Below are 115343 nucleotides of genomic sequence, written 5' to 3'. Positions count from 1 at the left end.
CGGGAAAGTGCATATGCGGTGCGGACTGTATTCCGCTGAGTATATCCCTGAAAGGGGTGTTCTCCCTGAATGATGTGACCCCGGTGAAGAGAACGTCCCGCACGCGGATCGATTCCAGAATTTTTTCCTCCACACCCTTCTTTATGCGCACTCCCTGTTTGGTGAGCACCCATGTGAAGATCGATTCCTTCTCAAGCTTTTCCGCTGCGAGGTTGGCTATAATAGCCGTCATCATCAGGGGGAGGATTACCGTGTATGACTGGGTTATTTCAAAGATGATGAGTATGGCGGTCATAGGTGCGCGAAGGGTGGCTGAAAGCATGGCACTCATTGCCACAAGGGCATATGCGCCGCTGCCCGCTGTACTTGCGGGGAAAACCATGTGAGCCGCCCAGCCGAAGAATCCGCCTGTGACAGCGCCTATGAAAAGGGAAGGAACAAACAGTCCGCCGCTTCCGCCGGAGCCGAGGGTGAAGGAGGTGGCTATGATCTTAAGCACGACAATAACTATGAGAAACGCACCGAGCTGGCTTCCGTGGAGAACGTTCATTATGGTGTCATACCCCACACCCATAACCTCCGGAGAGGCAAGAGCCACACAGCCCATCATGAGGCCGCCTATTGCAGGTTTTGTCCATGGAGGGACAGCGAGGTTCTCGAACTTGCCCTCTATGAAGTAGAAGGAGCGTATGAAAACAACGCCGACCACTGCGCACACAAGACCGAGGACACCGTAGAGGGGAAGCTCGAATATGCTGACGAGTTCGTATATGGGCGCTTCAAATGTGACTTCGTGGCCGAGATACGCCCTTGATATTGCAGTGGCTATTACGGATGAGATTATGATCGGGCTGAATGTTTTGAGCCCGAACTCGCCGAGAAGCACTTCCGCCGCAAACATAGCGCCGCCGATGGGCGCATTAAACGTAGCAGCCAGACCGCCCGCAGCGCCGCATGCCGCCACAGTGCGCATCCTGTTTGATGAGAAATTGAACAGCTTACCCACGCCGGAACCTATGGCCGCGCCTATCTGCACGATGGGACCCTCACGCCCGGCAGAGCCGCCGGAGCCGAGGGTAATGGCTGAGGAAACGGTCTTTATCAGCGCCACAAGGGGGGAGATGTTGCGGTTGAGCGCCATGGCTCGCATAACATCCGGCACGCCGTGCCCTTTGGCAAATTTGAATGAAATTGAGATTATACCGACCATCAGTCCGCCCGCAGCGGGTATGAGGATTATTTTCCACACGGGTGCGTTTCTGAATGTTTCAAGGGCAAATTCTGAGGTGTCTCCATAGAAAATTCCCTGAAAGAAGCTGATCATATGGCGGAAAATGATATTGCCGCCGCCAGCGAGCAGACCTATAACCACTGCGGTCAGAAGCATGTAGAGATCTTCGTGCCCGTCAAGGTATTTTCTCAGGCTGAATTTAGAGAGAGTGCCTCTCAGTTTCGCAGTATCCATTTTACCTGTCTATCGAAAGGATGACGTTTTAGATCATTTCGGTTCAAATTGAAACAATAAAATAAAAAAAGTTCTAGTCTGAGTCGTTTTCGGGCTCTGAATCTTCCTCCGAAACAAACTTAACCACCTCTATATCAACAACTTTTGCGTTAAATTCTTTTTCGAGTTTTTTTACAAGCTCGTTCTCTTCAGCTTCCTTTCTTGTCTTGCGGTCGTGGTAGGTTTCCGCCTCTTTCTTTGTCTCAGTCAGAGTTTTTTTTTTCGGCTCGTTTTCCAGAGCCAGTTTTACCTTAGTCACGCCGGGGAAGAACCTGCCCGCAATCTCGGACAGGTATTTCAGGTGCTCCGGCCGGTTAAGCATCTGGAAGTAGAACTTTTTCTCCTCCGTTGTGCCTATGCGGAGTTCATCCCCCGCAACGCCGGAGAGAAACACATTCTCAAGATAGCCGGCAACCTTGCCGTTTTCCTTGGCTGCGTGACGCACCATGCTTTTCCATGGGTCATCCCCGGATGCGGGGGCTTCGTTCTGGGGCGGAAGATGCGGATCTTTCGGTACTGCCTGTGTTTTGGGCGGTTCGGTTCTCTGCCTCTGCGGGGCTGATGCCTGAGGCTGGGCTGCGGCCGTTCCCGAAACCGGGATTACGGATGAAAGGGATGCGGCCTTGTAAGCGGCAAATTCGAACACATACTGCTCGAAGCTGAAAAATTTAAGGTCATTCAGGAGCTTCTGGAAAACCTGAAACAGTGCGAAGAGCCTGTGTTCGGTGACTTTGGCGGAGAGGCTGCGGTAAAGCTCCTCTTCGTGGCTGGTGAGCTCCCTTGTGTTTTTGCCGCCTGTGGCTATGTAAAAAAGGAGGTTGCGCGTGTGTTCAATGAGGGATTCGGCGGCGAAACGAAGGCTTATCCCCTTGGCGCATATCTCTTCAACTATGGCGGGAATCTCTGCCGTATTCTCTTCCAGAATTGTTTTGAGCAGGTCTTCTATGAGGTTGGTGTCTGAAAAGCCGAGGAGAAAGGCGGTGTTCGCCTCATCAACCTTGCCCCCTGTGAAGGCTATTATCTGGTCAAGCATGGAGAGCGAGTCACGCATGCAGCCGTCAGAATTGCGGATGATCAGGCTCAGGGCATCGTTTTCGTATTCTATCTGCTCTTTGTTCAGCACTTCCGTGAGGGATTCGTGCATCTGATCAAAGGGTATTTTGCGGAAGTCATACTTCTGACAGCGGGATATGATGGTTGCGGGAATCCTCTGCGAGTCTGTGGTGGCGAGGATGAATGCCACATGTGAGGGCGGCTCTTCAAGGGTCTTGAGCAGGGCGTTGAACGCCTGCTCGGTGAGCATGTGCACTTCATCTATTATGTAGACTTTTCTTCTGCATTTGACCGGAAAAAAGCGCACAGCCTCGCGCAGGTCGCGTATTTCGTCTATGCCTCTGTTGGAGGCGCCGTCTATCTCTATTACGTCCATGGATGTGCCGTCGGTTATTTCACGGCAGTTTTCGCATTTATTGCAGGGGTTTACACCCTGAGGGTCAAGGCAGTTGAGCGCCTTTGCGAAGATCCTCGCCGTGCTGGTTTTGCCGACACCTCTGGGGCCGGTGAAGAGGTAGGCATGTACAAGCCTGTCCAGTTCAATGGCATTTTTCAGAGTAGTGACTACAAATTCCTGCGCCACTATTTCATCAAAATTCTGGGGTCTGAGTTTTCTGGCTAATGCAAGATATGACATACTTAATTTTTAGATTAGCGGGCATATATAGTCAATGCAAAGTTTTGGGGAATAATTGCTATTGCTCCGTGAACGGAACATCGCCGTGCTGATTGGTGTTGTCCGGGGATTGTCACAGTTCTATTGTCACCCGTGTGCCGTCCCCGATATTTGCAATGTCAATTTTGCCGCCCATGTTGCTTTCGATGATGGTTTTGGACATATAGAGGCCTATGCCTGTTCCTCTGCCCTGTTCCTTTGTGGTGAAGTATGGATCGAACACGCTGTCAATTACATTAGCGGGGATTCCGCCGCCGTTATCTATAATCACAATGCGCCCTCTGCCTTCTCCCGGAGATTCTATGCCGATACTGATCCGCCTGTCCGTCTGTCTGTTGTCTATGAGGGCGTCTTTTGAGTTGCTGAGTATGTTGAGGATAACCTGTGAAAACTCATTCGGGTAGCCGCGCACAATGACATCCTGCCTGAAATCCGTCTCAATATCTATGCTGGAGTTTTTCAGGCTGGCGCTGATTATTTTCATGGCCTCATCTATGGAGCGTTTCAGGCTGAACTCCACTATGTCCTTATTGGTTTTGTAGAAGTTGCGGAAGTCATCAATAGTGACAGACATATGCAGTATCAGCTCCATGGATTTTTCCACAGTCTCCCTGATGTAATCGTCATTAATCTCATTATGGCGGTATGAGTCTTCTATATCCTGTATGGTCAGCGCCAGAGCGTTAAGAGGCTGCCGCCACTGGTGGGCAATGTTTGAGATCATCTCCCCCATTGCGGCAAGGCGGCTCTGGCGGATCATCATCTGGTCTTTCTTGGTATTTTTTGTATATTCCTCTTTCAGCTTGCGCTGGAGTTCGTTAATTTCATTTTTCAGGTGTTCGGTGCGTCTCTCCACAACCTCTGCAACATTTCTGCCTGATTCCTCAGCGGCTTTTCTCAGCGAATTAATGGTATTCTCGCATGCGTCCAGAAAGCATGAGGTATATTCCGCTCCGGTTTTATCTCTGAGCGCTTCCGCCTGTGCCGGTTCCAGAGCTTTTTCCGCTTTCAGCATCCGCTCGCCGCATTTTTCATATGGGGATCTGTACCTGCGCACTATGAAGATTACAAAGGGGACAGCAAGCAGAAAAACGGCAAAAGATGCCGCTGCGTAGCTTCTGAAATAAGCGGAAATTGTTGCGGCTGCGGTTTTGGCGGGCATATAGACTGCCGCGGTGAGGTCATTGCCGTTAAGGCTGAATGACTTGTACGCTAATATGTACTGTTCCGAAGGTACGGCAGCCCCGGCTTGGTCAGTCTGCTTTGCGGCCGCTGTGAGCATTGTTTTTTCCGAAGGGCTTATGTCTCCGGCTATCATGCCGCCGTCTTTCCCTATGAGTACGGCAGCTTTCATCCCGGCAGGGGTCGCCGCAGCCGCAGTTTCCTTCAGCATTCCCAGTGAGGCTTTGATCCTTACTGCACCGCTTACTGTGCCGTTTTCAGGGCTCAGCAGGGGTGCTGAAATCTCTATGTAGGGTTCGCCGGCGGATGCATCGGTCTTTATCGTGCCTATGTAGGTGCTTCCTGAGTTTAAGGGGGATGAGACAGATTCTTCCGCTGAATAGTCAGCCCCGATAGGCGGAGTCCCCGTACGCCCTGCCGTAAACCATGTGTAGCCTCTGGAATCGGTTGCGATGACCTCTGTTATTTCCGGTTTTGCCTGAATTAATGAGGAAAGGACGGATGAGCGTGACTGTTCGCTGTAGCCGGAGAGGTTTGTTATGAGAAAAAGGGATTCGGCGCGGATGTTTCCGAGAACATAGGAAACCCTCTCCGCTGCTGCTGCCGCGGCAGACGCAGCTTCACTCTCAAGCCTTTTTGAGGCGTAGCCGCTGAGTACCGCATGAACACAGAACAGGTTTGCGGCATAAAGAGTAAGAAGCGCAGCGCAGATGCCCGCCACGGTTTTTGCAGAACAGTTCATCACAACCTTTTATAGATCGGAATTCCGGAGAATTGCAGCAGTTTTATATTTCTTAATAAAATTTACCACGTAGTCAGCTATTAAGTCAGATAAATAATTAGAAGAATTATATACTCAAATTTTCCAGTATTCCATACCAAAATTGTTCATAAAGTGTATATGCAGTTTTAGCAGCAGTAAAACAGCGGCTATGAAAGAAGATTTTTATTCACATGTATTCCGGTTCTGCAATTTTCAAAACAGCGTATTCAGTCATTGCCATGAGGCGGTGTTTGTAGTATATGTTAATGGATGGCAAGGCTTTAAAAAGGTAAAACCTTTGATGGATGTTGCTTAAAGCCTGCTCTGTTTTAAGTGAGGATTAATGCTTTTTTCGGCTTGAATTTTTGCATATGTTCTTTTCCTGTCTGATTTTCGGCGGTGCGTCATATCGCCGTTTTATTATTATCTGGTGCGGAGTCGGGTGAATGAGATTTCATAAGATAAAACCAAAAAGAGTGAGCGACGAAATTTACAGACAGCTTAAAGATCTGGTGCTCAGCGGCGAACTTAAGCCCGGAGAAAAGCTGCCTTCCGAGCGTGAGCTTGCTGTACAGATGGGGGTCAGCCGACCCACACTCAGGGAGGCTCTCCAGAAGCTTGAGGCTCACGGTTTTCTCAAGCAGATTCAGGGTGACGGCACTTATGTTCAGTCCGCCGCCTCCCCCGTGCTTTCACAGGCTTTTACCGAAATGCTCAACAAGGAGGATGCCATGGGTGATCTCATGGAACTCCGCAAAATCCTTGAAACATGGGCGGCAAGAGCCGCAGCGGAACGCGCCACTGATGAGGAGATAGAACAGCTTGAGGAATTTCTGCTGGAAATGGAGGATTCCGAAAAGGATTATGAAAGCGATGCCAGCTTTCACGCCCTCATCTCCTATGCATCTCACAATGTTCTCATTGTCCATGTGATGAACACTATTTATGAGTGGATAACCAAAGTCACCTTCGAGGTCCGCAGGCATATAAGAGCCACAGGCGGCACAAAAGAGGTGGACAGTCTCCACCGGAAGATAGTTGACTCCATAAAAAGCCGGAACCCCGAAAAGGCATACGAGTATATGCTGGAACACATGGAATATGTGGAGAAGCAGCTTGAGAGCATGAATATAAAAGTTCCGCACATCTGATTTTACTGAAATGTTTCCATAATACCGCTATTGTGATAGTCTTCTTCTTAGGGACAAAATGGTGGTGAATATTGAAGAGTGCATTAAAATACCTGCTGCTCTGTCTGCTTATTTTTTTCAGCTTTTTCTTCGGTGCGGCTTCAAATCCTCTTTTTGACACATCAGAAGGCACGTTCGCCCAAGGCTCCATGACTATGGCGCAGGGGGGCGATTTCCTTACGCCGTACATGGACGGCAGACCTGATTTTGATAATCCGCCCCTTATATACTGGCTCCAGACTGCTTCCGTCAATCTTTTCGGAGCAGGAGAGCTTGCCTTTCGCCTCCCTTCCGTTCTGGCTGCCTGCGGGTGGGTTCTGCTCATTCTGTTTTTTGTCAAGGATACCAGAAACGAGGAGATGGCGTTCAATTCCGCATTTATAGCCTGTTCATCCGTTATCGTTTCCGTATTCGCAAAGCTTGCCGTGGCGGATATTCTGCTGAATATGTTTCTTGCGGGCTCTATGTTTGCCGTCTACAGGCATTTTGAAACGGGGCGGAAAAAGTACGTTTATCTGGCATTTGCCGCTGCCGGTCTCGGTGCTGTGACCAAGGGGCCTGTTGCCGCTTTGGTTCCTTTTGCAGTGAGTGCGCTGTTTTTTCTTTCCGCAGGGAGGATGAAGGAGTGGGTAAGGGCTGTCTTTTCCCCTGTGGGGATTGGGATAATGCTCCTTGTGGCTCTGCCCTGGTATGTTGTTGAGTACATGGAATACGGCGATGCGTTCATAAACGGCTTCCTTGCGAAAAATAACCCCGGAAGGTTCAGCGGGGCGGCAGAAGGGCAGGGGGGCGGCTTCGCATATTACATTCCGCTTCTGCTTGCCGGTCTTCTGCCCGGAACATCGCTTCTGTTCAGTGTTCTGAAAAGGCTGCGCCCGCTTTGGAACGATTTTTTCTCCAGATACATGATGATCTGGTTCTTTTTCGTATTCATATTTTTTGCCCTCAGCGGAACCAAGCTCCCCCACCTTATCCTCAGCGGGATGACCCCGCTTTTCATCCTCTGCGCCTATGTTTTTAACAACCACAGGAAGAAGGTGCTTTTTGCCGTTCCTGTTTTTATATATTTTGCCGTTCTGCTTTGTCTGCCTCTTATCATCCCTTCCTTTGCCGCGAAGGTGAACAGCACAGCCTCCGCGGAAATGCTGCTGGAGGCGGCACGCAGGCTTGATATGTCATACACTGTTCCGGTTGCGGCCATGCTTGCCGTGTCGCTGGTGATGAGCTTCATCAGAACCCTCAGCTACAGAACCTTTGTGGCTGTTCTGGCATTTTTTACGGTTATTTCGCTTAATGTAATGTACATCCCCCTTGTTGCGGATATTAAGCAGGCTCCGGTCAAGGAGGCCGCTCTGTACACGGCAGAGAGAAATATTAAGGTCAACCTCTGGACAGCCAGTGTGCCGTCTTTTAATGTGTATTACGGAAAGAACGCTGATAAAAATCTCCCGGATGAAGGCGGCTTTGTATTTATCGACTCTGATAAAACAGGAAAAATCGGGCGGCCCTATGTTACAATAAAAGAGTGGGCGGGTTATCGTCTGATACAGGTTGCGGAGGCAGAATGAAACTTTCAGTCGTGGTTCCTCTTTACAACGAAGAGGCGAGCATAAAGCCGTTTCTGGAAAAGACCAGAAGCGCTCTTTCAGGCATAGATTACGAGATCATCCTTGTGGATGACGGCTCACGGGATAAAACAGTGGAGATGGTGGAACAGTATGCGGATGAACGCACGCTTCTGATCCGCTTTAAGCGCAACTTCGGGCAGACACCTGCTATGGCGGCCGGAATAGACTATGCAGACGGTGACTACATAGCCACAATAGACGGCGATTTGCAGAATGATCCCGAAGATATACCCGCAATGATAGAAAAGCTTGAACGCGAAGGGCTGGACGTTGTGGCGGGAAGAAGGCTGAAAAGACAGGACGGCTTCATACTGCGAAAGCTCCCCAGCAGCATAGCCAACAAGCTCATAGCCCGCCTTACCGGGGTTTACATACATGACTACGGCTGTACACTGAAGCTGTTTAAGCAGGACATAGCAAAAAACCTCGGCCTCTACGGGGAGATGCACAGGTTTATCCCTGTTCTTGCCGTGCTTCAGGGGGCGAAGATTGATGAAATGGATGTGCGCCACCATCCCCGGAGATATGGTCAGTCAAAATACGGAATAGCCAGAACCACAAAGGTTATAAGCGATCTGATGCTTGTCCTTTTCCTTAAGAAATATTCACAGCGCCCCATGCACCTTTTCGGCACTCTGGGTTTTTTCGGTTTGTTTTTCGGCATGCTTATCAACCTGTATATGATAGTCCTCAAGCTGTTCGGGCAGAATATCTGGGGCAGGCCGCTTCTTCTTCTCGGTGTTGTGCTGACACTGGGGGGTATACAGCTTGTCTCCTCCGGCTTTATCGCAGAGCAGGTGCTGAGAACATATTTTGAAAGTCAGGATAAGAAACCTTACATAATAAAAGAGGTCAAGGAGTTTTCGGAGCTCCGGCGGCAAGGTGTTCCCTGATCTGGGCGCTTCTTGTTACCGAATATTTCTTAAGCTCTGCTCCGGCAGCCGCGGCGGCTGTTATTTCGTACAGAAATACTGCCTCGGCATAATCCTCTTCCATATCAGCGGCCCTTGCCCTTGAGAAAGAAATGAAAGGGTCTGCCGGGTTAAGCCTGTAGGCTTCCTTGTACATCAGAACCGCTTTTCCCGTATTTCCGGATGCTTCATACGCCAGTCCGGCTGCGTTCATAAGTTTTCCGCTTCCCTTTATCTCCAGCGTTTCAAAGAGAACAACGGCAGCCCTGTGGGCTGAAGCCTTAACCGCCGCCTCGATCACATCCGCCAGAGTATCCGCATCCGCCGCCGGGGCGAGCGATGCCGCTTTTTCCGCCTCACCGCAGAGGAGGAGGGCAGTCATGTAATGGGAGAGGATGTTTCTGTCTTTTTTAAGGGAGTACGCCTTTTCCAGATAGACGGAGGCCTTGGCGCAGTCGCCGCTGTTCAGTGCCTTAATGCCGGATGCGGCCTCCCTGTGCGCCTTTGATGCGCTGTCCTCAATGAACGGAGGCTCCGGCGCGGTCAGGGGAGCAGTCTGCACTGCGGTCTGACCGGTTTTTTTCAGGGCGGGTTTTTCCGCCTCGTTCCTGAGTCTGATGTATAAATCATCCGGCAGAACCGCTGCGCTTTTTGGCGCAGTTTTTTCTTTCAGGCCGGAATCAGCGAAGGATAATTCCCTCTCTGCGCTTTCTGCGGGCGCTTCTGTATCCGGCGGCGCAGGCTGAAACTTACTGCCGGCAAAAAAACCTATGCACAGAGCCGTGAGTGAGGAGGCTATCAGCTTTTTCAAATGTTTATCACCGATGTTTTTATAAAAATCACAAGCTCCTTCTTAACCTTCCGCTTGTTAACCGATTTAAACAGGGTTCCCACAATGGGTAGGTCGCCTAGGAAGGGAACACGCTGTTCGGTGTTCTCCTCATAATTGTCTATCATTCCGCCCAGAACAACCGTTTCACCGTTGCGGACATTGAGTACAGTGCCCGCCTCCTTCAGGTTCAGAACGGGAAAGCTGGCAACAATCTCCCCCTCCTCGCCAAGCTGAACCTTGTCCTTTTCAGCCATGGTTGAGACGGGGATAATATTCAGGGTTATTGTTCCGTCATCGTGTATGTAAGGGGTAACGCCGAGCATTATACCGTCCAGAATGGTTATCCTGTTGTAGCTGACAACGCGGCGGAGGTCTTCACCGTCCTCAACGTTCTTTTCCCAGTAGGGGATAAGGCTGCCTGAGGAGATTATCGCGCTCTGACCGTTTACAACACGTATCCGCGGGTTTCCGAGGGTTTCTATCTTGCCCTGCTGGGAGATAAGATTAAGCAGACCGTTTGCACCGCCGGATGCGTATGAGATTGCCGCAACAGGAGTAAGACCTATGTTCTCAAGCGCCGCTGCGCTGGAGGTAGCGAAGTTCTGCCTGTAGCGGAGCTGGTCGTTGAAGAAAAAATTGTCCCAGTTTATGCCGTAGGAATTTATGTCGTTAAGTGTCACTTCCACCATTTTGGCTTCTATGAGCACCTGCTTTGATGTCTCTTTCAGCACAGCATCCATGTATCTGTCTATAAGCTGTATCTTGCCCCTGCCCGCCTGAACAGTGAGTATGCCGGTGAACATATTGAGGCTGAACCCCTCTCCGGACGGGGAGAACTCCGCAGTTTTAGTGTCACTGCCGGAGTCTGTGTTCCTGCCGGGGAAAATGATGCTGCGCACCCCTTCGGTTATCTGTCTGTACAGGTCGTTCCGTTCGCCGGGGTTGGTGAATTCGAGGTTGTATGAACCTGCCATAGTACCGGCGCTTTCAGCCGCGCCGCCGATTATATCCCCGCCCAGTCTGGATGAGTAGGCAGTGACGGTGTGGACGTACGGGATCTTATATGTTTTTGCAGTCAGCGGTCTTATGCGGAGTATGTTGCCGTCAGTCTCAAAATATATTCCGGCTGTTTCAGTGATGATGTTCAGTGCCTCCCTTGCGGGCAGGCGGTTGAGGTTAAGGGTGACGGGTCTGTTGATGTCTATTTCGGGGCTTATCACAAGGTTCATGCCGGATTCGGCCGCTGCCATGTAAAGGATTGAGGACAGCGGCGCTTCAACGGCGCTTACGGTTATGTAGCGTCCTTCAAGGGGATCGGGCTTTTTGAGCTCTCCGCCGAAAACAGGCGGCGGCGGAGGCGGCAGTCTTACTTCCTTCTGCTCAGATTTTGCAGGTTCCTCCGTCTGCGCCGCAGGGGGCTCCGGCTTTTTAGCGGAGCAGGCGAAGATAAAAATCATAGTGAACATAACTGTCAGAAGCTTACGGCAATCCATCTTTCACCCCATTTGCCTTTAAGAAGAATCCTGCGTGTATCAATACGCGCTATGTGTTCGTCTTCGGAGATTTTATCTCCTCTGTGATATATTTTACCGTTAATTACGGCGAATGTCCTGTCTTCCCCTTTGAGGATGGAGCTTATTCTGTATTTAGGCGGGCCTTCGGGCTCTTCTCTCACCGCTGCGGCCTCTGCGGGTCCGGCATTTTCTTCGGCTGCGAGCTTTTCGTATATGTCAGAATTATCAAACTGGGCTATCAGCCCGCCGTCATCCAGAGGGCGCAGTGTGAAGCGTTCCGTTTTTTCAGGCAGGGCGGCACTGCTGAGGCGGAAGGCCTGGTCGCTGTATGCCCGCAAAGCGCTGTCGGCAGAGGAGGGCAGGCGTTCTATTCGTTTTTCCGCAGGCATAATGAGGTACTCGCCGCCGAGGGAAACGCCGTACACAGCGCCGAAGGCTATCACAAAAGGAAGAGCAATCATCAGGATCTCCTTAATGCCCGCTCTCATTTGCCGCCTCCGTAAAATGGCTGGATTATCTCCGCCGTGACGTTTATGTATCTTTCCTTTTCAGTGCTGATGAAGGCTGTGCTCTCTATTATGAAGACGGGGGCAACCGAGTTTTCCATATATTCCAGCAGTATGGCCAGTTCGGTCGGTGTTTTCGGCGTAAAGCGGAATGAAACCCGGCTGCGGAATGCGCTGTCGGTTTTCTGCATGGGGGTGACAACTTTTGCATCGTATTTCTTGAGAAAGCTGTCCAGCGCATCCAGAAACCACTTGCGGGCATCGCTTTCGGAGAAAATGAATATATCTGCATTTTCCGCAGCTTCGTGCAGGGCATCAATTTTTTCCCCTGCTTTTTCTGCGTTGAGCACCGCAGCGCGCACATTAATATCCGCCAGAGCCGTATCCGCGGCGTTATTGAGCCTCAGCGCAGTTAAGCCTATGCCCGCCGTGGCGGCGCATGCGGCAAGGAGCAGAAGAAACAGCCTGTAGCTGCCCAATATCTTCATTCCGCCTCCCCCTGAGCTTTTATGCTGAGTTTCACATGGGCTGTGAGGTCGTCATAGCTGAATCTGCTTTCGTTTTTAACGCTGTATTTCAGGGACTGCAGGCGGTTTATCTCCGCCTTTATCTCCTCCTCAAACTCTGTGAGGGAGTTGAGAGTGCCGAACTCCTTTGAGGAGGCAACCACAAGGGGGTCTGTCCTGCTGATTATCACCCTGTCAAACCCTATGTGCATTATAAGCGGCTCCACAGCCTGCAAGTGCCTTATGGGGTTTTTGTTTCTGTCAGAGAGAAGTTCAAGGTAGGTAAGCAGATACCCGGAAGAAGGCGAGGAGGCGAGAAGCTCCGCTGTTTTTTCCCTGTCAGTCCGCAGGGCGGAAGCGGCTTTTGTGAGTTTCTCCATCTTTGTTTTGTAGGAGGAGAACATATGGAGATTCAGTGCTGTGAACGCAACAAGAAGCACCAGAAGGAGCGAGTTGAGAACCAGCATTGTTTTTGCGAATGCCTTCTTCTTTCTGTATTTTTCGGGTGTGAAGTCAAACTTTGCTCCGTTCAGCACAGCACCGAAGGGGAGTATTATTTTATGAAACGCATCAAACGTGCATTCGCTGAGCAGTCCATCGGGAGCGGCGCAGACGGCCTGCACTGTCTGTGCTTTGCGCACTTCGTCCGCCGTGTGCCCGTCTGTTGCGAACAGGCCGGAGAGCAGCAGCAGGTCAGGGCTTATGCCCCTGTTTCTTGTGATGTAGGCCATAGTCAGATCAAGCTCGTCTGCAAGTGCTGTTCCGTCCTGACATGGGGCAGTTCTGGCGTATAATATGTTCTCTCCGGCTGAGGCGGTGATTATTACTTTATTTTCATCCGCATATGCGTGAACAACGGTTCTGTCCGGGTACTGGGCAGCGCTTATCCCGCAGAGGGCAGCGGGGGAGAGCGTGAATATATCCGCGGCGGTGCGCTGTTCATAGTCCAGCCCGCTCTCCTGCTCGTATGTTCTGTCAGGCATTATATATACCGGGCATTCCTTTTCGCCTGAGTCTGCGGTGTTTGAGCATTTTCCGAAGACAGCGGTGCTTCTTTCGCCGGACTTCATGGACTTTGATTTAAGAAAAAGCCTGAGAGATGAGCCTTTCAGCGCGGCGGGAGCATAAACTGTCTCGGCGGAGAAATCAGGGCAGCCGCAGCAGATAACCAGTGATTCGCTCCCCTTTACGGAAAGCAGGTCATCCGCCTTTGCGGAGAATACCCCCGAAAGGACGAAGAGCCCTTTTCTCTTTTCAAAAAGGGCGGCGCGGGACGCTGTGTCCGTTCTGTTTCCTTCAAACTCTGCGGCTAAAAATTTCATAAATAAAAATACAACAACATATGAAGGAAGACAAACAGGAAAAGATGAAAGATCATTTTATTGTTTAGCCGCTTTAATGCTGATATGATGGGTTTGAGAAAAAAAAGCGGGTATTCATATGAACAGAAAAGGTTTTACTCTGGTGGAGATGGCGGTTGTTCTGGTTATTATCGGAATAATCCTCGGCATGGTGGTAAAGGGGAGAGAGCTTGTTCAGGGCGCAAAGACCAAGAGCTTCATCGTTGATGTGAAAAACCTTGAAAATATGCAGTACACATTTTACGACCGCTTCGGCAGATTTGCCGGGGACTGTGACCGTGACGGGCTTGTGGACGAAAAGGGGCTGGCTCTGAGTCTCAGCGACTTTGACGGAACCCCTTCGGGCTTATGTGCGGAAGGCACAGCGCAGGACGATCCGGACACAGCTTACAGCGAGCTTAAGGCGGTTGGAATGCTTTCAGATGAAAGCAATTCGGCTCTTGCATCTATGAAGGGCGGGTTCGGCTTTGCTTATTTCGCTCAGGATGCTGACGGCAAAAACGTGATAGTGCTCAGGGAAGTTCCCTGCTATGCGGCAGTGAGCCTTGATACGGCGATAGATAAAACAATGGACGGAACCAAAGGAAAGGTCAAAGCCGGTGTTCTGGGCAGTTCCGCATGGACAGCGGAAGGGATGTGCGGCAGCAACCTCACCGACGGTACAGTGGGCACTGTGCTTTATTATTACGACAGATAAAGTGCGCCGAAGCAGTCTTCGATATGCGTTAAAGACTGCTTCGCTTTTCAGGTCTGTTATCCTTTAACCGCTTCCATCACTCTTTTCAGCTTTTTCAGCACGTTTTCAAATTCGTTCAGCGGAATCATGTTCGGACCGTCCGATTTGGCTTCGGCGGGGTTTTCATGCACCTCGAAGAAGAAGCCCTTCACACCCACAGCCGCCGCCGCATAAGCCATGCTCGGCGCCAGTCTGCCGTCTCCGCCGCTTTTGCCTGCCAGACCGCCGGGTCTCTGCACAGAGTGGGTGGCATCCATAATCACAGGGTAGCCGAATGTGCTCATATCGATGAGGTTTCTGTAGTCCACAACAAGGTTGTTGTAGCCGAACATGCTCCCCCTTTCTGTGAGCATGATTTTATTGTTGCCCGATTCCTCAACCTTCTGCACGGGATGCTCCATGTCATAGCCGGAGAGGAACTGCGCTTTTTTGATATTTACGATTTTCCCGGTTTTAGCAGCCGCAGTCAGCAGGTCTGTCTGGCGGCAGAGAAAGGCGGGAATCTGCACTATGTCAACCACCTTGCCCACCGCTTCCGCCTGTGAGGCTTCGTGTATGTCCGTGGTAACGGGGACATTGAAGCGTGCCTTCGCCTCGGCGAGGATGGCCAGCCCTTCCTCAAGTCCGGGGCCTCTGAAAGAGGTTATGGAGGTGCGGTTGGCTTTATCAAAGGAGGCCTTGAATATGAACGTGTAACCCTGCCTTTCGGTGATCTCTTTGAGCTTTTCGCAGAGCTTCATTATCATTTCCCTGCTTTCGATAACGCAGGGGCCGGTTATTATGAACGGTTCTGTTCTGAGTTTTGCGTATAATTCTTTCATCTGTATCTTCTTTGCCTGTATTTACTGTTTTTCGGCTGTGCCTTCAAAAACTTCGCCGCTTATCACTATGCGGTATCTCAGCTTGTCCGCATCAACCTCTTTTATGGGGGCTATGTGGAGATCAAACTTCTCGGACGTACCTTCCAGAAGGAGCTTCACCCCGCCTCTGGCATCGTTCATCGGTATGCCGTTTTTAATAAATCCTATGACAGGGTAAATGTCAAGCGGGTCGGTGTTCCGCTTTCTGGTTACTGTACCCTCACCGTAAATTTCCATGGAGGTTATGGTTTTGCCGGGCAGACGGAACACCGCTTCAAAAACTGTGTCCGGTTCGCCGTCCCCTCTCACCACGTTTTTATCCCCCACCATGTCCTTTCCGCTGAGGCTTTTGATTCTTACTGTTACCGGGGCTATTTTATCGGCTTCGTCCGACGGAACATAGCGTATGGTTTTCAGCTTCGGTGCGTATGCCGCGGGTTTAACATTATGCCCTGCGAAGGTGTGGCTGCCGGATGCGCTCCCCTGAAGCATAGGGGCAATGAGTACGCCGCTTCTGGCGCTGGAAAACAGATAATCGGTTATATCGGCCTCTATCTCGTAAGGTTCCATTTTCATTACCGCGTCCCCTGAGTAAACCATTGTGGCTGTAACCGGGCTGACTTTTTCATCCGCAGTCTCGGTTATGTACCTGAAAAGGCGCATGGTTCCCGACTGCTGCTGGGGGACATGGGTGAGCACAAGGTTTGCGCTTTTTATGAATACTTCGTTGAACTCCGGCCTGTCCTTTTTGAGGGAGAAGAGAATGCCGGAGACTTTTTCGTCATTGGCGGTGACGGTCAGTGCGCCTTTTTCCGTGCGGGTCTTGCTCCCCTGTTTTACAAAGCGGGAGAACTCGGAGTTGTCCTCGGTGAGGTATATGTAGTCGGTTATCTCGGAGTATGAGTTAAGTGCCAGCTTCCACGCACCTCCGCCCCCCGTGCCTGTCCATGTGCCGTTTACAGAGTCAGGCGACAGAGTGCCTTCAAAATTTCTCACGCATTTGAAGGATGAACCGCCCGCGCGGCAGTCCAGCGTAAGGGACAGTCTGCCGTTTTCAAAGGAGCCCTTGAGCGGGTAAAGGCGCTGTCTGCCCTCTTCGCCCATAAGTGCCTTGCCGTGCACAGTGCTGCCGTAGAAGGCTAGCTTCCATACCGAACCGGCTTCCTGAGTTCCGTCCGTCTTGAATATATTCACGGAGAAAACCCCGTCCTCAATGGAGGGAGCGGCCGCTTTCTCCTGTTTTATCTCTTTAAGGTAAAAGTTTTTTGCAATGTTTACGTTCTTTTTGCCGCCCATTTTGACGGAGTATTTGTAGCTGCCGTCAGCGGCTGTTTTTACTGATTTTCCTGTTTCAAGGACAGCTACCTCGGCATTTGCCAGCGGCTTGGAATCCTCACTGAAAACCTTACCTGTTACTGTGACTTCCTTTGGCTCCTCCTCAGTGAAGCCGAGAATGTCTGAGGTGCGCTCAAACCCCTTGGCAGTTACGGAGATGCTTATGTTTCTCACGAGGAAAAACTCTATGTTCGAGAGTATGAAGCGCTGTATATTGGCGTTTATGTTTGCTGCCGCATCCATAAGGGCGAACCCGTCATCCGCCTGAATCTCCGCAACGAAGATTTTGTTGAGGAATACGATAGTGAAGTCCGCATCGTTTATGTAGGCGGATTTCGGGACATAGTAAAATACACCCTTGTCCCCGAAGCCTATCTCCTGAACCTTGCCTTTCGGGGCTTTTTTCGCCAGTTCCTCATATTTGTCAAAGGCGGTGACATAGTTGTTGTAGGCATGGACAGTGGCCTTGACATCGAATGTCTTTTTGCGCTTTATGTTCATTATCTGCTGAACATCAGGCGAGTAATAGGAGTAGGATGTGGAGTAGATAAAGCCGTTTGCCGTCTTGGCCTCCGTGATTCCCGTCCCCAGCCACCGCTCCTCCCCGCCGGTGAGTTTGGCAGGTTTGGGGAAGAACGATTTAACAGTTTCGTCAAGTTTCAGTTTCGCATCCGCCGCTCCCGTCAGTGCAAGGAATGCGGCGAGGAGTATCAGTAATTTTTTCATAAGCATTTAATTAAGATTAAACATCACGGTCTTAAGTTCAGTCATTTCTTCCACGGCAAACTTAGGGCCTTCCCTGCCTGTTCCGCTGAGCTTCACGCCGCCGTAGGGCATCTGATCCACTCTGAAAGTGGGCATGTCGTTCACCATGACACCGCCAACCTCCATATGCTCTATGGCGTAGAAGGCATTCTTTATGTCCTTGGTGAATATTCCCGCCTGCAGGCCGAACTGGGAGTTGTTCACACGCTCCACAGCCTCCTCCAGCGTTTTGTATTTCATTAGGCACACAAGGGGCGCAAACGCCTCCTCGCTGACCACGGTCATTGTCTCGTCCACATTTTCAAGCACAGTGGGTTCAAGCATTGTGCCTCTGCGTCCGCCGCCTGTGAGTATTTTTGCTCCCTTAACAGCAGCGTCCTTTATCCAGCCCTCGACTCTGGCAGCTTCTGATTCCTCAATCATGGGGCCGACAAGGATTTTCTCATCCGCCGGATCGCCGAATCCGCTTGCCTGTACGCTTTTCACGAACATATCACGGAATTCGTCATACCTGCTTTCGTGGATGTATATCCTCTGTATGCTTATACACACCTGACCGGAGTTGGCAAAGCCGCCCACCACGCATTTGGGGACTGCGTATGCGATGTCTGCGTCCTCATGGATGACAGCGGCTGAGTTTGAGCCCAGCTCAAGGGTGACTTTCTTTATGCCCGCCTTCGCTTTTATGCCGAGCCCCACTGAGGGTGAGCCTGTGAAGGTGAGCATATTAATCAGTTCTGATTCCACCATGGCGTTGCCGACAACTGAGCCTGAGCCCACCACAAGGTTTATTCCGCATTCGGGGAGCCCTGCCTCAAGGAGAACCTCAACAAGACGCACAGCGGTGAGCGGGGTTGATGAGGCAGGTTTAAGCACTATCGGGCAGCCTGCGGCTATTGCGGGGCCGACTTTGTGCGCAACTAGGTTTAAGGGGAAGTTGAAAGGGGTGATGGCTCCCACCACGCCGATGGGGAAGCGCTTATAATAGCCGAAGCGGTTTGCGCCGGAGGCTGAGGCATCGTAGGGAATAAGCTCCCCGCCGAGGCGTCTGGCTTCGTCTGCTGCGAACCTGAAATTTTCGGCGGTTCTGCCCGCTTCGCCTCTGGAAAACATTATGCCTTTGCCCGCTTCTGCGGTTATGATTTTTGCGAAGTCTTCTGAATATTCTGCGATGAGGGAGCCGGTTTTATCCAGTATGTCCCCTTTCTGTTTTGCGGTGAGCGAGGTCATGACCCTGCGCGCTTTGGATGCTGCCTGAATTGCTTTTTCCGTCAGCGCCCTGTCTGCGGTGCATACTGTGCCCGCCGCGGAGCCGTCGTAAGGGTTCTTTACCTCAAGGTATGACCCGGTGTCAGTCCATTTGCCGTCAATGAGCAGTTTCTTGAAACCCATTTTGCCCTCCTGATTTGAGAAGTACGGAAAACAAAGTGCTTAGGGCAGTGTTTCCGGATTAATCAGGTTACCAAAAAGGGCTCAGTTTTGCAACGGGAGCCGTATATCTTCTCAGCGGGCAGTTTCCGCCAGTGCTTCGCTTATGGAGGCAACGGCTATTTTTTCTTCCGATGCCTTGGCTTTCTTTTTCAGTTCCGCCAGAATGTTCGCTATCTCATCCGGCGTATGCTCCCTTCTGCCGGCAGGAAGCTCTATAATGGCGGCGCTTATGCTCAGAAGGGGAAATACCGAGTCATTTCCCTGCCTGTCCTTGCCTGTGTAGTAACCCTGCTTCACCTCAGAGGGGGAGTAGAAGGATATTACAGAATCAGTGAACTTCTTGATGGTTTTTCTGATTTTGTCAACAGCGAGGGAGCAGGCCATTCCGTTGCAGCTTATGCCGCCGAAGAAATCATCCCCGCCGACATGGCCTATGAACTCGTTTTTGCCGCTGAAATCCTTCTTGAGAATATCCGAGAAGAGAACAATAGCCCTGTCCCCCTGACGGAAGCCGAATCGGTCGTTGAACGGCTTGAAGTTGTCAAAGTCGAAATACACAAGGAAGTACTGGCTGTGCTCATCCCTGAAAGCATCGTTCAGGTAGCCGTTTATCAGGCTATTGCCTGAAAGCTTGGTCAGAGGGTTCATATCGCGGGCGAAGGCGAGGTTCTTTTCGTTCAGGGTGTTAAGGAGAGACTGGGCAGTGAGAAAGCCGAAGTATTTCAGCCCTTTGGTGATTATTACCCCGTCCGTTTCCTTGTTCGCCACGAAAAGCTCAAGTATCTTTTCGATGGGCACGTTTATTTCAACTATCGGGCATGAGGTGATGAACTTGCGTATGTTTACCGTGAGGGATCTGTTATGGAGAAGCTCCTTACCGAAGGGGTGGTAAAGGTATTCCTTGAGGTTGCGCTCGCTTATTATCCCCAGCGGCATATCGGTATCGTCCACTATCGGCACTATGGGCACGTTCATATGGTTGCGTATGTTCTCCAGAACACGTTCGGCGGATTCGCTGACGTTCACTGCGTTTAGCTTCACTATTTCGTTTGATATGAGGTAGGCATCCTCGCTGAGGTCGCGTTTGTCCGTCTGGTCTATGTACTGAACCGAGTTGTAGACGGGCATGATCTCTTTGACATCCGTTGAGGGCTTCTGTATGAAGTAACCCTGAATAAGGTCGAACCCCAGCTCCTTGCAGGTGAGGAACTCCTTCTTGGTCTCCACACCTTCTGCCACTATGGTTATGCCGAAGAAATGGGCAAGACTGGTGAGGTTGCTGCAGTATTTCTTTTTCTTGATGTCCTCGTCTATCCCCTGAATAAGGAATTTGTCTATCTTGAGGAAATTAGGCTCTGAATAGTAGAAAAGTTCGAAATTGGCGAAGCCTGCGCCGAAGTCGTCTATAGCTATGCGGCATCCGTACTGCTTCACGTTTTCGAAAATATTTTTGGTGTTCTTTATGAAGCTGTGCTTGTGGCGTTCGGATATTTCAAAGCAGAAGGCATCAGGCTCAATGTCGTTTGCGTTCAGCAGCGCCTTGGTGCGCCCCTTCTCAAAGTCGGGCATGTTTACAATGCGGATGTCGTAGTTATAGAAGAGCTTCATCTTGCGGGAGCCCTCTATGGTGCGGAACTTCATCATGGCCTTTCGCCTGAGTTCCAGGTCCACCTGAAACAGAAGGTTCTCCCTGAAGGCTGTGTCAAAAAATTCTGCTATGGAGTCAAAACCGCATTTCTCCCAGCCGCGCAGCAGCGCCTCCACGGCGAATGTCACGCCGGAAAATGGGTTTACTATGGGCTGAAATGCATGCTCTACTTTTGACAAATACTCTTTCCAATGTTGAGGAAGCATCCGCACACCTGCACATGAAGATTCACGGAAATAATATCCGTATAAATCATTATTATATTTAGGGGTGTGAAAAGGGTGACAAATGTTTGTTAATGATTTGTCAGATCGGGGGCGGGGGTTACTTTTCTATACCTTCCCTTGCCTCTACACCGCAGGAGAAGTAGTGCTTTATCTCCCTCATCTCGGTTATGAGATCCGCAAGCTCCATTATGGAGGCGGGGGCGCTTCTGCCGGTGAGAACCAGTTCGGCGGTTTTAGGGCGCATCTTAATCATATCTGCCACTTCCTCCTCCTTTATGAGGCCGAGTGAGATGGCAACGTTGATTTCGTCCAGAATCACTATGTCGTACATGCCGGAAAGGAGGGCGTTCTTTGCTTTTATCAGCCCCTGCTCGGCGAGGCGGATCTCCTCCGTGCAGGGTTCGCCGCAGATAAAGCGGTCATTGCCGTAAGCTTCCATGACTATGTTTTTTTCAAGGGAATGAACTGAGATGTTCTCGGAGTATTTTCCGCTTTTAAGGAACTGGCCTATGTACACCCTGAGCCCTGCGCCTGCGCCCCTGAGAGCCAGACCGAGTGCGGCGGTTGTTTTGCCCTTGCCCTTGCCGGTGTATATCTGCACAAATCCCCTGTTCAGCGTCATAAATAAAATCTCCGTGAGGCTTTTCTTATAAGATAGTTCCCTGAACCCCGCGTTCAAGGTTTAAGATGCTTTTTTATTCTTGCCGCGTAATCCGGGCAGATTCCGTTTATGGGACATTCCACGCATTTGGGCGCGCGGGCTGTGCATATATCCCGCCCGAAGAGTATCACCTGATGCGACCATTCCGCACTGCGCTCCGGCGGAATGATTTTTATGAGATCCTGCTCTATTTTTTCAGGGTCAGTGTTTTTTGTGAGGCCGAGGCGGAAGGCTATGCGCTTCACATGGGTGTCCACAACCACGGCGGGTCTGCCGAAGCAGTTGCCGAGGATGACATTAGCCGTTTTTCTGCCTACTCCGGGGATTTTGATCAGTTCCTCCATGGTTCCGGGCACTTCGCCGCCGTGTTCGCTGATCAGCTTTCTGCCCATCCCTATGAGGCTTTTCGCTTTATTGCGGAAGAAGCCTGTGGGTTTTATATCCGCGCACAGTTCCTCCATGTCCGCATCTGCAAGATGCTGAGGTGTAGGGTATTTCCTGAACAGTCCCTGCGTGACTATATTCACGCGCGCATCGGTGCACTGTGCGCTGAGTATTGTCGCAGTGAGGAGCTGAAAAGGGTTTTCGTGTCTTAGGGAGCATTCCGCATCTGCGTAGCGGCTGTCCAGAAATTCTATGAACTTTAAAGCGGTTTTCTTTTTATCCATTCCCCGAATCCGTATGCGTTTTCTTCAACCTTTTTTATTATGGCTTCATCTGTTGAAATGCGGAGTGTATCTTTTAGTCTACAGTCAAAAATTCTGTTTTGTTCACAATTAACTAGCCTGCTTCCTGCAAAAAGCCGGAGGCATTCGGCAGTGTCCTCCGTGTCCGTTTTTTCATCGAAAATGCAGATGTTTGCGTATTTGCGGAAAAGGAAATTATCCGCTGCCCTGTTTATATCCGCACCGTCTTTGAGGGCGATGAAGATCATCCGTCCGAACACGCCGAAGGGCGGAAACCCGAATGACACAAGCTCCGGCATAGTGCGTTTTACGGAGTTTGTGAGGAGCCTGAAAGCCGCATCCGCCAGAAGGCCGTTCTCGGCAGAGGGAGCCCCGGCTGCGGTATTGGGACAAAATGCATTTTCTGCGTGGTACGCCTTTTCAAGAGTAAAAACGGGGAAAGCCTCCTGTGCGGAATAGCCGCCAGTGTAGTTCCCGAAGGGGCCTTCCGTTGCCGTCTCCGTGAGGGAGATTTTGCCGTGAAGCACTATTTCGGAATCCGCAGGAACGCTCAGTTCTTTAATATCAGCAGTTTTCAGAGGTCTGCCTGTCAGTGCGGCTGATATTTCAAACTCGTCCGCCTTAACCGGCATTACCGAGGCGAGCATTACTGACGGCGGCGCACCGAGGCATATCGCGGCTTCAATGCTCTCTTCCCCCCGCTCCCCGGCGAGCCGCATATGCTCCGCCGCTCCGCTGCCGGGATAACAGTGGATAACAGCGCGCCTTTCATCAAGTATCTGTACGCGGTACATGCCGCAGTTCTGGGTTTTATCCTTTGTGATCACACAGGGGAGGGTGAGGGCGAAGCCGCCGTCATTTTTCCATGTGCGTATGGCGGGCAGTGAGGTGAGGTCTGAAAATTCTTTATATCTGAAACCGGGGCTGCTGACTGCCTGCGGTCTGAACTGTCCGGGAAGGGTTTCCTCAAGGAGACAGTCCGGTGCTTCATGAACGGAGTTTATGCCGATGGATTCCATGACTGCGGACTTTGAGCAAAAGGCGTTCATAACAAGGGAAAAGGCAGCGCCGGATGGGTTTTTAAACAGAAGGGCACACCTGCCGACGGCGCGTCTGGCGATTTCAGCCGCTTCAAGGTCGCATGAAACAGGTTCGGACGCTGTCTCCAGCCTGCCCGTTTCTGAGAGATGAGTGAGATAAGCCCTGAAAGAATCCCGCTCCATACTGTGAGCCTTGCTATTTGCGGCAGATTGTGGCGTCACAGATCCCGAAGGTGAAGGGGTTGAACTCCGCTTCTTTGAAGCCCGCTTCAAGGATCATTATGCGGTAGGCATCTCTCTTCGGAAATTTGTAGACAGACTCAGGCAGATATTCATATGCCTTCCTGTTGCCGGAGATAATGCCGCCTATGAAAGGGAGGATTTTGGTGAAATACAGCCTGTAAACCCATGCGAAGAAGGGGTTCTGCGGCTGGCTGAACTCAAGTATGCACGCGCATCCGCCGTCCTTAAGCACACGGTGCATTTCCCTTAACCCCTGCGCCTTGTCCGTTACGTTGCGGAAGCCGAAGGCTATCATTATACGGTCGAAGGATTTATCCTTAAACGGCAGACAGTGCGCATCACTGACGCTGAATATGCCTCCGGGCATCTTCTGCTTGCCTATCTTCATCATGTTATGGCTGAAATCACCGCCGATGAGGGTTACGTTCTTGCCTGTTTTTGTGAGCTCTATCATCATGTCCGCAGTGCCGCAGGCGAGATCGAGCACGGTCTGCCCGTCCTGAACGTTCATAAGCCTGATTGCTTTTTTGCGCCATGCGACATCCGTGCGGAAGCTCAGGGCACGGTTGAGAAAGTCGTATTTAGGGGCTATGTCATCGAACATCTGCTGAATGTCTTTTGATTTTTTTTCCAAGATCAAGTCCTTATTCATCGGTTTATCTGAAACGGACGAACATGCAGGTGAAGTCGTCCTTCTGGGAGTCCTTATCCGTTACAAGTTCGTTATATAGGTTATTAACTATGTCTTTGCAATCATCTTTTATCAGCTTTTCCACCTCCGGTACAAGCTTTTCGTGGGGGGTGTACTCAATTACCCCGTCGGTGTAAATGAAAAGCGAGGAACCGGAAGGAATGCTGACGGCTGTCTGCCTGTACTCATCCTCTATTATGCCGAGCGGGAGAAAGCCTGAGGAAAGTTCCTGCTTTTCCCCTTTGAAAAGGACGGCAGGTTCATGCCCGCAGGAGATATAGTCCAGTGTTTTCCGCTCCGGATCATACAGGGCAAAAAAGGCAGTGATGAAGCGGTCTCCGAAGCTTTTGCCTATGAGAAACCTGTTGAGGGACTCCACAAGCTTCTCAAGCACCTTCTCATGCCCTTCAAAAGCGGAGCAGAGGGAAACATAAACGCTTAAGACAACAGTGAACACCGCTGCCGAGTACCCCTTGCCGCAGACATCCGCAACACAGAAGAAGGTTCTGCCGCTGACATCGCAGATGTAGAAGAAGTCGCCCCCGGCGGTTCTGGCTGGGTAGCTTATCCCCTGAATCTCCACATCGCCGTAAACACGCACGTCACGCTGAACAAATTTATTCAGTATATCGCCCGTGGTGCGCATCTCCATCTCCTCCATCTTGAGGCGGGTCATGGTTTCGTGGTTCAGGGCGTTTTCCACGGCGATGGAAACTATTGATGATACTATGTCAGAAAATTCCTTGTCCGGCACTATATCGAACTGGATGTTGAACAGCAGGATAACAATATCCTGCGCTGGCTCAAACACCACAAACAGGTTTTTTATATTGAATTCACCTGCGTCTATGCCGTATTCGATGAATTCCGTCCGGCGGTTTTCCATCACATAGTCGTACAGGGGTATGCCATTTATTCTGATAAGCTCACGGACTGATATTTCCTCCAGCCCGATTGCATTAAAGTTATCCTTGTGGATTGCACATGCTGCCTCAGCGGAGAAGACCTCCATGAAGAAGTTGAGCGAAACCGCCAGCACCTCTTCAAGCTCTATCGCCTTGAAGATCATGCTCCCTTTTTTCACAAAGTCTATCTTCTTCTGGTAGTTGACATAGGTACTCAGGCTGCTGTCGCGGGCTCTGAGTTCGTCCAGCCTGCTGCCCAGATACTGGGAGTAGGGTTCAAGCATGGTGAGGGCATCCTTCCCTGCTTCCTCATGAAAGGTGATACATGCCATCACGTTACCTCTGCTTTCAAGGAAAAAGGAGGAGTCCAGATTGATTGTTTCATCGAAAAAATCCACGCTTTTGCTGTTTTCCGAAACCGCCGCGCCTTCATAGCCGAGGTCAAAAATATCAAACGTGGCAGACGAGCGTGAATGTCTGCCTGAGACAGCCTCACAGAGGTTTCCTTCGCACTTCCATATGGTGAATGCGCCGGATTCTTCAGATTCGAGAAAATTGTACAGCCTTGTGAAAAACTCGTTTGTACTCTGGGAAAAGAAAGTGTCAAAAAGCTGTTTATTGAGTATCAGCATTCATTTCATCCGTTTTTGTATCTAAAATTTCGGCTACGGCGGAGTGCACATCGTCATAGCTCCTGCCGAAGTCCTGAGCTATTTCGCCTATTATCTCCTGCCTTAAATCTCTGTGTCTTTCTATTTTGTTGGCGTAATAAACTATTTTGGAGTACGTGTCTTCCGCTTTATCATGGTGGTTCATAACGGCTGTAGCTATGCTGTCCGCCACTGCCCACTTTTTGAGGACTGTTCCGCCCACAGTGGAATGGTCTATGCCGAGCTGCGCGAGTTCGTCTTCCGTTGTGTCCACTTCCTGCACAAGGAAGTCCACAAGGATCGACTTGCCGATGTCATGCATCAGCCCGGCGAGGTAAAGCGCGTCCGCATCCTCGCCCAGCATTTCCGCCAGTGATTCGGAAAGCATGGCCACAGCCACTGAGTGTTCCCATATGCCCTGCCCGGTGGACTTGTAGAGGTTGAAATGCTTGTTGTAGTAACCCTCAGTGGAGACCGCGAGGGCAAGGTTCTTCACAGTGTTTATCCCCAGCAGAACCGTGGCGCGGTCTATGCTGCTTATTTCCTGCCTGAGTCCGTAAAAGGGCGAATTGACAAGCTTTATGATTTTAGAGGAGATCCCCTGATCTTTTTTGATTTTTACTATGAAGTCCTTGATCTGCGAGTTGTCGCTTCTGGAAAGACGGAGAAGTTCCTTAGCCAGTGCGGGCAGGGCGGGTATGCTTTCCGCCTTGGCGAGAACCTTGGCCTTGAGTGTGTCAAGCTCGCCGCTGCTGCGGCCTTTGTTGGTGGAGGCCATAGACACGGAGAGCTTTTTCAGCACATCCTCCTTTTTGAGCGGCGGGGTGAAAATACCTGAAATATAATACTGACGGATAGATTCCACCACCCGTCTGTCTTTTGTAGTTATGAAGAAAAAGGACGGAACGCTGAACTTTTTCGGCAGTTTGAATAGGGTTTCAAGGCTGTCTATCTCTATAATGAGCAAATCCTCATCCCCCTCCTGCACGAACTGGCATTCGTCTTTCAGCAGGAGCAGAAACTGCTTCAGGTTGTCCTTTGAGCCTCTGTAAGCTATTTTTTTCAAGGTCTGCGGCTCCTTCTCAGTTTTTGAAGTTGCTGTTTATCTTGTCTATCAGCTCTTTCGGGCTGAAAGGCTTAGTAAGGTAATACTCCGCCCCTGCGGCTCCGCCTTTCTCTATGTCTCCTGCTTCCGCCATGGCAGTGAGGAGAATAACAGGCACATCCTTAAGCTCCGGGTCGGCTTTGAGCGCTTCACAGGCTTCCAGTCCGTTCATTTCCGGCATCATAATATCCAGAACAATCACGTCAGGCTTCTGCTCCTTTGCCATTTCCAGAGCCTGCCTGCCGTTTCCCGCCTCCAGAACGGCAAAGCCCGCTTTTTTCAGATGAAGAGCAACCACCTTTCGCAGCCGCAGCTCATCGTCTGCAATCAAGATTTTCATAGTCAAACCTCATGGATATGGAATTTGAGTCATATTCTAATACTATACCGACTTTTTTAAACATTTCGGAGAAAATTTGTATAATTTCCGGAAAGCCGGTAAATCCGTTACTGCATTTTATGGAGAGAAGGGGGAGTTTTCCTTTTATCTCCAGTTTGCCTGATGAGGTTTTGACAGCTTCATAAAGTATTATAAGAAAAATGCTTTTCAGCAGGTAAGCGTTATTTCTGACCTTGAAATCACTGTCTATGTCAAGCTCCAGATCTGTTTCCGGTGTTTCGCTGAGAACGCATGTTTTTTCCAGAAGGTGTTCTGTGAGCTTGCCGATTTCAATTTCATCGTCACGTTTTTCTATTTCGTCCGCGATTATATATCTGAAAGTGGCGCTCATGCCGCGGTCAAAAAGGTCAAGCAGAAAGCCCGACTGCGCCACAAGCTCCATCATTTCGCCCGTATCATCGTCAAACCCGTCCTTCACCGCCTCCATCATCGCAACAATGGTTGAGGTTGAGGTGCGTATGTTATGTGAGAAATATTTATAAACCATAAGGAGGTCGGTGTTGCATTCTCTGGGTTTTCCGTTCATTCTCAGGCTCCTTTCCGTAAAGAGAGATACTTAGATTATAAATTATTCGTCCGTATTTTCAATGAATTTACAGGGTTGCAGGCATGCGGGGTTTGCTTTAATATGATTTCAGCAGTAAAGAGCAGTGCCGGAGGGCTTGATGGAAACAATTTTTACTAAGATTATAAACGGCGAAATCCCCAGTGCGAAGGTTTATGAGGATGATGATTTTCTGGCGATTCTGGACATCCGCCCGGTTAATTTCGGGCATACTCTGCTTATTCCCAAGAAATATTTTGTGAATGTATTCGATGCTCCTCTTGATGTGGCGGCAAAGATTTATCCCGTGCTCACAAAAATAGCAAACGGCATGAAAGAAGCGCTTAACTGTGACGGTGTGAATATTTATCAGAATAACGGAGCCGCCGCCGGACAGGAGGTCTTTCATGCGCACCTGCACATTGTCCCCAGATATGCGGGGGATGAGGTGCGCTTTTCCGCCAGACACGTAAGCTACGACACCCCGCAGGCTATGCAGGAGTTCGCCGCGAAGATCGCAAAGGAAATTAAATAACGTTTTTGCGTATTTTCGTTAGTTAATTTCAGTTTTTCTGTTGTAAGTAACACGCGTGTTAGTTATTATATTTTAAATAACTTAAAATGCGTTTTTCGTTAGTTAGGTGGATTGTGGATAATGGTAAAAGAATAGGGCGGTATATTAAAAGCTCCGTTGTCGGAGGCGAGTATTACAGTGCTTATTTGCCCAAACCTCTGCCGCCGGATCCCCCCATAAATATGGCTGAAATATACCCGCTGCTTGACAGGGCATCAGTTGCAGTGGGCAGGCTTGACGGTCTCAGTGTCGTTCTGCCTGATCCGCAGCTTTTTCTTTATATGTATGTAAGAAAAGAGGCTCTTCTTTCTTCTCAGATAGAGGGGACGCAATCATCATTTTCCGATCTGCTTATTTATGAAAACGATGAGGTTCCGGGTGTGCCTGTTGATGATGTGGCAGAGGTTTCAAGCTATGTTGCTGCCATGAATCACGGACTGGAGCGGCTCAGGGATTTTCCGCTTTCGCTTCGGCTTATAAAAGAGATACACACTATACTCATGACTAATGCGCGCGGCGGAACAAAACAGCCGGGTGAATTTCGTACAACGCAGAACTGGATAGGAGGAAGCAGACCGGGAAATGCGCGGTTTGTTCCTCCACCGCCTGAATATGTGATGGAATGTCTGGATAACTTTGAGAAATTCCTCCATGACGAAAGAGTTAAAATGCCGGCATTGATAAAGGCCGCTGTGGCGCATGTTCAGTTTGAAACAATCCACCCTTTTCTTGACGGCAACGGACGTTTGGGGAGGCTACTGATTACTTTTCTTTTATGCGTTGACGGTCTGCTGAAGGAACCGCTGCTTTATCTCAGCCTCTATTTTAAAAACCGGAGAGATGAGTATTACAGCCATTTGCAGAGTGTCAGGGAGAAGGGCGAGTGGGAGGAGTGGGTAAAGTTTTTTCTGGAGGGTGTTGAGGCTACAGCAGGACAGGCAACGGAAACAGCCAGAAAAATTATATCTCTCTTTGATGCGGATAGAAAAAAGATTGAAAGTTCAGAAAAATCAAACGCTTCTGTGCTTACAATACATAAATATATGCAGAGCCATCCTATTGTGAGTACAGCGAAACTTAAGGATGCCTGCGGAATGTCACTGCCTACGGTGCTGAGAAATCTGGCTGTTCTGGAATCCATGAACATTGTCAAAGAGATAACCGGAAAGGAACGCCGCCGGGTATATACTTATATGGACTATATAAATATACTTAATGAAGGTACAGAACCAATAAGATAGTAAATAAACTCAAAGGGAAACAGAATGTCAAAACTGCCGAATTGTCCGCAATGCGGATCAGAATACACTTACGAGGACGGAGCGCTTTTTATCTGCCCCGAATGCGCTCATGAATGGAACGCAGCCGAAGAGGCGGAAGCCGCACCAGCAGGAACTGCCGTGCGCGATGCCTATGGAAACGAGCTTAACGAAGGTGACAGTATCACTGTTATAAAAGACCTGAAAATCAAGGGCTCATCCCAGGTGGTGAAGGTCGGCACGAAGGTGAAGAACATCCGCCTTGTGGACGGCGACCACAACATTGACTGCAAAATAGACGGCATAGGCGCCATGAAGCTGAAATCGGAGTTTGTGAAGAAGGGCTAATACATCATTCCGAACAGCCAGAGCGGGATTCTGTTTCCGTGGCCTATTTCAATGCCGTCAGAAACAACGAACGCGTTATCAATGTCTTTAATCTGGCGGGAGTTTTTACTTTTCCCGCCGATTTCAAATACCCGCCCGCCCGCTGAATAGTCGCCATTTTTGGCATATTCCACTGAGACAGGCAGAAAATTATCCTGCATGCGGTAGAAGTTCCCCGTCTGATTGATGAAGAAAACCTCTCTGACTGTTCCTATGTCCGGTTTGGAGCTGATTGCATAGAGAATATTCGGGTTGGCTATCAGCAGTTTTTCTGTTTTCCGCACGGCTCCGTCACCTCTTCCTTCCGGTTTGATAAGGTTTACCAACCCTGCTTCACGGAGATAGATCAGATACTCGTTCATTGTGACCCTGTCTATGCCTGTTGCTTGTGCCAGTCCGGTTTTTTTCATTTCATACGGAGGTGTTACTGCCAGCATATACAGCAGTTTTTTAATCTGATGAATCTTGGCATATTTTATATCGCACACAAATCCCATATCTGTTTCCAGAACCTCTTTAATGGTATTTGCGAGACGCATATGGAATGTGGCTTTGTCCGAAAGAAAAAACGGATAACAGCCGTGCGACAGGTATTCAGTGAAATATTTCAGTATCTTCGGTGTTTTTTCGTATATTCCGCCCGCTATGCCTGCGTGATCTGTAATTATATCCTCAATATCATAGGGCGCATAGCCGCAGTTGTGGGCAAGGTTCAGGTACTCCCTGAAAGACAGCCCGTCCAGATGGTAAAACACTGCTCTGCGGCTTAGGTCTGCATCCTGCATATTCATCTGAAGAAGGCTGGAGCCTGAAAAAACAACCTTAAGATCCGGTCTTGTGTCATGTATTGCTTTAATGTGTTTTGACCAGTCAGGATATTTATGCACTTCGTCCAGACAAAGAAGCTCGCCTCCGCTTTTAGCAAATTCAGCAGCAAAATCATTCAGCGGCATATCCTGAAAACGCGGGTTGTCAACTGATACATAAAGCGCATTCCCGTTTCCTTTATCAGCGGATTTGAGGAACTGCATCATAAGTGTTGTCTTGCCCGTTCCCCGCGCACCGAGTATGCCGATGCAGGGGTTGTTCCAGTTAATTTTTCCGTAAAGATAACGGGCATTTTTCTCAGGTATTTTTTTAAGCAGAAGAGCCTGTTCCGCAAACCATATATCAAAATCGAACATTACATCACCTATGTAAAATATAACTTACATATTTTATTGTGTATTGTAAAGTATAATTTACATAGATGCGTTTTCATGCCCATCCCCCTTGACACCTTTATTACCGAGACCAATTATTATTAATATAGGCTGTCGGCAGAGGCATTGCCGGCAGTCATGATTCTGAGGAAAGCTTGAGGCGCGTTTCAACACAATTACGGAGGAACAGCATGAAAGCTCTTATTTACAAAGGTCCCGGACAAAAAGCTCTGGAAGACCGCCCCATGCCGGACATTCAGTCCGCAGGGGATGCGGTAGTCAAAATAACCAAAACAACCATATGCGGCACAGATCTGCACATTCTCAAAGGCGATGTTCCGTCATGCGCCCCCGGACGTATTCTGGGGCATGAAGGTGTGGGAATTGTGGAGAAAGTCGGCAGCGGAGTGGTCTCATTCAAAAAAGGCGACCGTGTGCTTATCTCCTGCATATCCGCTTGCGGAAGATGCGAATTTTGCCGTAAGGGAATGTTCTCCCACTGCACAACCGGCGGATGGATGCTGGGTAACACCATAGACGGCACTCAGGCGGAGTATGTGCGCATACCCCATGCGGAGACCAGCCTTTACCACATACCGAAGGGTGTGGATGAGGAGGCTCTGGTCATGCTCAGCGATATTCTGCCCACAGGGTTTGAGTGCGGCGTTCTCAACGGCCGTGTTGCTCCCGGAAGCTCTGTAGCCATAGTCGGCGCGGGTCCCATAGGGCTTGCGGCTCTGCTGACTGCGAAGTTCTACTCACCAGCGGAAATTATAGTGATAGACCTTGATGACAACCGCCTCTCCGTTGCTAAGCACTTCGGCGCAACTCACACCATAAACAGCGGAGACGGCAAAGCGATTGAAAAGGTTATGGAAATCACAGGCGGTAAAGGGGTGGACACATCCATAGAAGCCGTGGGGGTTCCCGCAACATTTGTTCTTTGCCAGAGGATAGTGGCGGCGGGAGGAACAATTGCCAACATAGGTGTGCACGGCGTAAAGGCTGATCTGCACCTTGAGGATCTCTGGTCGCACAATATCACAATCACCACCAGACTGGTGGACACGGTGAGTACGCCCATGCTCCTTAAAACTGTTCAGGCTCAGAAGATAGAGCCTAAGCTTCTGATTACTCACAGGTTCAAACTGGCTGATGTCATGAAGGCTTACGAGGTGTTCGGGCACGCCGCAGACACTAAGGCTCTTAAAGTGATTATCGAAGCTGAGTAGAAAAAATGTACCGGCGGGGACAGGCTCCCCGCCTTCGGGTTTGTTATTTATCCAATGTTTTCATTCCCTCTGCACCGTATCTGTCTCCTGCTATATGCTTCCAGTCTATTATTCTTTCAAGATGGTCAACCTGTTCGGGAGAAAGACGGAAATTGGCAGCGTTAATGTTGTCTTCCAGATACTTAAGCCGTTTTGTGCCGGGAATGGGAACAATGTCCTCTCCTTTGGTGAGAATCCATGCTATTGCGAGCTGCGCAGGAGTGCACCCGACACTCTCAGCCATCTTTTTGTATTCGGCAAGCATCATTGCGTTTTTACGCATATTCTCCCCCATAAAGCGGGGGTTATTTCTGCGGAAATCATCAGGCGCTAAGGATTCGGCAGATTCGATATTGCCGGAAAGAAAGCCTCTGCCTAATGGGCTGTAAGCCACGATTCCTATCCCAAGTTCTCTGCATGTGTCAAGCAGTCCGTTTTCTTCAATATTCCTTGTCCAGAGGGAATATTCCACCTGCACAGCCGTGATAGGATAAACAGCGTGGGCTCTCCTCAGATTATGCGCACTCACTTCCGAAAGACCTATATGGCAAACTTTGCCCGCCTTTATCAGCTCAGCCATAGCACTGACAGTCTCCTCTATTTCTGTATCAGGATCTTTTCTGTGCATATAGTAAAGGTCTATGACATCAACTCCAAGGCGCTTCAGACTGGCATCGCAAGCCTGTTTGACATATTCGGGACTGCCGTTAACGCCTCTTTTTTCGGGATCATCGGAACGGACAATACCGAACTTAGTGGCGAGAACAATGCGGTCTCGTATACCCTGAACAGCTTTTCCGACAAGGGTCTCGTTATGTCCCCTGCCGTACATATCTGCCGTATCCAGCATTGTTACGCCTTTTTCAACTGCGGTACGGATGACTTTTAAGGACTCCGCCTCATCAGCCTGACCGTAAAATTCGCTCATGCCCATGCAGCCCAGACCTATTTCAGCAGACTTAAGCCCAGTCTTTCCCAACATCCGTTCTTTCATGCAGGACCTCCTTGATAAAGTAAACTATACAGTGTAGTTTACTTATTGCTTATGATAAGTTAAGATGATCTTTATCTTTTAAGCGCTTGCCGTTATACTCACCCGGACAGGAGCAGAGAGGAATGATTCAGAAAAAAACGAAGAACAGCCGCACGGAAATAAAGCGTTTAGCCGCTCTGGAGGCGGCAGCGGAGCTGTTTCTTGGAAAAGGGTACGGCAGTGTGAGCATGGACGAGATTGCGGCAAAAGCCGAAATCTCCAAACGTACACTGTATAACTATTTCCCTGCGAAGGATCTTCTGTTCGGTGAGGTTGTTCGCTTCATATGGAGCGGGCTCAATATGCCGGAACTCCCTCCTGCTAAGGGGAGCGACATACGGGAAACCCTTAATTCCTTTTCATCAAAGCTGCTTGCGGTGCTGCGCTCGGAAAGGTTTATCAGCCTTCTTCGTCTGGTTATGGGAGAATCCGGCAGATTCCCTGAACTCACGAAGTTTTATTCCGAAAACGGAATCACACTCATTCTTGCCAATCTGGCTGAATATTTCAGGGAATGCACTGAGTTGGGCATGCTGAAAACTGATCGTCCTGATATAGCCTCACAGCAGTATTTGGGCATGATTAAGGAAAGCCTTTTTTGGCCTGTGCTGCTGGGTGTGTTTCCCATGCCTTCAAAAGAGCACGATGAGGATGTCATGGAGAAAGCAGCGGATCTGATTCTTACAGTGTATTCCTTTTCTTAAATTATCCAGCCGCACGGCGCAGTTCCATGAACGGAACTGCACTACGTTCTGAATCTGTTTACTGAGTCATTCATTTCCTCAGCCAGTCTGCTGAGCCCGTGGAGACTTTCGGAGACTGATACTGTGTCTGCACTGCTGTTTTCAACATCTGAAGAGATTCTGTGTATGCTTTCGGTCACCGACTGAACAGCGCTGTTCTGCTCATTAACAGTGGTTTCTATGTTTGAATTGGCTTTATGGATGTCCTCCACAGAAGAAACTATCTGCACGAAGAGCCCGTTTGCTTTTTCGATTACCTTTTCCCCGTCCTGAACGGTTTTTTCCGCGCTGCGCATCTGAGAAGTTGCATTGCCGGATTCCTTCTGGAGGAGGGAGATTATACCGCCTATCTCTGTTGTGGCGGACTGAGTGCGTTCTGCGAGCTTGCGAACCTCGTCTGCAACCACGGCAAAGCCACGTCCGGCTTCTCCCGCTCTTGCGGCTTCTATTGCCGCATTGAGTGCAAGGAGGTTTGTCTGGTCAGCGATGTCACTTATTACACTGAGTATTTCGCCGATGCGGGAGGACGATTCCCCCAGTCCGCTGATTATTTCCGCAAGGTCATTCACCCCTTTTCTTATGGAGGTTATGCTGGAAACAACTTCATTAAGAGCGCCCATCCCATCACGGGTAACTCCTGCGGCGGAATCTGCTTTAGTGAGCGCTTCCTGAACATTGTCAAGCACTGTGCCGGAGGTTACGGACATTTCCTCCATTGCGGAGGCTATTTCGCTTATTCTGCCTGACTGCCTCCCCAGAGATGCGGAAAGCCCGGCAGCAAGGCCGGTTATCTCCGTTGAGCCGGAGTTGAGCTCATCTGCCTTATCCTTAACATCCGTCACAATATCCTGCACCATGCCCACGAACGTGTTTATATAGCCTGTGAGGATTATTATTTCGTTGCCTGATTTACCGTCCGTGCCTGTGCCCATGTCTATTCGTTTTGTAAGATCGGCATCGCCTGAAACAAGCTCCTGCATGCGCTCTGTAACAAGTTTCAGGGGCTTGAGCACTATGCTGTTTATGAAGAAAAGCATGATGACAACCACTGTGGCAGTGATTACGCACCCTGTGAGTATGAGTGTCATTCTGAGGCTGCGTGCATCACGCAGGGCTTCGTTATCGTCCATTTCAACGAGAATGCCCCAGTTGAGGCCGGGTATATCGAGTTTGGAGTATGAGCTCAGAACCTTTTTACCGGAGTAGTTCCTGCTTATCTGCGAACCGGATTCGCCTTTCAGGGCGCGTCTGGCGGAATCACTTTCCGCGCTGAAAAAACCAATCACAGTGCCGAGCTTTTTCACCAGCGGGTCGTTATTTTCATCAACAAACCTGTTGTCGCTGCGCATGGTGAAATCCTCGCCCACTATATAGCTGTCGCCTGTGTCTCCTAGCCCGGCTTCCTTATATTTCCCGCCGAAGCTCATTACATCGTCTATCTTTGTGATGGGCATCTGGAAAACAAGGACACCGAGGAGCACTCCGTTTTTATACACAGGGGATGATATGAAGGAGGCGGAAAGGTTGTAGCTGGGTTCATAGGGTCTGAAATCGTTTATATATGTTTCCCCTTCTTTCAGTTTCATACCATGCTGAAACGCGTCACCCAGACCGGTATCCGCATAGGGACCGCTGAAGAGGTTGGTTGCGTAATCTTTTTCCTTGAAAACAGTGTAAACAAGGTCGCCGTTTGTGTTGAAAAGGAAAATATCGTAAAGAGAGAACTCCTTAAGCATCAGGTTAAATTCAGGGTGAAACTTTTCGTGGATTTCGGTGTAGGAGGAGTGGAAGCCTAACGGACGGATAAGATTGTTCTTTTCGCCTATCTGCTCAGGGTTGCTTACAATGTAGAGATACTGTGCAGCCCGCCCGTTGGGGTTTTCCGGGATGTACTCTGCGGTTGCTCTTCTCCGGGCACTCTTCGGAACATCATAATTAACGCTGTCCAGATAAAGCTGTTCGTAATGCTCCTCCATATCCTCTTTTATCAGATCATAGATTATTCCGGTTTCAGCCTCGATTGAATAGAAAGCGGTGCTGAACTCATCCAGTGCCTGCTTGACCTGCGTTCCCGCGGCGGAAGAAACTATTAGTGAGGAAAGCTGCGAAAAGTAGTCCTCAACATGGTTCTTTTTTGCTTCCCTGACGGAATTCATCTGAGCCAGTTTCATTTCGGTTGCAGAGCGGAAGCTTTTGTTGACAGTGATAAAAGTTATGACAGAACTCAATAGAAGAAGACAAAAGAACACAGCGCCAATAAGCCTTAGCTTAACGGAAAGATTTGCGGACATAAAAACCTCGCAGTCAAATTGACCTGAGGGTTACGATAAAAATAACAGGCTTAAAGATGAATTTTCAGAATAATATCACAATGTGCGGCAAAGGCAAACGTTTGTTAAATAAAACAGCGGCCGGCAGTGAGGCAGACCGCTGTATCTCTGAAAGGATTATTCAGTTTTGAAGCCGGAGGTCATCTGCATAAGGTCGTTTGCCTGTTTTTGCAGGTGAGCTACGGTCTCGCTCACTGTCTGCACTGCGTAAACGCTCTGCTCCACACCCGTGGTAACGCTGTCCAGCCTGTGGCTTATGTTCACCAGTGCGTTGGTCTGTGCTGTTACTGAGTGAGCCATAACATCGTTTACCGATTTTATCTGATCCATTGATTTGACAATCCCGTCAAAGCTTTCCTTCGCTTCGCCTATTATGCTCACGCCTTTTTCAACTGTGACGGAGGCCTTGCCCATGGTGTCTGTAACTGTTCTGGTCTCGCTCTGAAGAGAGTTGATGATACCGCCTATCTCCTGAGTTGCCCTCTGGGTTTTTTCAGCCAGCTTGCGCACCTCGTCCGCCACAACGGCAAAGCCGCGTCCCGCTTCGCCTGCTCTGGCAGCTTCTATTGCAGCGTTGAGGGCAAGGAGGTTTGTCTGGTCGGCTATGTCGTTTATTACTCCGATGATGTTTCCGATCTCCTGAGATGATTCGGAAAGGTTCTGCACAGTTCCGCCCAGTTCGGAAACTTTCTGTTTGATGTCGGTTATTATCCGCATGGATTCATCAAGTTTGCGTGCGCCGTCTCTGGTTTTTGCCACAGTGCTGTCTGTCTGCTCAGCAACCTTTTCAAGGTTCTGCTCAACCTGATCGGTGTTCTCGCGCACGGTTATGATTTCGCCGTTGATCTCCTTGAGCTCTGTTGTCTGCTGCGTGAATGTGCTTGAGAACTCCTCGGTAGTGGAGGCCAGTTCGTTATTTATACTGGAGAGCTCTATGGTGCTTGATTTTACCTGATATATTATGCCGCGGAGATTTTCTATGAATGCATTCATGAATCTGGCGAGCATGCCGAGTTCATCCTCCCTTTTCAGGGCGATTTTCTTCGTCAGGTCTTTTTCATCGGTCATTTTATCTTTCAGAAAGATGATGTCAGTGGAGAGAACCCCTGTAACCACAATGACCACCAGACAGAGCAGTACAAGGGCTGTTACGTGTATCCATGCGAGGTTTTTCATCACCGTTCTCTGGTGCGCAAGGAACTCATACTCCTTGGAGCCTGCGGCTATAACCCAGCCGGTTTTATCAAAGGTGCTGTAGCTGAACATCATGTTCTCGCCGTTTTTGGGGTATATGATTCCGCCGCTGCCTGTCTCTATCATTGTTCTGATGTATTCTTTGCCGTTATCGTCCTTTTCTTCCATGCCGTTCTGCCCTTCCATGGTTTGGTGGAGCAGGTAGGTCCCGTCGGAATTAAGTATGAAAGGGGAACCGGTTTCACCTATTCTGACACTGTTAAAAGCCTTTCTGAGATCATTGAGAAGCACTTTTTCCGAGATCCCCACATAAAGAACGCCAATAAGCCGTCCGTTTTCGGTTATGGGCTCATACACTGTCCAGTACCATCCGCTTACTACGAATGCCCTGCCTTTGTATGTTTTGCCGGACGAAACTGTACGGTAAACTTCTGAATCTTTCGGGATGTATGTTCCTATTGCTCTCTCGCCGTCTGCCTTGTGGACATTAGTGGTTATGCGGAGCAGCCCCTTGTCGAATGCCTGAAAAACTGTTGAGGTAAGCCCCTCTATATTTGCCTGCTCAACAATGCTGTCCACCATTTCAAAGTTGGTGTAAACCTTTTTGCCGTTATAGCGCATCATTGGAATGTGTATGCTTTCCTTATTTCCGGTAACCTGATTAACGGCATCCACGGAGAGCTCCGAACTGCTGTCAATAGAGAATGCGCCGCCGCTGTAGAGAACGGTTTTAAATTCGCTGAAATTTGACTGAACAACCTTGAGGGATTGATCGTAAAACAGTGAAATTGTTTCATTAAGAAGTGATGCCGTTGCCGAAAGCTGGTTTCTGGTTTCTGCCAGCATTTCTTTTTTCACACCGCCTGATGTCATGGCTGCGAGTATAAAGAAGATAATGAGCAGGGGACCGCCGAAGAAGAGGGAATACTTGACGCGGATGCTTCTGATTTTCATTTTTACCACCGGAATATAAAGAATTCATAAAAGTTATCTGGCTGTGATTAGTGAGACCCCAATAAGCGAGCAGCAGCCGGATATAATTTGTGTGACATACACCCGTTTGAATAACTTTTAATATGTTGTATAAGGTTATAAAGTGTGCATCATCTGTAACAAGTCAAGATTTTTTTTACAGACGATGCATCAAATTAATTATTTATAATATGTATTTAAGGTCAAGCCCCGGTAATCAGGGGCTTTGTTGCGATTATGTTAACTTTTAAAAAACAGGGCGTTCCGTCCGACCGTCACTTGCTTAAGTCCGGTTCCCATTTCAGCCATGATGACTTCGGGTCAGAATGCAGGCTGAAAATATGCCCGTTTTCTGCGTTACTCCCTGCATGATCCGGCGTAGCAAAGGAGATTCCGCCTATTAAGAGAGTTTTAACCGACTCGGTTTTCACTTTTATCCCGAAGAGGTTTATTTTTGTTCCGACACCGCCTGAGTTCCAGAACACTGAGTTTTCCTTCACTAAACGGCGGTATTTTTCATCAATGAATACAGATACTTCCACACTGCGTCCGTCCGCGCTGAGACTGATGTTTTCCACTCCGCCTGTTTCTATCTGCCTGTAAAAAACGGGTGAGCCCTTCTCCAGAGAGTGGCGTGCGGGGGAGACCAGCCTGATCCGCAGCCCTTCCCTGCCTTCAAAGGGGGAGGGAGCTTCCGCAAGGGCAGTGAACTCCGCCGCAGGACGGCCGCTGCCGTTTTTCATAGCTATCTTTGTGCCGAAGATGGCGGAATCGAGGTTTTCTATGCCGTCCGGGGAGATTCTGATGTTCTCCGTCCAGAAGAGCGCACCTTCCGCCAATCCGTCAGAAAACTCATCGCTCACCAGAACTGCCGTGCGGGTTCTGCCGTCTTTTACTGCGGATTCCGCCGCATAACCCGCTGTTGCACCGCCGTTTATGAGAGGTGCGCCTTTCTTTATATCAACGGGGAAGGGGAAGGTGACGTAAATTCTTGTCATATCTGCTTCCCTCGCGGACTGAGCATCGGGGTAGAGGATGCCTGTTCCTGCTGCTTTTCTGAAACTGTCGAAGAACACTGCATCTTCAATGTATGTTTTTACAGGCTTTGATTTAAAGCTGAAGCCCGATGTGTCAGCGCGCATTTCCATGCCGCCCTCCAGCCAGAAGCGGGTTTTGTCATTCACAAATCCGGCAAACTCAGGCTTTATAAAAAGCGTCAGACGGGCATTTCCGTCTTTACCGGGCTTAACCTGCATGACTGTTCCGGCGTTCATGTTGCGGTAGTACACATCAGCCCCTTCCGCCGGGGGAACGGCATTTGCCGCGGTGAGTATAATGCTTTTGCCGCTGCCCGCGAGCATTATCGCTTTTTCAGCATCGCTCCTGCTTTCGTAAAGGGTGTATGTGCCGTTATCGCATGAAAGCAGCTTCTTATCGGGATTAAAGAAGGCGATGCCGCCCCCGATAGCTGTTTTCAGTGCCGGAGCCTGAATCCTTAAGCCGGCTGCATCCGCCTCGAAACTTATTCCGCCTGATTTGTGAAAAACGGAGTGGGCGGTAACAAGCCCCGCATACTCAGGGTAGATAAGCAGTTCAGCGAGAATACCGCTTCCGGATTTGTTAAGGGAGAAACCCCCTGTTTCACCGACCTTTACCCCCCTGAAATAGAGCGGATCTCCTGCTGATATTTCTTCTGCATCGGCTGAAGCGAGCATGATTGTTTTTATGCCAGTATCTTTATAATATGCCTTTTTCGCATCGGCCGAGTTTTCATAAAGGATGTCGGAGGATGCTCCGCGTCCGAAATGCTCAGCTTTTATACCGCCTTTAAGCAGCGCAGTGAGCGAACCTGTGTTTATGGCAAGCCCTTCGGAGTCAAGGCGGAGGTTCAGCCCCTCATCCCTGCTGAAATAAAGCCCTTCATCCGCCAGCCCTGCATAGTTTTTGTATATCACTGCATCAACTTCAACAGAGCGGTTTTTGCTGAGCCTTACATCCGTGATATGGCCTATCTGAATGTTTTTGAAATATATGGCGCTCATAACATCCAGAGAACCTTTGGCAGAAGCAGTGAGGGTGATTCTGTGACCGTCTCTTTCCCCTTTTGCCGGAGCATGCTCCGACAGAGCAAATTCGGAGGCGGGTTCACCGCCGCCCGGAAAGACTTCGATGTAAACTCCGGTGAGTATGGTTGAAAGTCCGGTTACTCCCGTCATTGAGAAGGCAGGTTTCACCAGCACGAAGCTGGAGCCCTTTCCTGCGAAGCCTTCAAATTTCCTGTTCAGGCGAACATGGGCAGTTATCTCGCTGTAGTCGGCAGAGGGGGCAACTCCGGTCACCAGTCCGGCGGGAAGCCCCATAAACATCACAGGGGTTCGCCCCGCCTTTATTCCGGCAGCGTCCTTCATTTTCAGGGTGATCACGTTTTCAGAAAGCGTGCTCTCTCTTTCGGAGCCGTACAGTTTGAAAAGATGCCCTGTTTCGGCAGGCTCACCTGCTTCGTCCTCCGGGTTGTCAAAGGCTATGCCGCCGCTTATCAGGCTGCCCAGAGGGGGGGTCTCCATGCTGAATCCTGCCGCATCAAACTTTACCTCAAGCCCGCCCACATCCCAGAAGGTTGTGGCTGTTGTTACGTACTGTCTGTACTCCCTGCTTACTGAGATGTTTATATCGTATATTCCTGTTTTCGGTTCAAACCTTACACCTGTAACCTGTCCGGCGTTCATCCCCTTGAAGAACAAGGGAACGCCTTTTATCAGATACTGATTGGATTTTGTCTGCAGACGCAGAGGGAGCGCATCCTCGCTCATGGCAGTGTCCGGTGGTTCGCTCAGACCTGTGAAGCTGGTCTGTTCCGGCAGGCTGCGGAGTTTCTCCTCCTCAAATGTAGGCGGCTGAACCTCTATGTACGAGCCTGAAATGAGGGTCTCAAGCCCGGTTATTTTGTTGAATCCCAGGCGGGGCTTCACAATCCAGAACATCACCCCCTCGCGGGCGAGTATTTCCGCCTCTTTGGAAAGAATTACAACAGCCTCCACCTTATCGGGGCTTTCAGCTATCCGCACATCCTTAACCTTGCCGACGCTTATTCCCTTATACTTCACAGGGGTTTTTTCCGGCACAAGCTCCGAGCCGGAATCAAACTGGATGATTATCTCTTTGCCGGTGTTTACATAGCCGTTGTAAAGAAGCCACAGGGTTATGCACAGCGCCAGCAGCGGGGTAAGCCATATGGGGGAGAATATGCCCCGCCTTATTTTCAGCCCTTTGGGAAGGTTGGTGTCAGTGCTCATTGTTCCCCCTTTATGTCCCATATGAGACGTGTGTCGAAAGATTTTGAAGCCAGCATGGTGGCTATTACTGTTGCGGCGAAGAATGTAGCGCCCGCGCCGCCTTTGATCTGTATAAGAAAGCCCATATTCACCAGTCCCGCCATAATGGTTATCACGTATATATCAAGCATGGACCATTTTCCTATGAGCTCTATGAGGTGAAACAGGCGTGTCTTGGCGGAGTTTGAGAGGCTGTCTCTGGCCTGAATGGTTATCAGCAGATAAAATATGCTGCCTATCTTAAACAGCGGAACCACGAAGCTGGCCACGAACACCACCGCTGCTATAAAGTACATTTTATTGCCGAAAAGTTCTATGACTCCGCCCAGTATGGTGTTTGCGGATGAATCGGCAAATGTTTCAACGGACATTACCGGAAGTATGTTTGCGGGGATATAAAGCATAAGAGCTGTAATGACCAGCGCCCATGTTTTTTCTATGCTGTTTTTTCTGCGCGGATGAACCGTACTGCCGCATACGGGGCATCTCAGCCCGTCAGGTTCTGCTTCTTCTGCGTCAATAAGCTGTCTGCATGAGAGACACAGTGCGGCGTTCATTTCAATATCAGTCATTTTTCACCTGCCCGGAGGCGGAACAGAAGCGTGTCGTAATAAACTTCGGCTATGGCGGTAAATGCGCAGACAGCCATGAGAAGGTAGATGCCGTAGTCGAATGTAAGTTCGGACATATCAATGAGCTTGACGATGGAAACCAGTATTCCCACCAGAAAAACATCCGCCATGTGCCATTCCTGAAAAAAATTTGCCAGCCGCAGGGCAGGGGTAAAGAAAGGGAACCGCCGCCTGAACAGGGCTGAGACTGATATGTAGAAGCAGGTGATGAGAAAGCTCATGGGGATAATGACCGATGTGAGCAGGACAACAAAGCCCACAGCCCCCAGACCTTCCTCATAAAGGGCTCTGATGCTGCCAAGAACTGTGGCGGAATTGCTGAAACTGCTCACGGATATGTCAAGCACTGGGTAGAGGAGGGCAGGGATGAACAGCAGAAAGGCGGAAATGCTGAAAGCCGCGGCATATGCGGCAGCGTTTTTCCCCTGCTTTCTGACGGTGCTGCCGCAGCGGGGGCAGACAATCTTTTCATCGGTGTTTTTGCTGAAAGAGGTCACAAGCCCGCACGAAGCGCAGGCAGTGAGCATTTCTTCCTGTCCGGCCAGAGTTTTCATAAGCTTATTATAAGGTTTAATCACTCAGGTTACAAGCGGGGCAGATTTAAGAAGTGTTAAAAATATTCCGCGCGTGATTTGTGCTCAATTTAAGGCTAATAAAGTTTGACAAATACAATAAATTATGTTGACACCAAATATTCCGCAGATTAGTATTCCCCTGTTTAGGGCTGGTTCTGCGCTGCGTCAGACAGCAGGTGCAGGATTGCTTCCGGCTTCCGGGGCTTACAGCACGGACATCTTTTCAAATAATATTCACGAGAATCTTTGAGTTCCGAAACAAAAGGGGAGAACATGAAAAAAAGCAGATACGGCTTTGGGCATATCTTTATGCTCGGACTCGCACTCTCGGTAACTTTCGGTGCTGCGGGCGCATACGCAGCGGATGAGGAGATCACTCTCGACACGGTGGAAGTGGTAGGCACAGCGGCGGAGCAGGTTAAGCAGTCGCTCGGTTCGTCAATCATCACAAAGGAGGATATAGAAAAAAATCCTCCCATCAACGACCTTTCGGAAATTATACGCCGTCAGCCCGGCGTTAACCTTACAGGGAACTCAGCCTCCGGTTCCAGAGGGAACAACCGCCAGATAGACCTGCGCGGCATGGGCCCCGAAAACACACTGATACTCATTGACGGCCGCCCTGTGCAGTCACGCAACTCTGTACGCTACGGCTGGACGGAGGAAAGAGACACCAGAGGCGATTCAAACTGGATTCCGGCGGAGATGGTTGAGCGTGTGGAAGTGCTCAGAGGCCCCGCAGCGGCCAGATACGGCTCCGGCGCCATGGGCGGTGTTGTGAATATCATCACCAAAAAGGCGGACAAAGAATTTTCCGGTTCCATGACAGTAATGGGCAATATTCAGGAGGACGCGCAGGAAGGCGATTCCTACCGCACAAACATATCAGTCAGCGGGCCTGTGAGTGATTCGGTTTCATTCCGCATATACGGCGGCATGAACTACCGCGATGCGGACGCAAAAAGCATTAACGAAGGCGAAGCGGTTTACGGCGGCGCTGAAAACGTTGCCGGACGCGAAGGCTACCGCAACAGGGATCTTAACGCTCTTCTTTCGTGGGATGTAAACAGGCAGCAGTCTGTTGAACTCACAGGCGGCTACAGCCGTCAGGGCAACATATATGCCGGGGATTCAATGCAGAACTTCGGCAACACATACACCGAATCTCTCTACGGCGAGGAAACAAACGTAATACGCCGTAAGAACATAGCCGCAACGCACACAGGCGACTGGAATTGGGGTAAAACCCGTCTGGATGTCAGCTACGACCGCACAGTGAATACCCGTCTTAACGAGGGGCTGGCAGGCGGTCTGGAAGGTGAGATAACAGACACTCTCACCTATGATCCCGGCATGGCTGAATCTCAGTACGACAGCTTCCTCACATCCGTGAAAGCGGACATTCCCCTTAACCTTTTCGGGTTTGCCCAGACACTTACCGTCGGTGCGGAATACCGTGACGAATCTCTGGATGATAAAGGCTCACTGAGGAACTCGCCTGCCATGACATGGCTTAATATAGACCTTGAAGGCTACAACATAGGCAAGACCGACGCTGAGGCTTACAGCGTGGCTTTCTATGTTGAGGACAATATATACCTCGGCGGCGGACTGACCCTCACACCCGGTGTGCGTATTGACGAGCATGAAGTATTCGGGACTAATGTAAGCCCCAGCCTTAACGCATATTACGAAATCAATTCCAACTGGGCGGTGAAAGGCGGTGTTGCAAGGGCATACAAAGCGCCTAACCTTTACCAGAGCAACCCCAACTACCTGCTTTACAGCAGGGGGACTGGCTGCTACGGCGGCGCCAGCTCACTGGGCGGCGGATGCTACCTTCAGGGGAACGAGGATCTTGACCCTGAGACAAGCATAAACAAGGAAATCGGTCTTGCTTATGACTCGGACTCATTCAGGGCGAGTGCAAGCTACTTCCATAACGATTATGACAATAAAGTATTCGCAGGAAAAACATCCGTGGCCACAATAAACGGCAACAGGGATGTTTATAAATGGGAAAACGCGGGCGAGGCTGTTGTTCAGGGTGTTGAAGGAAACATCTTTGTTCCTGTCGGCAAGGACATTGACTTCAATACAAACGTGACCTACATGATCGAATCCGAGCTGAAAAGAACAGGCCAGCCTCTCAGCATAGTTCCGGAATACACTGTGAACACTTTTATCGACTGGAGAGCGACTGAAAAACTCTCTCTTGGCGTTAACGCCACATTCTACGGAAAGCAGGAAACTCCCTCCATAGAGATAAGAACGGAAAGAGAGATCGAAAAGGACGAGATCGATCCTTACGCCCTTGTGGGAATCAGCGCACAGTACAAAGTGTTTGAAAACCTCTCCATGAGAGCGGGCATAAACAACATTTTTGATAAGCAGCTTCACCGCAAAGGGAACTCCGCTTCCGCCTCCTCCACTGCTGACGGCGCGGAAAGTGCCAACGCATACACCTACAATGAGCCGGGCAGATCATACTGGCTTTCGATGACAATGGATTTTTAGAGAAAAGCAAAGGGCTTCTTCAGATTGAAGGAGCCCTTTTTTATCAGCTTATTCTGTTCTTATAGTCCTCATAGCCGAATTTTCGGACTACTTCAAAGGTTCCTTTTTCAAGGCTGAATGTGATGAGTGAGGGGAGCTCCACCCCGTTGAAGTTGGTGTTCTTCACGAAGGAATAAAGAGCCATATCGGTAAAAACCAGCCTGTCGCCCCTTTTCAGCGGAGTATCAAAGCGGTAGTCCCCTATGAAATCCCCGGAAAGGCAGGAGATTCCGCCGAGGCGATAGGTGTATTTTCCGTTTTCAGGCTCGCCTATGAGTTTCGGTCTGTAGGGCATTGCCAGAACATCCGGCATGTGGGTTTCCGCCGAGCAGTCGCACACGGCTATATCCATCCCGTTGTATATGGTGTCCAGAACCGAGGTAATGAACACGCCCGCATTCAGCACCACAGCCTCACCGGGTTCCAGATAAACCTGTATATTATTGTATCTCTTCCTGAAATCTGTGATCAGGCGGCAGAGCAGTTCAATGTCGTAGTCATCCCTTGTTATGTGATGCCCGCCGCCGAAATTTATCCATTTCATCTGCGGGATGAGGTGGGCGAAACGTTTTTCAAAGGATGCCAGCACCCTTTCCAGAACATCCGAATTCTGTTCGCACATGGCGTGAAAGTGCAGGCCGTCTATCTCTGTGAGGTCAACGCCTTCCAGATCCTGCGGGCTCACGCCGAAGCGGGAACCGGGGAGGCAGGGGTTATATAAATCCACCTCAACCTCTGCATGGCCGGGGTTTACCCGCAGACCGATCTCTATATGTTTGCCGCTGTTCTTTATCCTGTCCCTGTGCAGATGCCACTGGCTAACGGAGTTGAAGACTATGTGGTCTGAGTATTTTACAGTCCGCTCCATCTGAGCGTCAGTGAATGCGGGGGAGTAGGTGTGAGTTTCCCTTTTAAATTCCTCAGACCCAAGCTGAGCCTCGATGGGGCCGCTGGCGCATACGCCGTGCAGGTATGAGGATATGAGGGGAAACACCTTCGGCAGGGCAAATGCCTTGAGGGCGAGCATAATCTTTGCCCCTGTGCGTTTCTGCACCGAGTCGAGGGTTTCGCAGTTGCGTCTGATAACGTCCTCGCTGATAAGGTAGCAGGGCGTTTCCGCCCTGTCCGTTATTTCCTTCGGAAAATCTTTCAGCGCCTGAGCGTAGATATTTTTCATTCGGGGAGCTGACCTTCAAAGTCAACAACCTGCCACGGCAGGCCGCATTTGTTAAGCTCATCCATGAACATGTCGGGGTCAAGCTGCTCCACGTTGAAAACGCCTGTATCCTTCCATACCCCTTTCAGCATCATCATCGCGCCGATCATTGCGGGAACGCCTGTGGTGTATGAAACAGCCTGCGCCTGAACCTCTCTGTAGGCTTCTGCGTGGTCGCAGGCGTTGTATATGTATTTTTTGATTTTCCTGCCGTCCTTTTCGCCGTCAAAAACGCAGCCGATAACGGCAAGCCCCTTGTAGTTTGTGCCGAGGCTGCCCGGATCGGGGAGGAGCGCCTTAAGGAACTGGAGGGGGATTATCTTGCAGCCGTTGAAGTCCACTTCGTCTATGCGGGTCATGCCCACGTTCTCAAGCACCTTAAGGTGTGTGATGTAGTTCTGTGAGAATGTCATCCAGAAACGGATTCTCTCAAGCCCTTTTATGTTCTTGACCAGCGATTCCATCTCCTCATGGAAGAGAAGGTAGCTCTCCTTCGGCCCCGCCTCAGGGTAATCGAAGCTGAAGTGAACGCAGCTGTCGTCAAGTATCGCAGGAGTTTCGATCCATTCTCCGTCCTTCCAGTGGCGCACAACCTGAGTCACCTCGCGGATGTTTATCTCAGGGTTGAAGTTGGTGGCAAACGGATGCCCGTGGTCACCCGCATTGCAGTCGAGAATATCGATTGTGCGGATGCTGTCGTACAGGTGCTTCTGGGCATAGGCGCAGAAGATGTTTGTCACACCGGGGTCAAACCCGCAGCCGAGAACAGCCATGAGCCCTTTCTCTTTGAACTTATCCTGATATGACCACTGCCATGAGTATTCGAACTTCGCTTCGTCTTTAGGCTCATAGTTGGCGGTGTCGAGGTAGTTTACCCCCGTTTCGAGGCACGCGTCCATGATAGCCAGATCCTGATAGGGGAGGGCAACGTTAAGCACAAGCTCAGGCTTGCAGTCGTTGATGACACGAACTATATCGCTGACAATATCAGCATCCACGGCATAGGTTTTCACATCAACGCCGTACATCTTCTTAACCTCTGCGGCTATGGCATCGCACTTTTCCTTAGTTCTGCTGGCAAGAAAAATTTCCTTAAAAACTTCAGGATGCTGAGCGCACTTCTTCACAACAACATTTCCTACGCCGCCCGCACCGATTATGAGCACTTTTGACATTCGCAAACTCCTTATATTTTTTTATTATTCTTATTTCAATTTTATTGGGTTATTGTTCTTTCCGGGAAAACTTTTTGTAAAAAGCTTTCCTGAACCTTTCTTGAAATTTTTACGTCATTCTGAGGCAAAGCCGAAGAATCTCTTCACTATGCAGGTGACGCATGAAAACCTTCACTCCGCAGCCTGTTATTCTCTTTCGAAGTATGTATAACCTCTTATTTCCAGCCTTAATCAGTGCATTCTGCCTGATTAAGGCACACGCTCGCACCGTGATGAACACGGCTTCGCTCCGCACGGCGTAGGCACATCCCTGTGCCTGTTATTCCCTTTCGAAGTAAGTGTAGCCTCTGTCTTTCCTGCCTTAATCAGTACATCCTGTCTGATTAAGGCACACGCTCGCGCCGCTTAAAAAGCGGCTTCGCTTCGCACGGCGCAGGCACATCCATGTGCCTGTTATTCCCTTTCGAAGTAAGTGTAGCCTCTCAAGCCCTCCTCGAAGCCTTCGAGGATCTGCTTGCGTTCCTTGGGGGTTATGAAGCCTTTGTTTATGGAGTCCTCGGCAAGCTGCTTGAGGCTTTTCTTAATGGCCTTCACGTCATACTCAACGTATGAGAGAACATCCGCAACGGAGTCACCCTCCAGTTCTTTAATGACCTGGTAGCTGCCGTCATCGTTCACATGGATCGTAGCTACGTTGGTATCGCCGAAGAGGTTGTGCAGGTCGCCCAGTGTCTCCTGATATGCACCCACAAGGAATACGCCGAGGTAGTATTCCTCGCCGTCCTTAAGTTCGTGGAGCATCAGCGCGTTTTTATCGTGCGAGTAGTCGGGGAAGTTGTCTATCTTTCCGTCACAGTCGCAGGTTATGTCGGAGATAATTGCCGGATGCGTCGGTGCTTCGCTGAGCCTGTGTATGGGCATAACGGGGAAAATCTGGTTTATAGCCCAGACATCCGGCAGCGACTGGAACAGGCTGAAGTTTCCGTAATATATATCATAAAGCAGCCTGTCTATATCCTGCACATCTTTCGGGACATGCTTAAGCTCCGCGCCTACCTTGGAGATTTTTATCAGTATATGCCGCACAAGGTTCTCCGCCAGTGCGCGGTCACGCAGGTTTGTCTGCCCGTGCTTGAAAAGCTGCCTTGCCTGGTTGCGGTAGTACAGCGCATCGTTGCAGCACTCCTGTATCGCCTTGGGGGAGATCATGTCGTATGTGCTGAGCAGGTTCTGGATCAGTTCGCTCTGGTTATCCTTAATATCCTTCGGCAGCGGGCTGGGGTGGAAGGATGATACATCCAGTATGTTAAACAGCAGAACGGAGTAGTAGGCAACAGTCACCCTGCCGGATTCGGTGATGATGACAGGGTGGGGGATGTTCTGCTTGTCCAGCACCGCTATGATGGATTCCACTATGTCGTAGCAGTATTCCTCAACAGAGTAGTTGCGGCTTGAGTGATAGTTGGTGTTTGAGCCGTCATAATCCACGGCGAGACCCCCGCCGAAGTCGATATAACCCATCTTTGCGCCTTCGTTAACCAGCTCCTGATAGATGCGGCATGCTTCAAACGCACCCGCGCGGATGTCGCGGATGTTGGGGATCTGAGAGCCGATGTGATAGTGGAGCAGTTGGAGGCAGTCCAGCATGTCGGACTGTTTGAGCCTGTCAATAACATCTATCACCTGACTGATGTTCAGCCCGAAAACGCTGGAATCCCCGCTGGATTCGCTCCACTGGCCTTCCGCATGTGTGGAGAGCTTTATGCGCACGCCAAGATAAGGGCGTACCTTGAGCTTTTTAGCTCTTTCGAGGATCAGTTCAAGCTCGCCGGGAACTTCTATAACGAAGAAGCATTTGAAGCCCATTTTCACGGCATACAGGCCGAGGTCTATGAATTCCTCATCCTTGTACCCGTTGCAGATAAGGCATGCGTCCCTGTTCTGCAGCATGGATATGGCGGCGATGAGCTCAGGCTTGCTGCCCGCCTCAAGACCGTGGTTGAAATCCTTGCCGAATTCGGCGATGGCTTCAATCACCTGCTCCTGCTGGTTTACCTTGATGGGGAAAACCCCTTTGTACTCGTTCTGATAGCCGGTGGCCTTTATAACGTCCCTGAAAGTGTTGTGCAGAAGCTTTATCTGCGAACCGAGAATATTCTCAATGCGGAGGATAACAGGCATGGCAAGGCCTCTGTCCTCCACCTCTTTCACAACTTCGTGCAGGCTTATCTGCGGCCCGTTCTCCTTGCCGAAAGGGGTGACAACCACATGCCCTTTTTTGTTAATGGAGAAATAGTCAGCGCCCCACTTGTTTATGCCGTACAGTTCCTCGGCATTTGAAATAGTCCAGTTCTTGATCAGCTCAGGATTTCGCCACATCTAACCAAAGGCCTCCTTAAAATGGTAAAAACAGGTTTATTTACGAAAAAAAGGGGGAAGTGTCAATGAAATTATATGCGAAAGCCTCGAAAACGCTTATCCGGCATGGGCTTGAAAAGTTTCAGAAAAAAGTCAGGTTTTACATAAATAGCAGATTCGGGGCTCCGGCTCTAAACGGAGTTAGTGTTTTTTTAGCTGTTTTTATATTTTTTCCTGAAAAACAGACAGTATAGGCGGTGATTTTTTAAATATTATTTTATTTTTTAATATGGAGATATACGCGTAAGACTGCGGATGGCTATGTTTTGGCTTAGTTACTGATAATATATGTAAAAGATGTTATAACTGCAATAAAAACCACGTGAGGGAAATGCGGGGCTGCCCCCGCACTATTTTTGCCCCCCGAACATTTTCATCATCTGATCCATTTCCTCTTTGGACGGCATTTCCTCTCCGTTTTCGGCGGCTGATCTGCGTATTGCTTCCTGCGTGTTTGCCTGCATGGGGTCTTTACCCTCAACAAGGCTTTGTACAGTTATTCGGGCAAAATCTCTGGATGCTTCATCCCCTCTGGGGTCGTGTGTTATTTTGATTCCGGCCGGCACTTCGAAAACCTTATCAGGCGGGGTGGTTTTGTCTACCGACTTGGCAGTCTGTTCCATTTTTACGCCCATCATTTCGGAGGATGATTTGAGGGGGATTCCGGTTCCGCTGATCGAGTAAACGCGTACGCCCATCATTGTCACGAGGTCACATTTGTAGCCAAGAATAGTTTCAGCGTTTTTGACAACCTCTCCGTTAAGGTTTTTCATGTAGGCGTTGCCGAATTTTTCTGCGTTTGCGATTACTTTTTTCTGGTCGCTTTTGGAGAGCCTGCTGTACTCCTCATTCATATAAATAATCGGGTTTACATTTTTTGTGCCTGATTTTTCGTTTACATTGATGCTGTAAACCCATTCAGGGGTTGTGATATCCAGTATTTCAGTTTTTCTCGATATTCCGAATATTTTCACGGCGGTTTTGCGGTGTTTGGCTTCGTATGCGCCGCCTTCTTTGATATAGAGAACCTCGCTTCCTGATTCGGTTCCGGTTATATCATATGTTATTACTGCGCTCCTGAAAGGAAGCTTTGGCTTGAAGGGTGATTCCGCCGCATGGGATGTCAATGATGCTGTTAATAAAATCATTGTCAAAAAAGTAATAAGTTTTCTCATCTGTCCTCTCTCCTGATAATCATTCTTAGGGGGTTAACTAAACATATGTTCTGTCATATTTAGCCTACCACCAAACAGATTGAAAATGACTATTCATTGCAGAATTATTTTCGGGATTAATGCGGATAGCGGATATTCATGCGCGGCGGAAGTGCCGGCCGGGCTTAAAATGCGAAAAAACCCGCAGGAGGAAAACTGGTCATAAACCCCCTGCGGGCTTTTATTGAAGAGAGCTTTTCAGCCCGTCTTTCCAGATAAGACGTGTGAATGTTAAAAAAGTTTACTAGTCACGGCTTTTTTCAATGAAACCTTCCGAGTATATTCTTTCAAGTCCCTGAATCGTTTTCTCTATGTCCGGCTCATCGGTTTCATCAAAGACCCATGTATCCATTATGGCTGCGATGGCTCCACCTGTGACAGCGCGGAACAGCAGGGGATCGACATTCTTAAAATCGCCTTCCAGCGTGCCCTGCGCCCATATAGTGCTGAAATGCTCTTCACCTATCCGGCGTGAAATCTCCGTATTGTGCTTGTAGGTGGTGATTTCCTTCTGATACCTGACATAGTCCTTGCGGGTTTTGTATATTTCAAACACGAATCTCAGCGTGTCTTTCAGCTTTTCCGCTGCGGTCTTTTTACTGGTGCGTATTTCCCTCAGTCCTTCAATTATCGGCTCCAGAGTCTGCTGTTCCACAAAATCCATGAGATCTTCTTTATTTTTGAAATAGTTGTAGAGTGTTCCCTTTGACACCCCGGCTTTTGCCGCAACCTCTTCCATTGTGAGCTTTTCACCGCCTGATTCGTGCAGTATCTCCATAACGCTGTCGTAAACCGTATCTTTAATCAGTTTGTTAACAATCTGCCTTCTGTCTATCCTGTGCATGGCAAACCTCATTTTTGACTATATGGTCATTAAGATGACTATATAGTCATTATAATGCCCGGCGGTATGAAAGCAATGGGAATGTTCGGGAGCTTACAAAGTTTTATCAGGGAGAAGGGCTGAGGCCCGCGGGGATGCGGGCTTATCTGTCAAAGTCATAGTCAGCGGGGTTGAGTCCCATCTTGCGGATTCGGTTGCTCCACTGCTGTCTGGCGAGGTTTTGGAGGTCTTTCACTTTATCATGTTCGTCAACGATTTCGATTCCGATGAGGGTTTCTATGACATCCTCAAGGGTCACTATGCCTGCTGTTCCGCCGTATTCGTCAATAACGAGGGATATATGGGCTCTGTCTTTTATCAGTCCTGTGAAGTGCCTGCTTATGGATATTGATTCCGGCACGGCACTTATCGGGCGTCTGAATTCGGAAAGGGGGGTGTTCTTCATGTCTCTGACAGCGTAAAGCAGAATGTCACTCCGCAGAACGAAGCCGGTTATGTCGTCAAGGGCGGTTTTATAAACGGGTATGCGAGAAAAAACCATCTCCGGGTGTCTTTCCAGTACCTCTCCTACTGTTGTGTCCTCCCTGAGGGCGAACATGACTGTTCTGGGGGTCATTATGTGCTTTACCGTGAGCTTTCTCAGCATGAAGAGGTTGGTGAGTATCAGTGATTCCTGTTCGCTGAACACGCCGCCTTTGATCCCCTGCTGGGTGAGAATCAGGAATTCATCATGATTGATAACGTTGGACTCTTTGCTCTTCGGCAGAACCTTTGTCATCAGGTTGGAGAGAAAGACCAGAGGCTTCATGGTGAACATGGTGAACCTCAGCACAGGCAGCATGGGAACTGCTGTCTGTTTCCAGAAGACCGCACCGAGGGTCTTGGGAAGAATTTCAGAGAGTATGAGTATAAGCAGGGTGAGTATGACTGAGATTACTCCCAGATATGCATCACCGAATATTTTGGTCGCCTGTGCGCCTGCTCCTGCCGCACCTATGGTGTGTGCTATTGTGTTAAGGCTGAGTATGGCGGCCAGAGGGATTTCAATGTCTTTTTTGAGTTTCTGGTATATTTTCCCGGCTTTCGGATTTTTCTGTTCGAGCTGAATGGCGTAAACCGGAGTCATGCTGAGTAGAACTGCTTCCATAACGGAGCAGATGAAGGAGAGGCCGAGGGCCACAGTAACGTAGGTTAAGAGGGCTAGCATACAGGTGCTTAAGTAACTCCTGAAATTTTTTTTATAAATGATACTGAAACGAAGGGGGCGTGTCCATATAAATCGGTAAAAAAATTAATATTTGTAAGAAGCAGAGGTGCGGATTTGCCGCGAAAAAGCTAAAAAATGTTAAAAGCTTTTCAGTATTCGATTCTTCCTGTTTGACTTGCATTAATCCTTGTCAGGTAGTATTAGTGGCATTGTTTCATTAACTATTCCGACTCAGGAGAGACATGCAGCAGAATCAGCTTAAGGGGCCTCTTTATGTGGTTCCTAAAAAAAGTTTTATTTTAAGATTTATCTACAACCAGTTTCTGATAATCCTTGGCAGTGTGCTTGCTGCTTTCGGTTACGTGGTGTTTCAGGTTCCGTTTCAGATTGCGGCGGGCGGCGTAAGCGGTCTTGCGATTATAATCAATGAATACACAGGGCTCACAGTGGGGATGCTGTATCTCATTCTTAACATACCGCTGCTTGTTCTCGGTTATTATCAGCTCGGCGGGCTGAAATTTCTTCTCTCAACCATAAACTCGGTTGTTGTTTTTTCACTGGCCTCTGATGTTTTCGTGCGCATTCTTCCCCTTTATATGAAGGTTTATCCCATCTCTCAGGATCTGCTTCTCAACTGTATATATGCAGGCGTTTCAGTGGGGCTTGGAGCAGGGATAATTTACCGCGCCGGGGGGAGCATGGGCGGAACAAGCATTCCCGCGCGCATCCTCCAGAAGCATACGGGTTTTCCTCTCAGTCAGTCTTTTCTCTACACGGATATAATAGTCATAGTTCTTGCCGGGTTCGTTTTCAGCTGGGAGAAATCCATGCTCGCCCTGCTGACCCTTCTGCTCTGCGGCATGGCATCCGACTTTGTGCTTGAGGGTGTTAGTCAGGTGCGTATAGCCTGGATCATTACTGACAATCCGAAGGTGATGAGCCGCACTCTTATGACTGAGCTTCAGCGAGGGGTGAGCATGTGGCAGATGACCGGCGCTTATTCCGATACCGAGCGCACCATGCTTTACTGTACAGTGAGGCGCTCGCAGGTTTCTGACCTTAAGTTTCTTGTGTCGTCCATTGATCCCAAGGCTTTTCTGGTTATAGGCACGGCTCAGCAGGCATGGGGAGGCACAGGCTTCACGAACCTGAAATCACCGTCCGGCAGGTAAACACACTACTAAAGCTGCAAAAGGCCGCCTGACTGAGGTCTTTTTTATTTTGAAACGGATCATTATATATAATGATTTTAACTCTGCGTGACCTTCAAATGTTGTTTTTTCGTGAAAAATCAATATGATTACGTGCGAAGGCGGGCTATGAAAAGCTTTAGACTGATTGCGGAAATATCCGAAAAACCGCTTTTTCTGCTTGACGGAGACGGAATTGTCCACGGCTTTAACAGGAAAGCAGCGGAGCTTTACTCTCTGTGCGAGGAGAATACGGGAAACGTGAAGATATGCTCCCTCTGCCGGAATACGGCTGAGGAGTGTTCGTTTTCTAATCTTTTCTCCGGCGGTTACAGAAAAAAAATTACCCACGGCGCTGTGCATATGTTTGCAGCGGACAGTTCCGCCAGAGTTATTCTGGAGCTGTATCCGTTTGCGGAGGATGATGAACAGGACCGGGGAATGATTATCTGCTCCGTAAGGCAGCCGGATGAGGAAGTGCCCCTGGCAGAAAGGGCAGAGAAGGTTCCTTTTGTCCTCAACAGCCTCTCCGCCATGGTCTATGTGATCGATCCCGATAATTTCACACTCCTTTACATAAACAGCTACGCTATCGATGTTCTGGGTTTCAGTGGCGGCTGGCGCGGTGAAAAATGCTGGAAGGTAATCCACGGGCGGGATGAAAGGTGCAGCCACTGTGCTATGGAGGCGGAAGCCGCTGACAAAGTCTCCTCTGAGGAAGTTCTCAACGGGCGCTGCGGAAGATGGTATCTGGAAACAGGAAGGCTTATCCCTTGGGACAGCGGACGGAATGCGCGCCTTGTTATAGCCCATGATATAGACGAAAGGAAAAAGCTTGAGCTGCTCCGCGAGGATGTGGAGCGGATTATGCGCCATGATCTGAAAACCCCTCTTAATTCAATCTATCTCCTCGGACAGACTCTTGAAGCTTCGGCAGAATCAGAGGAAACCCGTTTTCTTGCATCAAAAGTTATAGAATCATGCTTTCAGCTTAATGCGATGATAAACCTTTCGCAGGTGCTTTACCGCCTTGAAAGGGGGGATTACACCGTAGCCAAGCGCGGGATGCTGCTGAATGAGCTTCTGGGCAGGGTCTGCTCGCACCTTGAAGGGCTTACCGTGTCCTACAGGGTGAGCATAGAGAGGATCTTTTCCGGCAGCATCTCAGGCGTGTTTCTTATTCATGCGGATGATCTGCTTATTTACTCATGCCTGTCCAACCTTGTGAAAAATGCAGTGGAAGCCTCCCCTGAAGGTGGAATTGTAACCATAGAGTGCGAAAAATGCGGTGAGCAGGACATAATTTCAGTCAGCAATGAGGGGGATGTTCCGCAGGAGATTGTGGACAGGTTCTTCGAGAAGTATGTGACAATGGGGAAAGCCGCCGGAACCGGATTAGGTACATACTCCGCCAAGCTGCTTTCTGAGGCGCACGGCGGCAGCATATCAATGGAAACAGGCACTGGCTTCACCCGTGTAACGGTGAGTCTGCCTGCATTTTAGAGCTTATTCTGTATAAACCATATCAGCCCGAAGAGAAGCCCCGGTGTTTTCGGCTTTGATTCATCCATCATAAAAGAATGTATTTCGCTGAACGGCAGCCTGATTACCTCAAGCCTTTCCGTGCCGACACCGCCGCCTGAGCCTGTTCTTTTTGAATCATCAACTTCGGCATAATAAAGCGTCTGCCTGCTTCCGGCAAAGCTCACTGCGGTGAAGAAGGATGTTATCCTTTCAATATCCTCTGTCCGCACAGAGTAGCCTGTCTCCTCCTGAATCTCTTCGCGGACTGTTTCTTCCGGGGACAGGTCTTTGTCGGTGATTCCGGCGCAGAGCTCGTAGGTTATTCCGGTTTTTTCACGCAGGAAAACCGGCGGGCGGAACTGGCGGACGAGAATAAGCTCGCTGCGCAGGGTGTCCGCCAGAATAACCGCAACGCTGTCATGCACTTTGATAAAATCCCAGTTTTTGTTTATTCCCTTCTGGGTGTAGCTCATTCTGTGGAGGCTTATGTAGGCGGATTCCGGACAGTCGGTTATTGTTATTTCATCGGGAAAGAGGTCTTCCTTCAAGGCGTGTTCTCCAAAGCTTTCAGCAGGCGAAAGCCGCTTCAAGGCTTTTCATAAGCTCTTTGGTATCAATTGGCTTGTAAAGTATTGTCACTCCGGCATCATTAAGCTGTTTGGCCTCATCACGGTACGCCGTGGTAACTATAATCGGGGTGACAGTGTTGTGTTCCCTGATTTTTCTTATGAGCTCGAATCCGCTCATAACCGGCATCGAAAGATCTGTAACCACTGCGTCCACTTTGTTCGTCTCAAAGAGAGAGAGCGCATCCTTACCGTTGCTGGCAATGAGAGTATCCGGGTATTTCTTGCTGATAAATTTGCCCAGTATTTTCTGTATAATAATGTCATCTTCTGCGTAAAGAATGGTTTTATTGTTCATCTGCAATATCCTGACTAAGTGTAATCTCCACTCCTGCCCCTCCCTCCGGGTTGTTGTAGATACGGATTTTGCCTCCCATGTGCTTTTCGATGAGAAGCTTGGTGACATACAGTCCTATCCCTGTCCCTCTGCCCTGAGGTTTGGTAGTATAATACGGATCGAAAACTTTTGACAATGTTTCGTTTGCAATTCCCGTTCCGTTATCCTTCACCGTTAACTTAATGATACCATTATAACAGGATAATTCTACACTTATCGTCCCTTTGTAATTTTTATCCTCCATGCATTTTTCTTCCACTGCGTAAATGGCGTTGCTCACTACATTCATAAGCGCCTGACGGAATTCGCCCACATAGCCGAAGGCCGCAATATAGCCGGAACTGCACACCGGCATGCTGTAGTCGTTCATGCAGTTGTGCTTTTCCCCGTCACATTCGCATGTGTATTTGAGGTCTATGTTTTTTGAGGCGATCTGGGCACTTATCATCCGCAGGAGATATGCGGTCTCCTCCGCAACATTGAACTGCTCCTGCTCCTTGGAGGGGAGGAAGAAGGAGCGGAAGTTGTCTATGGTATCGGACATCTGTGAGATAAGCAGCATGGACACTGATTCAAACTCGCTGAGATCCTGCTCTGTAAGGGCATTATCCCTTATTCTCTCCGCCGTGTCCTGAATGTATATCCCCAGAGCATTCAGCGGCTGACGCCACTGGTGGGCTATGGCATTTATCATTTGCCCCATGTCTGAAAACTTCTTCTGCATTTCCAGGTGCTTTTCGGTTTTCTGCCTTTTCTCGACCTCCTCCTCAACCTTTGCGGCCAGGTGGCGATTCATATCCTCAAGCTTGGCATATGCTTTTTCAAGGCTGACTTTGAGTGCGTTTTCTTCCGTAACATCCCGGCAGAAGACAATGTTCATCCTATGGCTGGTGAGTGAGGCGCCTTCCGCGTGCACCTGAATGCGTTTTCCGTCTTTTGTTCTGAAAGTATACATTCCGCTGAGCCTGCCCGTCTCAGACAGTGACTGCTTCACCTGATTCCTTGTTTCCGTGGTTTCATAATGAAACAGGGCGATAAAGTTCATCAGCATCATCTCGGCACCACTGTAGCCCGTCAGGTGCTCCGCCGCAGGGTTTGTTTCCAGAAGATTAAGGCCGGAATCAGTCACAAAAACCGCCAATGGGGCGTTGACTATGTAACCCCGGCATTGGGCTTCCTTTCTTTCAAGGGTTAATATGGTTCTGGCATATTTTTTTTCAAGCCCGCCTATCATCTCCATGAACCCCTTTCTGATTATGAACAGAATCAGCATGACAATAACAGCCGCCGCGGCAGCGCTTTTATAAAGGTAGGACTTGACCCATCTTGTTTCTTCCGTAACGTCCAGAACAAAGAGAAATTCCCCCGTCTTTTCGCCGTTGAACTCCGTTATGGCTATATCGCTTATAAGCAGGAAGTTTCTGTCATCAACCTCAATAAGATCGGGGAATTTATCGCTCTTGAGCTTTCCGTATATTTTTTCAAAAAGCTCAGGTGAGTTATTGAAAATTTCAAACATATTAACGGATACTTTGTTTGTCAGTTTCATCTGATAGTGTGATGAGCTCTGCATGTTTATGAGAATGCTTGCCGAGTATGAGGTGAGGCTGGAGAGCCTTGTGGCGATAAAGCTCGCATCAATCGCGGTGTCAAATGCGCCGATCAGGCTTCCGTTATGATATACCGGGTTTATCACCCTGAGAGAAAGGCCGTATCTGCCTGTTTCAAAACCGGACTGCATCTCCCCTGTTTCCAGTGCTTTCCTGAGCATAGGGCGTGAGTCAATGAGGTTGTCGCCGAACTGTTCCGGATCGTGAGCCCGGTAAAAGGATGTGCCGTCGGTGAGCAGAAAGTGCATTACCGTGCGGACATTGCCGAAATCCCCTTTCAGGTGTTCGAAATAAGGCTCAAGGAGCAGCGACAGTTTTTCTCTGTCCCTCTCTGCAAAGGCGGTGATCACTTTTTCGTTGGAAAGAGCATCGTTATTGAAATTTAAAAGCAGTTCCAGAAAGCGTTTAGGAAGATCTTCCGCCAGACCGTGCAGCCTTGTCCTGTCCCTTTCCGTCATCAGTTTGAAGGCCTGATGATTTCTCACAAGGGAAGAACCTATAAAATAGGCACAGAGAACAAGAATCAAAAAAGTAACGAATAATGATACTCTTTTTGAAACTGGCAGCATAGAGGCTCCGTTGGGTCAAAGATAAGATTAGGTTATTATAACCGATATTTCGATGCTTCACACGCTAATGTGTTCCTTTGTCATTCTTTCCTGATACCTTTTCTCAGTACCGAATCCTTGAGTTGCTTCCATTTCTTTATTGAAAGCCTCTTATAGAGCGGGTCATCGTCTGTGATCCTTTTATACTCCTCATCATTTATAAAGCGGCCGTTTGTAACCTTGAAGTCCTCTTTGTTATGGAAGCTTTCGATCTCAAGCCCGTCTTTTTTAAGATCGAAGATCCGCTCTTCCTCTGTTTCACGCATAAGGCGCTTATTGTTTTTGTGGCAGCTTTCGCACATTACAACCTCACGCCTCACAGTATGAGGGAAAAGAGCCTTGTAATTATTCGCCAGCATTTCGTTCTCTTTCCCTTTGGCTCCGTCACCGACCACATAGGTGAAGAACGCTGTGTACTGAGGCCGTATGGGCGAGTATTTACCCCGTGAGTTTATGCCGATGGGCGGCGGGGTGTAGTCTTTGGTGTGGCTGCTTTTGGCATATTCGTTATTGGGTGTTTTCACCCAGCGGAAGTAGTCGTCATATTCGGTGTTCCGGAAGCGTATCCAGAATGTGCCGTATTCCTGCGAAGCCCACGCAGAGTGGCATGTCCAGCATTCCATCTTTTCCATATGCTCAGGGATTGAGTGTTCTACGGATGAGTTTTTGTTTACCTTGTGGCAGTCCGTGCAGGTTTTGGAGAAGGGCTTCCCTTCCGCCAGACTCTTCATGGAGTGACATGCTGAGCACTGCATCCCTTTTTCATGGTGCACATCGGGGAGCATTTTTGCGTAGAGTTCATCGTTGTGCTCAATGCCTCTGCCGTAGCGTTCGTGGTCGTCCCGCACACCTAGTCCCGTGTATTCGTTCCCGGTGTAGTATCCGCTGTGGCATGTTGTGCATGCATCGGTTTTCGGTTTAACAGTCTCGTGGACGCTCTTGCCCTTGTGGCAGTCAGTGCAGGAGGTCACATGGCAGGATGAGCAGTTTTTGGCGTAGAACGCAGGGTCTTTTTTGCCGTATGATTCATGGACAAACTTTTGCTCCGCGTCACGCTTGTGCATGGGGCTCGTCAGCATGTTTTTATAACCCGCATGGCAGGTGAGGCAGCCCTGCGCGCCCGTGCGGAACTCTGCTGCTTTTGCGTAGTGGGTGTCGTTTTTTATATGGCATGATGTGCATGAGGCATTCTTATGCGCATCCGTAAGCTTAACCTTGTGGCAGTCCGTGCAGGCTTTGCCTTTGGTGTCTATCTGTTCGCCGTATGCTGAGCTAGTCAGCAAGAAGAGGCTTATGCACAGAATCGGCAAGAATCTTTTCATAGTCTATCTTTTTCCCGTAGATTTTTTTGTCGCCTTTGTCATGGCATATTATGCAGCGGTTGGCATCGAATATCCGGCTTATCTCCGCAGGGGTGAACACCCTCGATGTGTCACGCACAATGTCTGATGTGACTGACATTTTCCCGCTTTTCATCGTATACAGCGAATCAAGCGGCTTATCGCACTGGTCGCACATGTATGAGCTGTCTATGTTCTTTTTTGTGATTGATACCAGCCCCTGTCCGAATCCGGCAAACATGAGATCGGAATGGCACTTGCGGCAGGTAATGGCTTTCTTCCCTGTGTTGTGTCCGTAAAACGGTGCGAACTTGAATTTTTTGCCGCCTTTATAGTTGAAGACATGCTCTTTGATTTCCGCTTTCCCCTTTTCATCCAGCACAGTGAGGAAGGTCTGGCAGCCGGGGGTAACGGGAGCTATCCTCCCTTTCTGGTTTATTCCCATGGGGAAGGGAAAAAACGAGCGGAAGTCTTCTTTCTCGCTGAAAAGCCCCTTTGTCTCTTCCATCTTCACCCAGTCCATCATAGTCTGGGATTTGTCATAGGTAGTGTGGCAGCCATAGCACTGGATTACTGTTTTGGAGTGGCAGGTGTAGCACTCCATGCGCTCATGCCCGTACACTGCGTGGTCTGCCGTGTTAGTGACAGTCTTTATCTCAAGGCGCTTCCCCTCTCTTTTGGTATAGAGGATGAATTTTCCGCCTTCCTTTTTCACATTGGAATACATGCGCCCCTTGGAGGTGAGCACCATCTCATCGCCGTAGTTCGCTTTTACCCTGTAATACTGTGACTCCCTCAGCGGAGAGTCGCTCTCTTTGGTTATTTTCCCCGTCCTAGGCAGAGCCTCCGGTGTTCCGTGGCAGTCCTCACAGGCGGTTTCAAGCTGCTGGTACATGTTTTCATAAAAGTAGCCGTCCCCCATCATATCCCGCGATGTGTGACAGTCTATGCACTCCATGCCGAACTCCTTATGAATGTCAGCCTGCATGTGCTTTATACTGCGTATGCCGTCCATGAGCTCAGGTCCCGGTATGCCGCCGTTTGTGGGTACAAGGGAATTGTTGCCGTCGTACTCGCCTCTGTAGGAGAGGGCGATTCGCCCGCTTCGGTTATGGCAGGTTAGGCATACATCATCATTCGGCAGAGGGTTTATCACATGCTTTTCAGGGTAGGGTTTCTTTCCGAGAATAGTTTTATCGCCGCCTGCGTAAGCTCCGTCCACACTGTGGCTGAAATGACAGGCAGCACATCCGGAGGAGTGGTGTGCGCGGTAGCCTATAAGCTTGTCAAACCCCACATGGCAGCTTGAGCAGAACTTTCTGTACAGTTCGCCGGAAAGCTCCTCAAGCTCAGTGACCTTCGGCAGAGCTACCCTGTTGCCCTCCGCATCAAAGCCTTCGGAACCGCCGGTGCTGTAGTGTTTTCCTTTGTAGTCGTCCCATGCCTGCTGGGCATTTTTTATAATGCCTGTGTTGGTGTACATCAGGGTGGTGTTGACCCTGTCATGCTGATACTGGTGGCAGGTTCCGCAGCTTTTGTCCCATACGGACGGGTCAGAGGGGTTTCGCCCGCCGAGCATATCCTTATGGGCTGCGTCCTTATCCCGTGTGCCGGGATTTCCGGCGTGGCATACGGTACAGGCCAGCTTATGGTTTTCGGAAGTGTCCTCTATCCCTGCGTGGCACTCGGTCACGGTGCAGGACTGAACAGTATTTTTCGGGGCTGCAAAGGCATTTCCGGAAAGCATAATCAATATAATCTGAATTAGAAAAAACAGTTTTCTGTGCATGAATCCATCTTAAGCTTTTATTATTTTTTTGGGAAGTGAAAGCGGTTTGAATGAGGCAGGGCGGCCAAAGCCGCCCCGCCGTAGTATAACCTTAAAGAACAGCCGATTAGCAGCCCTGAAGCTGGAAACCGCCTTTGGGGGAACCGAGTGCTTCAACTTTTACATCGTCGCCTTTTTTAACGTCGATGTCTTTGTCGAGTTTGATTGTGATGGTTGTGCCGTCTTTCTCAACAACTTTGCCTTTGGACTGTTTAACAGCAGCGAAAGCTGCACCAGCCACAACAAGAGTAAGTGCAATTGCAATTACAGTGATTTTCTTTTTCATCTTTTCTTCCTCCTTAAATATTAGAATCTTACCTGCAGGTACATTTCAAAGGTGTCGAAATCCTGCTTGTTGGTATCTGCTCCGACCTCTTTATCAAAGTCGGTAATAGAGTACTGGCCTACTATTTTGATGTCGTTGCCGGCGAGATAGTAGTTAGCGCCGAAAGCGTAGAAGTCAACTTTGTTGTCTGCGTAACCGTTGAGCGAAGCGTATTCAAAGCTGTCATATCTGCCGAAGAACTGGAGCTTGCCGGGGCCTATGTCCATGGGGAGCATATAGCCTGCTTTCACATAGTAGCCGTTTCTCTGACCGTTAGCGCCGTTGAATGTGCTTGCCGCAACGTTGTCAGTGAGGGCTGAATCAGGGTCTGCGCCTTTGTGAAGGTCATCAAGGTCTATGTCAAGGTATGCGCCTGACAGAGTGAATGTACCTGCTGAAGTGGGTATTTCAGTGAAGAAATCCAGAGAGTACGCGCTGTAGTCAACAGCGTCTGCTCTGTTTGTGGCATCCTTGAACGCAACATCAGCTTCATACTGGTATGAACCGCCTACAGTAAGGATTTTTTTCTCACCGAGGTATGAACCCTGATAGCCGTAGCCTGTTTCCTTGTCAAACATAGTGAAGTGCAGACGGCCAGTGTAGCGGAATCCTGAGTTGGGAACATAGCTTCCTACGCTGCCTTCACCGCCGGATTCACGGCCTTCCATTACATCAAGTCTGTACTGGAGGTAGTCGTTGGCAAGGTTGCCCCATACTGCAACACCGTAGTCTCTGCTTGTTTTGAAGGGAGCAGCGACAAAGAGTGAGCGGTCGAAGTTAAGGGGAGTAAAGCAGCCTTCAAGGTTTTCCCTTGTGAGGTTGTGCTTAAATTTACCGAGCGTAACGTTGAATGCGTTGTTCTGGGCGTATCTTATCTGCGCGTCAAGAACATAGAACTTCTCGTCGTCAGTGAGTGAGTCTTTCACGCCGAGGGGGTTAACAGCTTTGTCATCAAGATACTCTGTCTGAAGATAGAAGCTGAGTTTATCATTGTAAGTGCCTATGAAGCCGAATCTGTTTCTTCTGAAGTTGAAGTCTGCCGTGTCGTCTTCACCCTGATCGCCTGAGCCTGTGTTTCTCATGGTAACGCCGAACTGACCTTCATAGAAGAATTTCAGGTATTTGCCTTCGCCGAGCTCAATGGGCTTAAAAGCAAAAGCCGAGCTTGCCATGAGCATCACAACCAGAAAGAATGTAAAAAACTTTATATTTCTCATGTTTATCTCCCTCTTAAATTAATTAGCAGCCGCTGCCTATGCTGTCGCCAAGACCGCCGCCACCGTTTCCGGCAGGTGTGGCATTGTGGTATTCATAGTCTTCCTCGTATATTTCATTGCCTGTACCTGTGTAGTTCCAGTCAACAAAAACACCGGGAGCTCCCACGAGTGCTGTCTGACCGCCGTTTACGCTGAAGCTGTAAAGAGATGTGTCATAAGCGGGAATAAGCCCCTGAAGAGGACCGTCTGCTTTAAATGCGTTCCACTGGTTGTTTGAACCGTCGTAGAGAACAACAGGAATACCGAGGACATCAACAAATGCTGTATAAAGAGCAGAAGCAGAGAAGCCTGCACCGCAGTGAACATATATTGTTTTGCCGGCAAAGAGAGCAAGAACATCGTCCCATGTGGTCACTGTGGCAGGGTTGCTGTCAGCCGCGTAGGAAGCGTTGATGTTCGCTATTATTGTCGCCTTGATGGTGTCGGCATCATTAAACTTGCCGTTTACGTGAACAGAACCTGCACCGAGGAAGAAGGAGTGCTCGGTTTTTATATTTCTGCTGCCTGCTGCTGTAGCCTGAGCGAATATTACTGGAGAACCGTTTTCAACTGCATCTATAACTTCTTTAATGGAAGCTCTTACCTGGCTTTTAAGTACAGGGAGTTTCTTTACGCTGAAAGTGCTGTCTGCGGGGTCATAAAGTGCAGTAACAGTTGTGGGCGCAAGTGCGGGGAAAGCTGCTGCGAATGCCGCTGTGCCGCCGTCAAGAACCTTGATTTTTGCCTTTGAGAAGCCCCAGTAAGTGAAAATCCAGTAGGTTCTCCACACATCATACTGGGCGCCTGAGCCTGTGCCGGTAAGAACAAGTACAGTTTTTTCAGTAATTCCGAGATCCTGAACAATAGCATCAATCCTTGAGCCTGTGATCATCATGGCACTGGATGCACCGTGTCCGGCTCCGCTGTTATAGCCGGTTGTGTCGAGGGGGCCTTCCGCTCTGTTATCGTTATAGCCGAAAGAGCTTATTGCTCCTTTAGCCACAGAACCGGCTATCTTAGGTGCTACAGCTGATGCGTAGTCTGTCATTACATCGAAGACAACAACGGGAGAACCATCGGCTGTTTTAAAGCCGTTATCTATCCATGCTGCGAGGGTTTCGGGCTGGATAAGTGACGACTCGCTGGAGTAATAACCGTTCCACCATGAATACGCAGGGGGGTTGTTTTCGTACGATGTGTCGACCGAACCGCCGCTTCCGCAAGCTGCGGTCATGCTCAAAAGAGCTGTGAGTGTTGCAAGTAGAATGAAAGAATAAAATTTCCTTACACTGCAGAACTTCATAAATTTCCTCCGTTATTTGCTGCTTTACAGGAATTTTTGCCGGATAGAAAGCTGGCTTGACCTCCTATTGGTATTTTCTATGACGGCAATTAAAAATTAAATATCTGCTTGTGGCTTAGTTTTGTCCGTTTGTTAAATAAAAGATGACAAAACGTTCCCATTTCTTGAACGATTATCTGCATCTTGCGTTAAAATGTCAATAAATTCTCACAGGTAAAGTTCAGAGTTAATATGCTGAATGCGAATATTTGGATTCTTGATTATATAGCTATCTTATTTATAATACAGCAATTTATCTTGAGGGGGCGTTTTTGTATTTGTAAAGATTAGGTAAAAAAATTAAGTTTTTTATACGGTATTAAACTCTGTCCATGTATTTTTGGTGAAATTTATTTCATTAATCACGCATATATTATTGTAAATAAAAGACTTTATTTGGAAGGGCGCATCTGCCGCGGTGTGTTGATCTGCGGGTCTCTGTCCGATGAAAATTTTGATCCCAAAGACTTTTTTTCTGAGCCATTGTAAATGTGATGAAAATGTAACCTATTGAGTCAGTGGTAATAATTCATATCCTAGCTGTTAAGCAGGAATTAACGGTACGCCTTTTTTCCGTCAAATATTCCCGTAGAGCGTCTTGACGTATAAATGGTTATAAAATAGCAAATAAATCATATTAGCCAGCTAGTGATTATATTATTATGTTTCTCGATATATCGTAGGCATAATAGTCGGACGAATGGTGTTTGTCCTCATTTGTCCGTGAGGATGTGAAAATTTTACAGATAAGCTATGGCGGCGTTATGCTCCTGCATGTTATATATTATTTACCATACGGAGGTTTTATGGATAACTATGTGCTCGTAAGACCCGAACATCTCAATCACTACGGTTATCTTTTCGGCGGCATGATGCTGAAATGGATAGACGAAATAGCATGGCTTGCCGCTTCTCTGGACTTTCCGGGCTATTCCCTTGTGACAGTTACCATGGATAAGGTTATCTTTAAGCACAGGGTGGAGAACGGTTCGATACTCAAGTTTATAACCCTGCCGGAGAAGATAGGCCGCACCTCTGTGAGCTACAATGTAACGGTTGAGGCGGATGCGCCGGGTGCTAAAGAGGTAGTGGAGGTGTTCTCCACCAATGTGAAGTTTGTGGCTATAGACGGTGACGGAAAGCCCGTGGCTCTTCCGCAGGAAATCCAGCTGCGGAGCGGAAAAGTGCCTTAAAAGGGCTTCCGCGGAAGCCCTTTCAGCGCTTAGGGTATTACATAGTCCGGGTTATCGGAAAGTTTTCTTGCTTTTATATACAGATCGTACTCTGCATCTGAGCCGAGTTTTTTCATTCCTTCTATTTCGATTATAAGATAGTAGTTTCCGCTCACTGCAAGGTTATGCACCGTGTCCGGAGCAGGATTGATTTTTGTGCCGTCTATCTGGTATTTGCCGGAGTTGTCCGCTGTGAGGGTGAAGTTCTCGGATGCGGAGCCGTTTCTGCTGTCAATCACATAAGTGACAGCGTAGTTCATGGTTTTTGTGGTGGTCTGGGTTTCAATCTCCATTTCTCCGAGGAAGCTGGTTGCGTTGTCGGAGTCTACAGTCATGTTGTCATAGGTTTCAATATACTGAGAGATTTCGTACTTCCCTCTGAGGGTTTTGTTCTGACCCAGCTTGATTGCTGTGAGGGTGTTGCCTGAGGTTTTGTTGTCGTCTTCTTCGTCGGTTCCCCAGCAGGCGCTGAGCGAAAAAATAAGGATTACAACAAGAGCAAGCCGCTGAATTGTTTTCATACATTTTCCTCCGTGAAATAAAAATAACTTAGCATAAATGACTATGCGTGTCATCAGTGATGTTCTGCGTTATAAAGCGGGGGTAAAGCCCCCGCTGTTATTTGTTTTTGAGAATATCGCGTATCTCGCCGAGAAGCTGCTCTTCCTTTGAAGGCTCCGGCGGAGCTGCCGGGGCATCCTCCTCTTTCTTTTTCAGGCTGTTCATCCCTTTGATAAGCAGGAAAACGGCAAACGCCATTATAACAAAGTCCAGCACCGTCTGTATGAACCTGCCGTAATTGAGGGTAACAGCGGCGGCATCGCCGGAAGCTGCTTTAAGCGTTACTGCAAGCTCGCTGAAATTGACATTGCCCAGAAGAAGACCCAGGGGAGGCATAAGCACATCAGCAACAAGGCTCGAAACTATTTTGCCGAAAGCGCCGCCGATTATGATACCCACCGCCATGTCCGCAACATTTCCGCGCATGGCAAATTTCTTGAACTCATGAATTATAGCCATAAGTATCTCCTTAAGATGACAAATATTTACTAGTATAGCACATAAAACAGACCGATGTGAACAGGCGTACAGACCTGCCTGACGCAGGAGTATGCATATCCCTGTCTGTCTTCGGAAAGTTGCAGAAGAGGAAACTGTCTTATGATTAATTCCGGTGTATAGCAGCCCTGTCTGCAAAGCGTCTCCAGCGCCTGAATGGTACACCTTTGAGTTGAATATAACTGATTATTCTGCTAAACACGTTAAGAGGTTTTTTTATGTTTAAACACAGTGACATCAAAATTTGCATTCTCGGTCTGGGGTATGTTGGTCTTCCTCTGGCTGTTGAATTCTCAAAAAAATATTATGTCTGCGGTTTCGATATTAACAGCAGACGCATCAGCGAGCTTGTCTCCGGCTTTGATAAAACCTGCGAGGTTCCGTCTGAGGCATTGGAATCATCAAATATCAGGCTCACCTCGGATGTTAAAGACATTAAAGAGTGCAATGTCTTTATTGTCACGGTTCCAACCCCCATAGATCAACATAAGAATCCGGATCTTAGCCCTATACTCGGTGCGACTGAAACAGTCGGCAGAGTCCTGAAAAAAGGGGATATTGTTGTTTATGAATCAACAGTTTATCCCGGCTGTACGGAAGAGGACTGTGTCCCCGTGCTGGAAAAGATGAGCGGACTTAGATTTAACACAGACTTTTTCTGCGGTTATTCACCTGAGCGTATCAACCCCGGCGATAAAGGCAGGGGGGTGAAGGACATCACTAAGGTTACCAGCGGCAGCACCCCGGATGTTGCTGATTTTATTGACGGCATATATTCCTCGGTGATCACCGCCGGGACACACAAAGCGCCGAGTATCAAAGTTGCCGAAGCGGCAAAAGTCATTGAAAATACCCAGCGTGATATAAATATTGCCCTTATGAATGAGCTTGCGCTCATTTTCGATAAAATGGGTGTGGACACCGCAAGCGTTCTTGAGGCGGCCTCCACCAAATGGAACTTCCTCCGTTTTGAGCCGGGGCTGGTCGGCGGACACTGCATCGGTGTTGATCCTTACTATCTGACCTTTAAGGCACAGTCACTTGACTATATCCCTAATATGATACTTTCCGGCAGAAAAATTAATGACGGAATGGGTAAGTTCATCGCTGAAAAGACCATTAAGATGATGATCGCGGCGGACTTTCCGGTTAAAAACTCGAAAGTTCTGCTCGCCGGTATAACTTTCAAGGAAAACTGTCCGGATATAAGAAATACCAGAGTCATTGATATTTACAGGGAACTCAGGGAGTACGGAGTCTGCGTTGATATTTATGATCCTGTTGCAGACCATTCTGATGTCAAAGAAGAATACGGCATTGAAATGACAGAGCGGCCTGCTGATGACTATAACGCAGTGATAGTTGCTGTAAAGCACAGCCGTTTTCTGAACGGCGGGCTGACACTTGGCAGTCTGCTGACAAAAAACGGAATAATTATTGATGTCAAAGGAGCGCTGCCCGCTGAAAGCAACGGGAACTTTTCGTACTGGCGCTTATAAATACCAACCGGAGCGGTTAAATGACTAAAACTAAAATACTTGTCACAGGCACGGCGGGCTTCATCGGCTTTCATCTTGTACAGAAACTTCTTGAGAGAGGGGATGAGGTTGTCGGGCTGGACAGCATAAATGATTATTATGATGTCAGGCTGAAGTTCGGCAGACTGGCGGAAACCGGAATACATATTGATGATGACTCCGCTTCGCGGAACAGGCTTATCCAGTCTAAAAAGTATCCGAACTACAGGTTTATCCGCCTTAATCTTGAAAACAGAGAAGAACTGGAAGAGCTTTTCAGGACAGAAAAGTTTGACAAGGTATGCAACCTCGCCGCTCAGGCAGGCGTGCGTTACTCCCTCACCAACCCGGATGCTTATATAAATTCCAACATCACAGGTTTTTTAAACATCCTTGAGTGCTGCCGCCATCACGGAGTCAGGTCTCTTTCATATGCGAGCAGCTCATCAGTTTACGGACTTAATGAAACCCAGCCGTTCAGCACATCCCATAACGTTGACCACCCTGTGAGCCTTTATGCTGCCAGCAAAAAATCAAACGAACTCATGGCGCATACCTACAGCCATCTGTTCGGGCTCCCCACAACCGGGCTGAGGTTTTTTACCGTTTACGGGCCTTGGGGAAGGCCGGACATGGCGCTTTTTATCTTCACAAAGGCGATTCTGGAAGGCAAGCCCATTGACGTGTTCAACTACGGCGAGATGAAGCGCGATTTCACCTATATCGATGACATAGTGGACGGCATAACAAGGGTGATAGACAGCCCGGCAGAGAGCAATCCTCTGTGGAGCGGAAGCAGGCCTGATCCGGGTTCTTCAAAAGCGCCTTACAAAATCTTCAATATAGGAAACTCCTCCCCGGTGCGTTTAATGGATTTTATAGAGGCAATCGAGAACAAGCTGGGCAGAAAGGCAGAGAAGAATATGCTGCCTCTTCAGGCAGGAGATGTGCCTTCTACCTATGCAGATGTGAGCGATCTCTGTAATATGCTCGGTTATAAACCGTCAACAGATGTGGATACTGGTATAGGCCGGTTTATAGACTGGTACAGAAATTATTATCAGGTCTGAAAACAGGAGAGATGATGGATAAGGATAACAGGCAGATATACGAGGATGAGATAGACCTTCTGGAACTGGCTGCGATTGTATGGAAACGTAAACTATACATAATAGGCTTTGTTTTTCTGGTTTCTCTTGCGGCGGTTGTCTATTCGCTGTCTCTTGACAATGTTTATGAGTCCAGAACCGTACTCAAGCCGACTGCTCAGACATCGGCTCAGAGCAGCCTCGGCGGTCTCAGCACTCTGGCGGGCTTTGCGGGTATAAATATCAACTCCGGCGGGTCAGTATATGCTGATATTAATGTTATCCTCAGCAATAAAGATTTTCTGGCAGACTTTATCAAAGAAAACAACCTAGCTCCTAAGCTTCTTAAAGACCCTGCGATAGCTGAAACCGCTGAGTTTAAACAGAATGAGAAATTCAATCTTTTTCAGCTGATTTACAATGACCTGAAACTGGCTGAGGACAAAAACACGCAGTATATCACATTCTCATACAACAACACTGATCCCGCGCTGGCAAAGGAGATTCTGACGCTTCTCCTGAAAGATATAAGCGGTGTCCTCCGCACTAAGCAGCTTGAAAATCTGGATAAGCGCATTGAAAACTACAAACTTGAAATCGATCGCGCGGCGGATCTCACTCTGAAAGCAAAACTCAGCGAATTGGTGGCGAGCCTTATTCAGAGTAAGGTGCTTGCCAATGCTGATGAGTATTATGGATTCAGCATAATGACCGAACCTTCTCTTTCTGATCCTCTGGATAAAGTGGGACCCAAAAGAGCACAGATGTGTCTGGCTGCGTTTTTTGTGAGTTTATTCTTAGCTGTTTTCAGCACTCTGGTTCTGCATTTTTCGGGAAATAATCTCAAAAAGAGAAAAAAGGCATATATTCTGTCAAAAAATATTCAGTGATGTGAAGGAGACGCTTATGAAAGTTCTTATTCTTGGTGGTTCAGGTATGTTGGGGCACAAGCTGTGGCAAATACTCAGTAACGACTATCAGGTATATATATCACTCAGGCGCTCCAACTCAATGTTAGAAGCGCTGAAAGGTGAGAAGATGTTTATCCGGCATGATGTGGATGCGTTAAATTTCGACAGCATCACAAGAGCACTTGCATCAATCGAGCCGGATATTGTAATTAACTGTATCGGATTGATCAAACAGTTGCCTATAGCAAATGATCCTCTTTCCTCAATTACTATAAATAGCCAGCTTCCGCATCGTTTATCTTTGATATGTAAAACTGCGAAGATAAGACTTATTCATATATCTACAGATTGTGTTTTTTCAGGCAGTAAAGGAAATTACGTAGAGGATGACGACTCTGATGCCAAGGATCTTTACGGAAGAAGCAAGTATCTTGGAGAAGTTTACTATCCCCACACTGTAACGCTAAGAACATCTATAATAGGACATGAGCTTGGTGGACATTTGGGACTTGTTGACTGGTTCTTGAAACAGAAAGGATCTGTCAGGGGATTCTCGAAAGCAATATTCAGTGGTTTTTCAACGTTGGAGCTGGCTAAAATCATCAGAGAGCATGTGATTGAAAACACATTATTAAGTGGTCTGTATCATGTGTCAACGCAGCCTGTTTCCAAGTTTCATCTTCTTGAAATGATTAATAAAGTATACAAAACCGATACTCAAATATTACCTTTTGACGGGGTTGACATTAACCGCAGTATGTGCGGCAGCAGGTTTATCAAGGCAACGGGTTACAGTGTGAAAGATTGGGATACATTAATTTATGAGATGTATGAAGACTACTGCAAAAACAAACATCTTTATATTAAATACTGAGAGCAGGGAAACTGATGTTTAAAAATAAAATACTTTTAATCACCGGAGGGACTGGTTCTTTCGGTAATGCTGTTCTTAAGCGTTTTTGTGAAACAGATATAGCAGAGATACGCATATTCAGCAGAGACGAAAAGAAGCAGCATGACATGCGGCTTCGCTATAATAATGATAAAATTAAATTTTATATTGGTGATGTTCGTGAGTTTGATACAATAAATAACGCAATGCGCGGTGTGGATTATGTGTTTAGTGCCGCAGCTCTCAAGCAGGTACCCTCTTGCGAATTTTACCCCATGGAAGCTGTTAAGACCAATGTCTGCGGTACGGAAAATACCCTTAAGGCATGTATCGCCAATAACATAAAAAGAGCCGTGGTACTAAGCACAGATAAGGCCGTTTACCCTATTAATGCAATGGGCATGAGCAAAGCTCTGATGGAAAAAGTGACGATTTCGATGTCGCGTAACCTTCCCGCAGACAGAACCATTTTGTGTAACACGAGATACGGGAATGTTATGGCGTCTAGAGGTTCTGTTATTCCCCTTTTCGTCGAGCAGGTAAAGCAGAACAAGCCGCTCACCATTACTGACCCGGATATGACCCGCTTTATGATGTCGCTTGAAGATGCCGTTAACCTTGTTCTTTTCGCATTCGAGAACAGCGGTCAGGGCGATACCTTCGTGCAGAAAGCGCCCGCAGCAACGATTCTCACTCTGGCAGAGGCTGTCAAAAAGCTTTTCAACTCTAAAAGTGATATAAATATTATAGGAACAAGGCACGGAGAGAAAAAGCACGAAACTCTCCTCAGCAGAGAAGAGATGATAAAGTCCGATGATTTAGGCGATTATTATAAAGTTCCTGCGGACACGAGAGACCTCAACTATTCTAAATATTACGAAGAGGGCAATAATACCCTTTCCTCAGTGGGCGACTACACATCTGAAAATACCGAACGACTTGATGTCGACGGAATGATTAAACTGCTTCTTCAGCTTAGCTATATTCAGGACGAGCTTAAAAATGGATAAAACAAATAAAATCAAAGTCATTACCGTTGTAGGAACCAGACCGGAACTTATAAGACTTGCTCTTGTTATAAAAAAGCTTAACGAATTTACCGATCATATCCTTGTTCATACCGGGCAGAATTACGATTATGAACTCAATCAGGTTTTCTTTGATGAGCTGAACATAGAAAAGCCGCAGTATTTCCTTGATGTAAAAGCAGATTCTCTGGGTGAAACTCTCGGCAATATTATCTCAAGGGCGGAAGCGGTATTTAAAAAAGAAAAGCCCGATGCTATGCTTGTTCTCGGCGATACCAACAGCGCCTTCGCGGCAGTTATCGCAAAAAGAATGAAGATACCTGTTTTCCACATAGAAGCAGGCAACAGAAGTTTTGACCTGAACGTACCCGAAGAAATTAACCGTAAAATTATTGACCATATAAGTGATGTCAACTTTGTTTACTCTGAACATGCCCGCAGAAATTTGCTCAATGAAGGCTGCCACCCAAGGCAGATATACTTATGCGGCTCGCCTATGAAGGAAGTGCTGGATTTTTATGAAAGTAAGATCAATTCTTCAGGTATTATGGCAAAGCTGCAAATCGAGGAAAACAACTATTTTCTTGCAAGCTTTCATAGAGAAGAAAATGTTGATAACAAAGACAATCTGAATAAAATTCTTGTTTTTCTGACAGAGCTTGCCGAAAAATACGGTAAAAAAGTTATCGTCTCTACCCACCCCAGAACGAAATCACGCCTTGAAGCCTTAAAGAATGATAATATAAGCCCTTCGATCGTATTTCTGAAGCCCTTCGGCTTCTTTGACTATGTTTCCCTTCAAAAGAATGCTCTCTGCGTATTATCCGACAGCGGTACAATCAGTGAAGAATCTTCAATATGCGGCTTTAAAGCCGTAACCATACGCAACTCTATGGAACGCCCCGAAGCCATGGATACGGGCAGCATAATCATCACGGGTCTTGAAGCGGACAGGGTATTGAGTGCTGTTCACTATTCGATCAGTCTTGATAAGCACCCTGCCTCCCCTGCGGAGTATCTTGTGGAAAACTCTTCTGACAGAATTGTAAAAATCATACTAGGGTTATCCGGGTTGATACACAGATGGACAGGGGTAAACAGTAATGACTAAAACAAAGTATATTTACTATTTTCGGGGAGATTTACGTTCCCATGTAGGAATATATAAAAGCTGGGTTGATGCAGCCGTGAGCAAGGGTCTGGATATGCAGATGGTAACGTTTCTGGGGTTAAAACAATATATCTCGCAAAGAAAACTGATAAAGCGTTACTCTGATGAAAATATAAAAATTTATATAGGTCTCCCTTCGGTATTGAACGCTCTTGCAGAAGCTCTGTATTTCTCCGCATTATGCCTTAAATATGAAAATGTTAAGGTGCATGTGAGAAAAAGGAAGACTAATGTTCTGGATTTTCTTAAAAAACTGTTTCCGACAAAGCTGAAATATATTTTTGAAATAGAAGGTGACGCAGTCTCCGAGGCAGAATTCTTAAAAGAAAGACCCTCGCCTGAATGTAATTACGAGGCTTTTATCGCATCCTCTGATACAGAGAAAGAGAAACAGTACGATTCTCTTAAAAAGTCTGATGGCGTACTTGTGGTTACGGAACTTTTCAAAAAAGTTCTCATTGAGCGTTATCCTGAGCTTAATCTCCATACAAAGATAAATGTTATTCCTACCGGAGTTGATGCAGCTTTGTTCTTTTATGACAAGTCTATTCGAGACGAATACAGAAAAAAATTAGGCATTGACGACAGATTTGTTCTCACATTTGCAGGAAATATTTTTTATAGCTGGCAAAACATCAAACGAAGCTTAGACATCTTTAATCTCATTAAAAATAAAAAGCTTTTTCCTAATCCGTTTTTTCTGCTCCTGATAAGAGCGCAGGATATACCCCTCGCCAAGAAATTTATTGAGCAGGCGGGACTGGGAGAGACAGACTACCTGCTTACCAATGTTCCTCATAAAGAGGTAAATGCTTATTTTAACGCTGCCGATATGGGGATACTCCTGCGTGATCCTCATCTGATGAATGAAGTTGCGTGTCCGGGTAAGGTGGGGGAATATCTCTGTTCGGGTCTAAGAGTGATTATTACCGAAAAAATAGGGCTTTACGGCGAGAAAGTCAAAGCTGCGGAAATGGGCATAGTTCTTTCCGATTTCAGAGATGACACAATCGTACTTGAAGAGCTTATTAAATCAAAAGAAAAAACAATTGAACGAGAAAAGATAAGTGCTTGGGCTAAGAATGAATTTTCTGTTCAGTCCTACGCTGATAAATATGCGAACATACTAAGTGGCTGCTGAAGCTGTTATAATGAAAACCTATATTAATCTTTCTTTACTAAGCATAATACAGCTTATTATATCGTTTTTACTGCAAATGTTCATTCTTAACATATTCGGAATGGGTGCACATCTTGATATATTTATAGCTTCAAATACACTGAATTATGTGCTGGTTACTGTTGCTACAAGTATTCTTAACTTTAGCCTGACACCTTTTTTCACGGGATATGTCAAAAAAAAGCGATTCAAAACCTTCGCTGCAAATGCCAGTACAATGGTAAACCTCTTCTTTCTATTGTTCCTGTTTCTTGCGCTTTTACAGGCAGTATTTGCTGATCCCATCACTAGACTGCTTTTTCCCGGATTTGAAGGAGAAGATAGAACCGTCCTGAATCACCTTTTTATATTTCAGGCGTTTATCTCAATATTAACTGTACTTACAGGAATATTGACCGCTTTTAACTATGCTCTGAACAAACTCTATAAGTCAGTTCTGTCTCCTGTTGCTGCAATAATAGTTCAGGGTGCAGCCGTCTACTTCCTTCATAAACATTTCGGCGTGTATGCCCTGCCCATAGCATTGCTCATAAATAATGCTGCGAATCTCTTTGTTCTTTCTTACGGGATGTTTAAATACTATTCTCCGAAGATAGCTTTAAATACCGAGATAAAATATATTTTCAGCAGAATGTTCCCCCTGCTGTTCTCGTCCTCGTTCTCCAAAACAGATATTGTCGTCGACAGGTATTTCACCTCTCAGCTCACAAGCGGCAGCTTAGCCCTTCTCCATTACGGACAACTTTTTGCCAATGTCGTTTCAACATTTATCAGCAAAGGCATATCTATAGTTTCTTTAAGAAAAATGTCCGAAATGACCGAAAATAAGGAAAGAATGCATAAGTATTTTATGCGCCTTTATAAAATAGTTTTTCTGCTTTCGGCAGCAGCATGCATTATTATAGTCTTCTCAGGCAAATGGTTTCTATCTTTGATTGTCATAAGCGGGAAAATTTCAACGGAACAGATAGACAGCTTATATAAGGTGATAGTCGCATTACTCGGCGTTGCAGTGGGCGGAAGCTTATCATCTGTGCTTGTGAATGCTTTTTATGCTAATGGTCTTACCGGCATAGTTTCAGTTATGGGTACCTCACTTCACATTATAGGCATAGTGACGAAGGTCGTCTTCTTTAATATTTATGGTTTTTATAGCCTCCCTATAGTATTTTCCGGCAAAAGTATATTGAACACGGTTATTTTGCTTGTGATGTACCATTTCTACATCAATAAGATATCAATGGCGGAATTCGGCAGGATTTTAATGAATCTTATAATCTTCGTTATTGTCATTTATGCCATTTATTATGCTTACATGTATGATATAGTTTTTGGAGCTTTGCTTACGATAGGTTCTCTCGGAATAATCTTCTTCAATTTAGTTAAAATAAGGAGAGAAATATGAGTAAAATCTTTTTGGCTGGCGATTTATGCCTAACGGAAGATATAACTATAGATAATGATGTCGCTGCTAAAATAAATTCATCAGAAGGATTTATCGCAAATTACGAAAGTGTATTCCCCCCTGCGGACGCATTAAAAAGACAGGATAAAAATGCAATTCTTATCTCTTCTGTATCTGCGGTTGAAGGTTTTCTTAAGGATATAAAAGTATCCTGTGTGTTTGGTATAGGGAACAACCATATACATGATATGGGCGAAGAAGGGGTGAAGGAAACCAGAAAACGGCTTACGGCCTATGAAAAGGTTTCCGTCTGCGGAGCGGGGTATAAGGAAGCTTTGAACAAACCGCTTGAACTAAATATAAATCAGAAAAAGATATACCTGCTTGCGGTTTCAAGCGAATCTTATGAGGTTATGTCAAAGCCCGCTTCAGATAGTTTTGAAGGTATATTGAGTATTGAAACAGGTCTTGAAAACCTTGTTTCATCTTTAAGACAGGAGTGTGATTTTTTAATCATTTATGCGCATATAGGCAAAGAATATGTCAACTTTCCCCGAACAGAGATAAGGCAGTTTGCCTACAGATGGATCGACACCGGAGCAGATGCCGTAATAGGTCACCATCCGCATGTAATTCAGGGGAAAGAATACTACAATGGCAAGCCTATTTACTACAGCCTTGGTAACTTTATCTTCCCTGATTTCAACACCAAAAATGGTCAACGTATAAAATGGAAAAAAGAAAATAACTACAGTATAATGTTGGAGTTGGAAGTTAATAACGGACTGAATTTCGTTGAACACGGTCTATATTTTGATACTAAAAGCAACAGACTCTCGTTTTCAACCGAAGCACTTGATAAACTGTACACAAGATCCGAACAACTTAATCTTGAGATAACACCGCTAAAAAGATATTACGGTTTCTGGGAAAAAGAATATTTCAAATATATGGCGGGGCAGTATTCTTTTGCCGCTAAGGTTAAACGGAAATTTAATAAGTATATTGAATCTGTTAAACGGAAAGTAAAATGAATCGTAAAAATTTAGACAGCTTTCTCACATGCGGGTACTTCTTCAAATACGACAACAAAAAGCTGCATATAGATTTGTCAGGAATAGACAGAGAGAAATATAAAGGCGCAGATGAAAATGAATTAATAAACGAAAGCGCAAGACTCTGGAGAGAAAGCATAGCTAAAGATTCCACTCCTAACCGCAGGCATCTCGTCCCCATAAGCGGCGGGCTGGACAGCAGAGCGATTCTTGCGGCCCTTCTTGAGCATGTTGAAGCATCACAAATACAAACATATACCTTCGGTTCTCCTAATACTCTCGACTATGAAATAGGAAACTATATAGCTAAAAAGCTCGGAACTGTTCACACTGCTTTTGACTTAACTGCTTATGACTACACAATAGACGAGCTTTTTGATATAGCAAAAAGGATCGATTATCAGACACATCTTTTCCATCACCCGCCCGTCCGCCTTCTGGACGAAATGTATGGTGACAGTCTTGTCTGGAGCGGGTTTCTTGGTGATAGATTTGCAGGTTCATATGTTCAGGCAATAAGTAGTAAATCTTTGGAAGAGGCGAAAGAATCCTTTGTAAGAAAGAATCGGTATGTGCGCTCGTGTACTCTTTCAGCATCAAATGACTTCTATGACCTACTTGAGTACGAGCCTATTGATATTGACAGGTTATCTATTGATGAACAAATAGAGTACCCGAATAGATCAGCAAAGTATGTAGCTCCCCATGTTTTGATGGAAGGCTATGAGTATAGTACGCCTTTTCTTTATCAGCCGCTCATCGATTTTATGCTGAGCATTGAGGATAAACATAGAAAGGATCAAAGCCTTTATAGGAAAATGCTGCTGAAAACTTTTCCTAAAGAGTTTTCATATAAAACAAAAAATAATCTCGGACTACCGCTAAGTGCACCGAAAATTCAGGTTTTTGCTGCAAAAGTTGCAAAAAAAATTCATCGGACGCTTTTCCCTGCTAAAAATTCGTTTATAAACTATGTATGCTTTAATACGCAAATTAGGCAAAGACCAGCCTTTACAAAATTAGTTAAAGATAATGTATGCGACTTAAAATCGCGCAATATCATAAATACCCTTGATATAGAAAAACTTTTTGCGGATCATATGACCGGCAAAGGAAACTATGGTGATGCTCTGGTTGTATTGACATCCCTTGAAATTTTCTTAAAAGCAGGATTTGAGCCGTGAAAATAGTTTACGCTTCTAACTCGTTTATCCCGTCAAAAGCAGCTAACAGCGTGCATGTAATGAAAATGTGTAATGCGTTTGCCAAGCTTGGGCATGAAGTCGTATTAATTTCCAACGGCAACAAGAAATTCAAGGAATCAGAAATCACCGACGTATTCGCCTATTACGGAATCCCAAAGACTTTCAAAATAGTCGAGATGGACGATGTTTCGTTCAGAAACGGTGGAGTCATACACGGGTTCAAAAGTGCGCTTACTCTCCTGCAGGAAAAACCTGATCTTGTTTACGGCAGAGCAGTTATTCCGTGTGCATTTGCAGCCGTTAGGGGAATAGAAACAATTTTTGAGTCTCATTCTCCCTTGCATGACTCAAGCATAGTAATCCGTTTTTTTTACTCTCTTCTGGCTAAATCAAAGTATTTTCATCGTCTTGTAGTAATTTCTGAAGCCTTGAAAAGGTATTACATAGGCAAACAAAAAGCAGAGATCCTTGTCGCCCATGACGCAGCCGATGAAGCGGATATATCACAAACAATAGAGCTGAAAGGCAGAAAAGACGTTCTGAAGATAGGCTATGTCGGACACCTCTACCAAGGAAGAGGCATAGATATAATAGTTGAGTGCGCCCAACGCATATCCCGTGCAGATTTCCATATAGTCGGCGGGAACGAGAACGATTTACAGTATTGGAAATCCTACAGTGATAAACTAGGACTCGCAAACATATTCTTTTACGGACATGTATCTCCTGCTGAGGCTCAGAAATACCGTAACAGTGTTGATGTTTTAGCCGCACCTTATCAAAAAGATGTAGCGGTCTTCGGCGGCAAAGGAAACACTTCCGAATGGATGTCCCCGCTCAAAATATTTGAATACATGGCAAGCAAAAAACCTATCATATGCTCGGACCTGCCTGTTCTGAGGGAGGTGTTGAATGAGGGAAACTCTTTACTTGTAAAGTGTGATTCCATCGGGGAATGGGTTGAGGCAATCTCCCTGCTGAAAGATGAACAGCTAAGAGAAAAATTAGCTGCTAAAGCTTATGACGACTTTTCGGAACACTACACATGGTTAAAAAGAGCGGAATCAGTTTTGAATGGGAGCGTTTAAGAATATATGAACAACACTCCGCGAGAGCTGACATGGCGTAATAAATACTGGTTTTCCTTTATGGTCATCAGGTTTTTCTATGTCTTTTTTGCATTGGAGGTGTATTCCAAGTTCACTCGCCTAGGTGATACCTTCGGCTATCTGTCAGGCGGGAAAATAAATGCAGGGCTCATTCTTTTTGAATCAACCACGCTGATGAGCCTAATCGCAAGCTCTTTTTCTAAGGTATTGGGAGTTTACGGAGCAAATATTATCTTTATGCTCTTTGCGTCATATGGCATATTCTATGCGCTGAAGAAAAGCCGACTGCCGCAAAAATACTATGTGGCTGTTCTGCTGGTTTTATGTACTCCGTCGTTCAGCGTTTGGACATCTATTGCCTCTAAAGAAGCAGTGGGCTGTTTCTTTATGGGCGTAATACTCGGCTTTATGTTTGATTTGAACGAAGATCGAAAAAGAATGCCGAACATGATAGAATGGTTTGCATTCTATCTGCTTATTGTATTCAAACCTCAATACCTTTCAGCCATCCTCCCGCTGATATGCTTTATCAAGTTTTCCAAATGGCTGAATTTCAAAGCATACGGCAAAGGATTTCTTCTTGTTTCTGTTTTTGTATGCTTCGTCGTATTTCTATACAGCTTCCGTACGGAAATAAATGAAGTATCCTTCGTACTTCCCGCCCACTTCAACGCAGACGCAGGCTCAACAAGAGAAAACACAGTATGGGTTGAGCAGAACGATGTTTTCCGTAATGCTCCTTACGGTATGTTCATAAGCTTTTTAGGACCTACATGGCAGGAGGTATTACAAAAACCCGTACAAGGCATAGCTTTCTTTGAAAGCATATTTATAATGACCTTTATGTCCTATTTCTTATTAAAAATGCTGCTGTATTCACTCACTCGTCTGCGTATCAATATCAAGTATCTGTCTTATCTTTCTATATCTTATATCTTTATTCTATTTGTTCATTACCCGTTCGGCGTATTAAACCCGGGAAGCGCAATCAGATACAGAGAAAACTTTCTGGCATTCCTCATAATTCTTACCGTTTACTCATATTATAAAATTAAAGGAGGCAATAATGAAAAAAGCCATCCTTATTAACAGCCTCACTTGCGGCGGTGCGGAAAGAGTGGTATCTCTCATTCTGAAGGCAGTCGCTGAACAAGAAAATATTGAGCTTATTTGTCTGGAGAAAAATAACTTCTATTCTGTCAAGGATATAAAAATTACTTACTTAACAGAGCGGTGCGGCAGAGAGAGCGGCTTATTAAAACTATTATATCTGCCAATTCTTGCATTTAAGCTCAAAAAATATATAAAACAGGAAAAAATCAAACTTATTCAAAGCCATATATTCCGTGCAAATTATGTAAATATTCTGGCTGCAAAATTTTTCTCAAAACATATTGTTCAGGTGGTAAATACTATTCCTATCTGCAAATACGACAAAGAAGGCTTAACCGGAAAAATAAACAAACTACTCATTAGCTTCCTATATCCTATGACAGATCTGATAATAGTAAAATCAAAGGCAATGAAAAAAGAATTGGAAGATACATTCGGCTTCAAAAATAAAATAGTCATCTTACATAACCCATATGATACAAGCTACATCAAACTATCTGCCGATGAAGAGGTGAACGATTTTGAGTTTAAAGAAAATACGCAATATATAGTTTCCATCGGAAGGCTAGTCAAACAAAAGCGAAATATAGATCTGATTAATGCTCTCAGCACACTCCCTGCAAATATCGAAGCCGTTTTTCTTGGGGACGGGGATAAGGAGCAGCTTCTGGCGGCTGCAGAAAAACTGAATGTATCTGCTAGATGTCACTTCCTCGGCAAAAAGGGAAATCCATTTAAGTATATGGCACGAAGTAACTTATTTGTAATGTGTTCAGAAGTGGAAGGTTTTCCGAATGTGCTTGTCGAAGCTATGATTTGCGGCTTGCCCGTAATCTCTTCAGATTGTATAAGCGGACCGAGAGAAATTCTTTCTCCGAAATCCGATGAAAACATTATAGTCAAAGACGAAATCGACTATGCAGAATTCGGCGTTCTTTATCCTGTCGGTAGGGCGGATCTGCTTGCTGAGGCCGTGAGTTCTCTGCTCAACGACAGAAATATGTGCCAAAAGTATGCAGAAGCAGGGCAAAGCAGAGCAAAGGATTTTGATATAAATATAATTTCAGAAAAATATCGAAGAGCTTTAAACAATGAAAAAGATTATTCTGGCAAGTAATACTTCATGGAGCATACTTAACTTCAGGCTCAACCTTATGAAAGCACTGCAAAATCAAGGCTGGGAAGTTATCGCCGTTGCTCCGTATGATGAATATGCAGAAAAAATTAAAGTAGCCGGGTTTAAATTTTACCCCATAGAACTGTCAGGCAAGGGAACAAATCCCGTAAAAGACTTCAGGACAATGATAAACTTTTACAAAATATACAAAGCTCTCAAGCCCGATGTTATCTGTCATTTCACAATAAAACCGAATATCTACGGAACGATTGCTGCATCGCTGCTCAAAATAAAAACGATAAATAATATAACAGGCTTGGGTACTTTATTCGTAAAAAAGAGTGTAATAACGTCAATAGCCAAGCTCCTATATAAAATTTCTTTAAATAAGGCTTCAAAGGTTTTTTTCCAAAACAGTGAAGACTACGACCTTTTTATTTCGATGGGGCTTGCTGCTGAAGATAAAAGCGACATACTGCCGGGCTCAGGAGTGGACTTGACACTATTTAAGCCTAATACGAATACCCTTAAAAGAGGGGAATTTACTTTTGCTTTCATTTCCCGTCTATTATGGGAGAAAGGCTTAAAAGAGTATGTGGAAGCGGCAGCTGTTCTTAAAGAAAAATATAAAAATATAGAATTTATCTTGCTCGGTACTACGGAAGAAGGTTCGGCTGAATATGCCCAAATATCGGATATTCGGGCATGGGAGCAGTCCGGATATATAAAATACTACGGGGTAAGCGACAGAGTACAGGATTTTATAGCCTCTTCTGACTGCGTGGTACTGCCTTCATATTACAGAGAGGGCGTGCCTAGAATCCTTCTTGAGGCAGCAAGTATGGCAAAACCCATAATAACTACCGACAGCGTGGGGTGCAGAAATGCAGTCGATAACGGGAGCAGCGGTTTTTTGTGTAATCCCAAAAACTCTGTGGATTTAGTTTATTATATGGAAAAGCTATTTTTAATGCCAATAGAGCAACGAATGGAAATGGGGCTCAAAGGCAGAGAAAAGATGATTAGTCAGTTTAGTGAGGATATTATTATCAATAAATACACCGAAGCTGTTAATTCATTAACTGACAAAGTGTAAAACGGCTTCTGCAATACATATCCATAGAACGGAGAGCGGTAACATCGTTCTTAATATAGACCAGCTCCAAATTTTTTGTAAATCCGTCATTTGTGTATTTACTCTTTTTCCATGAAAAGTTAATCTTATTCAGTTCAGAGGTACCATGATAAACGTTATTCTTTCTGGCGGTTCAGGGACAAGGCTCTGGCCTCTCAGCCGCACAAGTCTTCCTAAGCAGTTTGTTAAAATTTTTAATGATAAATCTCTTTTTCAGATGACAGAGGAGCGGAACAGAAGCCTTTGCTCATCCTCGCTTGTGGTTTCCAATGCAGAGCAGTTTTTTCTGGCATCCGATCAGCTTGCCGAATCCTCAACGGCTGTTTTTCTCCTTGAACCCGTAGGCAGAAACACCGCTCCGGCAATTGCTTTGGCGTGTATGCTCCTTGAGCCGGAGGAGATTGTTCTTGTCACTGCGTCTGATCATCTCATCAAAAAGCAGTCCGCCTATGAGGATGCGGTGAAAACAGCAGAAAAGCTGGCGGATCAGGGCTTTCTCGTAACCTTCGGTATCACACCGGACTACCTGGAAACAGGCTACGGCTACATCGAGGCGGACGGAGTGGACGTGCGGAGCTTCAAAGAGAAACCGGCAAAGGAAAAGGCAGAGGAATATATAAGCGCAAATAAAGAGCATGCCTCAAAAAAACTCCCGCCGAAATATCTCTGGAATTCCGGCATGTTCTGCTTCAAAGCAGGTGTGTTTCTTGATGAATTAAAAAAGCATTCCCCCGCAATTTTTGAGGCCTCCGCAGCGGCACTGAAGGCTAAAGCGGTTGTTCAGGAGCGTCAGTACAGGATAAAGCATGAGGATATGCTCGCCATTCCCGCAGACAGCATCGATTACGCGGTAATGGAAAAATCGGATATAGTAAAGGTTGTTCCCTGTGATATAGGCTGGTCTGATCTCGGCAGTTTCGACTCTCTTGATGCCGAGGCGGAAGCGGGCGAAAACGGGAACTCAGTAATTGCTTATTCGGAGGATTCTCCTGAGCCTGTGTATGTGGATTCATCCGACAACCTTGTTATCTCCTCCGGGAGGCAGATAGCCCTTGTGGATATTGAAGGGTTTCTCGTGGTGGATACATCCGATGCGCTTTTAATATCAAAAAAAGGAAGCTCGCAGAAAGTTAAGACAGTGACAGAGGCGATAAAAAAGCGTAAGCCTGAGCTCACCGAAGCCCACAGGCTTGTTCACCGTCCGTGGGGCACATACGAAGTTCTGCTTGAATCCTCAAGATATAAAATTAAAAGAATAGTGGTTAAAACAGGCAGAAAGCTTTCTCTCCAGAAGCATTTCCACCGCAGCGAACATTGGGTGGTGGTGAGCGGAACAGCAACAGTAACCGTTGGCGATAAACGCTTTTATGTGCACCCTAACGAATCAACATATATCCCCGCAGGTCAGATACACCGCCTTGAAAACGAAGGCAAAGTGGAGCTTGCAATGATAGAAGTTCAGGTCGGCGAATACGTCGGCGAGGATGATATTGTGAGGATAGACGACATTTACGGCAGATGAGTACTAAAAAAAAGCCTTTCCTGCGGGAGGCTTTGTATTTTTGATTAAACACCATATAGAGCAGGGATGAATCGAAAAAAACTATATATCTTATTTATGATAAAAGTATAGTTATTGGTTATTTTTAATATATACCAACAAAAGAGGTTCTTGTGGTGTTTTGATCTTGAAAGTACCATCTAAATAATATTAGACATATTCTCCTATTTTTTTTCAGATTCCCTTAGGTGTTAATAACTGTTTTTGATATAAATATAGTGACCATATTTTTAATGGATTTTCAATGTCTAGCTTGGCCAAATATTTTAGATACTTTCATCATAATAGTGACTAAAACTGAAGAGAGAATTTAAATGATGAATTCCAGACATCTAAGAAAAGTATTTTTAAGAGATTGGATAAAAAATAAAAATAGCTCATATAATATTTTTGGGCTAAAGATAGGTAGCATAAGTACAGTTAGTGAATTGGTAGGCTTAGCTTTATTTATATCGGGGTGTATATCAGTCCTATGGAATTTATTTTTTTTTAAAAACATTCATGCTTTTCCATTAGCAACAGATGGTGTTTCTTTATGGATTTTTATTATAATTGCATTACTGGGGACATTAATTCTTTCTTTAATTCTCCTTTTGATGTTAATGCCATGCTATCTATTTGCTCGAATTGTATTTTACAAATTAGCAAATAAATATTATGAAATAGGTGTTCAGTTTGGAGTAGCCATACTTCCTTATTTGCTTATATATCTGATTATTATTCCATATGGAGAATATATTTTAAATACAATAATCCTTGTTTTATATTGCTTGTTTCTTCTTTCTTTTTTTAAAAAGAATAAAAAGTCTAACTTAAGCCTTCAGTTTGTACTCTTATATCTGTTCTCAACACCATTTTGTTTTGTTATGCTGATAGTAATTTTCAGGTCATCAGTAATAAAAACAATTGGTGATACAGTTTTTATTCTGATTATAATGTTTATAATGCTTACTTTGCAGTTTTTATGTCACCTTACAATTAAAAGAAACAAATCAAAACTGAAACCTTTGCTATCGGTTATGATAGCTGGTTTGATTATGTTTTTTTGTTTTTACCTGCCTAAAGTAGTCAATGGATACTCTTTTCATAAGCAGATATTAATATCTCCATATTCGATAGGTAATATTGGGTATTATAAGTCAGATATTGTTGTTAATAAGGAGACATATGAAATGTATATGAAACTAACAGGCAAGAAGGATTATTCTAATAATCGATTTGAAGGAGAAATAAAAAATGCATTTATCCTTTTTTCGATGGGAGATGAGTATATAATCAAAGCATGTGTTGATAAAATCCCTGAATCCGAAAAGAATGAACTGTGGCTCGGTAAAAAAGCCAAGTATCGTTATTATATTATCAAAGCATCCAGGAATAAGGAGATCCTGCCTAGCAGTTATACATATGAAGAATATGACTGGGTTTCATTGCATAGTGATAAAGAATTATGTGCCACAGTAGAACCTATAAGTAAAAATATTTTGGAATTAATTACTCAATAAGCAAGGTGACTACAGTTGTTTTCTGTTATAAATCGTCTTTAACTTTATAATAAACGTCGGCATACATACCAACAGAAAGGTCTGGAACATGTTGGAATTTAATAGACGTTAATATACTCTAACATACAGTATCTAAAGGGCTTTATAAAGGTTTTAGAAAGTTATTGGAACATGCTGGAAATAGAAATGGTGCCCAGGGACGGAATCGAACCATCGACACGTGGATTTTCAGTCCACTGCTCTACCGACTGAGCTACCTGGGCATCTGTGGGAACGCTAAATTACTAAAGAGAGTATTCTTTGTCAACAAAAAAATAAAGAAAAATTGATTAAGTCTGAAATAACCTGTCTGCCGCCCGTGCGGGGCAATATATGTTTGATCTGCCTTGCTGTTTTGGGCTATAAAAGCTTATCGGAATTAACGGGGGACTAGATATGCCTTTTAAACATGTCAATGCGCCTGAGAGCGTGGTTAAAAATGCGGACAAGCTTTTTAAACCTGCCTCATATGATATAAGAGCCTATGTCGGCGAACCGGGTGATTTTTTCAGCGGGAAGGCTGTCTTCACGCCGGATGCGGCAAAAACTGCGGGCATCCTCATGGGCGGGCTGAGCTTCACTCTCCGCAGCGGTGAAAAAGTTGCCCTTAATGAGGGCGATACGTGCGTAATCGGTTATGACAACGGCCCCACATCAAAAGCGCTGGCGGAATCCTTTGCCGATGGGCTGGCGGAAACAGGCGTGAATGTTTATATCATAGGCGTTTCCGGCTCCGGTCAGGTTTATCAGAACCAGAACCAGCTTGGTGCGGATGCCCATGTGCAGATAACCCGCTCCCATGTGGAAGTAACCACCAACGGCGCAAAATTCGGCATCGGAATACAGGGAATCCACACCTACCTGCTTAAGCAGATGAATGAGGCGCTGAAAACAAACGCCGCCGTCCGCTTCGGCTCCGCAAAAGGGAAAATCACTGATAAAACCGATGAGGCATACTCCGTTTACTTTGACAAAATGGTGAAAACATACAAAGCCTATTTTGCGGATAAGGATACATCCAAAATAGCCGTGAACCTGTTCGGCGGAACAGGCTGCAAATATGCAGAACTTTTCCGGGCAGTGTTCGGGGCGGATGTTCTGCTCCTCGGCGCGGATCTGGATGTAAATTCCGGTGCGGCGCTGGCTGATCCCACCAGAAAAGAGATGATAGAAAAAGTCGCCGGATTCTCCGAAGCTCTCACAGAAGGCTTCCGCATACATTCCTTTGATCTGGACGCGGACAGAGGCTCCGTTACCTCCGGTGCTGATGCTCTTAAGGCAGGAGCATTCGGGCATTATCTCGGTGATGCGCTGGCTTATATACTTGCGGATTACAAACTGAAAAAATCTGTGCCTGAACTGCTTGAAAAGCTTTCCGCAAAAGGCGTGGCAGCGGAAAAGGCGGAGAGGATAAAGGAAATAGCTGAAACAGTTTATATAGATGCCCGATACACCAGCGGGGTGAAAAGCTATGTGGAATCCCTCGGCGGCAAAACTGTTTTCCACACAAAAGGGCACTCCCTCTGGAAGGAGACAATCACGGCGAATATGGCTGAGATGGCGGAGCTTGCCGGATATGGGAGCATATCCTCATTCGTTGCGGATACAGGCTACAGGGATTACCAGATAGAAGCTTCGCTCCACTTTTTCACCACAGATGTTGAGGACGGAATACCCCGTGATGATGCTGTGGAGAATATATTTGTTCTGGAGCAGGTGTTTACCGAATCCGGAATAACAAATCTGAACGAATATTTCGCTTCAATCCCCTTTCGTTTCATCACCAAGGAGATAAGGACAACTTCGGTGAGCAATGAGGCAAAGGAGCATATCACAAACGAAATCGTCAGGGTGATAAAGGATACTTTCTGCGGGCTTAAAGGTGTCGAAACCATGGAGTTTGACGGTCAGATACGGGCGGACTGGGCGGAAGGATTCATAATGTACGGCATGTCCAATACATCCCCCAAGCTAACCTTCATGGCGGAAGGAACAACGGAGGAGATAAGAAACAGTGCCCTGCGTTTTCTTCTCGGTCTCCACAACCACTTCAAGGCGCAGTACGGCGACAGTGAGCCCATGGATCTGGCTGAGAACGACTTTTTCCTGAAAGAAGCGGGCTATAATCTGCCTGAACCGGATAAAGTCAGGCTGGATGACCCGGAGGTCAGGGCATTTCTGAAAGGCTTCGGAATAGACAAGGTTTTATAAAAATACAGAGCAAGGAATATATATGCTGGCGAAGAGAATTATCCCCTGTCTGGATGTTAAGGACGGAAGGGTTGTTAAGGGGACAAACTTTGTGAATCTGCGCGATGCGGGCGATCCTGTGGAAGTGGCGCAGATTTATGATGAACAAGGCGCTGATGAACTGACATTTCTTGATATAACAGCCAGTTCCGATAACAGAAGCATCATTCTCGACGTGGTGGCAAAAACTGCGGAGCGTGTGTTTATGCCTGTTACCGTGGGCGGCGGGGTGCGGACTCTTGATGATATACGCAATCTGCTGAACTCCGGCGCGGACAAGGTTTCCATCAACTCGGCAGCGGTCGCCAGACCGGAGTTTGTCAGTGAGGCGGCGCTGAGGTTCGGCTCACAGTGCACAGTTGTAGCCATAGATGCGAAAATGAAGGCGGACGGCAGCGGCTGGGAGGTTTATACCCACGGCGGACGTAAGGCCACGGGTATTGATGTTGTTGAGTGGGCTGCGCTGATGGAAAAATACGGCAGCGGAGAGATTCTGCTGACCAGTATGGATAAGGACGGCGTTAAGGACGGCTTTGACCTCAGGCTTACCCGCGCTGTGGCGGATGCCGTGTCGATACCCGTCATCGCTTCCGGCGGGGCTGGAAATCCGCAGCATATGTACGAAGGGGTTACGCAGGGCGGCGCAGACGCTGTGCTGGCGGCAAGCATATTTCACTATAAGGAATACTCAATAGCAGAGGTGAAGCAGTACCTCGCGGCAAGAGGCGTTCCGGTAAGGATGGTATAAATGAACACCGAGATCATAGGAAAACTGGTAGAAACTGTCAGAGAAAGAAAACGCAACCCGCAGGACGACTCATACACCTGCAAGCTTCTGGAAGCGGGCGAAAATAAGCTTGTCAAAAAGCTGGGCGAGGAAAACGCCGAGTTCATAAGGGCTTTTCTGAAAGAGAGCGATGAATCAGTAGCAGGGGAAGCCGCAGACATAATTTATCATATGGTGGTTGCGCTGGAATACAGGGGAGTGGAGTTTGAGGCCGTTCTCGGTGTTCTTGAAAACCGTTTCGGGAAATCCGGCATAAGAAAATGATTTACTCCCACATATTTGATGAGGCCGCCCCTCTTCTGGAAAATGCAATAATTCAGGATTATATTCTGGGGCTTGACTATACAGCAGTCAAAACCGATGCGGGAAGCGGCATGGCCTACACCTTCCGCAATGAACTGCCAATGCACAAATCCGCCAGAACCATGGAAGAGGATCTGCGCGGAAGAAACGCACTGGAAACGGCGGAGAGGTATTACAGCTCACCAAACAGCTTCGAGGCGGGAATCGGTCTTGCGATTATCAACTCCGCACTCAATAACAAGTCCTCAGTGAGAGAGGATTTTCTCCGTCCTGAGACATTCAGGGGGAAAAAGGTAGGCATGGTCGGCTGGTTCCGTCCGATGCTTGAGATGATGGGTGAGGCGAGGGCGGATCTTAAAATCTTTGAGCTTAAGGACATAGAGGGAACATACAAGCCGGAGGCCGCAGCGGAAATAATGCCGCAGTGCGATGTGGTGATGATTACGGGGGTAACATTCATCAATAAAACCTTTCATACCTATGTGCCTCATATCCGTAAGGATGCATTCAGGATCATTCTGGGGCCGACCACTCCCATGTCCGTACACCTTATTGAAGCCGGCTGGCATCTGGCAGGGTCAAAAATACTGGATTTCGCAGCAGCGGCGGACTGCATAGCCCACGGCTTGGGTACGAGGAACGTTAAGGGCGCTGTGGAGAAGATCTGGATCTGACAATTAATTTACGTTTTCAATAAAAATAGATATTGACATATGTGAATCACGGGAGCATTATAGCCACCATGAACAATGTAAAGGCATATTTTAACTACTTTTTTAGCGGCTTTTATTTTTACTTCTTCTTTGAAGAGGCTGCTTAGGGTGTAGTTAAAATACAGGAAATGTATAAAATAACAAGGCCGCGGGCAGCAGAAAGCCCCGCGGCCTTTTTTTTGTCCGCATAAGGGGTCTTTTCTCTCACCGCCGCCGGAAATTTTCGGAGGAAAGTTATGATAGTAGTAATGAGAATGGACGCGGAAGAACAGCACCTGAAAGACGTGGTGGCAAGAGCGGAGGAACTCGGTTTCAGCCCCCACGTCATCTACGGAAAGGAGCGCAACGTCATCGGCATTGTGGGCACTAACGTCAAGAAAGACAGTGTCTGCGTAATATCCGAAATGCCCGGTGTCGACAACATAGTCCCCATCAGTAAACCCTACAAACTCGCCAGCAAAGAAGTCAAGCCTGAAACATCAATCGTGGACGTATGCGGAGTAAAATTCGGCGGAGGGGAAATTCCCATAATCGCAGGCCCCTGCTCTGTGGAGTCAGAGGAGCAGATAGTTCGTTCCGCTCAGATGGTTAAGGCGGCGGGCGCAAAAATCCTCCGCGGCGGCGCATTTAAACCCAGAACAAGCCCCTACGCTTTCCAGGGGCACGGTGAAGAGGGGCTGAAATACCTCGCCACCGCAAGGCAGGAGACAGGCCTTCCCGTATGCACTGAAGTGGTAAACCCCAGAAACGTTGAGCTTGTTTACAAATACACCGATATGTTTCAGGTAGGCGCGCGCAATATACAGAACTTCGCGCTGCTTTCCATGCTTGGGCAGACAGATAAGCCTGTCCTGCTTAAACGCGGCATGTCCACTACTATAGAAGAGTTCCTCATGGCCGCTGAGTACATCCTCAGTGAGGGGAACCAGAGAGTCATCCTCTGCGAAAGGGGTATCAGAACGTTTGAGACAGCAACAAGAAACACGCTTGATATAAGCTGCGTTCCTGTTGTTAAGGATAAATCGCACCTGCCGATAATCATCGACCCCAGCCACTCCGGCGGACACAGGCAGTACGTATCGGCTTTGTCTAAATCAGCCATCGCAGTCGGAGCGGACGGTGTGATAATAGAGGTTCACCCCGAACCTGACAAGGCATGGAGCGATGCCGCCCAGACCATCAGCCCTGAACACTTCATCCAGCTTATGGGCGAAATGAGGGCCGTAGCCCTCGCCGTCGGCCGATACATGTAAGTCTTGATAACATGATATAATATTGCCCCCACGCCCCCAAGGATGGGGGCGCGCCGTGCGAGCGAAGGCAGGTTCATCCTGCCGCGAGCGTGTATAAAAAATTCCCATGGAGGGAGAATTTTTTATTGTGAAGTCAGATGGGGGCGCGCCGTGCGGGCGAAGGCAGGTTTATCCTGCCGCGAGCGTGTATAAAAAATTCCCATGGAGGGAGAATTTTTTATTGTGAAGTTACTGCGTCACTGCGAACCCTGAAAGGGTGAAGCAGTCTCTCAGTATACATACAGACTGCTTCGTCAGGCTGCTCCTTCCTCGCAGTGACCTGAGCCCTGTATTGTGAAGTCAGTTAAAACTCCTTGCCTCCTGCTTTGAGTTGTCAACATATACCGCTTATCCCCCGTCAGGTTGTCCCGGCGGGGGATATTACTTATTTGGTTTTAAATGACTGAACCTTGGACGCCAGATCCTTTGCTCTTGCATTAAGAATGTCAGTCTCTCCGCTTATGTCATGCAGCCGTTCATCATTATTATCTGCAACCGTGTTGATTTTTTCCGCATTCTCCGCAATAAGCGATATTGCGCTTGTCTGCTCTGAGGTGGATGACTGAATCTGCCTCACCATATCTGTTGATTCATGGGAATCGCTGATTATCTCTTTCAGTGCTTCTCCGGCTATATGGGCAACTTTGCTCCCCTGCTCAACCTTGGTCACAGAGTTCACTATGTTTGAAGCGGCTTTCTGCGACTCTCTCTGCAGGGAGATTATCATCTCTGATATTTCCTTGGTCGCAGTCTGTGTCCTCTCGGCAAGCTTGCGCACCTCTTCCGCCACAACAGCGAAGCCGCGCCCCTGCTCGCCTGCTCTGGCCGCCTCGATGGAAGCATTAAGCGCCAGAAGGTTGGTCTGATCGGCTATGTCATTTATCACTTCGATGATGTCTCCAATTTTATCAGTGGAAATTTTCAGATCCTCCACCATCATTGAGGACTCGTTTATACTGCGCGTAAGCTCTTCCATTTTAGCGATCATCTCAGTAACGGCTTTATCCCCTTTGGCCGCTGCGTTCTGCGTCTGAACAGCCTTCTGGTATGTAAGGCGGGAGTTTTCCGCGATGCTCTCCACGCTGGCGTTCATTTCGGAAACTGCGGCGGAAAGCTGCTCCGTGTCCTCCTTCTGGGAAGTGACACCCTTTCCGATTTCATCGATGTTGAGATCAAGCTTTTCTGTCGCTCTGGTTATATATTCGGCCTGCTCCTGAATATCTATTACAATTGACTTGATATAATTGATGAACATGTTGAAGTTTGCGGCTATGGCTCCCAGTTCGTCATTGCCTTTGTGTTCCATGTAGCGGGTTAGGTCGCCTTTTCCCGTTGCGATGTTTTTCAGCCTTGTCTCCAGTACCTTAAGCTTGGTGAACAGCACCTTTCTGCTCATGTAAACTGTGCTGACGCTGAGAATAAGGAGAATGAGCACCATGGCAGTGAAATCTTTTATGATTACGGCTCTGACTGCGGCGTTGATGGGCGCCATGGGTATCATGAACTCGAATGCGCCGTGTATCTCCCCGGCGCGCCAGTTTTCCATCTTAACCCCTGTGGGGTCGAGCCCTTGGTCATTGCCCCACAGCGCCATAGACGTTGCCGGATCTCCGTGACACCACTCACATTCCTTAGTGAGCCGCACTGCCTTGTAATAACGGACTATACCTCCGCTGTGGTCATATATCACATGCTCCGGTGTGTCCCCTTTCTTTGTGTCAATTTTTTTAAGATGCTCCAGTGCAGTGAGATCCACATCATCCGGTGTGTTTTTCGGATTCCGGGGCGATAGTTTGGGGACCTTGAACTGCATGCCGGTCAGATCCGCCTTGGCCTCTGAAACTCTGATCGCAGATACCACAGGTATAACCTGAACCAGCTTTGCGGTATCTTTCTTGAGTTCATCTATATTCAACGTTTCGCTGTGAATGAGCGAATTGGAATATTCTCTTATCCCTTCCGCCATGGTGATAATTTTCCGTGCTTTGTCTATTTCAGCTTCAAACGCCTTTTCGCGCGCATTCTTTGCGTTAAAAATAAAGAGGACGGAAAAGCAGGCGATGAGAAAAATATTGATGAAAACGGTCATTTTAGTGCTTATTTTCATAAACTGCCCCGTAAGGTTATTTGGTTTTCAGATGAAGCTGGCTGGCGGACACATAAAGTGTTCATGCAGATCAGATATTCCGATAATGTAAATTATAATGGTTGATAAATATTACTGTCAAGACAGCTTGATGCAGTAATTATCCGGAAAAATGCCTGATTTCGCTTGATCAATTTTACAAAATCTATAAAGTGGCGTACTTTGAGGTAATGCGCACCGGAAAAGGGCGTGTTCAAACAAAAGGAGTTTGTCAGCTATGTCAGTAAGAGTGAGATTCGCACCCAGCCCCACCGGGCACATACACGTAGGAAACGCCAGAACGGCGCTTTTTAATTATCTTTTTGCACGCAATATCGGTGGCACTTTCATTCTGAGGATAGAGGATACAGACTTTGACCGTTCCACCCTCGCCAGCGAGGAGCTGATCTATGAGGACATGAAATGGCTGCTCATGGACTGGGACGAAGGCCCCAGAAAAGGCGGGGAGCACGGCCCCTACAGACAGTCAGAAAGGTTTGACATATATAAAAAATACACTGAGGAGCTCCTTGAAAAAGGGCATGCGTACAAATGCTGGTGCACCAAGGAAGAGCTTGATGCTGAAAGGGAAAAGGCGCGTATAGAGAACCGCCAGCCCGTTTACAGCGGCAGATGCAGACATCTTTCCCCCGCACAGAAGGCCGAGCTTGAAGCTTCGGATGCTCCTTACGCTATCCGTTTTAAGATTGATAAAGAGGTTGTGCATATTTCCGACAGAATCAAGGGCGAGATAGATTTCGAAACCGGAGTTTTCGGCGATTTCATCATTGTCCGCCCTGACGGAGTGCCTGTGTACAACTATGTGGTAGTCATAGACGATGCTCTGATGAACATCAGCCATGTGATAAGAGGGGACGACCACCTGAGCAACACCCCCAAACAGGCGCTTATTTTTGATGCCCTGAATTTCAGCCGCCCTGAGTTCATACACATCCCCATGATTCTCGGCGAGGACAGGTCAAAGCTTTCCAAGCGCCACGGCAACACAAGCATTGAGCAGTTCCGTTCACAGGGCTACCTGAATGATGCCCTGTTCAACTTCCTCGCTTTGCTGAGCTGGTCTGATGAGCAGGAGAGGGAGATAATAAGCAAGGAAGAACTGATAAAATCGTTCAGCCTTGAGCGCATATCCACCAGCGCCGCAGTCTTCGACTTCGGGAAGCTGAAATGGCTTAACGGCCAGTACATCCGCATGAAAACCCCTGAGGAGCTTGCGGATCTCTGCATGCCGTTCCTTGTTGACGCCGGTCTTCCCGCGGACAGGCTGGAAAGGGAAGTTTATGTTAAGATGATCGCCTCAATCGCGAGCAAGATGGAACTTCTCGGTGACGCGCCGGAGGTTATGAAGGTATACTTCCAGTATCAGACACCGGACGATGAAGCCGCCGAGTACCTTAAGCTGGAAACAACTCCGTCGGTGCTTAAGGCTTTCAGGGAAAAGGTAGCCGCTTTCAGCGGATATATTAAGGAAGAGGAATATAAGGACATACCCAAATCTGTGCAGACGGAAACAGGTGTGAAGGGCAAACCTCTTTTCATGGCGATAAGAGTAGGCATATCCGGCTCCGTTAAGGGACCTGAAATAGATAAAATGGCAACACTCATGCCTGTGGATGAGCTGCTGAGAAGACTTGACGCAGCTCTGGAGATCACAGGCTAAATTACTTTTTGCCTATGAGACATATACAACTCCATGGATGGAGTTGCGCCGTGCGCAGCGAAGGCAGGTTTAGCCTGCCGCGAGCGTGTGAAGAAACGGACAGGATGTACCGTTTCTGAACTATAGGAAAGGAAGTTCAGGCACATGGATGTGCCCGTGGAGTGCGTACCGCAGCGTATGCGAGGAACGCAAACGTAACCAGAGCAGCAAGGAGCTTTGCTCCGCAGGCTGCGAGTGATAAAAAACTGCAGGACGCAGGTTTTTTAGCACTATCAGGAAGATAGATGGAATGAAAAAAATCGGAATAATCGGACGCCCGAACGTAGGTAAGTCCACACTTTTCAACAGACTGGCGGGGCAGAGAATCGCCATCGTGGACGATATGGCGGGCGTTACCCGTGACAGAATAGAGTTTACTGCCGAATGGCTCGGCAGACGTTTCCGTGTGGTGGATACCGCAGGATACGATCTGAAAGAAGAAATTGTAAAAAAGGAAATGCAGCGTCAGTTCATGTATTCTCTTGAAGAGGCAGACTTTTTCATTCTCATGGTAGACGGGCGTGAAGGCGTTCACCCGCTGGATGAGATAGTGTGCGGACTTCTGAGGGAAGGCGGGAAAGACTTTGTAGTCGCTGTAAACAAGATAGATTCATCCTCTGCGGACAACCTCGCCTATGACTTCTTTTCCATGGGCGTTGACAAGGTTTTCCCCATAAGCGCAACCCACGGGCGAAACGTGGACGACCTGATGGACGAGATAATCTCCCGCCTGCCGGAAGATGAGGAAGAGGAAAACTTCAGCTATGACGGCCGCATTAAGCTGATCGTCACCGGCCGCCCCAATGTGGGCAAATCTAGCATGATCAACCGCTGGCTCGGTGAGGAGAGACTCATTGTCACTGATATTCCCGGCACGACAAGGGATGCTGTGGACACGCTTTTTGAATACGGCGATGAGAAATATGTGCTTATAGATACCGCAGGTATCAGAAAAAAATCCGTCATGTTCAAGGACAGAATAGAAAAATACGGCTATTACCGCTGGGAGGACGCAGTTTCCCGCTCGGATATAGCAGTCTGCCTCATTGACGGGGTTGAAGGCCTTAACGAACGCGACGTTAAGGTTATTGCGGATGCATGGGAAGCGGGCAGGCCCGTTATTCTCGTTGTCAACAAGTGGGACGCTGTGGAAAACAAGGATCAGGCAGCAAAGGAAATGAGAGCGGACATAGAATTCAAGCTACAGTTCCTTAACAATCCCCCTGTTATATTCGCTTCCGCTATGAGCGGCAAAAACGTTTATAAAATTTTCGAGGCCGCAAAGGGTCTCTATAAGGAATATACCAAAAGGGTAGGCACAGGAGAGGCTAACCGTGTTCTCCAGACCGCTCTTGAACGTCACCAGCCTCCGGTGGTTAAGGGAAGAAGGCTTAAGCTTTACTTCATGACACAGGTGGCGGCATGCCCGCCGCAATTTGTTATCTTCGCCAACTATCCGGATTCGGTGCACTTTTCATACCAGCGCTTCGTGATCAACATAATAAGGGAATACTTCGGTTTTCAGGGTATACCCATAAAGCTGTTCATAAGGCAGAGAGGGGAGAAGAAAGAAAGCTGACCCTCTCTCATCAAACAGGGCTGAAGAATTGCAGGCGCCGTTTTCCTACTTTGGGCAAGCGGCGCTTTTTTTGTTTCACGGTCAAAAAAACGCCGGAAAATAAGCTTTCTGTTATGTTTTAAAAATACGTAAACTGCTTATTGAAAGTATATAAATATTGTTATATAAACGATGATTTACCCGTAAAACGGGTATTCAACGGTCATATTATGCGAGGGTAGACTAATGAGGTATGATCTTGCCAAAAGCGGAAACGGCCTGACTTATGAGATACGCAACATAGTTAATGTTGCCACCAAACTCAGTCAGGCAGGTGTGGACATTTACTGGGAAAACATAGGCGATCCCATTGTCAAAGGCGAAATTCTTCCGGACTGGATGAAAGAGGAACTCGCAAAAATTATCATGGATAACAACGCATACGCCTATTCGCCCACCAAAGGCGTTCTGGAAACCAGAGAGTACATAGCCGCACAGGTTAACGCACGCGGCGGAGCACAGATCACAGCGGAGGATATTATTTTCTTCAACGGTCTGGGTGACGCTATCGCGAGATCATACAGCGCGATCAGGGTTGATGCGAGGATCATCATGCCCGAACCCACATACTCCACGCACCTTCTGGCGGAGGTTCTCCATGCTTCCTTCCCGCCGAACACATACCAGATGAACCCATACAAACACTGGGCGCCGGATATTGATGAGCTTGAGAGCAAGGTGAGAAGCTTCCGCTCCATAGTGGGCATACTGGTAATCAACCCTGACAACCCCACCGGCTATGTCCATACGGAAGAAGGGCTCAGGCAGATAGTGCGCATCGCCAAAGAATATGACCTTATGCTCGTGTTTGATGAAATATACGCAAATATGTCCTACAACGGATCAAAAACCGTGCTGCTCTCCGACATCATAGGCGATGTGCCCGGAATAAGCATGAAAGGGATCAGCAAGGAGTATCCCTGGCCCGGAGCGAGATGCGGCTGGATCGAGGTCTACAACTATGACAAAGACCCCGCTTTCCAGAGATATGTGGATGCCATCCTCACACAGAAAATGTCCGAGGTCTGCTCCACCACATTCCCGCAGATGTCCATTCCGCGCATAATGTCTCATCCTGAATATAAGCCTTATCTCGCTGAAAAAATAAAGCATTACGAAAAACTCTCAAACATAGCCTACAGCATCCTGCGCGATGTCCCCTATGTAGTGGTGAACAGAACAAACGGTGCGTTCTATATGTCTGTCGTGTTTAACGAGGCTGTCCTCAACAGCAAGCAGAAACTGCACATCGAGGACGATGGCGTAAGAACTTACGTGGAAAGCATAACTGGCTCCAGTATAGAGAATGACAAGCGTTTTGTTTACTATCTCCTCGGCGCCACAGGCATCTGCGTTGTACCGCTTACATCATTCTTCACTAGCAAACCCGGCTTCCGCATGACACTCCTTGAACGCGATGCAGACCGCTTCGAATTCATGGTACGCCGCCTCGCCGAAAAAATAGTGGAATATGTAGAGTCTTCCGCAAGGTAAGAGACGATTCTAAAGCATCTATAAATAAAAAAAATAATGAAGAAAAAGGCGAAGCTTTTAAGGAAGGCTTCGCCTTTTTTTGCCTATTATCCCTTTTCGCGGAGAGGAAAAAGACATATACTGATCAGACATGCCTTATATGATTTATTCTCGGCGCTAAAAATAAAATCAGCTTATTGGAATTGCAGCACTATGGAAGACGTAAAGATCTGGGAAGAAGTACTTAAAGAAGCGAAAAAACACTGCTCCGACGATGTGGTGTCCACATGGATAAAGCCTTTGCAGATGGTTGAGGTGAGGGGGGATCTGATCACTCTTCAGGCTCCGAACAAGTTCTATAAGAACTGGGTTGATGAGAAATATCTTGATACATTGAAGAAAATATTCAATGAAGGGCTTTCCATTGATGCGGATGTGCTTATCATCACGGGCGATGCGCCCAAGGCGCAGACCGTTTCTCAGGCTCCGGTGACTTCTTCCACAGTGGCGGACTATAAAATTCCGGCCGCTTCCAACCTCAACCGGGATTACATTTTTGAGAACTTCGTGGCTGGAAGTTCAAACCAGTTTTCACATGCAGCGTGCCTTGCAGTGTCCGAAGGGCATTTCCAGAAGTACAACCCGCTTTTCATTTACGGCGGTGTGGGTCTTGGGAAAACGCACCTCATGCAGGCGGCAGGCAACAGGATTATGGAGAGGTTCCCAAAGCTCAAGGTTCTGTACATCACCTCGGAGACATTCACCAATGAGATGATCCAGTCGCTGAAAACCAAGAAAATGGATGAATTCAGAAGCAAATACCGCAATATAGATATGCTGCTTTTTGATGATGTTCAGTTTTTGGCCGGAAAACAGAGAAGCACAGAGGAATTTTTCTACACTTTCAATACATTGTACGAATCGCAGAAACAGATAATTCTCACCAGTGATAAAACGCCCAGTGAGATTCCCGACCTTGAGGAGAGGATGCGCAGCCGCTTTGCATGGGGGCTTATCGCAGATATTCAGGCTCCCTCAACGGAGGAGAAGGCTGCGATCATAATGAAGCGCGCGGACATAATGAATCTTAAGCTTTCCGATGAGCTTGGGATGTTCCTTGCTGAAAATATCAAGACGGAAAACATAAGGGAGCTCATCGGGGCTCTTGTCCGCCTCAGCGCATACGCATCTTTCCATAATGAGCCGCTGAGCATAGCCCTTGCGAGGAAATCGCTTGATAAATTCCTTGTGCGTAAGGATAAAATGGTCACGGAAGAAAATATTATAGATGCTGTGACAGGCTACTTCAATGTGAAGATGAGCGACCTTAAATCAAAGAAGCGCACAAAAAGCATATCCCTGCCGAGACAGGTTGCCATGTATATATTAAGGAACAAGCTGAATATTTCATTGCAGGAAGTGGGTGAACTCTTCGGCGGAAGGGATCATTCAACTGTTCTTCACTCTGTCCAGTCTATTGAGAAAAAATGCAAGGACGACAAGGAGATTCAGGAGATTATAGCCACGCTGGAGAAAACCTTATACCAATGATGTCAAATCCTCCATCCATGTGAATTTGCTATACACGCTTGCGGCAGGTTAAACCTGCCTTCGCTGCGGTACGCGCTCCGCGGGCACATCCCTGTGCCTGTTTTCTGCGTCATTGCGAGCGCAGTGAAGCAATCTCATACCGATGACCGGAGCCTTCCTACCCGTAGGCCTTCATGGCGAGCTTGAACAGCCGCACGGCTTTTTTCAGGTCGGCCTTCACCCCTTTCCCTTCGTGATACATGCATGCGAGGTTATACAGAGCTTCCGGATGACGCTGACCTGCCGCCATAGTCAGCCACTTCACAGCCTCTTCGTAATCCTTCATTGTCCCCTTGCCGGCTGCGTGCATGAGCCCCAGTTTGTTCTGCGCATCGGCATTTCCCTGAGCCGCTGCTTTTGTGTAATATGCAAAGCTTTTGTCATAATCCCGCATAACATATTTTGCTGCCTGATGGTAAAACCCCAGCTTGTACTGAGATTTGTCATGCCCTCTCTCCGCTGCTTCCTCAAGGAGTTTCACCGCCAGCAGCGGGTCTTTGTGTCCGGTGTCTCCTTTGATAAGTATCATCGCCGCGCGGTATGCCCCTTCGTTTACACCTCTTCTGGCGGAAGCTATGTACAGCTTAAGCGCACGTCTCAGATCCTGCGGGAGGCCGAACCCGTTTTCATACATAGTGCCGAGGGCGAACACAGCCTCAGGGACATTTTCATCCGCAAGTGCGGAGAAGATGCGGTAGGCCTTATTAAAATTCTTTTCCTCAAGGGCAGCTGCACCCTTCTCCATAGTGGGTTTTCCTGCGGCGGAGAAAATCCTTTTAAGCAGTTTTATTTTAAGGCTCCTTTAACTGTGTGATGCTACAGATAACAGGTGTTATGCCACAATTAGCTTTATTTTTTAACAGTTTTATTATAGTATGCAGTTTTTACAGGGGTAAGACCAATTTATTTAAGGGAGTTACGGGGATGAGCAGGAAAAATTCCGATTCCGATAAGGTTCAGGCTGTTGAAGTCAAGTGCCCGAAGTGCGAGTTTACCCAAATCAAATATATCCCTAAAGAGCAGATCGGTAAATGTCCCGAATGCGGCTCCAACATGATTATCTCAGAAATTCTTGAAGAAGGAAAATCCTATTAGGAGGAAGTAATATGAAAAAATTACTGGTAATTCTTGCCGTAATGCTGATGAGCTTTGCCTGCTCATCCGAAAAAAAAGAGGCAGCCACTGCTGGTTCCGCTCCCGCTGCGGCCGGTTCCGTGCTTGACGAGATAGTGAAAAGAGGCGAACTTCATGTCGGTCTTGAAGCTGGCTACATGCCCTTTGAACTCAAAAACAAACAGGGCGATATTGTGGGCTTCGACGTTGATATGGCTGAAAGAATGGCAAAAGACCTCGGTGTTAAGCTTGTTCTTGTGAACACAGCATGGGATGGAATCATTCCTTCTCTTCTCACCAAAAAGTTCGACATCATCATGTCAGGCATGACAGTTACTCCTGAAAGAAACATTCAGGTTAATTTCGCAAACCCCTACATCACAATCGGCCAGACTATACTTATCCACAAAAAACATGAAGGCGTTATTAAAAGCTACACCGATCTTAATGACCCCAAATACATAATCTCAACAAAACTCGGCGTAACTGCTGACTATGCAACTAAGAGATATATGCCCAACGCCACAATCAGACTGTTCGAAACTGAGCAGGAAGCTGTTATGGAAGTTATCAACGGCAAAGCGGATGCTTTCGTTTATGACCTTCCCTACAACGCGTCTTTCTTCTCTCAGAACAGCGAGAACCTTGTTTTCCTTGATGACCCCTTCACTTACGAACCCCTCGCATGGGCGATCAGAAAAGGCGACTACGACTTTATGAACTGGCTTAACAACTTCCTTGCTCAGGTCAAAGGCGATGGTTTCTATGAAGAAACCTACAACAAATGGTTCCTTTCCAGCGACTGGCTGAAAGACGTTCAGGAATAATACGGAGTAGGTTATAGTGTCCCGTTCAGCAAAAGACCTCGCCTGGAATATTGCGTTTTATGCGCTGATTGCCGCCATGATAGGCGGCCTGTATGTAGCTACGCTTGAAATTGACTACAAGTGGCGCTGGAACAGGATTCCCCAGTTCATCATCTACTCTGCGGAGGAGACGGTCAAGGCTCCCTTTGACGGCAGAGCCGTTGTTCAGAAGGGGAAGATCAGTATTGTCCCCCATGACGGAGGTGAGCCCTTCGTTGTAGTGAAACCGCAGGAAAGCAGACTCGGTGACGGCGATACGGTACTGAAAGGGCACACTGTTGCCGTGAATAAATCGTGGAAGGCAGGCCCGCTTTTAATCGGGCTTGCCACCACACTTCAAATATCGTTCTTTTCGATAATTTTCGCCGTAATCATCGGCGTTTTTGCAGGGCTTGCGAGAATTTCGCGCAACCCGCTGTTCAAGAAGCTCTCCATTCTTTATGTTGAGCTTATCAGGGGCACTCCGCTTCTGGTGCAGATATTCATATTCTATTTCTTTATCGGAACCGTCCTTTCCCTCGACCGCTTTACGGCGGGCGTTGCGGCTCTGGCGGTGTTCACCGGCGCATATGTGGCAGAGATTGTCCGCGCAGGTATTCAGTCAATCCACAAAGGACAGATGGAAGCCGCCCGAAGCCTTGGCATGAGCTATACAAAGGCGATGATTCATGTGGTTCTTCCTCAGGCTGTCAAAAGAACTCTCCCTCCCATGGCGGGTCAGTTCATTTCACTCATAAAAGACTCCTCCCTTGTTTCGGTAATCTCCATTACCGACCTCACAAAGGCCGGCAGGGAGGTCAGCGCCACCACTTTCAGCCCGTTTGAGACATGGTTCACGGTTGCGCTTCTTTATCTTGTGCTCACATCAGGTCTTTCCGTTCTGGTGCAGAAGCTTGAAAAGAAAATGGCGAGCAGTGATTAAAGGGAGGTGCGCAGATGATTAAAGCAAGAGATGTTGTAAAAACCTACCCCAACGGCGTTCAGGCGCTTAAGGGTGTTGATCTGGATGTAGCTCAGGGAGAGGTGGTGGTTATCATCGGCCCTTCCGGTTCGGGCAAATCCACAATGCTGAGAACACTTAATCTCCTTGAAGAAGTTACTTCGGGAGAAATAGAGATAGACGGAAACTCGCTCACGCATCCCAAAACGAACATAAACAAGCTTCGTGAGGATGTGGGCATGGTTTTCCAGAGCTTTAACCTTTTCCCTCATAAGACTGTGCTGGGCAATATTATTCTTGCTCCGGTCAAGGTGAAGAAGATGAAGCACGATGAAGCTGTTAAGATAGCTGAAAACCTGCTTGCTAAAGTCGGCCTTGCCGACAAGCGAGACAGCTACCCGTCTCAGCTTTCCGGCGGTCAGCAGCAGAGGGTGGCGATAGCCAGAGCTCTCGCCATGCGCCCTAAGGTCATGCTTTTTGACGAACCAACCAGCGCGCTCGATCCTGAGATGATAGGAGAGGTGCTTGATGTTATAAAAACCCTCGCCAAAGAGGGGATGACAATGGTTGTGGTCACTCATGAAATGGGCTTTGCCCGTGAGGTGTCAGACCGTGTTGTCTTCATGGATGAGGGGCTCAAAATCGAAGAAAACACTCCTGAGGAGATTTATAACAATCCTCAGAATGACAGGCTAAAAAAATTCCTCAGCCAGATACTGTAAGATGGAGCAGGGAGGCTTTCATGAGCCTCCCGTATTTCCCGCTTCCAGCCTTTTTCTTTCCTCTTCAATGTTTTTGCTTATGAGAAGAACAGCCAGAGCATAGTTGGCGCTGTTGTTGTAACGCATTATTGTTCTGAAATTACTGAATATTGCCCAGTGTTCAAAGCCTTTATCCGTCTGGAGGCGTATTACGTTTACTTTCTCCTCCTGATTTGCCGGAAGAGCAAAGATTATACCTGCATCCTCAAGCTCTTTTACTGTGAATTTCGGGTCGTACCCCTGCCCAAGAAAACTGTCAAACCCTGTGCCGCGAAGCTTTATTGCGGTGGGTTTATCCTTCTGCCAGCCGAATTTGGCAAGGTAGTTACCGACGCTGCCTATTGCATCCGTTTTGCTGTTTACAAGATCGGCTATATTATCTCCGCCGAAATCAATGCCATATTTGCTTATATTGCTGGGCATAAACTGCGGTATGCCCACCGCACCTGCGTATGAACTCATGAATGAGAAGGGATCCATGCCGTTCTTTTCCGCATAGGCTAAAAGTGCTTCAAGCTCGGAGCGGAAGTAGTCCGCACGTCTGGGATAATAAAAACCCAGAGTGGAAAGCACGTCCACAGCTCTGTGAGGCAGCTTGTAATCCCCGTAGTTGGTTTCAACGGCAAGTATGGCGGCGATTATTTCCGGCGTGACCCCGTATTGTGCGTATGCCAGCTCAAGGCTCGGTCTGTGCTCAAGGTAAAACCTGCCGCCTTTATTGCTCCGGTTGTCAGTTACCATGCTCTTCCGGTACATCCCCCAGCCGCTTTTCTCGAACTGTCTGTCCATGAGGGAGAGAGCCTTGTCTGAATAATCGGCGCTTTGGATAAGCAGAGCAGTTTTCAGCGGGTCAATGCCGTATTTCGAGTACAGCCTGTCCGCAAATGCGAGGGCTTCGTCAGTGAGAGGGACGGCAAATGAGGGGGTTCCGGTGAATGCCACTAGCATCAGCGTGATAATAAGTTTTTTCATAGATGTTCTATCGGCTCCGGTTATTACGATCGTTATATAAAATTTGTAAAAAACGCAGTGGTTCCTTTAATTTGTTGACATTCATACACCGATGAATATCATAGCCCGATGATAGTTGCACCTTCAATACTCAGCGCAGATTTTTCAAGACTGGCGGAAGAGATACAAGCCATCGACAAAGGCGGGGCGGACTGGATCCACCTTGATGTCATGGACGGTGTCTTCGTTCCTAACATCACCTTCGGTGCGCCGGTGGTGAAGCATCTTCGCAAAACCACCGAAAAACCCTTTGACGTGCATCTCATGATCATCGACCCGGACAGATACATCAGGGATTTTGCCGATGCGGGCTCAAACCTCATCACTGTGCATTATGAAGCGTGCACACACCTTCACAGAACAGTGAGCGAGATCAAAGTTCACGGCTGCAGGGCAGGTGTCTCTCTTAATCCCCACACTCCTGTTTCTGTTCTGGAGGAGATTCTGCCGTTTCTGGATATGGTGCTGATAATGTCTGTAAACCCCGGTTTCGGCGGACAGAAGTTTATAGAAAGCTCTGCCGCCAAGGTTGCCAAACTCGCCGAAATGAAGAAGGTTCTCAGGCCTGAGCTTATCATTGAGGTTGACGGCGGGGTGACCGATAAAAATGTAAAAACCCTTGAAGAGGCCGGCTGCAATGCAGTAGTTGCCGGAAGCTACGTTTTCGGCGCGTCCTCATACGCTGATGCTATAAAATCACTTAAATAATCCATTTATTTTACAGTTTTTAACACATTTTAACATTTTTCAAGTGAAGACAGTCCTTTATCGTGTTGCCCATTATTCCCGCTCCGTGGTATAATTACTACAAAAGATGTGTTACGCCTTTTTCACTTGTAAGCCCTGCGAAACTATAATGGCGGACACGGGTCTTGGAGATAAGCGGCATGGTGCTGTGCCCGAACCTTTTTCGGTATTCGGGCATTTTCAGTCTTAAAAAATGCCTGCCGCAGGCTGCGAGTGAGAAGAAACTACAGGACGCAGGTTTCTGCGAACTATTAGTAAAACGGATGCAGGTATTTTTGTAATTAAACCGGGAGGCACAGGAAGTGCCGACGCCGTGCGAAGCGAAGCCGTGTTCATCACGGCGCGAGCGTGTACAAAAATACCACAGCATGTAGGTATTTTTGTAATTAAGTAGGAGGTCAGATATGGCATATTCGGTATTGGTTGTCGATGACGAATCGGAGATCAGGCTGCTTTACCGCACAGAGCTTGAAGACAGCGGCTATAAAGTATTTGAAGCTTCAAACAGTGCCGAGTGCTTTAAGATACTTGAGAAGGAGAAGATCGATGTTATCCTCCTTGACATCAAGCTTAAAGGCGAAAGCGGCATAGACATACTCCAGGAGATCACCAAAAAGTACAAAACGGTGAAAACAATCCTCGCAACGGCTTACAGCGCCTATCAGGATGACTTTTCCACATGGCTGGCCGACGGCTACTGGGTTAAGTCCCCGTCTGATCTGGAGTCTCTTTTGACCGAGATCTCGACCGTTATAAAGAAGAACAAAGTCTGAGCGTTAGCGAACCGTATCTGTATCTGAAATATAAAATAAGCGGCGTTAAAACTGCGCCCTGAAATAAAAACAGCATAAACAGCGAGAGGATAGAATGAAAGCAGTGGTTATGGCCGGCGGATTCGGAACAAGGATTCAGCCTCTTACATCCAGCGTTCCGAAGCCTATGATTCCGGTTATGAACAAACCTATGATGGAGTACATTATCGACTCCCTGAAAAACGCAGGGATTGTGGATATTGTAATCCTACTTTATTTCAAGCCCGAAGTTATCAAAAGCTATTTCGGCGACGGCAGCAGCAAAGGGGTGAACATCCGCTATGTTCAGCCGGATGATGATTACGGAACAGCGGGAGCGGTCAAAAAGGCCGAAGCGTATCTTGATGAGCGGTTCATAGTAATGAGCGGTGACCTCATTACTGATTTCAGCATACAGGAGATAATAGGCTACCACGACTTCAAAGAGTCCAAAGCCACCATAACCCTTACCTCCGTGCCCGATCCTCTCCAGTTCGGCGTGGTGATAACAGACAAGGAAGGGCAGATAGTCCGTTTTCTGGAAAAACCGGGCTGGGGTGAGGTTTTCAGCGATACAATAAACACCGGCATATATGTTTTTGAGCCGGAAGTTCTGAAATACATACCTGAGAACAGCAACTTCGACTTCTCAAAGGATCTCTTCCCCAAGCTGATGGCAGGCGGAACGAAGATTTACGGCTACAACGCCAAGGGCTACTGGCGTGATGTGGGCAACCCCGATTCCTACCGTGCCGCATTGCAGGACATTCTTGCGGGCGAAGTGGAGCTGCCTCTGGCGGGAACGCCGAATGAGCAGGACAACGGAATCTGCTACATGGGCACAGATGTGGAAGTGGGCGAAGGCGCGGTTTTCGAGGGGCTTGTTCTTCTCGGTGATGGCTGCGTCATAGGCAAAAACGCCAAAATCAAGGACACCGTAATAGGCAGAGGATGCACCATCGGAGACGATACATCAGTTGAGTCATCCATACTGTGGGAAAATGTTGAAACAGGTTACGCCTGCAATATAAAGAACGCCGTTCTCTGCAACGGGGTAAAGCTCGGCAAAAAGGTTCTGGGGGAAAGCGGCTTCATAATCGCTCAGGATACTGAGGTAGGCAACTACGTAATATTCGAGAAGGATGTTATGGTGTGGCCTAACAAGCAGATAGAGGAAAGCTCAATAGTGAGCAGCAACCTTATCTGGGGTGATAAATGGAAGAAATCCATATTCGAAGGGGGGAAGGTTTCCGCCCGTACAAATGTGGAGATGAGCCCCGAACTGGCGGCCAAACTCGGCTCCGCCTTCGGCAGTCAGCTTCCCGCGGGTTCCCGTGTGCTTCTCAGCCGTGACTATCACAGAGGTTCACGCATGCTTAAGCGCTGCTTCCTCGGCGGTCTGCTCTCAACAGGGGTAAACGCAACAGATGTGCGCATGTCCCCCGTACCGGTGATGACGCACAAGCTCTCCACCTTCGGGGAGGTTGCGGGCGTGTATTTCCGTCAGTCACAGACCGATTCCACCCACACAGAGATTCTGTTCTTTGATGAGCACGGAAGCCCCATCGACTCCAACTTTGAGAAAAATATAGAGCGCGTCTTCTTCCGCGAGAACTTCCGCCGCGCCTCCCACGAGGAGATAGGCGAAATATACGAGCAGCCCATGGTGAAGGAGTTCTACCGGGAAAGCTTCATGCGCAACATAGACATATCCCTTGTGAAAACCCGCAGGTTCAAGCTTGTTGTGGATCTTATGAACGGCACAACGGATAACGTCTACCCCGAAATCCTCAACAAAACAGGCACGGATTCGGTAATCCTCAACGCATATCAGGACGAGAAGAAGCTCTCCAAAACCATCCACCAGCTTGCCACATCCATCAGGGAAGTGTCAGAGATTGTGAAGGTTATGGAGGCCGACCTCGGCTTTGTAATATATCCGCACGGCGAGAGGCTGAACATAATCACCAACGAGGGGAAAAGCTTCCGCTCCGACAGGGCGCTGATGTTCATCCTGAAGCTTATGGATCTCACAGCAAAGAAGAAGAACAGGGTGTACCTGCCCGCTTATGCTCCCACTGTGCTTGATAAGGAGCTCAGAAATGTGGAGATAGTAAGGGGAAAGATCGCAGGGCTCAAGAGCGAGTATCTGCGTAACTTTGACTTTGTGGGGAACCTCAGTAATAACTATATGTTCACCGACAACGGAACCAACACCGACTCGATGTTTGCCTCCATCAAAATCCTTGAACTGCTGGCGAAGGTCAGCTTAAGCGTTTCGGATATTATGAAGCTTATCCCCACATACTACTTCGTGCATAATGTGATCAACTGCCCGCTTGAACTCAAGGGCTTCCTGATGCGCAAGATGAGCGAGGAGGCGATGGATAAGGAGGCCTCTTTCCTTGACGGAATAAAAATACTCCTCGGTGCGAGAGGCTGGGTGCATATGGTTCCTGATCAGTATTCGGCAAATGTGCATGTGTATGTGGAGTCCATGTCCGAGGCGGACGGCAAGGCGCTTCAGGATGAATACATAGATAAAATTCAGTCATGGCTGGAGGAACAGGCCTGAGTATGAAGAAACTGAATCTCGCTTTTTTATGGCATATGCACCAGCCCTTCTACAAGGACGGGCAGGACGGAACATACCACATGCCGTGGGTGTTCCTGCACGCCGTGAAGGATTACTACGAGATTCCCGCCTACCTGAAAGAATATAAGGGGATAAGGCAGACCTTTAACCTTGTCCCCTCTCTTCTTGTCCAGCTTAAGGACTATGAAGATATAAATGTTGATGACCTTTTTTTCAGAACCATGCTGAAAAAGCCCTCCGAACTCACATCGGAGGAGAGATGCGGGCTTGTGCCGCAGCTTTTCATGGCAAACTTCGCCAACATGATCGCCCCTTTCCGGAGGTATGCGGAACTGTACAGCAAAAACAGCCGCAGCGGCATGTTTGAGAACACGGAAAGGCTGTTCAGTGATGCGGAGATACTGGACTTGCAGGTGCTTTACCTGCTCAGTTGGACAGGGAACTTCTTCCGCAGGGAATACCCGCTCATTGAAAACCTTATCGCAAAAGGGAAAGGCTACACTCAGGAAGATAAAATCAGCCTGATGGAAACCCTGTGCGAAGCGGTGAAGCGGATCATCCCTCTTTACAGGGAACTGCAGGATGCGGGGAGCATAGAAGTTTCCGCCACTCCGTTTTACCACCCCATACTGCCCCTGCTCATAGATCTGGATTCCGCCAAGGAAGCCCTGCCGGAGATACCCATGCCCGCCGCCTTCGGCGATTTCGGACGTGACCCTCAGTGGCATGTGGAAGCGGCAGTGAAATATTATGAAGATGTTTTCGGCAGCAGACCTTCCGGTATGTGGCCGGCGGAAGGGAGCATCAGCGGGCGGGCGGCGGAGCTTTTTTCCGCTAACGGAGTAAAATGGATAGCCAGTGACGAAGATGTTCTGGCGGGTTCATCAGGGCTGAATTTCTCCGTTTCGGCGGAGAGGAAAAAGCTCTACCGCAGGCATTATTACGAAACAGCAAGCGGGAAGATAAATATATTCTTCCGTGACAAAATATTAAGCGATCTGATCGGCTTCACCTACAGCGGTATGGATGCGGCAAAAGCAGCGGACGACTTTGTGGCGAAGCTTAAGGTTATATACGATTCTGTGGATGAATCCTGTGTAGTTCCTGTGATTCTGGACGGGGAAAACGCATGGGAATACTACCCCGAAAACGGAGAGAAGTTCTTCCGTGCCCTCTATGAGCGGATTGGGCGTGAAAAATGGATAAACACCGTAACCATGTCTGAGGCTGCGGAACTTGCTGATGTGCCGCAGGCAGAGCTTGATAAAATCCGTGCAGGCTCATGGATATACGGCAACTTTACCACATGGCTCGGTCACAGGGAAAAGAACGAGGCATGGAGGCTGCTCAATGCGGCAAGACAGACCGTTGACAGGATGCAGGATACGGATAAAAAAGAAAAAGCAATGAACGAGATACACATCGCCGAAGGGAGCGACTGGTTCTGGTGGTTCGGCGATGACCATTTCAGCCTTCAGGCGGATGTGTTCGACAAGCTGTTCAGGGGGTATCTGATCAATGCGTACAGAATCCTCGGAACCGGCATACCGCAGGAGCTTTATATCCCCATAAAACGTTCCTACAAATCGGGGCTTATAAGAAAACCGAAGTATTTTCTCACTGCCGTTCCGGACGGCGAGGTGACAAGCTTTTTCGAATGGCTCAGCGCAGGGGAGTTTGATCTCAAGTTTGACTCAGGGGCTATGCACGCCTCATCAAATGTGCTCCGCAGACTTTTCTTCGGGTATGATGCGGAAAATTTGTACCTGCGAATAGAAGGCGCCTTTAACGGAGCGATGGACAAGGGCTATGAGATAGAGACAGAGGTAACGGGGAGCAGCCCTGCCAAGTTCCGCATCCCCCTGAAAACAGGAAGAGGGGAAAACGGCGGCGGCATAAAATGGGGCATAAACCGCATAGCGGAAATTGCCCTGCCGCACAGAAATATGCCCGACAACACCGGAAGGCTTTATATAATATTCCGCCTGCTTAAGGACGGCGAGGCGGTGGAACGCGCACCGCAGTATAATATGGTCGAGGTCGATCTCTCCGATAACTTCGGTGACGACTGGATAGTATAAATATTTTTGCGAAGCGGGTTAAAAGTTTTTGAAATATTTTTTTGGGAAACCTTAATCTGCTCCGCATGTGTAGCATAAACAAACAGGAAGAATAATTATGAAGATGCCGTTTCTTTTCGGAATACACTGCCACCAGCCGGTGGGGAATTTCAGCCATGTTGTGGACGAGGCTGTGGAGCGCTGCTATGCGCCTTTTATGGAGGCGGCGCTGCTTTATCCGCAGTTCCGCTTCGCGGTTCATTACAGCGGTTGGCTGCTTGATTACATCAGGCAGCACCACAAGGGCGTTTTCGGCAGTATGAAGAAGCTGGCGGATAATAACCAGATAGAGTTTTTCACCGGCGGGTATTACGAGCCCGTGCTTTCAGCCATCCCCTCGCAGGACAGAAGGGGGCAGATAGAGAAGCTCAGCAGCTACATTAACAACCACTTCGGGCAGATGCCGGACGGCCTCTGGCTCACTGAGCGTGTCTGGGACCCGGCGATTATCACTGATGTCACAGAAGTCGGTGTGCGGAATATGATTGTGGATGACTATCACTTCATTTCCGCAGGGTATTATAAAGAGATGCTGAACGGCTACTACATATCCGAGCAGGACGGCAGGAGGGTAAACCTCTTCCCTATAGATAAGAATCTGCGCTACCTCATTCCGTTTAAGGAGGAGGCGGCTATAGCGGAGTATCTGGAAAAAACCGCGGACAGCGGCGGGAAATGCTCTGTGATATTCGATGACGGCGAGAAGTTCGGCGTATGGCCTCACACCTATGAATGGGTGTATGAAGATGGCTGGCTGGAAAGGTTCCTTGATGTGGTTATCTCATCAGGTAAATGCGAGTTCGCGTTCTTCGGCGAAACCGCCGACAGGGTGAAGCCTGCGGGGCTTGCGTATCTGCCGATAACCTCATACCATGAAATGGGGGAATGGTCGCTCTTTGCAGGCAGGATAGAGGAGATGGAGAAGCTTCAGGAGCACCTTAGGGAAGAGTGGCAGGATGAAGCTGCGGAGGTTTTCGTTAAGGGGGGCATATGGAAAAATTTCTTTGCCAAGTACCCGGAAAGCAACCGTATTCATAAACGCGCACTGAGGCTAAGCACCTATGCGGCAGAGATGCAGGACGAAGCGCTGACTGAGGCTCTTTACAAGGCGCAGTGCAATGATGCCCTGTGGCACGGCATATTCGGCGGGCTTTACCTGCCGAACCTGCGCAACAACTCATGGAGCTTCATAATCGAGGCGGAGAAGGAGTATGAGCGCCTTGCGGGAAATCTTCCTATGGTGGAGACCGCTGATCTGGATTATGACGGCTATGACGATGCCTATGTCCGTATGAGTCTGTTTAACGCCAGCTTCACCTCAAGGGACTGCGGGCAGATGACCACCCTTGAGCTTAAACGAAATAACGTTAACCTTATCAATACAATATCCAGAAGAAAAGAGGCGTACCACGCCATGCTTCTGAAAGAAAAAAACGAGGATGAACAGAAAAGCGGCATATCCACCATACATGATCTTAATGTGGAAATAACGGACGAGATGAAAGCCATGCTCGTTTATGACTGGTACAACAAAAACTCGTTCATAGATCACGTAGTGTCTGAATTTGAGGCAGAGAAGTTTGCCTCATGCTCCTTTGCGGAGCTTTCGGACTTTACAAACCAGCCTGCGGAGATGACTGCGGAGGCGGATTCTCTCACTTTTAGGCGCAAAGGCGGCATATACCACAGCGGCGTGACATACAATGCGGAGATAATAAAGAGATACAGCTTCACAGATGAAGCAGTGGAGTTTGAGACGGAGCTTGTGACAGAGTGCCCGGCGGAGCTGACTTACGTCTGCGAGATGAACTTCCACCTCTGGGACATGACGGGTATCACCGTGAACGGTGAAGAGTGCGGCATGTGCCATAAGGGCGGTTCGTTTGAAATAACCGACGGAATCACAGGCAGAATAATCCTTGAGACTGATGCGGGAAGTGCCGCCTCTGATATTTTCTCCACTGTTTCCCAGTCGGAGAAAGGCGTTGATCTCACTGCGCAGGGAGTTTCCCTGTTTATCCCTGTCAGGTTTAAGGGCAGGGCGGGCTTCGCAGGAAGACTCAGGGCGGAATGATCGGTTGATCGCCTGAAAGTACAGGTATATTATTATATTCATACGGTTTGAATAATAAAAGGGAGCAAAATGTCGGAACTCAGGTTTGACCCTGTTAAACAGAAATGGAGCGTAATCGCCACCGAACGCAGCCGCAGACCCCACGATTTCCTCGTGGAGCGTCAGGAGTACGCTCAGGGCGAAAAAACTCATATAAACTGCCCCTTCTGCTACGGAAATGAGGTTCACACCCCCCATGAAATTTACGCCATGCGCGCATTCGGCAAAAAGAACGATGCCAACTGGCTCACCCGTGTTGTCCCCAACAAGTACCCCGCCTTCGGCATTGAGGGTGAGCTTAAAAGGAGCGGCAGCGGGATATACGACACAGTGACAGGAATAGGCGCACACGAAGTCATAATAGACACCCCCGTGCACTCCATGCGCCTTAAAACTTACGACAGAATGACCGTTTACAACCTGTTTTACACATTCAGGGAGCGGGTGCGGGATCTCTCAAACGATACAAGGTTCCGCTACATAATGCCTTTTAAAAACTACGGACTCGGCTTCGGAACCAGCATCACCCATCCGCATTCGCAGGTGATAGCGCTCCCTGTTGTGCCGAACATTCTCAAAACCAAGCTGAAAAGCGCCAAGGAGCACTACAGGCGAAAGGAGCGCTGCATCTTCTGTGACATACTTGAGCAGGAGCACAAGGATAACAGCCGCATAGTGTACGAGAATCAGGACTTCATCGCCTTCTGCCCCTATGCCTCAAGCTTCCCGTTTGAACTGTCCATCTATCCCAGACAGCACGGGCACAGCTTCGCAGTGATCACCGAGAGCGGGCTGACCAGCCTCGCTGACATGATAACGGAGATTTTCCACAGGCTGGACAAGGTGCTGGAAGACCCGCCGCTGAATATGGTTATACATACCTCGCCCCCGCTGAATTACCGTCCGGGCAAGCCGGACTTCTGGCACAGCATAAAGTTTGATTACCACTGGCATATAGAAATAGCGCCCAGACTCACAGGCTACGCCGGTTTTGAGTGGGGGACAGGCTTCCACATCAATCCCGTTCGTCCCGAAGAGGCGGCGGAATACCTCAGGCAGGCGGGGGGCGTATGAACATAGTGCATATCACAGGCGAAGCAGCCCCCTTTGTACAGACAGGCGGTCTTGGAACCTTCGTTGAGAAACTGGCCGCCGCACAGGCCGCAGCCGGGCACATTGTGCGGGTCTGCATTCCGCTTTATCTGCTCACCGAGAGGGACGCAGGGGAGATAAGGGACACTGAGGTAAGGATAAACGTCAGCGCAGGGGACAGGGAATATGAGTTTGCAGTGCATTCCGCGCTTGTTTCCGGCGTTGAGTATCTGTTTTTTGCCAATCCGGAGCTTTTCAGCAGGGGCGGCATATACGGCTCAGGCGATTTTGACTACTCCGACAATGATCTCAGGTATGCGGCTTTTTCTC

At 47.7% G+C, this 115343-nt stretch carries 95 protein-coding genes and 1 tRNA gene (2 of these 96 cut by a window edge); 49 read left to right on the top strand and 47 right to left on the bottom strand.

Annotated elements, in window-relative coordinates:
• The 3 genes from OSQ85_RS00750 to OSQ85_RS00740 form a co-directional block, all read right to left on the bottom strand.
• A protein-coding gene (locus tag OSQ85_RS00750; RefSeq protein ID WP_265820724.1) for a chloride channel protein crosses the window boundary here: on the bottom strand, positions 1-1465 show its 5' portion. It extends 299 nt beyond the left edge of the window; the window shows 1465 of its 1764 coding nt (coding positions 1-1465); the start codon lies at positions 1463-1465; its stop codon lies off the left edge, out of view.
• Positions 1466-1538: 73 nt separating this feature from the next.
• Complete coding sequence (gene dnaX, locus OSQ85_RS00745) at positions 1539-3194, bottom strand: DNA polymerase III subunit gamma/tau (RefSeq protein ID WP_265820723.1); 1656 nt, start codon at positions 3192-3194, stop codon at positions 1539-1541.
• Between the two features lie 112 nt (positions 3195-3306).
• Positions 3307-5157 carry a sensor histidine kinase gene (locus tag OSQ85_RS00740; RefSeq protein ID WP_265820722.1) on the bottom strand — a complete coding sequence of 617 codons (1851 nt, stop codon included), beginning with the start codon at positions 5155-5157 and terminating at the stop codon, positions 3307-3309.
• 467 nt (positions 5158-5624) lie between these two features.
• Here OSQ85_RS00740 and OSQ85_RS00735 point away from each other — a divergent pair, with 467 nt between their 5' ends.
• From OSQ85_RS00735 to OSQ85_RS00725, 3 genes are all read left to right on the top strand, one after another.
• Complete coding sequence (locus OSQ85_RS00735; protein WP_265820721.1) at positions 5625-6329, top strand: FadR/GntR family transcriptional regulator; 705 nt, start codon at positions 5625-5627, stop codon at positions 6327-6329.
• 71 nt (positions 6330-6400) lie between these two features.
• Positions 6401-7936 carry an ArnT family glycosyltransferase gene (locus OSQ85_RS00730; protein ID WP_265820720.1) on the top strand — a complete coding sequence of 512 codons (1536 nt, stop codon included), beginning with the start codon at positions 6401-6403 and terminating at the stop codon, positions 7934-7936.
• The gene (locus OSQ85_RS00725) at positions 7933-8889 is read left to right on the top strand and encodes a glycosyltransferase family 2 protein (RefSeq protein ID WP_265820719.1); all 957 of its coding nucleotides are present in this window, start codon (positions 7933-7935) and stop codon (positions 8887-8889) included. Before OSQ85_RS00730 ends, OSQ85_RS00725 begins: the two co-directional genes overlap by 4 nt.
• On the opposite strand, the gene OSQ85_RS00720 is transcribed toward OSQ85_RS00725, so the two are convergent.
• Genes OSQ85_RS00720 through OSQ85_RS00700 form a run of 5 tightly spaced genes read right to left on the bottom strand, consistent with a single transcriptional unit; the run spans position 8849 to position 13587 of the window.
• Positions 8849-9718, bottom strand: coding sequence for a tetratricopeptide repeat protein (locus OSQ85_RS00720; RefSeq protein WP_265820718.1), 870 nt, complete (start codon positions 9716-9718; stop codon positions 8849-8851). The genes OSQ85_RS00725 and OSQ85_RS00720 overlap by 41 nt on opposite strands.
• Entirely contained in the window at positions 9715-11232 is a 1518-nt protein-coding gene (locus OSQ85_RS00715) for a secretin and TonB N-terminal domain-containing protein (RefSeq protein ID WP_265820717.1), read from the bottom strand. The genes OSQ85_RS00720 and OSQ85_RS00715 overlap by 4 nt, the downstream gene beginning before the upstream one ends.
• Positions 11211-11741, bottom strand: a complete 531-nt coding sequence (locus OSQ85_RS00710; RefSeq protein ID WP_265820716.1) for a hypothetical protein — start codon at positions 11739-11741, stop codon at positions 11211-11213. Before OSQ85_RS00710 ends, OSQ85_RS00715 begins: the two co-directional genes overlap by 22 nt.
• Entirely contained in the window at positions 11738-12247 is a 510-nt protein-coding gene (locus tag OSQ85_RS00705; protein WP_265820715.1) for a hypothetical protein, read from the bottom strand. Before OSQ85_RS00705 ends, OSQ85_RS00710 begins: the two co-directional genes overlap by 4 nt.
• Complete coding sequence (locus tag OSQ85_RS00700; RefSeq protein ID WP_265820714.1) at positions 12244-13587, bottom strand: hypothetical protein; 1344 nt, start codon at positions 13585-13587, stop codon at positions 12244-12246. The genes OSQ85_RS00705 and OSQ85_RS00700 overlap by 4 nt, the downstream gene beginning before the upstream one ends.
• A gap of 118 nt (positions 13588-13705) precedes the next feature.
• Here OSQ85_RS00700 and OSQ85_RS00695 point away from each other — a divergent pair, with 118 nt between their 5' ends.
• A complete protein-coding gene (locus OSQ85_RS00695) occupies positions 13706-14323 on the top strand; it encodes a type II secretion system protein (RefSeq protein WP_265820713.1) in 618 nt (205 codons plus the stop codon).
• Positions 14324-14379: 56 nt separating this feature from the next.
• On the opposite strand, the gene kdsA is transcribed toward OSQ85_RS00695, so the two are convergent.
• The 12 genes from kdsA to OSQ85_RS00635 form a co-directional block, all read right to left on the bottom strand.
• A complete protein-coding gene (gene kdsA / locus OSQ85_RS00690; protein ID WP_265820712.1) occupies positions 14380-15183 on the bottom strand; it encodes a 3-deoxy-8-phosphooctulonate synthase in 804 nt (267 codons plus the stop codon).
• A 21-nt stretch (positions 15184-15204) separates the two neighbouring features.
• Positions 15205-17283 carry a peptidase associated/transthyretin-like domain-containing protein gene (locus OSQ85_RS00685; protein ID WP_265820711.1) on the bottom strand — a complete coding sequence of 693 codons (2079 nt, stop codon included), beginning with the start codon at positions 17281-17283 and terminating at the stop codon, positions 15205-15207.
• Positions 17284-17289: 6 nt separating this feature from the next.
• On the bottom strand, positions 17290-18714 hold the full coding sequence (locus tag OSQ85_RS00680; RefSeq protein ID WP_265820710.1) for an aldehyde dehydrogenase family protein: 1425 nt from the start codon (positions 18712-18714) through the stop codon (positions 17290-17292).
• A gap of 111 nt (positions 18715-18825) precedes the next feature.
• The gene (locus tag OSQ85_RS00675) at positions 18826-20607 is read right to left on the bottom strand and encodes a GGDEF domain-containing protein (protein WP_265820709.1); all 1782 of its coding nucleotides are present in this window, start codon (positions 20605-20607) and stop codon (positions 18826-18828) included.
• 118 nt (positions 20608-20725) lie between these two features.
• Entirely contained in the window at positions 20726-21250 is a 525-nt protein-coding gene (locus OSQ85_RS00670) for a cob(I)yrinic acid a,c-diamide adenosyltransferase (RefSeq protein ID WP_265820708.1), read from the bottom strand.
• 53 nt (positions 21251-21303) lie between these two features.
• Positions 21304-21957, bottom strand: a complete 654-nt coding sequence (gene nth / locus OSQ85_RS00665) for an endonuclease III (RefSeq protein ID WP_265820707.1) — start codon at positions 21955-21957, stop codon at positions 21304-21306.
• The gene (locus tag OSQ85_RS00660) at positions 21933-23198 is read right to left on the bottom strand and encodes a UbiD family decarboxylase (protein ID WP_265820706.1); all 1266 of its coding nucleotides are present in this window, start codon (positions 23196-23198) and stop codon (positions 21933-21935) included. The genes nth and OSQ85_RS00660 overlap by 25 nt, the downstream gene beginning before the upstream one ends.
• Before the next feature lie 13 nt (positions 23199-23211).
• A complete protein-coding gene (gene ubiE, locus OSQ85_RS00655) occupies positions 23212-23892 on the bottom strand; it encodes a bifunctional demethylmenaquinone methyltransferase/2-methoxy-6-polyprenyl-1,4-benzoquinol methylase UbiE (RefSeq protein WP_265820705.1) in 681 nt (226 codons plus the stop codon).
• Between the two features lie 22 nt (positions 23893-23914).
• On the bottom strand, positions 23915-25486 hold the full coding sequence (locus OSQ85_RS00650; RefSeq protein WP_265820704.1) for a PP2C family protein-serine/threonine phosphatase: 1572 nt from the start codon (positions 25484-25486) through the stop codon (positions 23915-23917).
• A complete protein-coding gene (locus OSQ85_RS00645) occupies positions 25470-26570 on the bottom strand; it encodes an HDOD domain-containing protein (protein WP_265820703.1) in 1101 nt (366 codons plus the stop codon). The genes OSQ85_RS00650 and OSQ85_RS00645 overlap by 17 nt, the downstream gene beginning before the upstream one ends.
• 16 nt (positions 26571-26586) lie before the next feature.
• Positions 26587-26949, bottom strand: a complete 363-nt coding sequence (locus OSQ85_RS00640) for a response regulator transcription factor (protein ID WP_265820702.1) — start codon at positions 26947-26949, stop codon at positions 26587-26589.
• A complete protein-coding gene (locus OSQ85_RS00635) occupies positions 26924-27535 on the bottom strand; it encodes an ATP-binding protein (RefSeq protein ID WP_265820701.1) in 612 nt (203 codons plus the stop codon). Before OSQ85_RS00635 ends, OSQ85_RS00640 begins: the two co-directional genes overlap by 26 nt.
• A 139-nt stretch (positions 27536-27674) precedes the next feature.
• Between OSQ85_RS00635 and OSQ85_RS00630 the strand changes: the two genes are divergently transcribed.
• The 3 genes from OSQ85_RS00630 (at position 27675) to OSQ85_RS00620 (ending at position 29734) form a co-directional block, all read left to right on the top strand.
• Positions 27675-28088, top strand: coding sequence for an HIT family protein (locus OSQ85_RS00630; protein ID WP_265820700.1), 414 nt, complete (start codon positions 27675-27677; stop codon positions 28086-28088).
• Between the two features lie 113 nt (positions 28089-28201).
• Positions 28202-29368, top strand: coding sequence for a Fic family protein (locus OSQ85_RS00625; RefSeq protein WP_265820699.1), 1167 nt, complete (start codon positions 28202-28204; stop codon positions 29366-29368).
• A gap of 24 nt (positions 29369-29392) precedes the next feature.
• A complete protein-coding gene (locus tag OSQ85_RS00620; protein ID WP_265820698.1) occupies positions 29393-29734 on the top strand; it encodes a zinc ribbon domain-containing protein YjdM in 342 nt (113 codons plus the stop codon).
• Here the strand turns inward: OSQ85_RS00620 and OSQ85_RS00615 are convergent.
• Positions 29731-30957, bottom strand: coding sequence for an ATP-binding protein (locus OSQ85_RS00615; RefSeq protein ID WP_265820697.1), 1227 nt, complete (start codon positions 30955-30957; stop codon positions 29731-29733). The genes OSQ85_RS00620 and OSQ85_RS00615 overlap by 4 nt on opposite strands.
• A 209-nt stretch (positions 30958-31166) precedes the next feature.
• Between OSQ85_RS00615 and OSQ85_RS00610 the strand changes: the two genes are divergently transcribed.
• Entirely contained in the window at positions 31167-32207 is a 1041-nt protein-coding gene (locus tag OSQ85_RS00610) for a zinc-dependent alcohol dehydrogenase family protein (protein WP_265820696.1), read from the top strand.
• 43 nt (positions 32208-32250) lie between these two features.
• On the opposite strand, the gene OSQ85_RS00605 is transcribed toward OSQ85_RS00610, so the two are convergent.
• Positions 32251-33240, bottom strand: a complete 990-nt coding sequence (locus tag OSQ85_RS00605; RefSeq protein WP_265820695.1) for an aldo/keto reductase — start codon at positions 33238-33240, stop codon at positions 32251-32253.
• A 122-nt stretch (positions 33241-33362) separates the two neighbouring features.
• On the opposite strand from OSQ85_RS00605, the gene OSQ85_RS00600 reads away from it, so the two are divergent.
• Positions 33363-33983, top strand: a complete 621-nt coding sequence (locus OSQ85_RS00600) for a TetR/AcrR family transcriptional regulator (RefSeq protein ID WP_265820694.1) — start codon at positions 33363-33365, stop codon at positions 33981-33983.
• 41 nt (positions 33984-34024) lie between these two features.
• Here the strand turns inward: OSQ85_RS00600 and OSQ85_RS00595 are convergent, their stop codons facing one another.
• From OSQ85_RS00595 to OSQ85_RS00575, 5 genes are all read right to left on the bottom strand, one after another.
• Positions 34025-36313: a methyl-accepting chemotaxis protein gene (locus tag OSQ85_RS00595; RefSeq protein WP_265820692.1), complete on the bottom strand. Its 2289-nt coding sequence runs from the start codon at positions 36311-36313 to the stop codon at positions 34025-34027.
• A gap of 156 nt (positions 36314-36469) precedes the next feature.
• Positions 36470-38500, bottom strand: coding sequence for a methyl-accepting chemotaxis protein (locus OSQ85_RS00590; protein ID WP_265820691.1), 2031 nt, complete (start codon positions 38498-38500; stop codon positions 36470-36472).
• 293 nt (positions 38501-38793) lie between these two features.
• Positions 38794-41811: a PqiB family protein gene (locus OSQ85_RS00585; protein WP_265820690.1), complete on the bottom strand. Its 3018-nt coding sequence runs from the start codon at positions 41809-41811 to the stop codon at positions 38794-38796.
• Positions 41808-42422: a paraquat-inducible protein A gene (locus tag OSQ85_RS00580; RefSeq protein ID WP_265820689.1), complete on the bottom strand. Its 615-nt coding sequence runs from the start codon at positions 42420-42422 to the stop codon at positions 41808-41810. The genes OSQ85_RS00585 and OSQ85_RS00580 overlap by 4 nt, the downstream gene beginning before the upstream one ends.
• Positions 42419-43060 (bottom strand): paraquat-inducible protein A, encoded by a 642-nt coding sequence (locus OSQ85_RS00575; RefSeq protein WP_265820688.1) that lies wholly within the window; start codon positions 43058-43060, stop codon positions 42419-42421. Before OSQ85_RS00575 ends, OSQ85_RS00580 begins: the two co-directional genes overlap by 4 nt.
• Before the next feature lie 270 nt (positions 43061-43330).
• On the opposite strand from OSQ85_RS00575, the gene OSQ85_RS00570 reads away from it, so the two are divergent.
• Positions 43331-45574, top strand: a complete 2244-nt coding sequence (locus OSQ85_RS00570) for a FepA family TonB-dependent siderophore receptor (RefSeq protein WP_265820687.1) — start codon at positions 43331-43333, stop codon at positions 45572-45574.
• A gap of 43 nt (positions 45575-45617) precedes the next feature.
• Here OSQ85_RS00570 and nspC read toward each other — a convergent pair whose 3' ends face one another.
• The 6 genes from nspC to OSQ85_RS00540 form a co-directional block, all read right to left on the bottom strand.
• Entirely contained in the window at positions 45618-46790 is a 1173-nt protein-coding gene (gene nspC, locus OSQ85_RS00565) for a carboxynorspermidine decarboxylase (protein ID WP_265820686.1), read from the bottom strand.
• Positions 46787-48019, bottom strand: a complete 1233-nt coding sequence (locus OSQ85_RS00560) for a saccharopine dehydrogenase family protein (protein ID WP_407649285.1) — start codon at positions 48017-48019, stop codon at positions 46787-46789. Before OSQ85_RS00560 ends, nspC begins: the two co-directional genes overlap by 4 nt.
• Positions 48020-48457: 438 nt before the next feature.
• Positions 48458-50383: a biosynthetic arginine decarboxylase gene (gene speA, locus OSQ85_RS00555; protein WP_265820684.1), complete on the bottom strand. Its 1926-nt coding sequence runs from the start codon at positions 50381-50383 to the stop codon at positions 48458-48460.
• Between the two features lie 389 nt (positions 50384-50772).
• A complete protein-coding gene (locus OSQ85_RS00550) occupies positions 50773-51597 on the bottom strand; it encodes a hypothetical protein (RefSeq protein ID WP_265820683.1) in 825 nt (274 codons plus the stop codon).
• Between the two features lie 283 nt (positions 51598-51880).
• Positions 51881-52480, bottom strand: a complete 600-nt coding sequence (locus OSQ85_RS00545; protein ID WP_265820682.1) for a TetR/AcrR family transcriptional regulator — start codon at positions 52478-52480, stop codon at positions 51881-51883.
• Positions 52481-52622: 142 nt separating this feature from the next.
• Positions 52623-53687 carry a CNNM domain-containing protein gene (locus OSQ85_RS00540; protein WP_265820681.1) on the bottom strand — a complete coding sequence of 355 codons (1065 nt, stop codon included), beginning with the start codon at positions 53685-53687 and terminating at the stop codon, positions 52623-52625.
• A gap of 242 nt (positions 53688-53929) precedes the next feature.
• Here OSQ85_RS00540 and OSQ85_RS00535 point away from each other — a divergent pair, with 242 nt between their 5' ends.
• Both OSQ85_RS00535 and OSQ85_RS00530 read left to right on the top strand, forming a co-directional pair.
• Positions 53930-54859 (top strand): YitT family protein, encoded by a 930-nt coding sequence (locus OSQ85_RS00535; RefSeq protein WP_265820680.1) that lies wholly within the window; start codon positions 53930-53932, stop codon positions 54857-54859.
• Between the two features lie 147 nt (positions 54860-55006).
• Positions 55007-56380 (top strand): PAS domain-containing sensor histidine kinase, encoded by a 1374-nt coding sequence (locus OSQ85_RS00530; RefSeq protein ID WP_265820679.1) that lies wholly within the window; start codon positions 55007-55009, stop codon positions 56378-56380.
• Here the strand turns inward: OSQ85_RS00530 and OSQ85_RS00525 are convergent.
• The 8 genes from OSQ85_RS00525 to OSQ85_RS00490 all read right to left on the bottom strand — a co-directional run bounded on the left by OSQ85_RS00525 (position 56377) and on the right by OSQ85_RS00490 (position 65634).
• A complete protein-coding gene (locus tag OSQ85_RS00525) occupies positions 56377-56949 on the bottom strand; it encodes an NUDIX domain-containing protein (protein WP_265820678.1) in 573 nt (190 codons plus the stop codon). The two genes, OSQ85_RS00530 and OSQ85_RS00525, sit on opposite strands and share 4 nt — an antisense overlap.
• A gap of 19 nt (positions 56950-56968) precedes the next feature.
• The gene (locus tag OSQ85_RS00520) at positions 56969-57325 is read right to left on the bottom strand and encodes a response regulator (RefSeq protein WP_265820677.1); all 357 of its coding nucleotides are present in this window, start codon (positions 57323-57325) and stop codon (positions 56969-56971) included.
• Positions 57315-59459 (bottom strand): ATP-binding protein, encoded by a 2145-nt coding sequence (locus tag OSQ85_RS00515; protein ID WP_265820676.1) that lies wholly within the window; start codon positions 59457-59459, stop codon positions 57315-57317. The genes OSQ85_RS00520 and OSQ85_RS00515 overlap by 11 nt, the downstream gene beginning before the upstream one ends.
• 164 nt (positions 59460-59623) lie before the next feature.
• Positions 59624-60904 (bottom strand): selenite/tellurite reduction operon b-type cytochrome iron-sulfur cluster-binding subunit ExtO, encoded by a 1281-nt coding sequence (gene extO, locus OSQ85_RS00510; protein WP_265820675.1) that lies wholly within the window; start codon positions 60902-60904, stop codon positions 59624-59626.
• Positions 60855-62669 (bottom strand): selenite/tellurite reduction operon c-type cytochrome ExtM, encoded by a 1815-nt coding sequence (extM, locus tag OSQ85_RS00505; RefSeq protein WP_265820674.1) that lies wholly within the window; start codon positions 62667-62669, stop codon positions 60855-60857. The genes extO and extM overlap by 50 nt, the downstream gene beginning before the upstream one ends.
• A 148-nt stretch (positions 62670-62817) precedes the next feature.
• Positions 62818-63036: a selenite/tellurite reduction operon protein ExtJ gene (gene extJ, locus OSQ85_RS00500; RefSeq protein ID WP_265820673.1), complete on the bottom strand. Its 219-nt coding sequence runs from the start codon at positions 63034-63036 to the stop codon at positions 62818-62820.
• Between the two features lie 20 nt (positions 63037-63056).
• Positions 63057-64292: a selenite/tellurite reduction operon porin ExtI gene (gene extI / locus OSQ85_RS00495; protein WP_265820672.1), complete on the bottom strand. Its 1236-nt coding sequence runs from the start codon at positions 64290-64292 to the stop codon at positions 63057-63059.
• Positions 64293-64314: 22 nt separating this feature from the next.
• Positions 64315-65634 carry a hypothetical protein gene (locus OSQ85_RS00490; protein WP_265820671.1) on the bottom strand — a complete coding sequence of 440 codons (1320 nt, stop codon included), beginning with the start codon at positions 65632-65634 and terminating at the stop codon, positions 64315-64317.
• Positions 65635-66479: 845 nt separating this feature from the next.
• Here OSQ85_RS00490 and OSQ85_RS00485 point away from each other — a divergent pair.
• A complete protein-coding gene (locus OSQ85_RS00485) occupies positions 66480-66866 on the top strand; it encodes an acyl-CoA thioesterase (protein ID WP_265820670.1) in 387 nt (128 codons plus the stop codon).
• A gap of 29 nt (positions 66867-66895) precedes the next feature.
• Here the strand turns inward: OSQ85_RS00485 and OSQ85_RS00480 are convergent, their stop codons facing one another.
• Positions 66896-67426: a hypothetical protein gene (locus tag OSQ85_RS00480; RefSeq protein WP_265820669.1), complete on the bottom strand. Its 531-nt coding sequence runs from the start codon at positions 67424-67426 to the stop codon at positions 66896-66898.
• Between the two features lie 97 nt (positions 67427-67523).
• Complete coding sequence (mscL, locus tag OSQ85_RS00475; protein ID WP_265820668.1) at positions 67524-67925, bottom strand: large-conductance mechanosensitive channel protein MscL; 402 nt, start codon at positions 67923-67925, stop codon at positions 67524-67526.
• A 257-nt stretch (positions 67926-68182) separates the two neighbouring features.
• Here mscL and OSQ85_RS00470 point away from each other — a divergent pair, with 257 nt between their 5' ends.
• From OSQ85_RS00470 to OSQ85_RS00395, 16 genes are all read left to right on the top strand, one after another.
• Positions 68183-69463, top strand: coding sequence for a nucleotide sugar dehydrogenase (locus tag OSQ85_RS00470; RefSeq protein WP_265820667.1), 1281 nt, complete (start codon positions 68183-68185; stop codon positions 69461-69463).
• A 20-nt stretch (positions 69464-69483) separates the two neighbouring features.
• Positions 69484-70551 (top strand): NAD-dependent epimerase, encoded by a 1068-nt coding sequence (locus OSQ85_RS00465; protein WP_265820666.1) that lies wholly within the window; start codon positions 69484-69486, stop codon positions 70549-70551.
• A 14-nt stretch (positions 70552-70565) separates the two neighbouring features.
• On the top strand, positions 70566-71459 hold the full coding sequence (locus OSQ85_RS00460; RefSeq protein WP_265820665.1) for a Wzz/FepE/Etk N-terminal domain-containing protein: 894 nt from the start codon (positions 70566-70568) through the stop codon (positions 71457-71459).
• 16 nt (positions 71460-71475) lie between these two features.
• Positions 71476-72354, top strand: coding sequence for a dTDP-4-dehydrorhamnose reductase family protein (locus OSQ85_RS00455; protein ID WP_265820664.1), 879 nt, complete (start codon positions 71476-71478; stop codon positions 72352-72354).
• A 14-nt stretch (positions 72355-72368) separates the two neighbouring features.
• Positions 72369-73382, top strand: a complete 1014-nt coding sequence (locus OSQ85_RS00450; protein ID WP_265820663.1) for a polysaccharide biosynthesis protein — start codon at positions 72369-72371, stop codon at positions 73380-73382.
• Positions 73375-74511, top strand: coding sequence for a non-hydrolyzing UDP-N-acetylglucosamine 2-epimerase (wecB, locus tag OSQ85_RS00445; protein WP_265820662.1), 1137 nt, complete (start codon positions 73375-73377; stop codon positions 74509-74511). The genes OSQ85_RS00450 and wecB overlap by 8 nt, the downstream gene beginning before the upstream one ends.
• The gene (locus OSQ85_RS00440; protein WP_265820661.1) at positions 74504-75712 is read left to right on the top strand and encodes a glycosyltransferase family protein; all 1209 of its coding nucleotides are present in this window, start codon (positions 74504-74506) and stop codon (positions 75710-75712) included. The genes wecB and OSQ85_RS00440 overlap by 8 nt, the downstream gene beginning before the upstream one ends.
• Positions 75702-77156 carry a lipid II flippase MurJ gene (locus tag OSQ85_RS00435; RefSeq protein ID WP_265820660.1) on the top strand — a complete coding sequence of 485 codons (1455 nt, stop codon included), beginning with the start codon at positions 75702-75704 and terminating at the stop codon, positions 77154-77156. The genes OSQ85_RS00440 and OSQ85_RS00435 overlap by 11 nt, the downstream gene beginning before the upstream one ends.
• On the top strand, positions 77153-78190 hold the full coding sequence (locus OSQ85_RS00430; protein WP_265820659.1) for a CapA family protein: 1038 nt from the start codon (positions 77153-77155) through the stop codon (positions 78188-78190). Before OSQ85_RS00435 ends, OSQ85_RS00430 begins: the two co-directional genes overlap by 4 nt.
• Positions 78187-79395, top strand: coding sequence for an asparagine synthase-related protein (locus OSQ85_RS00425; protein ID WP_265820658.1), 1209 nt, complete (start codon positions 78187-78189; stop codon positions 79393-79395). Before OSQ85_RS00430 ends, OSQ85_RS00425 begins: the two co-directional genes overlap by 4 nt.
• Positions 79392-80504 (top strand): glycosyltransferase family 4 protein, encoded by a 1113-nt coding sequence (locus tag OSQ85_RS00420; RefSeq protein WP_265820657.1) that lies wholly within the window; start codon positions 79392-79394, stop codon positions 80502-80504. Before OSQ85_RS00425 ends, OSQ85_RS00420 begins: the two co-directional genes overlap by 4 nt.
• A 60-nt stretch (positions 80505-80564) precedes the next feature.
• A complete protein-coding gene (locus OSQ85_RS00415) occupies positions 80565-81614 on the top strand; it encodes a hypothetical protein (protein WP_265820656.1) in 1050 nt (349 codons plus the stop codon).
• Positions 81592-82755, top strand: a complete 1164-nt coding sequence (locus OSQ85_RS00410) for a glycosyltransferase (protein WP_265820655.1) — start codon at positions 81592-81594, stop codon at positions 82753-82755. Before OSQ85_RS00415 ends, OSQ85_RS00410 begins: the two co-directional genes overlap by 23 nt.
• Positions 82730-83851 (top strand): glycosyltransferase family 4 protein, encoded by a 1122-nt coding sequence (locus OSQ85_RS00405; RefSeq protein WP_265820654.1) that lies wholly within the window; start codon positions 82730-82732, stop codon positions 83849-83851. Before OSQ85_RS00410 ends, OSQ85_RS00405 begins: the two co-directional genes overlap by 26 nt.
• A gap of 145 nt (positions 83852-83996) precedes the next feature.
• Complete coding sequence (locus tag OSQ85_RS00400; protein WP_265820653.1) at positions 83997-85412, top strand: mannose-1-phosphate guanylyltransferase/mannose-6-phosphate isomerase; 1416 nt, start codon at positions 83997-83999, stop codon at positions 85410-85412.
• A 353-nt stretch (positions 85413-85765) separates the two neighbouring features.
• Complete coding sequence (locus OSQ85_RS00395) at positions 85766-86953, top strand: hypothetical protein (RefSeq protein WP_265820651.1); 1188 nt, start codon at positions 85766-85768, stop codon at positions 86951-86953.
• Between the two features lie 187 nt (positions 86954-87140).
• Here the strand turns inward: OSQ85_RS00395 and OSQ85_RS00390 are convergent.
• Positions 87141-87216 (bottom strand) — tRNA-Phe (locus tag OSQ85_RS00390).
• A gap of 172 nt (positions 87217-87388) precedes the next feature.
• Here OSQ85_RS00390 and OSQ85_RS00385 point away from each other — a divergent pair.
• From OSQ85_RS00385 to aroF, 5 genes are all read left to right on the top strand, one after another.
• Positions 87389-89203: a phosphohexomutase domain-containing protein gene (locus tag OSQ85_RS00385; RefSeq protein ID WP_265820650.1), complete on the top strand. Its 1815-nt coding sequence runs from the start codon at positions 87389-87391 to the stop codon at positions 89201-89203.
• Between the two features lie 22 nt (positions 89204-89225).
• Entirely contained in the window at positions 89226-89990 is a 765-nt protein-coding gene (hisF, locus tag OSQ85_RS00380) for an imidazole glycerol phosphate synthase subunit HisF (protein ID WP_265820649.1), read from the top strand.
• Positions 89991-90293, top strand: a complete 303-nt coding sequence (hisE, locus tag OSQ85_RS00375; RefSeq protein ID WP_265820648.1) for a phosphoribosyl-ATP diphosphatase — start codon at positions 89991-89993, stop codon at positions 90291-90293.
• Positions 90290-91006, top strand: coding sequence for a Rossmann-like domain-containing protein (locus OSQ85_RS00370; RefSeq protein WP_265820647.1), 717 nt, complete (start codon positions 90290-90292; stop codon positions 91004-91006). The genes hisE and OSQ85_RS00370 overlap by 4 nt, the downstream gene beginning before the upstream one ends.
• 275 nt (positions 91007-91281) lie before the next feature.
• Positions 91282-92298: a 3-deoxy-7-phosphoheptulonate synthase gene (gene aroF, locus OSQ85_RS00365; protein WP_265820646.1), complete on the top strand. Its 1017-nt coding sequence runs from the start codon at positions 91282-91284 to the stop codon at positions 92296-92298.
• Positions 92299-92722: 424 nt separating this feature from the next.
• Here aroF and OSQ85_RS00360 read toward each other — a convergent pair whose 3' ends face one another.
• A complete protein-coding gene (locus OSQ85_RS00360; RefSeq protein ID WP_265820645.1) occupies positions 92723-94444 on the bottom strand; it encodes a methyl-accepting chemotaxis protein in 1722 nt (573 codons plus the stop codon).
• Positions 94445-94700: 256 nt separating this feature from the next.
• Between OSQ85_RS00360 and gltX the strand changes: the two genes are divergently transcribed.
• From gltX to dnaA, 4 genes are all read left to right on the top strand, one after another.
• Positions 94701-96143 carry a glutamate--tRNA ligase gene (gene gltX, locus OSQ85_RS00355; RefSeq protein ID WP_265820644.1) on the top strand — a complete coding sequence of 481 codons (1443 nt, stop codon included), beginning with the start codon at positions 94701-94703 and terminating at the stop codon, positions 96141-96143.
• Positions 96144-96432: 289 nt separating this feature from the next.
• Complete coding sequence (gene der, locus OSQ85_RS00350; RefSeq protein WP_265820643.1) at positions 96433-97761, top strand: ribosome biogenesis GTPase Der; 1329 nt, start codon at positions 96433-96435, stop codon at positions 97759-97761.
• A 225-nt stretch (positions 97762-97986) separates the two neighbouring features.
• Positions 97987-99294, top strand: a complete 1308-nt coding sequence (locus OSQ85_RS00345; RefSeq protein ID WP_265820642.1) for a pyridoxal phosphate-dependent aminotransferase — start codon at positions 97987-97989, stop codon at positions 99292-99294.
• A 192-nt stretch (positions 99295-99486) separates the two neighbouring features.
• Positions 99487-100824: a chromosomal replication initiator protein DnaA gene (gene dnaA / locus OSQ85_RS00340; protein WP_265820641.1), complete on the top strand. Its 1338-nt coding sequence runs from the start codon at positions 99487-99489 to the stop codon at positions 100822-100824.
• Between the two features lie 157 nt (positions 100825-100981).
• On the opposite strand, the gene OSQ85_RS00335 is transcribed toward dnaA, so the two are convergent.
• Positions 100982-101608 (bottom strand): tetratricopeptide repeat protein, encoded by a 627-nt coding sequence (locus OSQ85_RS00335; RefSeq protein WP_265820640.1) that lies wholly within the window; start codon positions 101606-101608, stop codon positions 100982-100984.
• A gap of 179 nt (positions 101609-101787) precedes the next feature.
• Between OSQ85_RS00335 and OSQ85_RS00330 the strand changes: the two genes are divergently transcribed.
• The 4 genes from OSQ85_RS00330 to OSQ85_RS00315 are packed head-to-tail and all read left to right on the top strand — an operon-like array spanning position 101788 to position 104504.
• Positions 101788-101958, top strand: a complete 171-nt coding sequence (locus tag OSQ85_RS00330) for a hypothetical protein (protein WP_265820639.1) — start codon at positions 101788-101790, stop codon at positions 101956-101958.
• A gap of 11 nt (positions 101959-101969) precedes the next feature.
• Positions 101970-102803 (top strand): transporter substrate-binding domain-containing protein, encoded by an 834-nt coding sequence (locus OSQ85_RS00325; RefSeq protein ID WP_265820638.1) that lies wholly within the window; start codon positions 101970-101972, stop codon positions 102801-102803.
• Between the two features lie 16 nt (positions 102804-102819).
• On the top strand, positions 102820-103764 hold the full coding sequence (locus tag OSQ85_RS00320; RefSeq protein ID WP_265820637.1) for an amino acid ABC transporter permease: 945 nt from the start codon (positions 102820-102822) through the stop codon (positions 103762-103764).
• A gap of 14 nt (positions 103765-103778) precedes the next feature.
• Positions 103779-104504, top strand: a complete 726-nt coding sequence (locus tag OSQ85_RS00315) for an amino acid ABC transporter ATP-binding protein (protein ID WP_265820636.1) — start codon at positions 103779-103781, stop codon at positions 104502-104504.
• An 18-nt stretch (positions 104505-104522) separates the two neighbouring features.
• On the opposite strand, the gene OSQ85_RS00310 is transcribed toward OSQ85_RS00315, so the two are convergent.
• Positions 104523-105515 (bottom strand): lytic murein transglycosylase, encoded by a 993-nt coding sequence (locus tag OSQ85_RS00310; RefSeq protein ID WP_265820635.1) that lies wholly within the window; start codon positions 105513-105515, stop codon positions 104523-104525.
• 108 nt (positions 105516-105623) lie between these two features.
• Between OSQ85_RS00310 and rpe the strand changes: the two genes are divergently transcribed.
• The 7 genes from rpe to OSQ85_RS00275 form a co-directional block, all read left to right on the top strand.
• The gene (rpe, locus tag OSQ85_RS00305) at positions 105624-106262 is read left to right on the top strand and encodes a ribulose-phosphate 3-epimerase (protein ID WP_265820634.1); all 639 of its coding nucleotides are present in this window, start codon (positions 105624-105626) and stop codon (positions 106260-106262) included.
• Positions 106263-106705: 443 nt separating this feature from the next.
• On the top strand, positions 106706-107074 hold the full coding sequence (locus OSQ85_RS00300) for a response regulator (RefSeq protein ID WP_265820633.1): 369 nt from the start codon (positions 106706-106708) through the stop codon (positions 107072-107074).
• A gap of 94 nt (positions 107075-107168) precedes the next feature.
• Positions 107169-109667: a sugar phosphate nucleotidyltransferase gene (locus tag OSQ85_RS00295; RefSeq protein ID WP_265820632.1), complete on the top strand. Its 2499-nt coding sequence runs from the start codon at positions 107169-107171 to the stop codon at positions 109665-109667.
• A gap of 2 nt (positions 109668-109669) precedes the next feature.
• Positions 109670-111769 (top strand): glycoside hydrolase family 57 protein, encoded by a 2100-nt coding sequence (locus OSQ85_RS00290; protein ID WP_265820631.1) that lies wholly within the window; start codon positions 109670-109672, stop codon positions 111767-111769.
• A 97-nt stretch (positions 111770-111866) separates the two neighbouring features.
• Positions 111867-113882, top strand: coding sequence for an alpha-amylase/4-alpha-glucanotransferase domain-containing protein (locus OSQ85_RS00285; RefSeq protein WP_265820630.1), 2016 nt, complete (start codon positions 111867-111869; stop codon positions 113880-113882).
• A 69-nt stretch (positions 113883-113951) separates the two neighbouring features.
• Positions 113952-114995, top strand: coding sequence for a galactose-1-phosphate uridylyltransferase (galT, locus tag OSQ85_RS00280; protein WP_265820629.1), 1044 nt, complete (start codon positions 113952-113954; stop codon positions 114993-114995).
• Positions 114992-115343, top strand: the 5' end (the start) of a protein-coding gene (locus OSQ85_RS00275) for a glycogen synthase (protein WP_265820628.1). It continues 1061 nt past the right edge of the window; 352 of the gene's 1413 nt are visible here — the first part of the coding sequence; it begins with the start codon at positions 114992-114994; its stop codon lies beyond the right edge, outside the window. Before galT ends, OSQ85_RS00275 begins: the two co-directional genes overlap by 4 nt.

It is taken from the genome of Geovibrio ferrireducens (assembly GCF_026226615.1).
Taxonomy (GTDB): domain Bacteria; phylum Chrysiogenota; class Deferribacteres; order Deferribacterales; family Geovibrionaceae; genus Geovibrio; species Geovibrio ferrireducens.
The sequence above is the reverse complement of the archived record's forward strand: the minus strand, read 5'-3'. Positions and strand labels throughout refer to the sequence as shown.

What these genes read in the sequence shown, in the direction of transcription:
- OSQ85_RS00385 (WP_265820650.1), top strand. Translation starts at nt 87,389, where the DNA reads ATGCCTTTTAAACATGTCAATGCGCCTGAGAGCGTGGTTAAAAATGCG.
- OSQ85_RS00580 (WP_265820689.1), bottom strand. Translation starts at nt 42,422, where the DNA reads ATGACTGATATTGAAATGAACGCCGCACTGTGTCTCTCATGCAGACAG.
- OSQ85_RS00480 (WP_265820669.1), bottom strand. Translation starts at nt 67,426, where the DNA reads ATGAAAACAATTCAGCGGCTTGCTCTTGTTGTAATCCTTATTTTTTCG.
- OSQ85_RS00455 (WP_265820664.1), top strand. Translation starts at nt 71,476, where the DNA reads ATGAAAGTTCTTATTCTTGGTGGTTCAGGTATGTTGGGGCACAAGCTG.
- OSQ85_RS00300 (WP_265820633.1), top strand. Translation starts at nt 106,706, where the DNA reads ATGGCATATTCGGTATTGGTTGTCGATGACGAATCGGAGATCAGGCTG.
- OSQ85_RS00700 (WP_265820714.1), bottom strand. Translation starts at nt 13,587, where the DNA reads ATGAAATTTTTAGCCGCAGAGTTTGAAGGAAACAGAACGGACACAGCG.
- OSQ85_RS00585 (WP_265820690.1), bottom strand. Translation starts at nt 41,811, where the DNA reads ATGAGCACTGACACCAACCTTCCCAAAGGGCTGAAAATAAGGCGGGGC.
- OSQ85_RS00520 (WP_265820677.1), bottom strand. Translation starts at nt 57,325, where the DNA reads ATGAACAATAAAACCATTCTTTACGCAGAAGATGACATTATTATACAG.
- OSQ85_RS00610 (WP_265820696.1), top strand. Translation starts at nt 31,167, where the DNA reads ATGAAAGCTCTTATTTACAAAGGTCCCGGACAAAAAGCTCTGGAAGAC.
- OSQ85_RS00440 (WP_265820661.1), top strand. Translation starts at nt 74,504, where the DNA reads ATGACTAAAACAAAGTATATTTACTATTTTCGGGGAGATTTACGTTCC.
- OSQ85_RS00640 (WP_265820702.1), bottom strand. Translation starts at nt 26,949, where the DNA reads ATGAAAATCTTGATTGCAGACGATGAGCTGCGGCTGCGAAAGGTGGTT.
- OSQ85_RS00620 (WP_265820698.1), top strand. Translation starts at nt 29,393, where the DNA reads ATGTCAAAACTGCCGAATTGTCCGCAATGCGGATCAGAATACACTTAC.
- OSQ85_RS00415 (WP_265820656.1), top strand. Translation starts at nt 80,565, where the DNA reads ATGGTCATCAGGTTTTTCTATGTCTTTTTTGCATTGGAGGTGTATTCC.
- OSQ85_RS00465 (WP_265820666.1), top strand. Translation starts at nt 69,484, where the DNA reads ATGACTAAAACTAAAATACTTGTCACAGGCACGGCGGGCTTCATCGGC.
- OSQ85_RS00550 (WP_265820683.1), bottom strand. Translation starts at nt 51,597, where the DNA reads ATGAGAAAACTTATTACTTTTTTGACAATGATTTTATTAACAGCATCA.
- OSQ85_RS00295 (WP_265820632.1), top strand. Translation starts at nt 107,169, where the DNA reads ATGAAAGCAGTGGTTATGGCCGGCGGATTCGGAACAAGGATTCAGCCT.
- OSQ85_RS00740 (WP_265820722.1), bottom strand. Translation starts at nt 5,157, where the DNA reads ATGAACTGTTCTGCAAAAACCGTGGCGGGCATCTGCGCTGCGCTTCTT.
- hisF (WP_265820649.1), top strand. Translation starts at nt 89,226, where the DNA reads ATGCTGGCGAAGAGAATTATCCCCTGTCTGGATGTTAAGGACGGAAGG.
- OSQ85_RS00345 (WP_265820642.1), top strand. Translation starts at nt 97,987, where the DNA reads ATGAGGTATGATCTTGCCAAAAGCGGAAACGGCCTGACTTATGAGATA.
- OSQ85_RS00470 (WP_265820667.1), top strand. Translation starts at nt 68,183, where the DNA reads ATGTTTAAACACAGTGACATCAAAATTTGCATTCTCGGTCTGGGGTAT.
- der (WP_265820643.1), top strand. Translation starts at nt 96,433, where the DNA reads ATGAAAAAAATCGGAATAATCGGACGCCCGAACGTAGGTAAGTCCACA.
- OSQ85_RS00335 (WP_265820640.1), bottom strand. Translation starts at nt 101,608, where the DNA reads ATGGAGAAGGGTGCAGCTGCCCTTGAGGAAAAGAATTTTAATAAGGCC.
- OSQ85_RS00670 (WP_265820708.1), bottom strand. Translation starts at nt 21,250, where the DNA reads ATGACGCTGAACAGGGGATTTGTGCAGATATACACCGGCAAGGGCAAG.
- OSQ85_RS00530 (WP_265820679.1), top strand. Translation starts at nt 55,007, where the DNA reads ATGAAAAGCTTTAGACTGATTGCGGAAATATCCGAAAAACCGCTTTTT.
- OSQ85_RS00290 (WP_265820631.1), top strand. Translation starts at nt 109,670, where the DNA reads ATGAAGAAACTGAATCTCGCTTTTTTATGGCATATGCACCAGCCCTTC.
- OSQ85_RS00430 (WP_265820659.1), top strand. Translation starts at nt 77,153, where the DNA reads ATGAGTAAAATCTTTTTGGCTGGCGATTTATGCCTAACGGAAGATATA.
- OSQ85_RS00330 (WP_265820639.1), top strand. Translation starts at nt 101,788, where the DNA reads ATGAGCAGGAAAAATTCCGATTCCGATAAGGTTCAGGCTGTTGAAGTC.
- speA (WP_265820684.1), bottom strand. Translation starts at nt 50,383, where the DNA reads ATGTGGCGAAATCCTGAGCTGATCAAGAACTGGACTATTTCAAATGCC.
- OSQ85_RS00535 (WP_265820680.1), top strand. Translation starts at nt 53,930, where the DNA reads ATGCAGCAGAATCAGCTTAAGGGGCCTCTTTATGTGGTTCCTAAAAAA.
- OSQ85_RS00590 (WP_265820691.1), bottom strand. Translation starts at nt 38,500, where the DNA reads ATGAAAATCAGAAGCATCCGCGTCAAGTATTCCCTCTTCTTCGGCGGT.
- OSQ85_RS00540 (WP_265820681.1), bottom strand. Translation starts at nt 53,687, where the DNA reads ATGCTAGCCCTCTTAACCTACGTTACTGTGGCCCTCGGCCTCTCCTTC.
- aroF (WP_265820646.1), top strand. Translation starts at nt 91,282, where the DNA reads ATGATAGTAGTAATGAGAATGGACGCGGAAGAACAGCACCTGAAAGAC.
- OSQ85_RS00360 (WP_265820645.1), bottom strand. Translation starts at nt 94,444, where the DNA reads ATGAAAATAAGCACTAAAATGACCGTTTTCATCAATATTTTTCTCATC.
- OSQ85_RS00630 (WP_265820700.1), top strand. Translation starts at nt 27,675, where the DNA reads ATGGAAACAATTTTTACTAAGATTATAAACGGCGAAATCCCCAGTGCG.
- OSQ85_RS00285 (WP_265820630.1), top strand. Translation starts at nt 111,867, where the DNA reads ATGAAGATGCCGTTTCTTTTCGGAATACACTGCCACCAGCCGGTGGGG.
- OSQ85_RS00660 (WP_265820706.1), bottom strand. Translation starts at nt 23,198, where the DNA reads ATGGAGCGGGATTCTTTCAGGGCTTATCTCACTCATCTCTCAGAAACG.
- extI (WP_265820672.1), bottom strand. Translation starts at nt 64,292, where the DNA reads ATGAGAAATATAAAGTTTTTTACATTCTTTCTGGTTGTGATGCTCATG.
- OSQ85_RS00450 (WP_265820663.1), top strand. Translation starts at nt 72,369, where the DNA reads ATGTTTAAAAATAAAATACTTTTAATCACCGGAGGGACTGGTTCTTTC.
- galT (WP_265820629.1), top strand. Translation starts at nt 113,952, where the DNA reads ATGTCGGAACTCAGGTTTGACCCTGTTAAACAGAAATGGAGCGTAATC.
- OSQ85_RS00485 (WP_265820670.1), top strand. Translation starts at nt 66,480, where the DNA reads ATGGATAACTATGTGCTCGTAAGACCCGAACATCTCAATCACTACGGT.
- nspC (WP_265820686.1), bottom strand. Translation starts at nt 46,790, where the DNA reads ATGAAAAATATCTACGCTCAGGCGCTGAAAGATTTTCCGAAGGAAATA.
- OSQ85_RS00490 (WP_265820671.1), bottom strand. Translation starts at nt 65,634, where the DNA reads ATGAAGTTCTGCAGTGTAAGGAAATTTTATTCTTTCATTCTACTTGCA.
- OSQ85_RS00615 (WP_265820697.1), bottom strand. Translation starts at nt 30,957, where the DNA reads ATGTTCGATTTTGATATATGGTTTGCGGAACAGGCTCTTCTGCTTAAA.
- OSQ85_RS00425 (WP_265820658.1), top strand. Translation starts at nt 78,187, where the DNA reads ATGAATCGTAAAAATTTAGACAGCTTTCTCACATGCGGGTACTTCTTC.
- extJ (WP_265820673.1), bottom strand. Translation starts at nt 63,036, where the DNA reads ATGAAAAAGAAAATCACTGTAATTGCAATTGCACTTACTCTTGTTGTG.
- extM (WP_265820674.1), bottom strand. Translation starts at nt 62,669, where the DNA reads ATGCTTTCCGGAAATGCCTTTGCAGCCCCGAAAAATACTGTTCAGTCC.
- OSQ85_RS00410 (WP_265820655.1), top strand. Translation starts at nt 81,592, where the DNA reads ATGAAAAAAGCCATCCTTATTAACAGCCTCACTTGCGGCGGTGCGGAA.
- wecB (WP_265820662.1), top strand. Translation starts at nt 73,375, where the DNA reads ATGGATAAAACAAATAAAATCAAAGTCATTACCGTTGTAGGAACCAGA.
- OSQ85_RS00395 (WP_265820651.1), top strand. Translation starts at nt 85,766, where the DNA reads ATGATGAATTCCAGACATCTAAGAAAAGTATTTTTAAGAGATTGGATA.
- hisE (WP_265820648.1), top strand. Translation starts at nt 89,991, where the DNA reads ATGAACACCGAGATCATAGGAAAACTGGTAGAAACTGTCAGAGAAAGA.
- OSQ85_RS00600 (WP_265820694.1), top strand. Translation starts at nt 33,363, where the DNA reads ATGATTCAGAAAAAAACGAAGAACAGCCGCACGGAAATAAAGCGTTTA.
- mscL (WP_265820668.1), bottom strand. Translation starts at nt 67,925, where the DNA reads ATGGCTATAATTCATGAGTTCAAGAAATTTGCCATGCGCGGAAATGTT.
- nth (WP_265820707.1), bottom strand. Translation starts at nt 21,957, where the DNA reads ATGGATAAAAAGAAAACCGCTTTAAAGTTCATAGAATTTCTGGACAGC.
- dnaA (WP_265820641.1), top strand. Translation starts at nt 99,487, where the DNA reads ATGGAAGACGTAAAGATCTGGGAAGAAGTACTTAAAGAAGCGAAAAAA.
- OSQ85_RS00735 (WP_265820721.1), top strand. Translation starts at nt 5,625, where the DNA reads ATGAGATTTCATAAGATAAAACCAAAAAGAGTGAGCGACGAAATTTAC.
- OSQ85_RS00315 (WP_265820636.1), top strand. Translation starts at nt 103,779, where the DNA reads ATGATTAAAGCAAGAGATGTTGTAAAAACCTACCCCAACGGCGTTCAG.
- OSQ85_RS00325 (WP_265820638.1), top strand. Translation starts at nt 101,970, where the DNA reads ATGAAAAAATTACTGGTAATTCTTGCCGTAATGCTGATGAGCTTTGCC.
- OSQ85_RS00705 (WP_265820715.1), bottom strand. Translation starts at nt 12,247, where the DNA reads ATGAAGATATTGGGCAGCTACAGGCTGTTTCTTCTGCTCCTTGCCGCA.
- OSQ85_RS00310 (WP_265820635.1), bottom strand. Translation starts at nt 105,515, where the DNA reads ATGAAAAAACTTATTATCACGCTGATGCTAGTGGCATTCACCGGAACC.
- OSQ85_RS00370 (WP_265820647.1), top strand. Translation starts at nt 90,290, where the DNA reads ATGATTTACTCCCACATATTTGATGAGGCCGCCCCTCTTCTGGAAAAT.
- OSQ85_RS00595 (WP_265820692.1), bottom strand. Translation starts at nt 36,313, where the DNA reads ATGTCCGCAAATCTTTCCGTTAAGCTAAGGCTTATTGGCGCTGTGTTC.
- OSQ85_RS00675 (WP_265820709.1), bottom strand. Translation starts at nt 20,607, where the DNA reads ATGCTTCCTCAACATTGGAAAGAGTATTTGTCAAAAGTAGAGCATGCA.
- OSQ85_RS00635 (WP_265820701.1), bottom strand. Translation starts at nt 27,535, where the DNA reads ATGAACGGAAAACCCAGAGAATGCAACACCGACCTCCTTATGGTTTAT.
- rpe (WP_265820634.1), top strand. Translation starts at nt 105,624, where the DNA reads ATGATAGTTGCACCTTCAATACTCAGCGCAGATTTTTCAAGACTGGCG.
- extO (WP_265820675.1), bottom strand. Translation starts at nt 60,904, where the DNA reads ATGAAAAGATTCTTGCCGATTCTGTGCATAAGCCTCTTCTTGCTGACT.
- kdsA (WP_265820712.1), bottom strand. Translation starts at nt 15,183, where the DNA reads ATGAAAGAATTATACGCAAAACTCAGAACAGAACCGTTCATAATAACC.
- OSQ85_RS00695 (WP_265820713.1), top strand. Translation starts at nt 13,706, where the DNA reads ATGAACAGAAAAGGTTTTACTCTGGTGGAGATGGCGGTTGTTCTGGTT.
- OSQ85_RS00405 (WP_265820654.1), top strand. Translation starts at nt 82,730, where the DNA reads ATGAAAAAGATTATTCTGGCAAGTAATACTTCATGGAGCATACTTAAC.
- OSQ85_RS00725 (WP_265820719.1), top strand. Translation starts at nt 7,933, where the DNA reads ATGAAACTTTCAGTCGTGGTTCCTCTTTACAACGAAGAGGCGAGCATA.
- gltX (WP_265820644.1), top strand. Translation starts at nt 94,701, where the DNA reads ATGTCAGTAAGAGTGAGATTCGCACCCAGCCCCACCGGGCACATACAC.
- OSQ85_RS00680 (WP_265820710.1), bottom strand. Translation starts at nt 18,714, where the DNA reads ATGGGTTTCAAGAAACTGCTCATTGACGGCAAATGGACTGACACCGGG.
- OSQ85_RS00545 (WP_265820682.1), bottom strand. Translation starts at nt 52,480, where the DNA reads ATGCACAGGATAGACAGAAGGCAGATTGTTAACAAACTGATTAAAGAT.
- OSQ85_RS00650 (WP_265820704.1), bottom strand. Translation starts at nt 25,486, where the DNA reads ATGCTGATACTCAATAAACAGCTTTTTGACACTTTCTTTTCCCAGAGT.
- OSQ85_RS00460 (WP_265820665.1), top strand. Translation starts at nt 70,566, where the DNA reads ATGGATAAGGATAACAGGCAGATATACGAGGATGAGATAGACCTTCTG.
- OSQ85_RS00685 (WP_265820711.1), bottom strand. Translation starts at nt 17,283, where the DNA reads ATGAAAAAATTACTGATACTCCTCGCCGCATTCCTTGCACTGACGGGA.
- OSQ85_RS00710 (WP_265820716.1), bottom strand. Translation starts at nt 11,741, where the DNA reads ATGAGAGCGGGCATTAAGGAGATCCTGATGATTGCTCTTCCTTTTGTG.
- OSQ85_RS00605 (WP_265820695.1), bottom strand. Translation starts at nt 33,240, where the DNA reads ATGAAAGAACGGATGTTGGGAAAGACTGGGCTTAAGTCTGCTGAAATA.
- dnaX (WP_265820723.1), bottom strand. Translation starts at nt 3,194, where the DNA reads ATGTCATATCTTGCATTAGCCAGAAAACTCAGACCCCAGAATTTTGAT.
- OSQ85_RS00715 (WP_265820717.1), bottom strand. Translation starts at nt 11,232, where the DNA reads ATGGATTGCCGTAAGCTTCTGACAGTTATGTTCACTATGATTTTTATC.
- OSQ85_RS00400 (WP_265820653.1), top strand. Translation starts at nt 83,997, where the DNA reads ATGATAAACGTTATTCTTTCTGGCGGTTCAGGGACAAGGCTCTGGCCT.
- OSQ85_RS00570 (WP_265820687.1), top strand. Translation starts at nt 43,331, where the DNA reads ATGAAAAAAAGCAGATACGGCTTTGGGCATATCTTTATGCTCGGACTC.